110 protein-coding genes, 2 tRNA genes, 4 pseudogenes and 1 riboswitch (1 of these 117 cut by a window edge) are annotated in these 111,304 nt (G+C 71.3%); of the genes and pseudogenes, 62 read left to right on the top strand and 54 right to left on the bottom strand.

Annotated features, from left to right (window positions below):
* From HAV40_RS00575 to HAV40_RS00545, 7 genes are all read right to left on the bottom strand, one after another.
* On the bottom strand, positions 1-1,422 hold the 5' portion of the coding sequence (locus HAV40_RS00575) for an alkaline phosphatase PhoX (protein ID WP_166377879.1). The gene continues 33 nt to the left of window position 1, outside the view; only the first 1,422 of its 1,455 coding nucleotides appear in the window; it begins with the start codon at positions 1,420-1,422; the stop codon falls past the left edge of the window.
* Between the two features lie 192 nt (positions 1,423-1,614).
* Complete coding sequence (gene amaP / locus HAV40_RS00570) at positions 1,615-2,193, bottom strand: alkaline shock response membrane anchor protein AmaP (RefSeq protein WP_166377877.1); 579 nt, start codon at positions 2,191-2,193, stop codon at positions 1,615-1,617.
* Positions 2,193-2,723, bottom strand: a complete 531-nt coding sequence (locus HAV40_RS00565) for a DUF6286 domain-containing protein (RefSeq protein ID WP_166377875.1) — start codon at positions 2,721-2,723, stop codon at positions 2,193-2,195. Before HAV40_RS00565 ends, amaP begins: the two co-directional genes overlap by 1 nt.
* Before the next feature lie 15 nt (positions 2,724-2,738).
* A complete protein-coding gene (locus tag HAV40_RS00560) occupies positions 2,739-3,167 on the bottom strand; it encodes an Asp23/Gls24 family envelope stress response protein (RefSeq protein ID WP_166377873.1) in 429 nt (142 codons plus the stop codon).
* A complete protein-coding gene (locus HAV40_RS00555; protein ID WP_166377871.1) occupies positions 3,164-3,355 on the bottom strand; it encodes a hypothetical protein in 192 nt (63 codons plus the stop codon). The genes HAV40_RS00560 and HAV40_RS00555 overlap by 4 nt, the downstream gene beginning before the upstream one ends.
* A 9-nt stretch (positions 3,356-3,364) precedes the next feature.
* A complete protein-coding gene (locus tag HAV40_RS00550; RefSeq protein WP_203671259.1) occupies positions 3,365-3,820 on the bottom strand; it encodes a hypothetical protein in 456 nt (151 codons plus the stop codon).
* Positions 3,820-4,284 carry an Asp23/Gls24 family envelope stress response protein gene (locus HAV40_RS00545; protein ID WP_203671258.1) on the bottom strand — a complete coding sequence of 155 codons (465 nt, stop codon included), beginning with the start codon at positions 4,282-4,284 and terminating at the stop codon, positions 3,820-3,822. Before HAV40_RS00545 ends, HAV40_RS00550 begins: the two co-directional genes overlap by 1 nt.
* A gap of 329 nt (positions 4,285-4,613) precedes the next feature.
* On the opposite strand from HAV40_RS00545, the gene HAV40_RS00540 reads away from it, so the two are divergent.
* Positions 4,614-5,480 (top strand): DUF1996 domain-containing protein, encoded by an 867-nt coding sequence (locus HAV40_RS00540; RefSeq protein ID WP_166377869.1) that lies wholly within the window; start codon positions 4,614-4,616, stop codon positions 5,478-5,480.
* Between the two features lie 45 nt (positions 5,481-5,525).
* On the opposite strand, the gene HAV40_RS00535 is transcribed toward HAV40_RS00540, so the two are convergent.
* The 3 genes from HAV40_RS00535 to HAV40_RS00525 all read right to left on the bottom strand — a co-directional run bounded on the left by HAV40_RS00535 (position 5,526) and on the right by HAV40_RS00525 (position 8,513).
* Complete coding sequence (locus HAV40_RS00535; RefSeq protein WP_203671257.1) at positions 5,526-6,575, bottom strand: LacI family DNA-binding transcriptional regulator; 1,050 nt, start codon at positions 6,573-6,575, stop codon at positions 5,526-5,528.
* Between the two features lie 133 nt (positions 6,576-6,708).
* Positions 6,709-7,464 (bottom strand): endonuclease/exonuclease/phosphatase family protein, encoded by a 756-nt coding sequence (locus HAV40_RS00530; protein ID WP_166377867.1) that lies wholly within the window; start codon positions 7,462-7,464, stop codon positions 6,709-6,711.
* A 20-nt stretch (positions 7,465-7,484) separates the two neighbouring features.
* A complete protein-coding gene (locus HAV40_RS00525; protein ID WP_166377865.1) occupies positions 7,485-8,513 on the bottom strand; it encodes a family 43 glycosylhydrolase in 1,029 nt (342 codons plus the stop codon).
* A gap of 246 nt (positions 8,514-8,759) precedes the next feature.
* On the opposite strand from HAV40_RS00525, the gene HAV40_RS00520 reads away from it, so the two are divergent.
* The 4 genes from HAV40_RS00520 to HAV40_RS00505 all read left to right on the top strand — a co-directional run bounded on the left by HAV40_RS00520 (position 8,760) and on the right by HAV40_RS00505 (position 11,675).
* Positions 8,760-9,275, top strand: coding sequence for a sigma-70 family RNA polymerase sigma factor (locus HAV40_RS00520; protein ID WP_166377863.1), 516 nt, complete (start codon positions 8,760-8,762; stop codon positions 9,273-9,275).
* Positions 9,268-10,293, top strand: coding sequence for a hypothetical protein (locus HAV40_RS00515; RefSeq protein ID WP_166377861.1), 1,026 nt, complete (start codon positions 9,268-9,270; stop codon positions 10,291-10,293). Before HAV40_RS00520 ends, HAV40_RS00515 begins: the two co-directional genes overlap by 8 nt.
* A gap of 172 nt (positions 10,294-10,465) precedes the next feature.
* Positions 10,466-11,245, top strand: coding sequence for a DUF4253 domain-containing protein (locus HAV40_RS00510; protein ID WP_166377859.1), 780 nt, complete (start codon positions 10,466-10,468; stop codon positions 11,243-11,245).
* An 82-nt stretch (positions 11,246-11,327) separates the two neighbouring features.
* On the top strand, positions 11,328-11,675 hold the full coding sequence (locus HAV40_RS00505; protein WP_166377857.1) for a hypothetical protein: 348 nt from the start codon (positions 11,328-11,330) through the stop codon (positions 11,673-11,675).
* Here the strand turns inward: HAV40_RS00505 and HAV40_RS00500 are convergent.
* The 3 genes and pseudogenes from HAV40_RS00500 to HAV40_RS00490 all read right to left on the bottom strand — a co-directional run bounded on the left by HAV40_RS00500 (position 11,661) and on the right by HAV40_RS00490 (position 16,348).
* Positions 11,661-14,975 carry a hypothetical protein gene (locus tag HAV40_RS00500; protein ID WP_166377855.1) on the bottom strand — a complete coding sequence of 1,105 codons (3,315 nt, stop codon included), beginning with the start codon at positions 14,973-14,975 and terminating at the stop codon, positions 11,661-11,663. The two genes, HAV40_RS00505 and HAV40_RS00500, sit on opposite strands and share 15 nt — an antisense overlap.
* Positions 14,976-15,016: 41 nt before the next feature.
* A pseudogene (locus HAV40_RS39035) lies at positions 15,017-15,352 on the bottom strand (transposase); the annotation flags it as partial.
* Between the two features lie 105 nt (positions 15,353-15,457).
* Positions 15,458-16,348, bottom strand: a complete 891-nt coding sequence (locus HAV40_RS00490; RefSeq protein ID WP_166377853.1) for a helix-turn-helix transcriptional regulator — start codon at positions 16,346-16,348, stop codon at positions 15,458-15,460.
* 132 nt (positions 16,349-16,480) lie between these two features.
* Here HAV40_RS00490 and HAV40_RS00485 point away from each other — a divergent pair, with 132 nt between their 5' ends.
* The 3 genes from HAV40_RS00485 to HAV40_RS00475 are packed head-to-tail and all read left to right on the top strand — an operon-like array spanning position 16,481 to position 19,089.
* Positions 16,481-17,338: an aldo/keto reductase gene (locus tag HAV40_RS00485; protein WP_166377851.1), complete on the top strand. Its 858-nt coding sequence runs from the start codon at positions 16,481-16,483 to the stop codon at positions 17,336-17,338.
* Positions 17,339-17,374: 36 nt separating this feature from the next.
* Positions 17,375-18,358 (top strand): aldo/keto reductase, encoded by a 984-nt coding sequence (locus HAV40_RS00480; RefSeq protein WP_166377849.1) that lies wholly within the window; start codon positions 17,375-17,377, stop codon positions 18,356-18,358.
* Between the two features lie 47 nt (positions 18,359-18,405).
* A complete protein-coding gene (locus HAV40_RS00475) occupies positions 18,406-19,089 on the top strand; it encodes a flavodoxin (RefSeq protein WP_203671256.1) in 684 nt (227 codons plus the stop codon).
* 97 nt (positions 19,090-19,186) lie between these two features.
* On the opposite strand, the gene HAV40_RS00470 is transcribed toward HAV40_RS00475, so the two are convergent.
* On the bottom strand, positions 19,187-20,149 hold the full coding sequence (locus HAV40_RS00470) for a DUF4261 domain-containing protein (RefSeq protein WP_166377847.1): 963 nt from the start codon (positions 20,147-20,149) through the stop codon (positions 19,187-19,189).
* A gap of 173 nt (positions 20,150-20,322) precedes the next feature.
* On the opposite strand from HAV40_RS00470, the gene HAV40_RS00465 reads away from it, so the two are divergent.
* From HAV40_RS00465 to HAV40_RS00445, 5 genes are all read left to right on the top strand, one after another.
* Positions 20,323-21,180: a glycosyltransferase family 8 protein gene (locus HAV40_RS00465; RefSeq protein WP_166377845.1), complete on the top strand. Its 858-nt coding sequence runs from the start codon at positions 20,323-20,325 to the stop codon at positions 21,178-21,180.
* Positions 21,177-22,196, top strand: a complete 1,020-nt coding sequence (locus HAV40_RS00460; protein WP_275413479.1) for a glycosyltransferase family 2 protein — start codon at positions 21,177-21,179, stop codon at positions 22,194-22,196. Before HAV40_RS00465 ends, HAV40_RS00460 begins: the two co-directional genes overlap by 4 nt.
* Before the next feature lie 3 nt (positions 22,197-22,199).
* Positions 22,200-23,036: a glycosyltransferase family 8 protein gene (locus HAV40_RS00455; RefSeq protein WP_166377841.1), complete on the top strand. Its 837-nt coding sequence runs from the start codon at positions 22,200-22,202 to the stop codon at positions 23,034-23,036.
* Positions 23,037-23,200: 164 nt separating this feature from the next.
* On the top strand, positions 23,201-26,221 hold the full coding sequence (locus HAV40_RS00450; RefSeq protein ID WP_166377839.1) for a VWD domain-containing protein: 3,021 nt from the start codon (positions 23,201-23,203) through the stop codon (positions 26,219-26,221).
* Between the two features lie 129 nt (positions 26,222-26,350).
* Complete coding sequence (locus tag HAV40_RS00445; protein ID WP_166377837.1) at positions 26,351-27,415, top strand: hypothetical protein; 1,065 nt, start codon at positions 26,351-26,353, stop codon at positions 27,413-27,415.
* A 34-nt stretch (positions 27,416-27,449) separates the two neighbouring features.
* Here the strand turns inward: HAV40_RS00445 and HAV40_RS38780 are convergent, their stop codons facing one another.
* Positions 27,450-30,044 (bottom strand): helix-turn-helix transcriptional regulator, encoded by a 2,595-nt coding sequence (locus HAV40_RS38780; RefSeq protein WP_166377835.1) that lies wholly within the window; start codon positions 30,042-30,044, stop codon positions 27,450-27,452.
* Positions 30,045-30,649: 605 nt separating this feature from the next.
* Between HAV40_RS38780 and HAV40_RS00435 the strand changes: the two genes are divergently transcribed.
* Positions 30,650-31,654: a terpene synthase family protein gene (locus HAV40_RS00435; protein WP_166377833.1), complete on the top strand. Its 1,005-nt coding sequence runs from the start codon at positions 30,650-30,652 to the stop codon at positions 31,652-31,654.
* A gap of 134 nt (positions 31,655-31,788) precedes the next feature.
* Here the strand turns inward: HAV40_RS00435 and HAV40_RS00430 are convergent, their stop codons facing one another.
* Both HAV40_RS00430 and HAV40_RS00425 read right to left on the bottom strand, forming a co-directional pair.
* Positions 31,789-32,910, bottom strand: a complete 1,122-nt coding sequence (locus HAV40_RS00430; protein ID WP_166377831.1) for a glycosyltransferase — start codon at positions 32,908-32,910, stop codon at positions 31,789-31,791.
* Positions 32,907-33,467: a TetR/AcrR family transcriptional regulator gene (locus tag HAV40_RS00425; RefSeq protein ID WP_166377830.1), complete on the bottom strand. Its 561-nt coding sequence runs from the start codon at positions 33,465-33,467 to the stop codon at positions 32,907-32,909. Before HAV40_RS00425 ends, HAV40_RS00430 begins: the two co-directional genes overlap by 4 nt.
* A 134-nt stretch (positions 33,468-33,601) precedes the next feature.
* On the opposite strand from HAV40_RS00425, the gene HAV40_RS00420 reads away from it, so the two are divergent.
* A complete protein-coding gene (locus HAV40_RS00420) occupies positions 33,602-33,988 on the top strand; it encodes an STAS domain-containing protein (protein WP_166377828.1) in 387 nt (128 codons plus the stop codon).
* An 8-nt stretch (positions 33,989-33,996) separates the two neighbouring features.
* Here the strand turns inward: HAV40_RS00420 and HAV40_RS00415 are convergent, their stop codons facing one another.
* Positions 33,997-35,253 (bottom strand): PP2C family protein-serine/threonine phosphatase, encoded by a 1,257-nt coding sequence (locus HAV40_RS00415; protein WP_239086206.1) that lies wholly within the window; start codon positions 35,251-35,253, stop codon positions 33,997-33,999.
* A 243-nt stretch (positions 35,254-35,496) separates the two neighbouring features.
* On the opposite strand from HAV40_RS00415, the gene HAV40_RS00410 reads away from it, so the two are divergent.
* Positions 35,497-35,901: an ATP-binding protein gene (locus HAV40_RS00410; RefSeq protein WP_166377826.1), complete on the top strand. Its 405-nt coding sequence runs from the start codon at positions 35,497-35,499 to the stop codon at positions 35,899-35,901.
* Between the two features lie 505 nt (positions 35,902-36,406).
* Positions 36,407-38,410 carry a S8 family serine peptidase gene (locus tag HAV40_RS00405; protein ID WP_166377825.1) on the top strand — a complete coding sequence of 668 codons (2,004 nt, stop codon included), beginning with the start codon at positions 36,407-36,409 and terminating at the stop codon, positions 38,408-38,410.
* A 55-nt stretch (positions 38,411-38,465) separates the two neighbouring features.
* On the opposite strand, the gene HAV40_RS00400 is transcribed toward HAV40_RS00405, so the two are convergent.
* Positions 38,466-39,821, bottom strand: a complete 1,356-nt coding sequence (locus tag HAV40_RS00400) for an RDD family protein (protein ID WP_275413478.1) — start codon at positions 39,819-39,821, stop codon at positions 38,466-38,468.
* Positions 39,822-40,221: 400 nt separating this feature from the next.
* Between HAV40_RS00400 and HAV40_RS00395 the strand changes: the two genes are divergently transcribed.
* A complete protein-coding gene (locus tag HAV40_RS00395) occupies positions 40,222-41,646 on the top strand; it encodes an NHL repeat-containing protein (RefSeq protein ID WP_203671255.1) in 1,425 nt (474 codons plus the stop codon).
* A 148-nt stretch (positions 41,647-41,794) separates the two neighbouring features.
* Here the strand turns inward: HAV40_RS00395 and HAV40_RS00385 are convergent, their stop codons facing one another.
* The 3 genes from HAV40_RS00385 to metX are packed head-to-tail and all read right to left on the bottom strand — an operon-like array spanning position 41,795 to position 44,852.
* A complete protein-coding gene (locus HAV40_RS00385; RefSeq protein WP_166377821.1) occupies positions 41,795-42,277 on the bottom strand; it encodes a CoA-binding protein in 483 nt (160 codons plus the stop codon).
* The gene (locus HAV40_RS00380) at positions 42,274-43,608 is read right to left on the bottom strand and encodes an O-acetylhomoserine aminocarboxypropyltransferase/cysteine synthase family protein (protein WP_166377819.1); all 1,335 of its coding nucleotides are present in this window, start codon (positions 43,606-43,608) and stop codon (positions 42,274-42,276) included. The genes HAV40_RS00385 and HAV40_RS00380 overlap by 4 nt, the downstream gene beginning before the upstream one ends.
* The gene (gene metX, locus HAV40_RS00375) at positions 43,605-44,852 is read right to left on the bottom strand and encodes a homoserine O-acetyltransferase MetX (RefSeq protein ID WP_166377817.1); all 1,248 of its coding nucleotides are present in this window, start codon (positions 44,850-44,852) and stop codon (positions 43,605-43,607) included. Before metX ends, HAV40_RS00380 begins: the two co-directional genes overlap by 4 nt.
* A gap of 82 nt (positions 44,853-44,934) precedes the next feature.
* Here metX and HAV40_RS00370 point away from each other — a divergent pair, with 82 nt between their 5' ends.
* The 6 genes from HAV40_RS00370 to HAV40_RS00345 all read left to right on the top strand — a co-directional run bounded on the left by HAV40_RS00370 (position 44,935) and on the right by HAV40_RS00345 (position 49,467).
* Positions 44,935-45,483 (top strand): OsmC family protein, encoded by a 549-nt coding sequence (locus tag HAV40_RS00370; RefSeq protein WP_166377815.1) that lies wholly within the window; start codon positions 44,935-44,937, stop codon positions 45,481-45,483.
* Positions 45,484-45,496: 13 nt separating this feature from the next.
* Complete coding sequence (locus HAV40_RS00365; RefSeq protein ID WP_166379986.1) at positions 45,497-46,726, top strand: flavin-containing monooxygenase; 1,230 nt, start codon at positions 45,497-45,499, stop codon at positions 46,724-46,726.
* Between the two features lie 195 nt (positions 46,727-46,921).
* The gene (locus tag HAV40_RS00360; protein ID WP_275413477.1) at positions 46,922-47,926 is read left to right on the top strand and encodes an SDR family oxidoreductase; all 1,005 of its coding nucleotides are present in this window, start codon (positions 46,922-46,924) and stop codon (positions 47,924-47,926) included.
* 148 nt (positions 47,927-48,074) lie between these two features.
* Positions 48,075-48,347 (top strand): hypothetical protein, encoded by a 273-nt coding sequence (locus tag HAV40_RS00355; RefSeq protein WP_166377811.1) that lies wholly within the window; start codon positions 48,075-48,077, stop codon positions 48,345-48,347.
* A gap of 78 nt (positions 48,348-48,425) precedes the next feature.
* Entirely contained in the window at positions 48,426-48,731 is a 306-nt protein-coding gene (locus HAV40_RS00350) for an SDR family oxidoreductase (RefSeq protein ID WP_308441025.1), read from the top strand.
* Positions 48,732-48,915: 184 nt separating this feature from the next.
* Positions 48,916-49,467: a type 1 glutamine amidotransferase domain-containing protein gene (locus tag HAV40_RS00345; RefSeq protein WP_166377809.1), complete on the top strand. Its 552-nt coding sequence runs from the start codon at positions 48,916-48,918 to the stop codon at positions 49,465-49,467.
* A gap of 120 nt (positions 49,468-49,587) precedes the next feature.
* On the opposite strand, the gene HAV40_RS37880 is transcribed toward HAV40_RS00345, so the two are convergent.
* Both HAV40_RS37880 and HAV40_RS00335 read right to left on the bottom strand, forming a co-directional pair.
* A complete protein-coding gene (locus tag HAV40_RS37880; protein WP_205694000.1) occupies positions 49,588-51,069 on the bottom strand; it encodes a cutinase family protein in 1,482 nt (493 codons plus the stop codon).
* Between the two features lie 150 nt (positions 51,070-51,219).
* Positions 51,220-52,233 (bottom strand): FUSC family protein, encoded by a 1,014-nt coding sequence (locus HAV40_RS00335; RefSeq protein WP_166377807.1) that lies wholly within the window; start codon positions 52,231-52,233, stop codon positions 51,220-51,222.
* 527 nt (positions 52,234-52,760) lie between these two features.
* Between HAV40_RS00335 and HAV40_RS00330 the strand changes: the two genes are divergently transcribed.
* On the top strand, positions 52,761-54,026 hold the full coding sequence (locus HAV40_RS00330) for a sensor domain-containing phosphodiesterase (RefSeq protein WP_166377805.1): 1,266 nt from the start codon (positions 52,761-52,763) through the stop codon (positions 54,024-54,026).
* 51 nt (positions 54,027-54,077) lie between these two features.
* On the opposite strand, the gene HAV40_RS00325 is transcribed toward HAV40_RS00330, so the two are convergent.
* Positions 54,078-55,253: an RCC1 domain-containing protein gene (locus tag HAV40_RS00325; protein ID WP_166377803.1), complete on the bottom strand. Its 1,176-nt coding sequence runs from the start codon at positions 55,251-55,253 to the stop codon at positions 54,078-54,080.
* A 313-nt stretch (positions 55,254-55,566) separates the two neighbouring features.
* Between HAV40_RS00325 and HAV40_RS00320 the strand changes: the two genes are divergently transcribed.
* Positions 55,567-56,673 (top strand): peptidoglycan DD-metalloendopeptidase family protein, encoded by a 1,107-nt coding sequence (locus HAV40_RS00320; protein ID WP_166377801.1) that lies wholly within the window; start codon positions 55,567-55,569, stop codon positions 56,671-56,673.
* Between the two features lie 102 nt (positions 56,674-56,775).
* On the opposite strand, the gene HAV40_RS00315 is transcribed toward HAV40_RS00320, so the two are convergent.
* Positions 56,776-58,107, bottom strand: a complete 1,332-nt coding sequence (locus HAV40_RS00315) for an SMI1/KNR4 family protein (RefSeq protein ID WP_166377799.1) — start codon at positions 58,105-58,107, stop codon at positions 56,776-56,778.
* Between the two features lie 186 nt (positions 58,108-58,293).
* Here HAV40_RS00315 and HAV40_RS00310 point away from each other — a divergent pair, with 186 nt between their 5' ends.
* Complete coding sequence (locus tag HAV40_RS00310; protein WP_166377797.1) at positions 58,294-59,622, top strand: VldE C-terminal domain-containing protein; 1,329 nt, start codon at positions 58,294-58,296, stop codon at positions 59,620-59,622.
* A gap of 187 nt (positions 59,623-59,809) precedes the next feature.
* Here the strand turns inward: HAV40_RS00310 and HAV40_RS00305 are convergent, their stop codons facing one another.
* From HAV40_RS00305 to HAV40_RS00295, 3 genes are all read right to left on the bottom strand, one after another.
* Positions 59,810-61,012, bottom strand: a complete 1,203-nt coding sequence (locus HAV40_RS00305; RefSeq protein WP_239086194.1) for a cytochrome P450 — start codon at positions 61,010-61,012, stop codon at positions 59,810-59,812.
* Positions 61,013-61,067: 55 nt separating this feature from the next.
* Complete coding sequence (locus HAV40_RS00300; RefSeq protein WP_166377795.1) at positions 61,068-61,925, bottom strand: sulfotransferase family protein; 858 nt, start codon at positions 61,923-61,925, stop codon at positions 61,068-61,070.
* A 252-nt stretch (positions 61,926-62,177) separates the two neighbouring features.
* The gene (locus HAV40_RS00295; protein ID WP_166377793.1) at positions 62,178-63,335 is read right to left on the bottom strand and encodes an MFS transporter; all 1,158 of its coding nucleotides are present in this window, start codon (positions 63,333-63,335) and stop codon (positions 62,178-62,180) included.
* A 110-nt stretch (positions 63,336-63,445) separates the two neighbouring features.
* Here HAV40_RS00295 and HAV40_RS00290 point away from each other — a divergent pair, with 110 nt between their 5' ends.
* Genes HAV40_RS00290 through HAV40_RS00280 form a run of 3 tightly spaced genes read left to right on the top strand, consistent with a single transcriptional unit; the run spans position 63,446 to position 65,473 of the window.
* Positions 63,446-63,760: a PadR family transcriptional regulator gene (locus tag HAV40_RS00290; RefSeq protein ID WP_203671251.1), complete on the top strand. Its 315-nt coding sequence runs from the start codon at positions 63,446-63,448 to the stop codon at positions 63,758-63,760.
* Positions 63,760-64,665 (top strand): hypothetical protein, encoded by a 906-nt coding sequence (locus tag HAV40_RS00285; RefSeq protein ID WP_166377789.1) that lies wholly within the window; start codon positions 63,760-63,762, stop codon positions 64,663-64,665. The genes HAV40_RS00290 and HAV40_RS00285 overlap by 1 nt, the downstream gene beginning before the upstream one ends.
* Before the next feature lie 49 nt (positions 64,666-64,714).
* Entirely contained in the window at positions 64,715-65,473 is a 759-nt protein-coding gene (locus tag HAV40_RS00280; RefSeq protein ID WP_166377787.1) for a MerR family transcriptional regulator, read from the top strand.
* A gap of 96 nt (positions 65,474-65,569) precedes the next feature.
* Here HAV40_RS00280 and HAV40_RS00275 read toward each other — a convergent pair whose 3' ends face one another.
* The gene (locus tag HAV40_RS00275; protein ID WP_166377785.1) at positions 65,570-65,758 is read right to left on the bottom strand and encodes a DUF1918 domain-containing protein; all 189 of its coding nucleotides are present in this window, start codon (positions 65,756-65,758) and stop codon (positions 65,570-65,572) included.
* A gap of 96 nt (positions 65,759-65,854) precedes the next feature.
* Here HAV40_RS00275 and HAV40_RS00270 point away from each other — a divergent pair, with 96 nt between their 5' ends.
* Entirely contained in the window at positions 65,855-66,439 is a 585-nt protein-coding gene (locus HAV40_RS00270) for a histidine phosphatase family protein (RefSeq protein WP_166377783.1), read from the top strand.
* Here HAV40_RS00270 and HAV40_RS00265 read toward each other — a convergent pair.
* The gene (locus HAV40_RS00265; protein ID WP_166377781.1) at positions 66,399-66,857 is read right to left on the bottom strand and encodes a GNAT family N-acetyltransferase; all 459 of its coding nucleotides are present in this window, start codon (positions 66,855-66,857) and stop codon (positions 66,399-66,401) included. The genes HAV40_RS00270 and HAV40_RS00265 overlap by 41 nt on opposite strands.
* Positions 66,858-66,925: 68 nt before the next feature.
* Here HAV40_RS00265 and HAV40_RS00260 point away from each other — a divergent pair, with 68 nt between their 5' ends.
* The 5 genes from HAV40_RS00260 (at position 66,926) to HAV40_RS00240 (ending at position 70,377) form a co-directional block, all read left to right on the top strand.
* On the top strand, positions 66,926-67,450 hold the full coding sequence (locus tag HAV40_RS00260; protein ID WP_166377779.1) for a DinB family protein: 525 nt from the start codon (positions 66,926-66,928) through the stop codon (positions 67,448-67,450).
* Positions 67,451-67,497: 47 nt separating this feature from the next.
* Positions 67,498-68,412 carry a pentapeptide repeat-containing protein gene (locus HAV40_RS00255; protein WP_166377777.1) on the top strand — a complete coding sequence of 305 codons (915 nt, stop codon included), beginning with the start codon at positions 67,498-67,500 and terminating at the stop codon, positions 68,410-68,412.
* Between the two features lie 92 nt (positions 68,413-68,504).
* On the top strand, positions 68,505-68,855 hold the full coding sequence (locus HAV40_RS00250; protein ID WP_166377775.1) for a hypothetical protein: 351 nt from the start codon (positions 68,505-68,507) through the stop codon (positions 68,853-68,855).
* Between the two features lie 11 nt (positions 68,856-68,866).
* A complete protein-coding gene (locus tag HAV40_RS00245; RefSeq protein ID WP_166377773.1) occupies positions 68,867-69,523 on the top strand; it encodes a nucleotidyl transferase AbiEii/AbiGii toxin family protein in 657 nt (218 codons plus the stop codon).
* Positions 69,524-69,564: 41 nt separating this feature from the next.
* Positions 69,565-70,377 carry a GNAT family N-acetyltransferase gene (locus HAV40_RS00240; protein ID WP_166377771.1) on the top strand — a complete coding sequence of 271 codons (813 nt, stop codon included), beginning with the start codon at positions 69,565-69,567 and terminating at the stop codon, positions 70,375-70,377.
* 77 nt (positions 70,378-70,454) lie between these two features.
* Here the strand turns inward: HAV40_RS00240 and HAV40_RS00235 are convergent, their stop codons facing one another.
* The 3 genes from HAV40_RS00235 to HAV40_RS00225 all read right to left on the bottom strand — a co-directional run bounded on the left by HAV40_RS00235 (position 70,455) and on the right by HAV40_RS00225 (position 73,887).
* Positions 70,455-71,390: a LysR family transcriptional regulator gene (locus tag HAV40_RS00235; protein ID WP_166379983.1), complete on the bottom strand. Its 936-nt coding sequence runs from the start codon at positions 71,388-71,390 to the stop codon at positions 70,455-70,457.
* Positions 71,391-71,476: 86 nt separating this feature from the next.
* The gene (locus HAV40_RS00230; protein WP_166377769.1) at positions 71,477-72,805 is read right to left on the bottom strand and encodes an MFS transporter; all 1,329 of its coding nucleotides are present in this window, start codon (positions 72,803-72,805) and stop codon (positions 71,477-71,479) included.
* The gene (locus tag HAV40_RS00225) at positions 72,802-73,887 is read right to left on the bottom strand and encodes a MerR family transcriptional regulator (protein WP_166377767.1); all 1,086 of its coding nucleotides are present in this window, start codon (positions 73,885-73,887) and stop codon (positions 72,802-72,804) included. Before HAV40_RS00225 ends, HAV40_RS00230 begins: the two co-directional genes overlap by 4 nt.
* Positions 73,888-74,229: 342 nt before the next feature.
* Between HAV40_RS00225 and HAV40_RS00220 the strand changes: the two genes are divergently transcribed.
* The 4 genes from HAV40_RS00220 to HAV40_RS00205 all read left to right on the top strand — a co-directional run bounded on the left by HAV40_RS00220 (position 74,230) and on the right by HAV40_RS00205 (position 78,466).
* Positions 74,230-74,862 carry a succinate dehydrogenase cytochrome b subunit gene (locus HAV40_RS00220; protein ID WP_239086196.1) on the top strand — a complete coding sequence of 211 codons (633 nt, stop codon included), beginning with the start codon at positions 74,230-74,232 and terminating at the stop codon, positions 74,860-74,862.
* Positions 74,859-76,799: a fumarate reductase/succinate dehydrogenase flavoprotein subunit gene (locus HAV40_RS00215; protein ID WP_203671250.1), complete on the top strand. Its 1,941-nt coding sequence runs from the start codon at positions 74,859-74,861 to the stop codon at positions 76,797-76,799. Before HAV40_RS00220 ends, HAV40_RS00215 begins: the two co-directional genes overlap by 4 nt.
* Before the next feature lie 11 nt (positions 76,800-76,810).
* Positions 76,811-77,557: a succinate dehydrogenase/fumarate reductase iron-sulfur subunit gene (locus HAV40_RS00210; RefSeq protein ID WP_166379980.1), complete on the top strand. Its 747-nt coding sequence runs from the start codon at positions 76,811-76,813 to the stop codon at positions 77,555-77,557.
* Between the two features lie 144 nt (positions 77,558-77,701).
* Positions 77,702-78,466, top strand: a complete 765-nt coding sequence (locus HAV40_RS00205; protein ID WP_166377765.1) for a hypothetical protein — start codon at positions 77,702-77,704, stop codon at positions 78,464-78,466.
* 153 nt (positions 78,467-78,619) lie between these two features.
* Here HAV40_RS00205 and HAV40_RS00200 read toward each other — a convergent pair whose 3' ends face one another.
* The 3 genes from HAV40_RS00200 to HAV40_RS00190 form a co-directional block, all read right to left on the bottom strand.
* A complete protein-coding gene (locus HAV40_RS00200) occupies positions 78,620-79,648 on the bottom strand; it encodes a prenyltransferase (RefSeq protein WP_203671248.1) in 1,029 nt (342 codons plus the stop codon).
* A gap of 88 nt (positions 79,649-79,736) precedes the next feature.
* Complete coding sequence (locus tag HAV40_RS00195) at positions 79,737-80,696, bottom strand: phosphotransferase (protein ID WP_166377763.1); 960 nt, start codon at positions 80,694-80,696, stop codon at positions 79,737-79,739.
* A 51-nt stretch (positions 80,697-80,747) separates the two neighbouring features.
* Entirely contained in the window at positions 80,748-81,197 is a 450-nt protein-coding gene (locus HAV40_RS00190; RefSeq protein ID WP_239086191.1) for a DUF3307 domain-containing protein, read from the bottom strand.
* Positions 81,198-81,357: 160 nt separating this feature from the next.
* On the opposite strand from HAV40_RS00190, the gene HAV40_RS00185 reads away from it, so the two are divergent.
* Positions 81,358-82,074 (top strand): hypothetical protein, encoded by a 717-nt coding sequence (locus HAV40_RS00185; protein WP_166377761.1) that lies wholly within the window; start codon positions 81,358-81,360, stop codon positions 82,072-82,074.
* Between the two features lie 4 nt (positions 82,075-82,078).
* Here the strand turns inward: HAV40_RS00185 and HAV40_RS00180 are convergent, their stop codons facing one another.
* Complete coding sequence (locus HAV40_RS00180; RefSeq protein WP_166377759.1) at positions 82,079-82,633, bottom strand: YbaK/EbsC family protein; 555 nt, start codon at positions 82,631-82,633, stop codon at positions 82,079-82,081.
* 42 nt (positions 82,634-82,675) lie between these two features.
* Here HAV40_RS00180 and HAV40_RS00175 point away from each other — a divergent pair, with 42 nt between their 5' ends.
* Positions 82,676-83,095 (top strand): HIT family protein, encoded by a 420-nt coding sequence (locus HAV40_RS00175; protein ID WP_166377757.1) that lies wholly within the window; start codon positions 82,676-82,678, stop codon positions 83,093-83,095.
* Between the two features lie 30 nt (positions 83,096-83,125).
* Here HAV40_RS00175 and HAV40_RS00170 read toward each other — a convergent pair whose 3' ends face one another.
* The 4 genes from HAV40_RS00170 to HAV40_RS00155 form a co-directional block, all read right to left on the bottom strand.
* Positions 83,126-83,890 (bottom strand): alpha/beta fold hydrolase, encoded by a 765-nt coding sequence (locus HAV40_RS00170; protein ID WP_166377755.1) that lies wholly within the window; start codon positions 83,888-83,890, stop codon positions 83,126-83,128.
* A 64-nt stretch (positions 83,891-83,954) separates the two neighbouring features.
* The gene (locus HAV40_RS00165) at positions 83,955-84,209 is read right to left on the bottom strand and encodes a hypothetical protein (protein ID WP_166377753.1); all 255 of its coding nucleotides are present in this window, start codon (positions 84,207-84,209) and stop codon (positions 83,955-83,957) included.
* Positions 84,210-84,288: 79 nt separating this feature from the next.
* On the bottom strand, positions 84,289-85,245 hold the full coding sequence (locus HAV40_RS00160; RefSeq protein ID WP_166377751.1) for a DUF1152 domain-containing protein: 957 nt from the start codon (positions 85,243-85,245) through the stop codon (positions 84,289-84,291).
* Positions 85,245-85,688: an NUDIX domain-containing protein gene (locus HAV40_RS00155; RefSeq protein WP_166377749.1), complete on the bottom strand. Its 444-nt coding sequence runs from the start codon at positions 85,686-85,688 to the stop codon at positions 85,245-85,247. The genes HAV40_RS00160 and HAV40_RS00155 overlap by 1 nt, the downstream gene beginning before the upstream one ends.
* Positions 85,689-85,767: 79 nt before the next feature.
* Here HAV40_RS00155 and HAV40_RS00150 point away from each other — a divergent pair, with 79 nt between their 5' ends.
* The 6 genes from HAV40_RS00150 (at position 85,768) to HAV40_RS00125 (ending at position 89,220) form a co-directional block, all read left to right on the top strand.
* Positions 85,768-86,190, top strand: coding sequence for a DUF1801 domain-containing protein (locus tag HAV40_RS00150; protein ID WP_166377747.1), 423 nt, complete (start codon positions 85,768-85,770; stop codon positions 86,188-86,190).
* Positions 86,191-86,240: 50 nt separating this feature from the next.
* A complete protein-coding gene (gene yaaA, locus HAV40_RS00145; protein WP_166377745.1) occupies positions 86,241-87,026 on the top strand; it encodes a peroxide stress protein YaaA in 786 nt (261 codons plus the stop codon).
* Between the two features lie 251 nt (positions 87,027-87,277).
* Positions 87,278-87,350: transfer RNA gene (locus tag HAV40_RS00140), tRNA-Trp, on the top strand.
* Between the two features lie 19 nt (positions 87,351-87,369).
* Positions 87,370-87,442: transfer RNA gene (locus tag HAV40_RS00135), tRNA-Asp, on the top strand.
* A gap of 57 nt (positions 87,443-87,499) precedes the next feature.
* Entirely contained in the window at positions 87,500-88,114 is a 615-nt protein-coding gene (locus tag HAV40_RS00130) for a hypothetical protein (protein ID WP_166377743.1), read from the top strand.
* Complete coding sequence (locus tag HAV40_RS00125) at positions 88,111-89,220, top strand: hypothetical protein (protein ID WP_166377741.1); 1,110 nt, start codon at positions 88,111-88,113, stop codon at positions 89,218-89,220. Before HAV40_RS00130 ends, HAV40_RS00125 begins: the two co-directional genes overlap by 4 nt.
* A gap of 98 nt (positions 89,221-89,318) precedes the next feature.
* Here HAV40_RS00125 and HAV40_RS00120 read toward each other — a convergent pair whose 3' ends face one another.
* Positions 89,319-90,860: an ArnT family glycosyltransferase gene (locus HAV40_RS00120; protein WP_166377739.1), complete on the bottom strand. Its 1,542-nt coding sequence runs from the start codon at positions 90,858-90,860 to the stop codon at positions 89,319-89,321.
* Positions 90,861-91,077: 217 nt separating this feature from the next.
* Here HAV40_RS00120 and HAV40_RS00115 point away from each other — a divergent pair, with 217 nt between their 5' ends.
* From HAV40_RS00115 to HAV40_RS00105, 4 genes and pseudogenes are all read left to right on the top strand, one after another.
* Positions 91,078-91,314, top strand: coding sequence for a helix-turn-helix domain-containing protein (locus HAV40_RS00115; protein ID WP_166377737.1), 237 nt, complete (start codon positions 91,078-91,080; stop codon positions 91,312-91,314).
* Positions 91,311-91,511 (top strand): annotated as a pseudogene (locus HAV40_RS39280) (Clp protease N-terminal domain-containing protein); the annotation flags it as partial. The gene HAV40_RS00115 and the pseudogene HAV40_RS39280, both read left to right, overlap by 4 nt.
* A 189-nt stretch (positions 91,512-91,700) precedes the next feature.
* Positions 91,701-91,892, top strand: a pseudogene (locus tag HAV40_RS39275) (Clp protease N-terminal domain-containing protein); the annotation flags it as partial.
* 153 nt (positions 91,893-92,045) lie between these two features.
* Positions 92,046-93,092 carry an aldo/keto reductase gene (locus HAV40_RS00105; protein ID WP_166377718.1) on the top strand — a complete coding sequence of 349 codons (1,047 nt, stop codon included), beginning with the start codon at positions 92,046-92,048 and terminating at the stop codon, positions 93,090-93,092.
* Between the two features lie 38 nt (positions 93,093-93,130).
* On the opposite strand, the gene HAV40_RS00100 is transcribed toward HAV40_RS00105, so the two are convergent.
* The 3 genes from HAV40_RS00100 to HAV40_RS00090 all read right to left on the bottom strand — a co-directional run bounded on the left by HAV40_RS00100 (position 93,131) and on the right by HAV40_RS00090 (position 95,775).
* Positions 93,131-93,853, bottom strand: a complete 723-nt coding sequence (locus HAV40_RS00100) for a hypothetical protein (RefSeq protein WP_166377716.1) — start codon at positions 93,851-93,853, stop codon at positions 93,131-93,133.
* Entirely contained in the window at positions 93,850-95,118 is a 1,269-nt protein-coding gene (locus tag HAV40_RS00095; RefSeq protein ID WP_166377714.1) for a hypothetical protein, read from the bottom strand. The genes HAV40_RS00100 and HAV40_RS00095 overlap by 4 nt, the downstream gene beginning before the upstream one ends.
* A gap of 444 nt (positions 95,119-95,562) precedes the next feature.
* Positions 95,563-95,775: a class I SAM-dependent methyltransferase gene (locus HAV40_RS00090; RefSeq protein ID WP_239086193.1), complete on the bottom strand. Its 213-nt coding sequence runs from the start codon at positions 95,773-95,775 to the stop codon at positions 95,563-95,565.
* A gap of 26 nt (positions 95,776-95,801) precedes the next feature.
* Between HAV40_RS00090 and HAV40_RS00085 the strand changes: the two genes are divergently transcribed.
* Positions 95,802-95,942 carry a hypothetical protein gene (locus HAV40_RS00085; RefSeq protein WP_166377712.1) on the top strand — a complete coding sequence of 47 codons (141 nt, stop codon included), beginning with the start codon at positions 95,802-95,804 and terminating at the stop codon, positions 95,940-95,942.
* 240 nt (positions 95,943-96,182) lie between these two features.
* Here HAV40_RS00085 and HAV40_RS00080 read toward each other — a convergent pair whose 3' ends face one another.
* A complete protein-coding gene (locus HAV40_RS00080) occupies positions 96,183-96,845 on the bottom strand; it encodes a hypothetical protein (protein WP_166377710.1) in 663 nt (220 codons plus the stop codon).
* A gap of 499 nt (positions 96,846-97,344) precedes the next feature.
* On the opposite strand from HAV40_RS00080, the gene HAV40_RS00075 reads away from it, so the two are divergent.
* A complete protein-coding gene (locus HAV40_RS00075) occupies positions 97,345-98,325 on the top strand; it encodes a helix-turn-helix transcriptional regulator (RefSeq protein ID WP_166377708.1) in 981 nt (326 codons plus the stop codon).
* 98 nt (positions 98,326-98,423) lie between these two features.
* Here the strand turns inward: HAV40_RS00075 and HAV40_RS00070 are convergent, their stop codons facing one another.
* Genes HAV40_RS00070 through HAV40_RS00060 form a run of 3 tightly spaced genes read right to left on the bottom strand, consistent with a single transcriptional unit; the run spans position 98,424 to position 102,210 of the window.
* Positions 98,424-99,242, bottom strand: a complete 819-nt coding sequence (locus HAV40_RS00070; RefSeq protein ID WP_166377706.1) for an AAC(3) family N-acetyltransferase — start codon at positions 99,240-99,242, stop codon at positions 98,424-98,426.
* Between the two features lie 17 nt (positions 99,243-99,259).
* Positions 99,260-101,365, bottom strand: a complete 2,106-nt coding sequence (locus HAV40_RS00065; protein ID WP_166377704.1) for a tetratricopeptide repeat protein — start codon at positions 101,363-101,365, stop codon at positions 99,260-99,262.
* On the bottom strand, positions 101,362-102,210 hold the full coding sequence (locus tag HAV40_RS00060; protein ID WP_166377702.1) for an RNA polymerase sigma factor: 849 nt from the start codon (positions 102,208-102,210) through the stop codon (positions 101,362-101,364). The genes HAV40_RS00065 and HAV40_RS00060 overlap by 4 nt, the downstream gene beginning before the upstream one ends.
* Before the next feature lie 201 nt (positions 102,211-102,411).
* Between HAV40_RS00060 and HAV40_RS00055 the strand changes: the two genes are divergently transcribed.
* Positions 102,412-102,612, top strand: a complete 201-nt coding sequence (locus HAV40_RS00055) for a hypothetical protein (protein WP_166377700.1) — start codon at positions 102,412-102,414, stop codon at positions 102,610-102,612.
* A 72-nt stretch (positions 102,613-102,684) separates the two neighbouring features.
* Here the strand turns inward: HAV40_RS00055 and HAV40_RS00050 are convergent, their stop codons facing one another.
* Complete coding sequence (locus HAV40_RS00050) at positions 102,685-103,239, bottom strand: hypothetical protein (RefSeq protein WP_166377698.1); 555 nt, start codon at positions 103,237-103,239, stop codon at positions 102,685-102,687.
* Positions 103,240-103,407: 168 nt separating this feature from the next.
* Positions 103,408-103,617, bottom strand: a complete 210-nt coding sequence (locus HAV40_RS38215; RefSeq protein WP_240935350.1) for a hypothetical protein — start codon at positions 103,615-103,617, stop codon at positions 103,408-103,410.
* Here HAV40_RS38215 and HAV40_RS00045 point away from each other — a divergent pair.
* From HAV40_RS00045 to HAV40_RS00025, 5 genes are all read left to right on the top strand, one after another.
* A complete protein-coding gene (locus tag HAV40_RS00045; RefSeq protein WP_240935348.1) occupies positions 103,516-104,259 on the top strand; it encodes a maleylpyruvate isomerase N-terminal domain-containing protein in 744 nt (247 codons plus the stop codon). The genes HAV40_RS38215 and HAV40_RS00045 overlap by 102 nt on opposite strands.
* 259 nt (positions 104,260-104,518) lie before the next feature.
* Positions 104,519-105,124, top strand: a complete 606-nt coding sequence (locus tag HAV40_RS38775) for a hypothetical protein (RefSeq protein WP_166377696.1) — start codon at positions 104,519-104,521, stop codon at positions 105,122-105,124.
* A 72-nt stretch (positions 105,125-105,196) separates the two neighbouring features.
* Positions 105,197-105,727 (top strand): DUF6817 domain-containing protein, encoded by a 531-nt coding sequence (locus tag HAV40_RS00035; protein WP_166377694.1) that lies wholly within the window; start codon positions 105,197-105,199, stop codon positions 105,725-105,727.
* Between the two features lie 95 nt (positions 105,728-105,822).
* Positions 105,823-106,341: a SigE family RNA polymerase sigma factor gene (locus tag HAV40_RS00030; RefSeq protein ID WP_166377692.1), complete on the top strand. Its 519-nt coding sequence runs from the start codon at positions 105,823-105,825 to the stop codon at positions 106,339-106,341.
* A complete protein-coding gene (locus HAV40_RS00025) occupies positions 106,338-107,528 on the top strand; it encodes a hypothetical protein (protein ID WP_166377690.1) in 1,191 nt (396 codons plus the stop codon). The genes HAV40_RS00030 and HAV40_RS00025 overlap by 4 nt, the downstream gene beginning before the upstream one ends.
* 34 nt (positions 107,529-107,562) lie before the next feature.
* On the opposite strand, the gene HAV40_RS00020 is transcribed toward HAV40_RS00025, so the two are convergent.
* Positions 107,563-108,093, bottom strand: a complete 531-nt coding sequence (locus HAV40_RS00020) for a GNAT family N-acetyltransferase (RefSeq protein ID WP_239086188.1) — start codon at positions 108,091-108,093, stop codon at positions 107,563-107,565.
* 168 nt (positions 108,094-108,261) lie between these two features.
* A riboswitch (ZMP/ZTP riboswitch) is annotated at positions 108,262-108,345 on the top strand.
* A 12-nt stretch (positions 108,346-108,357) separates the two neighbouring features.
* Between HAV40_RS00020 and HAV40_RS00015 the strand changes: the two genes are divergently transcribed.
* Both HAV40_RS00015 and HAV40_RS00010 read left to right on the top strand, forming a co-directional pair.
* Positions 108,358-109,227: a bifunctional 5,10-methylenetetrahydrofolate dehydrogenase/5,10-methenyltetrahydrofolate cyclohydrolase gene (locus HAV40_RS00015; protein WP_166377688.1), complete on the top strand. Its 870-nt coding sequence runs from the start codon at positions 108,358-108,360 to the stop codon at positions 109,225-109,227.
* Positions 109,224-110,054: an MOSC domain-containing protein gene (locus HAV40_RS00010; protein ID WP_239086187.1), complete on the top strand. Its 831-nt coding sequence runs from the start codon at positions 109,224-109,226 to the stop codon at positions 110,052-110,054. Before HAV40_RS00015 ends, HAV40_RS00010 begins: the two co-directional genes overlap by 4 nt.
* A 174-nt stretch (positions 110,055-110,228) precedes the next feature.
* On the opposite strand, the pseudogene HAV40_RS39135 reads toward HAV40_RS00010, so the two are convergent.
* A pseudogene (locus tag HAV40_RS39135) lies at positions 110,229-110,471 on the bottom strand (DUF4037 domain-containing protein); the annotation flags it as partial.
* Positions 110,472-111,304 lie beyond the last annotated feature (833 nt).

Raw genomic sequence — 111,304 nt, 5'->3', positions numbered from 1 at the left:
CGCGAACGTCATGCCCTTCGTGGCCTGGATGTTGACGAACAGCGTGTGCCCGTCGGGGCTGAACGTCGCCCCCGCGAACTCGTCGCCGTAGCGGGGCGCGCCGTTGCCGCCGACCAGCCGGTTGAGGCCGATGTCGAACAGCTGGCCGTGCCTGGTCAGGCCGCGCAGGTAGTTGTCGCCGGTGCTGTCCTCGCACACCACGAGGGTGCCCCGCGGGCTGGTCGTCACGTTGTCGGGGAAGTCCAGGGTGTCCGGGCCGGGGGACTGGTAGGTCAACCGCAGGACCTGAGCGTCGATGTCGTACGCCCAGATCTGGCCGTGCCCGTTGCCGAACCCGTCGGCGATCGGGCCGGGCCCTGCCTCCGGCGCGCCGCCGCCCTGCGTGGAGGTGAAGTGGACGACGCCCCGGTCGTAGGCGGAACCTTCCAGCCGGGAGAACCAGGCCGCGCCCCCGGCCCAGCCCTGCGCGGCGACGTAGCTCAGCGCCGTGTCGTTGCTGGTCGGCGCGGAGACGCCGGGGGTATACGGGAAGGTCGGCGCGGGATCGTCGATGTCGACCCACTCCACCGGGAAGGTCGCGCCCGTCTGCTGCTCCGCCGCCAGGTTGTGCTGCGGTCGGCCGCGCACCGCCAGCGCCTGCAGGCGTCCGCCGTCGGCGATGCGCCCACCGCCCTTCGCATGGCGTGGGGGCAGGTAGCGGTAGAAGCCGCTGGCGTAGCCGAAGTTGTCCTCGGTCAGGTAGAGCACGCCGTGGCGCGGGTCGTAGGCGACCGACTCGTGCGCGAACCGGCCGGCGGCCGTGATGGGCTGCGGGTCGACGGCGCCGCGCAGCGGGACCTCGAAGACGAACCCGTGCCTGCGCTGCAGCGCGATGTTGGGCGTGCCGGTGAAGTCCGGGCCGACGTCCGGGCCGTTGACGGTCTCCTCGCAGGTGATCCACGATCCCCACGGCATGATGCCGCCCGAGCAGTTGTTCAGCGTGCCGCTGAGACTGGTGCGCGCCCCGACGACGGCCCCGTGCCGGGTCACCTCCACGGTGGTGGTGCCGCCGCCGGCCGCCGGATCGTAGACGGTGCCGGCCGGTCCGAACGCGGTGCCGATCGTGTTCATCTCGTGGTTGCGTACCAGCAGGTAATTGCCGTGCCGGCCGCGGAAGGCGCCCATGCCGTCGTGCCGTCCGGGCAGCGTCGCGCCGTCGTCGAGGATCACGGGGGTCTCGGTGTCGTGGAAGGACCGGTAGCCGAAGCCGTCGGGCAGCCATAGCCGGACCGCGCCGTCGCGCTCGTCGGCGATCGGCACGAGTTCCACCTGCGGTGCGGGGCTCGCCCCGGCCCTGGCGGCGAATCCGGCGAACGGCCCGGCGGCCATCCCCGCGCCGGCCAGCGCGGCACCGCGCAGCAGTGTGCGCCTGTCGAAGCTCACCACGAACCCTCCTCACCGGACGACGACCGGCAAGAGATTAACAATCATCAATGGCACGATGATGGTCGGCGGATGGCATCGCGATGGCTGACGGATGGCACGGCGTCCTGACCGACCGGTGGGCTACGTACGGTGCGGTGAAGGCCCGGTGCGGCGCTGTGCCGTACCGGGCCTTCACGAAGCGGGCGGGTGCTAGGCGACCCGTGGACCGGCCCCTGTGGCATCGACGTCGAGCCGGACAGGCAGGTCGGGGCGGTCCAGTACGCGACGCGCATCCGCCAGGACCCCTTGCTGGATTCGCTGACACAGTTCGGCGAGCTCACCGGCTTGCGTCGAGGTGTGCACGTCAATCGCCATCGTCGGTTGTCGCGGCTTGCCGGTGAGGCGAACCCTCGCCGAGGCGACGCCCCGATAGCCCTCGATCTGGTCGCGTACCGCCGCTTCGAGCGCCGGACCGGCCAGGGTGGTGTGTTCGTCGGCCGGCCGGTCGGTGCGCACCGCCAGCGTGCGCGCACGGTCGGTGGCCAGCAGGACCGAGACGAGCCATCTGACAGCCAGTACGAGCACGAGCAGAGCCGCCGCGGCGACCAGGGGCCACAACCACCGGCCGTTGGCGGCGACGTAGCGGCTGACCGCGTTGTCTGCCACGGCGCGGTCGGCCATGGACCAGCCCAGGGCGTCGGTGTATGCGAGCGCCCCGGCAGCTCCGGCGGCAAGCAGCAGCAGGCCCAGCACGAGCAGGACGCCACGGTTGAATCGGTCGACGTTCATCAGGCCCTCCGGGTCAGCTTGACCGCCAGCCGCGGGGTGCGGCGCAGTCGCAGCCGTTCGAGACGTCCGCTTATCGCGTTCTCAACCTGCTCAGCCAGCGCCTTGCTGTCGCCGGCCGCAGGGGCGGTGGCCTGGACGGCGATGCTCGAACGTCCGATCCTCACCCGGCCGGGCTCGACGCCTTCGACCCCACTGACGGCGGAGGAGACATCACGGGCCAGGGTCCGGCGGGTCACCGCCAGGTCGGTGGCGGGGTCGTGGCTGTTCAGCGGCAGCCGCCGGCTCCGGGATGGCCAGAGCTGCCCGAGCACCAGCGCGAGGCCGGCTGCCAGCAGCAGCAGGCTGACGGCCAGGGTCCGGGACTGGCCCCAGGTGTACTGTCCGGCCCATGCGGCGGCGGACGGCCAGTCGACCAGCACCGGTGCCCTGCCCAGTGCGGCGGCCGCGATCTCGGCGATGACCAGTGTCGCGGCGGTGATCAGGGCCAGGCAGGCGATCAGCGCGAGCAGGCGGTTGACGAGCCGTCTCATGCCGGCTCCTTTCGGCTAGTGCACGCGGGTGCCGGCGCCGTTGTCGGCGAGGAGGTCCGTGACCTCGATGTCCACGGCTCCGACGGGCAGCCCGGTGAGCTGCTCGACTCGGGCCCGGACGTGGTCCCGCAGCGTCGTGGTGACCTCTGGCAGGCTGGCCGGCCAGCGCACGCTGACTGCCAGTTCCAGATCGGCCCGGCCGCCGTCGAGGTGCGCGACGGCCTTCGGCCTGCGGGTGAGGTCTGCCTTGCCGCCGATGATGTCGGCACCCGGCAGGCGGGCCAGTCCGTGTGGCCCGCCCACGTCGGGCAGTTCTCCGGCGGCCTGCGACGCCAGCTTGGCGATCACGTCCTCGCTGATGTGTATCGCTCCGGTCGCCGCCGATGCGGAGTCGGCGTGCGCCGGACTCGGCGGTGCGGGTGGCTGCCGGGTGGTGGCGGTCATCGTGGGCTCCGCCGCTGCGTCACGTTGGACCCGAATCGGGTGGGATCGAGTTCGCCGGCGAGGACCTTGGCCACGGTCCAGCCGGCGAGGCCGAACAGGGCCACCAGCAGCATCGGTCCGAACCCCGCGAATACGAGTACCGTGCCCAGGACCAGGCCGACTGCCGTGCCGTACATGCTCTGGCTCATGATCTACCCCTAAAGTGCGGCCACCGAGGTGGTGCGGAACTCGGCCAGCAGCGGATCGCCCTGGATCTTGTCTGATGCCATCGCCGCCTGCGCCAGGCGTGCTCCGGGTCGGCTCGCGACGGCCGTGGGCCGCGAGTCTGCTCCGTCCGGGGTGATGGCCGGCGGGTCGCCCAGCTCGGCGATCCTCACGTCCACGGCGCGGCCACCGGCCAGCGGCGCTACCGCGGCTTGAACGGCCGCGCCGACCTCGTACGCCGGTATCGCCCACGCCGCTCTCAGCTGCACCTCGACCGTCGTGTCCGACACCCGAACGCCGGGCACGCGCCGTCCCGGCAGGTAGGTCGCCACCTCCGGGAGGCCCACCAGCAACTTCTCGACACCCCGGCAGGCGCGGGTGGCAGCCGCCACCGCCTCGACATCCACGCCGTCCACCACCGGCGGCGGCGCGGACGCCGACACGCTCATCACTCGACCCGGGCCGGACTGCGATCCTCGCCCGTGTCCGGCAGATGTACGTCGTCGACGTTGACGTTGACCTCGACGACTTCGAGCCCTGTCATCCGCTCGATCGACTGCTTGACGTTGCGCTGGACACTGCGGCCGAGCTCGGAGATGCTGGCCCCGTAGTCGACGACGATGTCGAGGTCGACGGCGGCCTGCGTCTCGCCCACCTCCACGCCGACGCCCTGTGCGACGTTCGGCCCCGAACTGCCCGGAATCCGCTCCCGCAGAGCGCCGAAGGCCCGCGCGGAGCCGGTGCCCATCGAGTAGACCCCGGCGACCTCGCGGCACGCTATGCCGGCGATCTTCTGTACCACTCCCTGCGCGACGCTGATCTTGCCGGTATCAGTCGTCAGGCGGTCATTGCGCGGCTTTGTCGCGCCCGTGTCCGGGCCAGGCGCCGGGGGACGTTCCATGGTCTGCGTCATCGGCCTACTCCCTCTACTTGAACGGCTCATCAGCCGTTCCCAGGTACGCGGACCGCTAGACATCTTTCGCGATACTTTTTCGCAAATGAACCGGTTGCTGTCGGTGGTCGGCTACCGGCAATGAATGAAGGCAGGTTGCGACAGGGCTACTCATCTTCGAAAATTTCCAACGCCGGTGCCGTCAGGAAGCTGCCGAAGTGCTGGTGCTGATCACCCGTAGGCAAGCATTTACGGCAATTTATGGCAACTCGTTTCGAGCAGGTTTCGCCGTTGCTAAGGTCCGAATCACCCATCAACGATGCTCAATTCAGACTCGCCAAGGAGGCGTCATGAGCATTCGAATCATGCGGAGGTTTCGGCTCCACCTGACCGCACTGGCTGCCGTGGCCGTCGTGATGACGGTCTCCGGGCAGTCGCCGGCCGGCGCGGCAGACGATCCGCCGTTCGCTCCGTACCAGGAGATGCACGCGAACTGCACCGTCACTCACCGGCTCAACGACGACCCGATCGTGTTTCCGGGTCTGGCAGGGGCCTCCCACAACCACACGTTCATCGGCAACCCGGCGACCAACGCGAACTCCACGACGCAGTCGCTGGTCGGTGGGGCGACATCCTGCGAGGACACCCTCGACGCCTCGGGGTACTGGTTCCCGACGCTGCTGCAGAACGGCGTGGTGAGGCTGCCGGACAAGCCGACGGTCTACTACAAGTCCGATGTGAAGGACTACCGCACCGTGCGCCCGTTCCCGCCGGGCTTCCGGCTCGTCGTCGGCGACGCGAAGATGACGACGGATACGAACTTCACCGGCGAGTGGCAGTGCCCCGGCTACAAGGGCAAGGCAATCCCGTCATCGTGTCCGAGCGGGTCCTCGCTGGTCATGCGTATGAAGGCACCGAGCTGCTGGAACGGTGTCGACCTGGACACGCCGGATCACAAGTCCCACATGGTCTGGCCGGTCAACGGCGTCTGCCCGGCGTCGCACCCGGTGCCGCTGCCGCAGCTGCAGGTCAAACTTCCGTACCCGCTGCCCGGCGGAAACACCGGTGGTCTGGCCTACTCGTCCGGCACCGGCTACTCGTTCCACTACGACTTCATGAACGGGTGGAACAACGCGCGTCAGGTATACCTGGTCGGCCACTGCATCAACGGCGGGCGCCAGTGCAACGGCTACGGCGTGGACCCCCACAAGCCGTGACATCCGCTCGAAACACCGCCATCTGGCGAACCCCGTGAGCCTTACCTAGTCAGGGGCAGGTCCCGTCGAGTCACGTACGGTAAGGTGCGTCGGCAGCACGATCGATTGACGTGTTGTCGGCGCTCCTTCGTGCAGGCGGGTCAGCAGCATGGACACCGCCACCTGGCCGGCCTGTTCGATGGGCGCGGTCAGGGTGGTCAGCGTGGGGTGGCAGAAGTCGGCCCCGAAGATGTCGTCGCAGCCGACGATGCTGATCTGGCCGGGCACGTTGACACCTCGCTCGTGGAGCCGGGCCAGCACGCCGATGGCCAGCAGGTCGTTGAACGTGATGCAGGCCGTCACGTTCGTGTTGATCAGCGCGTCAGCCGCAGCCGAGCCGTTCATCCGGTCGGCCGGGAAAGGCCCCAGGCGCCGTACCGGCAGGCCGTGCCTGGCGGCGGTGGTGACGAGTGCACGCCAGCGAGCCGCGTTGGCCCAGGAGTTCTCCGGTCCGGACAGGTAGGCGATCTCGCGGTGTCCCAGCGAGATGAGATGCTCCGTCGCCTGGGCTACCCCCGACGGCGAATCGATCAGCACGCTCGGGACGCCGTGGACGTTGCGGTTTATGGCGACGATGGGCAGCTCGGCGGCCAGCGCGGCCAGCAGGCGGTCCGGCAGGCGGGAAGCGGCCAGGATCGCCCCGTCGATGGACTGGCGCATCTTGGTCAGCATGTGCGACTCCAGCCCGCCGGAGTTCTCACTGTCGATGAGCAGGTGAGCGTATCCGGCCGCTTTGAGCTGGTGCTGGGTGCCGCGAATCAGCCCGAAGTAGAACGGGTTGGTCACGTCGGAAACCAGGACCGCCACCGTTTCGGTGCGTCCCGAGGTCAGCGCGCGGGCGTGCGTGTTCGGCACGTAGGACAAGCTTCGGGCAACCTGCGTGATGGCATCACGGGTGACGGCGTTGACCCGCCCAGGTCGAGACAGGGCCCGGGACACGGTGGACGCGGCAAAGCCGGTGGCTGCTGCGATGTCGTTGATCGTGACGCGCCGGGGGCGTTGGTCCATACCAGGCAGAAGAACACGCAATGGCAGAAGTCGGCAATCGCTTGCCACTTCTTGCCATCGAATGGCATGTATACCTGAACGCGTCATCGGCGATGCGGGAACACCACCACTGCCCGAATGCTGGGCCCGCCATCGTGGCGCATGGCGGGCCCAGCATTCGACTGTTCGGTCGGCGGCCGGGTCAGCTCGGGATCGTCATCTTGATCTGGATCGGCCGGTGCTCACTGTGAATGGCGGCGAGCCGGGCCAGGCAGCAGTTGTCCAGCGACCTGCTGTACATGAAGCCGTCGATGCGCAGGCCGTCGTTAGGCCCGTTGGGTTCGAGGTTCGCTCGGGCGGCGATGTCGTTGGGGTCGTCGTCGACGACCTTGTTCCAGTCGGCGCCGAGCACGGTCAGCCGGTCGGAGCCGCGGACGAAGTTCACGATGCTGAAACCCATGTCGTCGTACGGGCTGCCCGGCCCGGTCTGGCAGCGGGGCGGCGGCATGTGCAGGGAGGCGACGCGGATCCAGCGGCCGTTGTTCAGCCTGATGTTGACCTTGGCGATCCAGCGGGTCATGATGCCGCCGTCCGGGCACGGACTCGCGTCGACACCCTTGACGAGGCCGAAGGTGTCCCGGTCGGTGAACACCGAGCGCCGGATCACCAGCGCGCTGCCGGCGCGGTCCTCGGCCGACGTGTCCTGCAGGACCAGCCAGGTGCCGGTGTCGACGAAGTCGGCCAGCCGGATGGACTTGGTCTCCTGGAGCAGGGCGATGTCGGCGTGGGGAGCGATGACGTTCTGCCAGTCCTGCCTGACGTTGGCCTGGGACACCCCGAAGTCGACGTTGGCGGTGACGAACCGCAGCGTCACCGGTGCCGCCGACGCGGGAGCCGCCAGACCGGTCAGCACCGCCGTGGCGGCGACCAGGACGCACATGACGCGCTTTACGTGCATTGCTGTCTCCTTTCGCGAGATCAGAGGAACGCGCCGACGACGGGGGTCGCGTTGTCGGCGCCCCAGTTCAGGATGGCCGCGTAGAGGGAGCGACGGCGGTCGGCGCCGTTGTCGATCTGGCTCGGCGTGCAGGCTCTGGTGCCGGTGCCGCATACCCAGCCGTGCAGGAAGATCCGCCAGCCGCCGTCCAGCGAGGTGGTGACGTCGCTGCCGCCCGGTCCGCAGATGCCGGTGCCGGCGGTGGTCAGCAGGCTGTGCTCGGTCGCTCCGCCGAAGTGCCAGCGGTCGGTCGACCGCAGCCACACGGTGGCGTAGCTGCAGTTGTCGTAGCCGTACCGGGAGGCGAACAGCACGAACTGGTTGCCGCGCTGGACCAGCACCGGGTTCTCGATGATGCCGTCGCGCCGGAGCAGTTCACCGCTGTCGTTGCCGAACCATTGCACGCCGCTGTCGGACAGGCGGACCATGCGCAGCGTCGACGGTGTCTGCTGGGTCTTGTACAGCAGGAAGCGTCTGCCGTCGCTGTCGATGAACGGTGACGGGTCGATGACCCCGGCATCGGCTATCGGCCGGCCGGGCACCCGGTCCCCGCCGCCGTGCCGCCCGCCCGGACATACCAGGGGCTGGGCGGCGGGCTGGAACTTCCCGCTCGGATCGGCGGTGGTGTTGACGGCGACACCGATGCACCGCTGGCCGCTGAAGTCCTTCGCCACGGCCGAGAAGTACATGACGAACCCGGCGCCGGTGCGCCACACGTCGGGTGCCCATACGTCACCGTTGGCCATCCAGCCGGGCATCGGGTCGAGGTCGAGCGCCGGGCCCGTGTTGCTCCACGGGCCGACGGCCTCGTCGCCCCGGCTGACCCGCACGCCGGATCCGGTGGAGTAGACGTAGAAGTCACCGTTCTCCCGGAGCACGCCGGGATCGGCGATCGCGGTGGACGGCGCGTACACCGGTGCGGGTGCGGCCGCGTGGGCCGGTCCCGGCAGTGCGAAGAGCAGCGCCGCGGCCGCAGTGAGGCCGAGGCTTGTCCGCGTGGGCATCTTCATGGGGCACAACGTAGGGAGCCGTACTACATGAATGCCACATATTCATTCCACATGGCCGGTCCCGGTGACGTTCTCGACCGGCGCGCGTGAGAACGACCCGGAGGTTGGTGCCGACGAGGAGGGATTCGAGAAAGGTGAGCCGGAGGGAGTTCCTGTCCGGGCGGTGCTCCAGATCGGGTGGGCGCGGGTGCAACAGACCGCCCGGCGAGCGCGTTGTAGGGCAGACTTCGTTCAGGAAGCGAGCCCATGACGTTCGACGAATACCTCACGAACTGCCTGCCGACCCTGCTGCGCTATGCCACGGTCGTCACCTGCGACCCGCATCTGGCCCAGGACGTCGTCCAGGAGGTCCTGGCCCGCGCCCAACCCCGCTGGCAGCGCATCTGTGCCATGGAGCAGCCCGGGGCGTACCTGAAGCGGATGGTTCTCAACGAGTTCCTCACGCTGCGGCGTCGGCTGGCCGCACGACGTCCGGCACTGCTCCCGCGCGATGCGCTCGCCGTTGCCGACCCGGCCGCGGCCGTCATCGAACGGCAGCACCTGCTGTGGCACATCGCCCGGCTGCCGCCCCGACAGCGGGCCGTCATCGCGCTGCGTTTCTACGAAGACCTCACCGACATCGAGATCGCGACGCTGCTCGAGTGCCGTCTCGGCACCGTCCGCAGCCTCAGCTCACGCGCCATCGCGACGCTGCGTGCCTCCTTGTGGGCGCAGTCCGCGCCGGTGGGCGTACCCGGAATGGAAGGACTTGCCCATGGATGACCTGATCCGCGCCGCGCTGCTGGACATGGCGAAGCACTCACCGGATGCCGCGACGGTGCGCGCGGGCACGAACGCCCGGATGCGGCAACTGCGCCAGCGCCGCGCCGTGCTGGCGGTCGCGGGCGTCGCAGCGGTCGCTTCCGCCACGCCGCTCGTCGTGCGAGACCGTCCCCAGGCGGGGCCCACCTCGGGTTCCCTGCTGCCGCCTGCCTTCCCGGACCTGCCGGTCGGGCCCGGCAACGTCGGGGTGGCCATACGCCATCACCCGACCTGGCTTCCGGACGGTTTCGTGGAGTCCGCCCGGCAGGCCGTGCTGTCCGCGCAGCCGACCTACACGGCCCGCGAATGGTCGGCACCCGGCGACCATCCGGAGTCGACCGTGGCACCGCGAATCTCCGTCAGCCACCAATCGGCGGCCAGTCCCTGGCATCCTCGCAGGAGCGACCGGCAGGGCAAGAAGGTGACCGTTAACGGGGCCGACGGTCTGGCGTGGTCGGACGGCGACGACGTCGAGCTGGAGTGGCCGTCGGCGGACGGCGGCTTCCTGCGGGTGAGCCTGCACGCCGTTCGCCCCGGCCTGGCCACCGCGCGCCGGATCGCGGAGTCGGTCGTGGCGGACGATGTCACGATCATGGAGTGTGCGCTGGCCTTCGGCTGGCTGCCGCCCGACCTGGTTGGCAGCGCGATCCTGGCGCGGTCCACCACCGACGGCAGCGGCCGTCCCAGTGTCTCGGCCTGGAACCAGGAACTGATGCTCACCGGCGGCCGGCTGTGGATCATGTGTGGCACCGCGACCGACCAGTGGGAACTCGACAGCCGAGGTAGAGCGGCGACAGTCAGGGGGCTGCCGGGCCGGGTGAACCCGGACGGTGACGAACTGTGGGTGCGTCTACCCGATGGACGCCACCTGCTCGCCAGCACCCAGCGGGGCGCGGTCCCGTTCGCCCGGCTGGTGAAGGTCATGGAGCACATCCGGCTCGGTCCGCTGCCCAACGTGGCGTGGATCGGGAGTCGCTGACCGAGGCGGGCCTGGCGATCGGTCAGGCCCGCCGCTGCCGCGCTGATCTCAGCAGTTATCAAGGCTGGAAACCCGGCTTTTCAGTGTCGCAAGGAGAGTCGCCGCCCGCCCGGAGTTTCCGGTCCCCGGGCGACGGTGATCCAGGAGTCGCCGAAGGCATAGAGTCTCGCCTATGGAGTCGAGTCAGCAGGACGCTCTGGTGGGATTGTTGCGCCCCGGTCGTTCGCTCGATGTGAAGCTGCCGCCCGGTGAACAGTTCGTTCCCCACGGCTGGACGAAGCCTGCGTTCTGGGTCAGCGACGAGCCGGTCACGCCGCACCAGTGGACCGCGTGCAGGACCGCTCATCCTCGTTCGGGGCTGTGGCCGGTTCTGATGTACGACCTGCCGTGCGCCGTCATCGACGAGGAAGCCGATCCAGACCGGTGGCAGGCCATGCGCCGTATCGACGAGATCGACGTCGAAGCACTGATGGCGTCCGCCGCGTGCTGGGACGGCGCCGGCTGGGACGGTACGGACTTCCGCCAGAGCTGGCAGGGGCTGGCTTCGCCGGGCGTGCCGCAAGAACCTGCCGACGTGCGGGCTGATCGCTCCATCGTGGACTGGCCTTCGCAGGAACCGTGCCGGCTCATGCTGGTTCCGGCCGACCGCAGCGCCGACGTCGTCGCGTCGATCGCCTGGCGCCTGTTCAACCAGGACCTTGTCGACCCGATCGCGTCGTCTGCGATCCTGCGGAGTTGGGAGGACCGTTTCGGCGCCCGAGTGACGCACCTCGGCGACGGTGTTCTGACGCTGTCGGTCGCAGCTCCGCCGGCCGACCGGTCGGCGGCCCTGCGCGTCGTCGCAGAGCACCTGGTCTTCTGCGCCGACAGCCTCTCCAACGATCCGGACGACTTCTCAGCCCATCTTGATCACCTCACCTCCGGCGACCCCTGGTCCTTCTGGTGGGATTGACGTCAGGTGGCGGGGCAGGTCAGAAGGACACCGCTGACACCGTCAGGATCGCCCCGGCCAGGACCGCGGTCGCCCTGGCCCGGTGCGTCACCCGACGGTCGAGCAGCGCGGCACCGCGAGTGTCGACGTGACCTTGGAGATCGCGCCTGGCGGCGCGCCCTGGTGGTCGCAGTTCCTCGCCCAGCACGCGCACCAGGTGTCCCGGATGGACGTAAGCGTCGCGCCCGACGAGTACCCCGAGGCGAGGTCGCTCGCCCTGGCCGTCAGGACCGCGGCCGAGGCGCCCTATCCCACGTCGCCCACGCTGATGGGACGGCTGCTGTGCATCGAGGCGATGCGCGGTGCCGCCTGCGGCCCCGGCCGGGAGAGGCGTGAACTCCTCGGCGACCGGCTGCCGACCGGGCGACCTCTACTGTCAGCGATCGCTTAGCCGGACGGCGTGCGCCGCGTCGCGCACGTCGGGGACGGGATGCGTCCGCAGGCTGCGGACCAGCCCGCGGTAGGGCTCGGCGAACCCGACCGAGACCCCGAGCCGGCACAGCGCCGCGGCTGCCAGGCCGCCCGCGAGATCGCCCCGATCGCGCAGCCGCCGGGCGAGGCGAGGAGCCCGTTCCCGGGTCCAGTCCCGGCGCAGCGCCGCCGCGCGGATGTCCTCGGCGACGGAGGCGGCCGCCGCGGGCCGGTCGGTCAGCCGGTCGCACGCTTCGATGATGCCGTCCTCACCGGTGACCTCGACCAGCAGCCTCACCGCCTCGACGAGTAACGGGTCGTGGTCGGCCGCGTGCCGGGCCGCGTCGGCGGCCGCGTCGAGGTCGAAGCCGGACGGGTCGCCGCGGACGGCGCTGGCGACCGCCGACAGCAGGGACTGCGCGTGCCGCAGCGGGATCCGGTCACGCTCCGGGTCGTCGCCCGGGTCCGCCCGGTCCAGGTCGACGAGGCGGTGCAGGGCGTCGCCGAGAGTCGTGTACCCGGCGCCTGCACGCAGCAGCGTCACGAGGGCGGCGATGGCGTACCGCGCCGGCCCGGTCGGGGAGAGATCGAGCAGGCCCGCCATGATCGCAGAGTCGAGATCGGCAGCCCAGGGTGCCCACATCGGCACGCACGCCCACGCATGCTCGGCTGCCTTCGGGTCGGTGCTGCGGCAACCGGCCAATATCAGCGACGCGTACCGGGTCCGGGCGCTGTCCGGAAGCAGCATCGGCTGCGCGGCGCCGACCGCGACGATGGACGCGTACTCCCCGGACTCGACGGCCCCGGTCAGGATCCGCCAGGCGTCGGGCTCGTCCGGCCGCTGGCGAGCCACGCCCACGAGTGCGGCGCGCACGTCGCGGTGCGCGTCCGGGCGGCGCCACTCGGCGTACACGATGGACGAGGCCTGCGGTACGCCGAAGTCGGCGGCGAGCCGTGCGATCTCCTTGCGGCTGGTGACCTTGAGCGGGCCGGCCAGCGCGGCCGCGACGATCTCACCGAGCCGGCTCGCCGGGACGAACCGGGCCGCCCGGCGCATCGCGTAGACGGCGACCCGCGCACGGTCGTCGCCGGTATGTGCCATGAGCAGCGGCAGCGCGTCCGCAGGCCGGTCGGTCCACGGCAGCGCGCCCAGCGCCGCCTCGGCCAGCGCCACGTCGGGGGAGCCGTGCCAGCGCTGCACGGCGGCCCAGCCGAGGTCCGGCACCACCGCCGCGGACCGGATCGCCGCACACCGGGCGTTGACACTCGCTCCGGCATCGGCCGCGACCTTGCCCAGCAGCTCCACGTACCGGGCGCGGTGGTGTGGCAGCCATCGCCGCACGTGACCGGCATGGCCCGGAACCCAGCGCGGCCCCTTCGCGATGAACGCGCCCGCGGGCGCTCTCGTGCCGAAGGCCAGATCCAGCAGGTCGGTACGCCGAGCACTCACGATCTGCCAGACCGGATACAACGCGATCGTGGAGGGGTCGCCGCGCAGCACCTCTTCGACACGGGTGTCGCGGTGTGCCGGATCGGCCAGCCACAGCTCGACCGCGTCGCGCACGACAGACGAGGGCCGGCCGTCGCGGATCGTCACGCGCAGCAGCTCCTGCAGCTCCGGCAGGTGGTAGGCCCGGCGCCCGAGGGCTGCGGTGAAGCGGAGCAGCAGCGCGTACCTGTTGCGGCGCACACCGTTGGCGATCCACTCCCGTACGGCGGCGAATGCCTGCTGTTCCTGCCCGCGCCGCAGCTCGAACCGGCCGAGGTGGGGCAGCCGGTCGTCGCCGAAAAGCGCCTCCAGCCACAGCAGCGCGGGCTGGGAGAGCGCCGCGTCGTCGGCATGGGTGGCCAGCACCCCGAGCGCCACCCGCGCAACGGCGGAGCGCGTCGCCCCCGACGCGTCGCGGGCCGCCAGCGCGTCAGCGAAGACGGTCGTCAGCGTGTCGACCGCCGCCGCCTCGATCAACCGGGTCGGTACCGCCGCCAGGGCGGCGAGGGCACGGGAGCGCACCGGATCCTGCTCGTTGCGCAGCCGCTCGAGCAGCCGCGCGGCCTCGGTGACGACTCCGGGTTCGGCCGAGCGTGCCGCGCACCGCACGATGTTCTCGTAGGCGTAGGCCCGCTCGTCGGCCACCGGGGACCGGGTCGCCGTCAGCAGCGTCGGCTGGGCTTGCTCCCAGGGCAGGAATGCGGTGAGGCGCACCTGGTCGGCCGTGGACTGTACGCGTTCCAGCGCCAGCATGCGACGGGCTTCGGCCACTCGGCGCTGCCACGGCAACACCTCCAGGAGCGCGTCCGCGACGGTCGCCTGGTCCCGGTCGACCCCCGCGTACGCGCCGTCGAAGATCTCGCTCCGCCGGCTCGGCGCCAGCCGCGTCAGCAGCTCCGGCAGCCGCCCGGCCTCCCGCAGCCGGACCGCGAGCCTGATGATCTGGTCGTCGGGCAGCACCGAGAGCGCCTGCAGTAGCGCACGCGACAGAGGAGCGCGGCGCATACACTGCGCCCGCCCGCGGTCGAGCAGCAGATCCAGAAACCTCTGCGGGTACGCCCTGGCCAGCCGTGCATGGGCCGTGGAGTGCCCCGGCAACGTGGTCGCCGGGGCGTACTCGGCCAGCAGATCCAGCACCGCCAGGGGATGCTCGCGGGCGGCCCCGAAGACGCCGAAACCGACCCACCCCCACCAGCTGGTGCGCTGGGACTCCGGTAGCCGGGCGAGCTGCCGCCGGGCCTCGGCCAGGGCCTGTTCGGGGTGGGCAACGGCCGTGGCGTGCCAGGCGCTGCCCATGCCCAGTTCCGGCAGCAGCCGCGCCACCGTCTGCGGTGCGCAGGCGGGCAGCAGGCGGCTCGCCTCCCCGCTGCCGAACCTCGACGCCACCCTGTCGACGAGGACGTCTGCCAGTCCGGGCGTCCGCCGTCGGCTCCGCTTGCGCCGCAGATGGGTGTACACCACCTGGCGTATCGCATACGGCGCGTCATCCATCAGCAGCGCCACCTCTTCGTGGTCCACGCGGCCGCTGTTCAGCCACGATTTGACCGCTCGGGCACGGATCGCATCGTCGGCGTCGGCGAGGAAGGGACGCAGCGCTTCGACGTCACGGGCCGTTCCGGCCAGGAACACCGCCATGTCGCGCGCGAAGCTGTCGCCCCTGCCCACCTCTGCCACCAGCGTGCCGAGCTGCGGTGTCCCCTCCAGCTGCCGGGCGTGTCGGGCGAGCAGGCGCATGCGCTGGGGATAGGAGAGCTTGCCGATGGAGTGCAGGAGGGCGCGGGCGCTGGTCACGGCAGGTATTCTGCCTGGCCGCAGGCGAGCTCGCGGCCCCGGTCCGCCGCCAACTGCCTGACTAGGTCCCTGCCACCAGCGGTGTCATGCACCGACGCCGCCGTGACCAGAACCAGCAGCAGCCCCAACGTGTCCACCGCGACATGCCGCTTCCGGCCCTTGATCTTCTTCGCGGCATCCACACCATGGCCGGACTCGGCCACGTTCGACGACGTCTTCACGCTCTGGTCCACGATCTCCCGCAGATCGTGAACCGGCGGCCTGATCCCCAGCCCACCACGAGCCGCCCGCCACCCCGTCAACAACGGCTCGATCAATGCCCAGCGTTCATCAGACAGATCGGAGGGATAGGGCCGAGCACGGCGCGAAGTCGTCACGACCCGCTGTAGTACCAGCCTCACCAGAAATGTTGGGACCTTCGCACCCGACACCCACCCCACCGAACACAACATCACCAACCCGTACCAGTCGCCCTCGTAGGGCTAGCTGCGCCCTTTCTCCGAGACGGGACGCTGCTCGCGGGCTGCTGACGCGTTGCTCCAGGACGCGAGAAAGTGGACGGCCTGTTCGGTGGCGCTTGCCGGCTCCCAGGTGTAGGTGATGATCGTCAGGTCGGGGTCTGCGGGCAGGTGAAGGGCCTCACCGGTGAGTTCGAGGTCCCCGGCGACGGCGTGGTGCATCGTCTTGGTCGCGGTGTGGTGCAGTTTCACGTTGTGGGTGGCCCACCAGGTCCGGAACGCCTCGCTGCGGGTGCTCAGCTCGCCGACCAGGTCGGTCAGGGCGCGGTCGTAGGGGTTCCGCCCGGCGTAGGTGCGCAGGGCGGCGACGCTGTCGGCGGCCACTGTGCGCCAGGCGGGGTAGAAGTTCTGGGCCCGGGGGTCGAGAAACATGTAACGGGCGAGGTTGAACACGCCGCTCGCGCCGATCGCGTCGGCGAACAGGGCCCGCCCCAGCCGGTTGAGGGCCAGGACGTCCATCCGGCCGTTGCGGACGTACGCGGGCGCGTTGATCGTGTCGAGGATGCGCTGCACGCCCGGCCGCACTGTCGTCCGGTTCGTTCCACGTCGAGGTGTCTGGCCGGAGTGTGACGTGTTGGCGGTTTCGGCGAGGTCGAACAGGCGGGTGCGTTCGGCCTCGTCGAGTCGCAGCGCACGGGCCAGCGAGTCGAGGACCGGCTGTGAGACGCCGGTGAGGTTGCCGCGCTCCAGGCGCGTGTAGTAGTCGCTGCTCATCCCGGCGAGCATCGCGACCTCTTCGCGGCGCAGGCCCTTGACCCGACGGCGGCCGCCGAACAACGGCACCCCCGCCTGGTCGGGGGTGAGACGCTCACGACGGGACGTGAGGAAGTCGCGGACCTCGTCGTTGTTGCTCATGCCTTCGACCCTAGATCCGGGCCCGGCCGGTAGGGAGGCACTGGCGTTACCGGGTAAGACCGTCACTGCCTAGCCGGGCCGAAACGCGGTTGGCTGAGAGGAGCAGGTTCGACAACGTTGGAGGAGGATCTCATGGCGGCGCAGAACCGATTGATCACGCTCAACAACGGTGTGCAGATGCCGATCCTGGGCTTCGGCGTCTTCCAGGTCCCCGACGAGCACACCGAACAGGTCGTCACCGACGCGCTCGCCGCCGGCTACCGGGCTCTGGACACGGCCGCCTCGTACGGCAACGAAGAAGCCGTCGGCCGCGCGATCGCGGCCAGCGGCATCCCGCGCGCCGAACTGTTCGTGACCACGAAGATGTGGATTCAGCACACTGGTGAGGACACCGCCCGGCGGGAGTTCGACCAGTCCCTGCGCAAGCTGGGCCTGGACTACCTCGACCTGTACCTGATCCACCAGCCGCTGGGCGACTACTACAGCTCGTGGCGGGCGATGCAGAAGCTGCACGGCGAGGGCCTGAGCCGGGCGATCGGCGTGTCGAACTTCTACCCCGACCGCCTCGTCGACCTCATCCTGAACAACGACGTAACCCCGGCGGTCAATCAGATCGAGACCCACCCGTTCTTCCAGCGACACACCGACCAGCGGGTCATGGCCGAGCATGGCGTTCAGATCGAGTCGTGGGGTCCGTTCGCCGAGGGCAAGAACGACCTGTTCACCAACCCGGTCCTGGCCGGAATCGGTGCCGCGCACGGCAAGTCGGTCGGGCAGGTCGTCCTGCGCTGGCTGACCCAGCGCGACGTGATCGTCATCCCGAAGTCGGTCCGCCCCGAACGGATGGCCGAGAACCTCGACATCTTCGACTTCGACCTCACCGACGACGAGATGGGCGCGATCGCCGCCCTCGACGGCGGCGAGTCGCTGTTCTTCGACCACCGCGACCCGGAGAAGGTCACATGGCTCGGCGGACGCCGAGTCGACTGATCCGCCCGCACCACACCGAAACCAGCGAGGAACATCATGCGCAACGCACATCTCGGCCCGCTCGAAGTCTCCCGGATCGGCCTCGGCGCGATGGGCATGTCCCACGGCTACACGGGCGCCGGCACCGACGACGCCGAGTCGATCCGCACCATCCACCGCGCCCTCGACCTCGGCGTCAACCTCATCGACACCGCCGAGATTTACGGCCCCTACACCAACGAGGACCTCGTCGGGCGAGCGCTCAAGGGCCGCCGGGACCGGGTCGTCCTGTCCACCAAGTTCGGGCTCGTCGCCCACGACGGCCGCGGCCCGTGGACCGTGGACAGCAGCCCGGCCAACATCCGCCTCGCCGTCGAGGGCTCGCTGCGCCGCCTGGGCACCGACCACATCGACCTCTATTACCAGCACCGCGTCGACCGGCAGACCCCGATCGAGGACACGATGGGTGCCCTGGCCGAACTCGTCCAGCAGGGCAAGATCGGCCATGTCGGCCTGTCCGAGGCGTGGACCGACACGATCCGCCGCGCCCACGCCGTGCACCCGGTCACCGCGCTGCAGTCGGAGTACTCGCTGTGGACCCGTGACCAGGAAGAGATCCTGCCGCTGCTGCGCGAGCTGGGGATCGGGCTGGTGGCGTACTCGCCGCTGGGCCACGGGTTCCTCACCGGGACCCTGCGCACCGCGGCCGACATCGAGCGGCTCGACGACAGCGACTTCCGCAAGAACAACCCGCGTTTCACCGGCGAGAACCTCGCACGCAACCTGGCCATCGCCGACGAGGTGCAGGCGGTCGCCGACCAGGTCGGCGCGACCCCGGCCCAGGTCGCGCTGGCCTGGCTGCTGACCCGAGGCGGTGACGTCGTGCCCATTCCCGGCACCAAGCGGGTGCACCGGGTCGAGGAGAACACCGCCGCCGACGCCGTCGAACTCACCGCGGACCAGATCAGCGTGCTCGACCGTCTCGCCCCGGCAGAGGGCGGCCACCACACCGACGCGCAGATGCAGATGATCGAGCGCTAGCCGCACCGGACCGCCGGTACACCGACGATCTGCCTGGGAGGAACCACGTGCACAGCATCGCCATTGGTCGCCGGGCCCTGCTGCGCCTGAGCGGAGCGGGAGCACTCGGCACAGCGGCCACGGCCGCGCTGGCAGGGTGCGGGGCCGATGCGCCACCGCCGCCGGCGACCAGCGCGCAACCAGGCGGCACCGCCAGCCCGGACGGGCAGCCCAGGGTGCTGCTGGCGTACTTCTCCCGTGCCGGATGGAACTACGCCGACGGAGGCCGCACCTTCCTCAAGGTCGGCAACACCGCAGCGCTCGCGGAGATCATCAGCAAGCTGATCAGGTGCGACACGCATCGCATCCAGGCTGCCGAACCGTACTCCGACGACTACGACGCCACCGTGGCCCGCAACGTACGCGAGCAGAACGCCGACGCCCGCCCGGCCATCGCCGACCCGCTGCCGTCGATCACCGAGTACGACACGGTGCTGCTGGCCAGCGGTATCTGGAACGTACGCGCTCCGATGATCATGTCGACGTTCGCGGACGGCTACGACTTCAGCGGCAAGACGGTGTACCCGGTCACCACCTACGCCATGAGCGGCCTGGGCACCACCGAGCGCGACTACGCCGCCTCGTGCCGGGGTGCTGACGTCGGCGCCGGGCTAGCCGTACGCGGCGAGCAGGTCAATCAAGCACAGGCCGCCGCCGAGACGTGGCTGCGGCGCAGCGGGCTGCTCACCTGACCAGGTCGCCTGGTCCGAGACGGTCATCGCCGCCGGCGTGCCTGGTCAGCCCGTGACCAGGACGTGCGAGCGGTGGAGGGAGTAGACCGCTGCTATGTCAGCCCCGGGTTTCGCGGAGGACCTGCCACTGCTGCCATGCGAGCTCGGGTTCGAGGTCGGCGTAGCCGCGGCCGCGCTCAAGGTTCTTCGCATCGGCGTGGGTCATCATCATGCAGGCGCCTTCGTCGGTGAGGCGCTGCACCTCCTCGCGGTGCAGGTGCCTGCCGGCCTTCTCTTCGGCGGCCGTGAGGAGGGCCACCAGCGGTGGGATGAAAACGGGGCGAAGGTCGCTGCGCCGATCTGCTCGGCCTCCTTCGGCGCCCAATCGCCAGGTGCCGAAGGGATTGTGGCAGGGGTGGCCCTGCGGGTAGCCGCCGTCTGGCCAGCGCTCCAGCCGTCGGCGGGGGGTCTGCGCGTCAGGGCTGAACGTGTCGCCGCTGACCAGGACGGGGTCCTCCGCCAGCTGGTACACGTTGAGTGAGCCGAGCAGCTGGTTGGCCTCGGCGGGTGGAGCCTCGACCTGTGCATCCGGCAGCCCGAATGCGTGCATACCGCAGGATCGCGACACGCCGCGGTCCTGCAGCACCACCACCGCGCAGCGGTAGAGCATCCACGGGTCACGGCTGTCGAGGGCCTGCACCCAGCGCTCGACAGGCCAGCCCAGCTTCGACTGTTCGAGTCGCACGCCCAGCGCCCCGGCCTCGCCCAGCGCGGCGATCAGCGTCGCTGTTTCACCCGGCACCGTGTCGAGGTGAACCGGCAGGTCAAGGACCAGGGCGCTGCCGGCCTGGGCGATGGCGGCTTGCTCCTGCGCCGACATCGTGCCGTAGCCGAACGCCGGGCCGAACGAGCCGTCGTTCTCGACGACCTCGGCCGGGGTGGGAAAGCTGAGAGTCTTCGATGTGATCCCTCGGCCGTCGAGCGTCAGACCTGCGCGTCCGAGTGAGTCCTGCCATTGGGCCATCGTTGCGGCACTTCCCGGCACGAGCAGTTGCACACCATGAACGCGATCGTCTGTCATGCCGCGCAGGTTAGTACCCGCGCTGACCGGTCGATACAGGTCCCCCTGCGCCGGTCATGCCCGCCATCGCCCGGCAAGGCGGCGCGTTGCCGGCGTCGGGCCGAGCGATCCGAAGACGATGACAGGCGTGAATGTATTGTGCTACGGTTCGCGTACAAGTGACGGGATTCGGCATGTATACGGTGGGCGTCTGCATCGACGAGGCGTATTTCGTGCCGGCGCTGACCACGTTGACCTCCCTGGCCGACAGCCAGCCCGCCGGTGACCTCAAGTCCGTGGGCGTGCGTGTGTTGACCGCCGACTTGAGCCGGGGCCGCGCCGAGACGATGGCCTCGGTGGTCGCTCGGCTGGGATTCGGGTCGTTCGACATCGCCTGGCATCGCACCGACCGGTGGCAGGTGGTGAGCTGCGATCACATCTCCGCCACCACCTACCTGCGCTTCGCGTTCACCGCTGACTTCGTCGGCGACGACCATCTGATCTATCTGGACGGCGACCTGGTCGTGCTCGGCGACCTCGCCACACCGCTGGACGGCCTCGGCCCTAGCCGGCTGGCTCTGGTCCAGGACGAACTCGTGGCGACGGTGGGCCGGGGCGCGGCACTGCCGGGCGTGGCGGACCGGTGGCCCGCGTTCCGGGGCCGGCCCTACTTCAACGCGGGGGTGATGTGGTGCCCGACCAGCCTGCTGAGCGGCTTGAATCGGTCGATCACCCGGATCATGGCCGGAGCCGGGCAGCACATCCACTTCAACGACCAGGACGCGTTGAACCTGTGGGCTCTGCACGGCAGCGCTGTCGTGCCCGCCCCGCCTGCCTACAACCGCTTCGAGCTGGACCGGTTCGAAGACGGTGCCCAGAGCCGGGCCCGCGAGGGCACCCCGGTGGTGCTGCACTTCGTCGGCCCGGACAAGCCGTGGCAGCCGACCTGCCCCGACACCGAGGGTGTACGCCTCTACCGCAGCTACCTGCGACAGGCGGCAAGCCTGGTCAGCCGGGCCAAGGACCCGACAGCGGGGATCCGTTGGCAGTGACCGTGTGCGTGCCCACCCACCGGGGTCGTCTGCGCCATGTCAGCGAGCTGCTGGCCTCGCTGCTGGTCGCCGCACGCGCGGTCGACGCGCCGGTGGAGATCATCGTGGTGGACGACTCGCCCGAGCCGGAGTTCCAGGCGCTGCGTTGTCGGTGCGTCCAGCTGGGCGTGCGTCACCTGCGCGGGCCGCGGGCCGCTGGCGCCAAACGCAACCTGGCCGTCCGGGCCGCCAGCCATGACGTGCTGCTGTTCGTCGACTCGGACTGCGTGGCCACACCTGAGCTGATCGTCGGCCATCTCGCCGCGCTGGCCGGTGCACCCGCCGACGTGGCCGGGGTCGCCGGGGCCACCATCTGGTCAGGTGACCGGACGCCACTGTGGCAGATCCTGGACTTCAGCCGGCTCTACCAGAACGCAGGCGATGTGGCCGCCCGCTACACCCAGGTCGGCTGGGGCACGACCAGCAATCTGTGTGTACGCCGGGAGGCGTTCGTCCGGTTGGGCGGGTTCGACGAGGGGGCGTTCACGGTGGTGGGCGGTGAGGACGTCGATCTCGGCGTACGCGCCTGCGATCAGGGGTACCGCTGGCTGACCTGCGCGCGGGCCGCCGTGCTGCATCAGCGGGACGCGGCCGGGCGGTGGAGCCAGGTGCTGGCCAAGCAGTTCACGTACGGCCGGGCCGATGTGTTCCTGTCCTCGCGTCATCGCCATCGCCGGACCTGGCGCGCCAACCCGGTCGCGATCAGCCTCATGGCCATGGTGTTCGCGGTGGCGGGTGTCCGCACGGGACTGCCGCCGTGGGTCCTGCTCGGGGCAGCGGTGCCGGTGCTGGTCGCGTTGCCGCGCACCGGGCCGCAGCTGGTACGCCGGTGGGGTGGTGCACTGGTCGATCTTGCCTTCGACGCGGGCATCACCTGGGAGGCGCTGCGCCAGGGGCGACCGGTGTCGGCGGTGTGCACCTTCGTCTACACCGACGACCGGGAGTTCCTGCCGGGTCGGGCAGCGACGCGGGCCTGAGCCGTGTTCGCCGTCGGCTTGTGCATCGACACCGCGTACCTCCTGCCCTCGATGGTGACCCTGATCTCGCTGGCCGACGCTTCCCCCGACCGGGCGTCGACGGCGATCAGGGTGCTGACACCCGACCTGTCGCGCACCGATGCGGCCACGATGGCGGCGATCGTGCGCTTCCTGGGTTTCCGGTCCTTCGACGTGCGGTGGGTCAGGCCGGGCTGGCGGGTCGTGGACGGCTCCTACATCTCGACGGCCACCTATCTGCGGTTCGACTTCGCCCCGGACTTCGTCGGCCGCCCCCACCTGGTGTATCTGGACAGCGACGTGCTGGTGCTGGGAGACCTCACCAGCCCGCTGGGCGCGCTCGCCCGTGGCCGGATCGGACTGGTACGCGACCTGTTCAACCACTCCGTGGGTGCCGGGCCGGCACTGCCGGGGGTGGCCGACCGCTGGCCCGCGTTTCGGGGCCGCCCGTACTTCAACGCCGGCGCGATGTGGTGCCACACCGCGGAACTGGCCCGGCTGCGCACCGGCGTGGCCCGGATCATGCGCCACGATGGGCAGCACATCCACTACAACGACCAGGACGCGCTCAACCTCTGGGGACTGCGTGACGACTCGGTCCAGCCGCTGCCGCCGGAGTTCAACACCTTCGAGGTCGACCGGTTCGCCGAACTCGGCGACTGGGTGCATCCGATCGTCGCCGCTGCCACCGTGCCGTCGTCGCCGGTGGTGCTGCACTTCGTCGGCGCGGAGAAGCCCTGGCTGGCCACCTGCCCGTCCACGCCGGCGGTCGGCCTGTATCGCCGTCACCTGCGACACGCCCGCCGGCTGGCCCGCTGGTGATCCCGGCGAGGGCGCTGCCGAGGGCTCGGTGACGGGGTTTCGAGTAGTCCACTACCTGCCCGCCACTCCCATCCCCGTGCCACCGTTCGTGGATGCTGCGCGTACGGGCCGACGGCCGATCGAAGGACCCAGCGGCGGGCGATCGGGCACCGGCCTGGCGTCGCGTGCTGAAACCCTGGCGGACGCCCGCCGGGACCCGGTGGATCGCGCTGGCCACGGTGCTGGTGCTCGCCGCCGGAGCAGGCTGGTGGTGGTTCGGTCGCGCGGACGAGACCGCACCGAACGCCTGGGACCGCCTGTACGGCCAGCTCTCCGCCGATGGCACGGTCAGCCTGGACCTGGCCCGGCAGGCGTTCACGCTCGCCTACACTCCGCTGCCCGGGGTCGAGAAGCCACCGGGGGAGTTCGGCCCGGCCCGGTCCACCTCGGACGCGGCCGCCTGGATCCTGTCCCACTGGAACGAGCTGACCGGCGCGGAGCAGGCCATCGTGGCCGACGCGCTGGGACTGTCCGGCACCGGGCCGGTCGTCAACGGCATGCGCCTGGCGGCGGCGTCCGCGCCGCAGGTCCGCTGGGACTGCCCGCAGCGGGCCGGCCTGCGGATCAGCGAGGCCAAGACCGACGAGTACGCCGCCGTGGTGCCGGGGGTGAAGGCCGAACTCGCCAGGCTGCTCGGGGCCGATTTCACCGCGGCGGTGATCGTCTGCCGCGCCGACAACGACAAGGACGAGTTCGGGCAGGACATCCTCGCCGACACCCTGGGCCAGTACCTGCCCGACGGCAGCTACCGCTGCCGGGTGACGGTGTTCAAGGGCGGTCAGGCGTACCAGGGCACGGCCCGGCTGGCCATCTTCGTGCACGAGCTCACCCACTGCCTGTTCCGGCAGATCGCCGTGGACCGCCGCGACGCCAACGGCTTCGTCGCGATCCCGCCGTGGATCGACGAGGGACTGAACCAGTGGGTGACCTACCGGGTGGTCGGGGCGACGCCTGACCTCACCGCGACGCTGGCGGGATACGCCGCCGAGCCCGGCCGGCCCGTCTTCCAGCGCTCCTACACGGCGCTGGGCTTCTTCGGCTACGCCGAGCAGGTCTGGCCGGGCCTGCAGGAGCGGGTCAAGGACATCGTCGGGGTGGCGGGCGAGGACTACAGCATGGCCGCGTACATCGCCACGATCGGCGCCGGGTCGGAGAACTTCCTCGCCGGGTTCGCGTCGAGCTTCACCGGCGACGCCGGTCGCGGCCCGGCCTGGTGGGTGAACATGCCGGGGCTGGGCTCGCACGGCGCACCGGCCGACGCCCAGGCCGTGACGAACGAGGGCGGCCCGGCCGCCGCCGCGTCGCAGCCCTACGCCGCGGGCCTGGTCCGGCTGGCGTTCAGCGCGGATGTGGTGATGCTGAGCCAGCCGCAGGGCAGCGGCCCGATCTGGGGCCGGTTCGGTGCCGACCCCGGCATCGACCTGCCCCTGCATCAGGCCGCGCAGTTCGTCTACTGCGCCAGGCCGGGCGGCTGCCAGTGTCCCGACGGCTACCGGCCCGACCTGAACTTCATCCCGATCGGGCAGCAGGCCTGGCTGACCGTCACCGGTGCCGACCAGCCCGCTGTCGCCGCGGCGACCGGCCTGAGCCTGGACCGGTTCTGCCGGGAGAAGCCGAAACCGAAACCGATGCGCGCCGGGCGCTGGGACGCCGGCGCCGCCGACCCCAACGCCCCGGGTGGGCCCGGAGCCAAGGACGGGCTCGGCGACGACAAGGCCGAGGTGCGCTGCACCGGCTGCGGCGGGTCGACCACCGACCCGCACCTGAACACCTACGACGGCCACTACTACGACCTGCAGTCGGTGGGGGAGTACACGCTCACCGCCAGCCCGGACGGCCAGCTGGAGGTGCAGTCGCGCACCGCGCCGGTCGCCGGATCGACCACGGCGGCGATCAACGTGGCGTTCGCGATGCGGGTCGGGGCCGACCGGGTCGGCTTCACCGGCGACGCGGGCGCGATCACGGTCCGGGTCAACGGCACCGTCACCGAGGTCGGTGCAGGCGGCCTGCGGCTGCCCGGCGGCGGGCAGCTGCGGCGCGGCCCGCAGACCTATTTGCTGACCTGGCCGGACGGCTCGCAGGCGTGGGTGTTCGCCGTCCAGGCGAGCCTGACCGTGCAGGTCGGCCCGGCCCCGGAGCATCGCGGCCGGATGCGGGGCCTGCTCGGCGACTTCGACGGCGACAAGCGCGGCGACCTGAAACTGCGCGACGGCACGACACTGACCGATCCGTCCTTCGCCGACATCCACGGCCGGCTCGTCGACAGCTGGCGGGTTACCGAGCAGACGACGCTGTTCGACTACGGGCCGGGGCAGAGCACCGCCACCTTCACCGACCCGGACTTTCCGAGCGGCCCGGTGACCGCGCAGAACTCCCCTGACCGGGCTGCCGCCGAGCAGGCCTGCCGCGCGGCCGGGGTCACCGACCCGGTGCAGCTGGCCAACTGCGTCGTCGACGTCGGCGTCACCGGCGACACCGGTTACGCCACCGGCGCCGCGGCGCTGCAGCGTTTCCTGGCCGACACGGTGCGCTCGGGCCAGACCCTCGGCGACGGGCGGTTCGCCGGTGGCGACATCGGCTCGGCGCAGCAGCGGGACCGGTTCCCGCTGGCGCTGGGCGCGGCGCGCTGGTTCTACGTGTCCGGCTGGACCGGACCGGGCCCCGGCTGCGACCAGTCGTTGTCGATCAGCCTGGTCGGCGTCAGCAACGACCACCGGCCCTGCACCGGCGGCACCATCCGGTTCGAGGTCCCCGACCCCAAGGCGGACTACCGCCTGGAAGTCGTCGGCGTGGACGGCAAGAAGGGCCGGTACCAGTTCGAACTGGTCACGATCAAGGTCCGGGAGCTGGCCGCCAGGATCGGTGAGCGGGTCACCGGCCGGATCGACGTGCCGGGCCGGATGGACCTCTACGCCCTCGACCGTGCCGCGGCGGGCAAGGCGCGGTTCACCGACACCCCCGACTGCGCGGCCGGGATCTGGTACGAGGTGCTGAACCTGGACACCGGAAAGGTCGAGGTCGGGGCACGCCCGTTCTGCGGACCGGTCGAGTTCGTACCGGCGGATCCGGCGGCCCGGTACGGGCTGGGCATCACTCAGGTCGACCTGTCCACCGCGGACTACACCTTCACCGTCCCACCAGGCTGACGCGCCACGGACCGCTGCCGCAGGTCGAGTACCCGATTACTCGCGACCGGCCGTGGTCGTGGTCGGACCATGGTGCGCGGCGAGGTCGTCACCGGCCCGCCTGAGGATTGACACAAGGAGCACATGTTGATGACGAGGACAGCGGCAGCGGGCACGGTGAGCCTGCTGGCACTGACGATGACGCTGGCCGGATGCGTGCCGGGTACGCCCGGAGCGAACCCGCAGATCCCCGCTTCGGCACCCGCGCCGGCTGACTCACCCGACAGCGGCGGCGGGGCCGGGCCGCAGTCTTCGGGCAGCGCACGGCCGTCGCAGCCGAAGGTGGCGAAGACGGGCACGTGGGTGGTCACCAACAGCGAGGGGCGGATGGTGCGCGCCGGGGGAAGCAGCTCCTTCAGCAAGATCAGTACGGGGCGGTGGGAGATGACGTTCACCACCGACGTCCGCGACTGCGCGTACGTCGCCACCGTCGCCGATCCGGCGAACAAACTGGTGTACACGCCGGGCACGGTGTTCACCGCAGGCGGGCACAAGAAGCCCGAAGGCGTCTACGTCGAGACCAAGAACATGCAGGGCGGGCTGGCCGACCTGCCGTTCCATCTGTCGGTGCAGTGCGGCGACGGCGGTCGCTGGGCGGTCGTCGACGCCGCCGGGGCCACGGTGCGATCGGCGGGGGCCAGCGGTACGCGCAGGCTCGGCGCGGGCCGCTACGAGGTGACGTTCGGCTCCGACGTGAAGGGCTGCGCGTACACGGCCTCCGTCGGTGATCCGAACAACGAGCTCGTCTACACGCCCGGTCTGGTCTTCACCGCAGGTGGCCACGACGGCCCGAACGGCGTCTACGTCGAGACGAAGAACCTGCAGGGCGGCCTGGCCGACATGCCGTTCCACCTGGCCGTACGGTGCGAGGGCCGCTTCGCCGTCGTCGACGGCACGGGCAGGGCGGTGCGTTCGGCGGGGATGAGCGGTGTGCGCAGGCTCGGCCCGGGCCGCTACGAGGTGACGTTCGGCTCCGACGTGAAGGGCTGCGCGTACACGGCCACCGTCGGCGATCCGAAGAACGACCTGGTGTACGCGCCGGGCCTGGTCTTCGCCGCCGGTGGCCACGACGGACCCAAGGGCGTCTACGTCGAGACGAAGAACATGCAGGGCGGGCTGGCCGACCTGCCGTTCCACCTGGCCGTCACCTGCTGATCCACGACGGGCGCCGGTGTGACACCGGTGCCCGTCACGGCGGCTCCAGCAGGTCCCGGAACCGGGCCCGCGCGCTCACCCCGGTCTTGGCCCCGGCCCGGTACACGTGGCCCTCGACGGTGCGCACCGACACGAACAGCCGCTCGGCTATCTCCCGGTTGGACAGCCCCGCCGCGGCCAGGGTGATCACTTCGCGTTCACGTTCGCTCACCGGCAGCGGCCGGGCCGCCGCCACCAGCGCGGGCGTACGCAGACCCCCGGTCGACGCCGCGATCCGGTGGGCGCGGGCGGCGGCCCCCGCCGCCGAGCCGTGGCGGCCCCGCTCGGCCCACAGCACTGCCGCCTGCGCCGCGGCGTCGGCCGCTGCCACGAGTTCCCCGGCCTGCTCCCAGGCCGTGGCCGCCGCGTCCAGCCGGGCCGGGTCCCCGCCGGACAGCGCCGCCGCGTGCGCCGCCGCCAGCGCCACGCGCGGCCCCTGCACCAGCCGCGACAGTTCAGCGAGCCGCTGCGCGGCGTCCCGGTCGCCGAAGCCGACGGCCGCCTGCAGTGCGCCCACCTCGTACGCGGCCATCCCGTGCGCTGCCGCCGCGGCCGCCGCCTCCCGGGCTGTCGCGCGGGCCCGGCTGACCGCACCGGTGGCCGCGAGCACCCACGCCCGCGCGAGCGCCTCGGCCGGGACCAGGAACCCGAGGGTGGCGTGCCGGCCAGCCGCGGCGTCGGCCAGCCGCGCCGACGCCGCGGCCGCGTCCCCGGCCATGGCCTCAGCCTGCGCGAGCAGTACGAGGTTGGTGTAGCCCCAGCCGCCCGCGTCACCGAATGGCACCAGCGCGGACCGGGCGTCGCGCAGCAGCGGCAGCGCCGACCCCAGCCTGCCCTGCGCCATCGCGACGAACCCGGCCAGGACGGTGGCGATCTCCCTGCCGAACACCATCTCGCCCGACGTGCGCCGGAACTCCTCGGCGATCGCGGCGGCCTCGCCCAGGTAGCCGGCCGCCACGAGGCCGTGCGTCCACAGCCCCGTCATCGGGATCGCGTAGAACGCCAGCTCCGGGGACTGTGCCGCGGCGGCCAGGGCCCGCTGGGCCACCGCCTGGATCTCGTCGGCCCGCCCCGCCGAGCCGAGCGCGATGACCAGCCCGGAACAGCCCAGCAGCACCGCCTCATCGGGCACGTCCGCGCCGGTCAGGGCCGCTTCGGCGGATGCCATGGCCTGCTGCGGGCGGCCGCCCTGGCCGTCCAGCAGCGCCCGTATCGCGAGCAGCCGCGACGCCGCCCTCGGTGCGGTGACCCGCCGCTCGGCCTCGGCCAGCGCGGACGCCGCCTGCAGTGGCTGGGCCGCGGTGAACGCCAGGTGCAGCACCTGCCCGACGGCCGCGGTGGCCACCTCGTCGTCGGAGGCGGCGAGCCGGATCAGTGCCGCGAACTCCTCCTCGGCACGCTCGTACCGTGCCATTCCCACCAGCGAAGCCGTGACCAGCTGCTGCGCGGCGTAGCCGCCCCCGGCTGCCACGCCCGCCCGGCCCAGCCGCTCAGACAGGTTCAGGTCACACAGCTGCGCGGCCTGCCGTCCGGCCGCGACGAACAGGTCGCGGTCCGGGTCTAGATCGGAGTCCAGCAGCAGCACCGCCCGGCGTAGCACGTCGTGGCCGGGCAGCGCACCCGCGATCGCGCCGCGCAGCCGCCGCGCCCGCAGCGTGCCCAGCGCCGCGCGGCACGCCTCGGCGTACAGCGGGTGCGCCAGCCGGGCGGTCAGCTCCCCGTCCTCGACGGCGACCGTGACGACACCGCGCTGCTCGGCGGCTTCGACAGCGGCCGGGTCGGCGAGCCCGGCCAGCACGGCGACAGCGAGCGGTTCGGCCAGCGCCAGCAGGTCCGTCACCGCCTTCTCGGCCGGGGACAGCTCGCCCATCGCCGCGCCGACGAGTTCGGTCAGGCCCGGGGGCAGTTCCGGCCGGCCGGTCCAGTGCCAGACGCCGCGGTCGGCGTACAGGCGTCCGGCGGCGGCCTCGGCGGTGACGAGGTGGCGCAGGTAGAGGACGTTGCCGCGGGTGAGTTCCCACAACCGGCGGATGTCGGCCTCGGCCACCGTTGCGCCGAGCACGTTGTCGAGCAGCCGCGCGGTGTCCTCGATCGGCAGCGGCCCGAGATCCACCCGTTGCAGGTATCCGTCCTTCCACAGCGCGGTGACCAGGTCCGGTGCCGGTTCGCCGGTGCGCACCGTGAGCAGCAGCCTGGCCTGGCGCTGCACGGCGAGCTGGTGCAGCAGCAGCGCGGAAACGTCGTCGAGCTGGTGGGCGTCGTCGACGGCGATGACCAGCCGTTCCGGCGGGGTGCCGGCGGCCAGGGCCTGCGCGGCGCGTCGCAGCAGCAGGCTCGGATCGGCGTCGGAGGCGGTGACCAGCGCGCCGAAGGCACCCAGCGGCAGGGCCCGCGCGGCCGAGCTCGCGGCGGCCCAGCGGGTGACCGCGCCCCGCTCCGCCGCCTCGGCCAGCGCGGCACGGGCCAGCCGGGACTTGCCGAATCCCGCCGCGCCGGCGAGCACGACCCCGTACCCGTCCGGGCCGCGCAGCAGTGCCGCGATCTCGCGCAGCTGCGCCTCACGCCCCGTGAACGGCCATCGATCCGCCATCGGCGCATCCTACGGACGCCGTGCCCGATCCGCATGCCGGTCCCTGGCCCCGGTCCTTACCTGCGCAAACGCTGGTCGTCACCCTGGTCCCGATGTTTCTGAGCCGGGCGCTCGGGCGGCGGCTCTACAAGTGGCCGACCGCTGTCAACCTCGGCGCGACCGCCGGGACGTTCACCACGACCGCGTCCATCGGGGCTGTCTGCGACACCGGCAAGAGCCGCGTGCCGGTGCTGGGTGCTCAACGCTGGTCGCGGCAACCCCGACTGGATCGCCACCACCCCGCGGGAGGCGTTCTTCCTGCTCGGCCCGTTCAGCATCGCCGAGTCCCGCCGCGACCGAGACGAGTGGGACGGCGTCGGCGGTTCACCCCGCCGCCACGGCGGTGCAGCAGGCCACGGGCAACTCCACCCCGCTCATGAGCTACACCATCGTCTACGCGCTGTCCACGTGGTGCTGCCCCTGCGGGGGCCCATCGTGGTGGCCATGGCCAGCGATCTCCCGACGGCTCCGGGTTCGGCGCTCTCGCGTCGACTGCCCGCTCGGCATCCGACTGCCGGCGGCTACAGTCGTTATCGAAGTACGCCGATCGATTGAAGGGGCCGGCCGTGCCGCAAAACGTCACATTCGACCTGCCGTTTCCGCTGCGGACCAGCCCGCACCTGGAGCACGCACGCGCAGCCAACCTCAGCTGGGTACGCGAGCACCGGCTCGTCGACGGGCCGGACGCGACGGACTGGTACGGCAGCTGGGACATGGCCGGCCTGGCCGCGCTGGGCTACCCGCATGCCCGCGACGCCGGGGCACTCACCCTGTGCGCCGATGTCATGGCGTTCTTCTTCCTCTTCGACGACCAGTTCGACGGGCCGCTCGGTCGTCGGCCCGACGAGGTCGCGCGCACCTGCCAGACGTTCATCGACGCCGTACACGAACCCCGGTCCACGCGCGGCGGCAACCGCTGCCTGCGGGCGTTTCGTGAACTGTGGGAACGCAGCCTGGACGGCACCGGTGCCGGGTGGCGGGCGCGCGCCGCCCACGAGTGGGAGTACTACTTCGCGACCTACGCCCATGAGGCGATCAACCGGTGCCGCGGCCTGCCCGCCGATATGGAGAGCTTTCTCGAGGTCCGCCGCGGCATGTCCGGCACGGGAGTGCCCGTGTCGCTGGGGGAGCGGGCCGCCGGCATCGACGTGCCGCCCGCGGCGTTCCACAGCCCGCAGCTGCGGATCATGCGCACGATCACCGTCGACGTGACCTTGATGTGCAACGACGTGTACTCCCTGGAGAAGGAGGCCGCACGCGGCGACATGGACAACTTCGTCCTGGTCGTCGCGCACGAGAACGCGCTGTCACGCGCCGATGCGGTCGAGCGGACACGCCGGGCGGTCGGCGAGCGCACCGCCCGGTTCCGGCAGCTGGCCGACGAGGTGCCCCAGATGGGCACGGCGCTGGGCCTGACCGCGGCGGAGCAGGACACCGTCCGGATCTACGTCGAGGTCATGGCCGCCTGGATGGGCGGTTATCACGAGTGGGAGACGCGGACTCTGCGCTATCTCACCGCGGACGACGTCGTCCCGGCCTCGAAGCCCGGCTACCTGGAGGCGCTGCTGTGACCGAGCCCGCAGACGCACTCGCTCACCCACGGCTTCCCCTGCCGGTTCCCCTACGACGGTGAAGTGCCGGTCGACGGGGTGCCAGAGGGCGGCGAGCTGCCCGTTCCGTGCGCCCACCGGTCGCGTCCGGCCGGTCAGCGCGGGCGTCGACCGGCCACGGACTCCTCCAGCAGGTCTGCGGCGGTCACCGCACCGTCGACAGCCCGGATCTGCGCGCCCAGCCGTGCCGCCGCGGCCCGGTGCGGACCGTCGGCCAGCAGGCGCTCGATCGCGGCCCGGATCACGGCCGGTGGCGCGGACCTGCTTACGACCAGTCCCGCGCCCTGCTCGGCGACCGCGCGCGCCACGAGCGGCTGATCGGCCAGCGGTGACATGGGCATGAGTACCAGCGGCAGGTCGTGGGCCAGGGCCTGCATCGTGGTGGCGTGGCCGCCGTGCCCGACGACCAGCTGGACGTGCGGCAGCACCTGGCTGTGCGGCAGGTACTGGTGCACTTCCACGTTGGCCGGTGCCGTCAGGTCGGCGGGTCGGACACCGTGCCCGGTCGTGAGCACGACGCGTACCGGCAGGTCGGCGACCGCCTCCACGATCGAGCGCAGCGTGCGGGTCTGGCCGACGTAGTAGATGCTGCTGAGACTGACCAGGATCGCCGGAGTGCCGCCCGCGGCGGGCGGCACCGGGACCGGCGGCACGGCGGTCCACACGGGGCCGGTGTAGCGGGCGTTGGCGGCCAGCCGCGTGCCGGGTGCGAGCTCGGCGAGCGTGGCCACCAGTTCGAGTTGCGCGCCGCCCCACAGGCGTCGTGGTGACAGGCCCAGCAGCCGCCCGGCCTTGCCGATCGGTCCACGGTCCAGGCCGCGGTCCAGGTATTCGGGCAGGGTGTGGGTGAGCGTCACCTGGTGCACATCCGCCAGCTGGGCGCCGTGGATGGCGCCGAGCATCATGCAGTCGACGACGGCCACCTCCGCCGGTTCACGGCGCAGGCTCTCCCGGACCTCGGTGATGCCGCGCCGGTCGGTGCACAGGCGCAGGTACTTCCACGCCCATGCCGGCGTGCTCGCGGGCGCTGACGCCGACCACCGCGTGGCGTGCCGGTACGGCTCGAACGGCAGGCCCGCGGCCTGCACGGCGGCCTGCTGCTGGGCGTGCCCGAGCACCCGGACACGGTTGCCGCGGCGCTGGAGCTCCGCGGCGATGCCCAGGGCCGGCGGCACGTTGCCGCCGCCGTCCCAGGTGACGAACAGGTATGAGGTCATCGTCGGTCTCCCAGGATCGCGGTGACGAGCTGCCGGACCCGGTCCTCGGCGGTGGCGCGGGCCAGGCCGAGATCCAGGACGAGCAGCCGCCAGGTGTACAGGTCGGTGGCGACCACCAGCAGGTCGGTGACCGCGTCGTCGTCCGGGCCGGTGGCGAACACGTGGCGCACCCACGCGCGGTGCAGTTCGCGGCCCTGCGCCGTGGCCGCGAGCGCGTCGGCAGTGTCCAGGCCGAGCAGGCGCAGCATGGCCCGCCCCCAGCGTTCGTAGTGGTCGAACAGCACGGTGACGGCGGTGTCGGGATCGCCGGGCGCGGCGGCGCGTTCGGCGGCGACCTGGTCGCAGGCGTGGCCGATCGCCGCAGCGAACAGCCCCTGCCGGTCGCCGAAGTGCCGCAGCACGGTCTGCACGCTGACGCCCGCGGCCCCGGCCACTTCGCCGAGGGTGAACTCGACCGAGCCCTGCTCGCGTACGACATCGACGGTGGCGTCGAGGATCGTCCGCCGGGTCTGCTCGGTCGCCGCGGCTCGAGCTGTCTGCACGTAGGCGCGGTTCACCCGCTGAGTCAATCGCTCTCTCAATTTCATGTCAATAGCATTGACATGAAATTGGGCACCGTTTCCTATGGCAGCCGGAGGTTCGAAACGGTTGTCATGCGGGCAGCAACCTGGCACGCGCGTAAACTGTTGCGGTGGCGCAGGGCTGGCGCACATCTGATCGGAGGACGCCCGCGGTGAATCTGTCATTGGCGACCAGGCCGGGCCGGGGATGTGTTGTCGTGCAGTTGGGCGGAGAACTCGATCTGGCCACCGACCCGGACCTGCGGCAGGGCTTGCATCAGGTTCTGCAGGACGGCGCCCGCGTCGTGGTGCTCGACCTCACCGACGTGGCGTTCCTGGACTCGACCGCGCTGGGCACGATCGTGTGGCTGCACGAACAGCTGCAACCCCGCAACGGGCACGTTCGTGTCGCTGTGACTCGGCCGCTGGTCCTCAGGGTGATGGAGCTGACCTCGGTGGACCGCCTCGTCCGGATCTATGACACCGTTGCGGCGGCCGAAGCCGACCTGGCCGCCTGAGGCCCGTTCTACCGTTCACCGCTGGCGCGGGAGGTGTCCGCACCGGCAGAGCTGCTCCGCAGCCGTCCGTGGCTCCCGTACCAGTCGATGATGAGCAGCGTGGCGTCGTCGGACAGCGTGGGCCCGGCCACCCGCAGGACCGCGTCGGCCAGCACGCGGGTGACCTCGCGGGGGTGCAGATCCACGGCCTGCAGCAGGGCGGCGGTCAGGTCCAGGTCTGCGGCCTCGCGCTCGCGCATCCCGTCGGTGACCATGACCAGCCGGTCGCCCGGCAGCAACGCCACCTGCCCGCTGTCGAAGGTCGAGCCGGCCACCATGCCCAGCGGGAAGTTGCGCGGCAGCGCCAACGGCGCCACCCGGCCGTCGCGGACCAGCAGCGGCGGCAGGTGCCCGGCGTTGACCACCGCACACACGCCGGTGGTCAGATCGACGCGGCCGAGCAGTGCCGTGATGAAGGTGCTGCCGGTGCGGGCGTGCTCGGACACCGCGGCACTGGCGACCTCAGCCTGCTCCACCAGGCTCAGGCCCCTGCGCCGGCTGTTGCGCAGGCTGCCGACGCCCAGCGTCGCGGTCAGCGCACTGGCGACCCCGTGGCCCATCGCGTCGGTGACGCTGAAATGCAGCACGTCACGGGCCAGCGAGTAGTCGAACGTGTCCCCGCCGACGCTCGCGGCCGGCTCCAGCCATCCCGACAGGGTGAACGCGCCGGCCTCGCAGGTGAACGCCCCCGGCAGCAGGCGGCGCTGGATCTCCGCCGACAGGTTGAACGGTGTGGTCCGCTGACCCCACTCGAACAGGTCGGTGTGCCGCCGGCTCGCGATCACCACGAAGCCCAGCAGGTGCGCGGTCCGGCCGATCTCCGCCAGCGCACGGGCGTCCGGCTCGTCGGGCAGCACCAGTTCCAGCAACCCGATCGCGTCACCGCGTTCGGTGACCGGCGCCAGCACGGTCCAGCCCCCGTCGCCGGCCAGCACCCGCGGCGTCTGGGTGCGCAGCGCCTGCTCCTGCTCGCCGCCGTCGAAGGGAATGAAGGTCGCCTGCTCGACCCCGTCAGACCCGGCCGACGCCCCGCCGGCTCGCCCCGGCACGTGGGCCAGCCGGACCAGCGCCCGCCCGCCAAGGTCGGCGATGAGGAACGACACTGATCGGGCGGACAGCGCCTCGCCCAGCTCACGCGTGACGGCCTCCAGGGCATCGACGGGAGCCGCGTCCTCGACCGCCTCCAGCGCCGCAGCCACCATCGACGTACCGCCGCTGAGATCCACCCCCGAATCATACGGGCCGCCGGACCGCCAGACCGGCGCTGGGCTGGCCGGCGAGGCGCTGCTGAGAGATCCATCCGGCACGGTTTGAACAGTGGTCGCCGTCGGTACGCATACATCAGTACCATCGCAGATCAGGTTCACCGGGCAACCCTTCGCGAGCGCTGGTCGGGTGTGGACCGGGTTCTCTCGCTAATTTGGTGGCCTCCGTCGCCTGCAGGGTGATGACGACGGTCGGAGAGGCGTATGCAGCAAGTAGCAGAACCGTTCAAGCCTGCTCCACCACACACGCCGTCAGCCGGCTTCGACAGCGCCGGCGACCTGGCGGCGATGCGCCGGTTCGCGTATCAGGCAGCGGTTACCGGCGGCCTGGACGATGACCGGGCCGCCGCGCTGGAGATCGCCGTCAGCGAGATCGCCACCAACACCCTGCTGCACACCCACGCGGGTGGCCTGGTGCGGGTCTGGCACGACGACGCTGGCCTGCTGATATGCGAGATCATCGACTCCGGTACCTTCCGCCGGCCGCAGCCGCAGGCGCACGCGAAGGGCGGGGGATGGGGACTGGACCTCGCCGGTGAGCTCAGCGACGGCTTCTTCCTGCACAGCGAGCAGGGCCGCTCCGTGTGGCGGCTCACCTTCCGTCTTTGACCGATCCCATCGCCGATCCGCGCCGACGCACCGGCAACATGGTCGAGAACCCGACCGACTTCACGCAGGTGCTCCTCTGCCTGGCCCTGACCGCCGTCGCCGTCGCCCACGGTCCTGATCGCTCAGCGCAGCGCCTGGGCCGGCGTGGCGACCGGATGCGCCACCGGCCTCGGACTGTGCTGGCTGCTGGGCGAGCTCGCCCAGCGACGCCTCGACGAACGCTGGCGGAGCTGCTACAGCTGATGCGGGCCTCTCGCTGGCCGCGACCGGACTCGTCCTCGCCCGCAAGGCCCCCAAGCAGGCAGCCTGAGCCGACGCCCGTGCGCAGGTGGGCCAGTCGGTCGCTGCCGATTCAGCGGCCCGCCTACGCACGGCTTCCGCCACCCCGTACGCGCCTGGTATCTTCTCGGCTCCATCGATGGCAGCCATTGCTATGACGCGAACGGCGGTGACCGGCCGCCGCGGACTCCCACACGTGTCGGCTGCCGACGCCGAAGGGAATGTGATGGTCCGCAGAACCGCAGTAGCCGCTCTGGTGCTGTTCACCGTCGCCGGCACGGCAACACCCGTGCTGGGCGCCCCCGTCCCGGCGGCGCTCGCGCCGGCCGTGCTGAGGGACCCGGGGCCCGGGTTCGAAGACAAGTACGTCGTCGTCCTGCGCGACGGGGCCGCCCCCCAGGCCGCCGAGCAGGCGGCCGTCGGCAACGGCGGCGTGATCAACCACCGCTACGCGACAGCGCTGCACGGGTTCGCCGCCACGTTGAACGCCACCGCGCTGGCCGCGGTGCGCCGGGAACCCACCGTCGCCTCCGTCCAGCAGGACGCCATCGCGACCGCCGCCGAGTCGGCGGCCAGCTGGGGACTCGACCGCATCGACCAGCGTGCGCTGCCGCTCGACGGCCAGTACCAGTACACGGCCACCGGATCCGGAGTCCACGCCTACGTGCTCGACAGCGGCATCCGCAAGACCCACCAGCAGTTCGCCGGACGGGTCGGCAACGGCTGGGACTTCATGGAGAAAGACGCCGACCCGCAGGACTGCAACGGTCACGGCACCCACGTGGCAGGCACCGTCGGCGGCAGCAGCTTCGGCGTGGCCAAGCACGTCACCCTGCACGCCGTCCGGGTCCTCAACTGCGAGAGCGCCGGAGCGATGTCCATCGTGCTCGCCGGAGTCGACTGGATCGCCGCCAACGCCGTCCGGCCGGCCGTGGTCAACATGAGCCTCACCTGCCGGTGCGTCTTCCCGCCGCTCGAAGACGCGGTACGGGCCTCGATCGCGAGCGGGATCACGTACTCCGTCGCGGCGGGCAACGACGGTGCGGACGCCTGTGCCGTCACCCCGGCCCGGATAGCCGAGGCCGTCACCGTCGGCGCGACCGACCGCATGGACCGGCGGGCGGTGTTGACCAACGGCGGACCATGCCTGGACGTCTACGCCCCGGGCGAGGACATCACCTCCGCGTCCATCTCCGGCGACACCGCCAGCGAGGTCAAACACGGCACCTCGGTCGCCGCGCCGCACGTGACGGGCGCGGCGGCGCTGTACCTCCAGTACCACCCGTACGCGACACCACAGCAGGTGCGTGATGCCATCGTCGGGCAGGGCACCCCGATCGGAACGTCTGCCGTCCTGCTGCACACGCTGTTCCCGCTGCCCCGGTTGGCGGCACGCAGCGACTTCGACGGCGACGGGCGCACCGACCGCGCCGTGTGGCGGCCCGGCGACGGCACCTGGCACATCCCGCCGACCGCGAGCGCTGGCTCCTACCGCATCGTGTGGGGCAGCCCTGGCGACCGTATCGTGCCCGGCGACTACGACGGCGACGCCAGGACCGACGCGGCGGTCTTCCGCCCCTCGACCGGCACGTGGTGGATCAGGCGCAGCTCCACGGCCACGGCTGACATCGTGGCCTTCGGCCAGGCCACCGACGTCACGGTCGCGGAGGACTTCGACGGCGACCGGCGCACCGACATCGCGATCTGGCGGCCGTCGGACGGCATGTGGTGGATCCGGCGCAGCTTCGACGGCGCGGTCCGCGCGGTGCAGTTCGGTCGTACCGGCGACGTGCCCGTACCGGCCGACTACGACGGTGACGGCAGAGCCGACCCGGCCGTTCACCGGCCGTCGGAGAACGCCTGGTACCTGTTGCGCTCGACGGACGGCGCCACGGTCCGCCAGAGCTTCGGCAGCACCGGGGACCGGCTGGTCCCGGCGGACTTCGACGGTGATCGCCGGGCCGATCTGGCCGTGTGGCGGGCCTCGGACGCGACGTGGTACATCAAGCCGGGTTCCGGTGGCGGCTTCTACGGCATCCGGTTCGGCCAGTCAGGCGACCGGCTCGTGCCGGGGGCGTACCTCGGCGGCGGCGTCACCCTGCCGGCGATCACCCGCCCGGACAACGGGTCGGCCGTCTGGTACGTCCGCAGCGGTGGCGGTGCCGTGGACATCCTCACGTTCGGGCTCGTCAGCGACCTCCCGGTGGCGAGCGGCTACCTGCCCGGCTGACGCCGCATCCGGCCGGCCCGTCGTCGTGGCGGGCCGGCCGGATGCGACGTTCCCATCAGATGATGCCGCGCTTGTCGGGCCAGGGCGAAGGCGTCGGGTCGAACGCGGCCTGCGGTTCGGCGGCAGGCCAGGACCCGGCCGGTCGATCCGCGGGGACCGTCGGGTCCGGCTCGTCGAAGATCTCCGCCCACTGACCCTCCAGCGGCGCGGGCGTCACCTCCGGCGGCAGACCGGATCGCCGTGCGCGCCGGTCGCGCCACAGCTGCTGGGCGCGGCCGCCGACCTGCCGGGCGCGGTCGGCGGTCTGGCCGCCGAGCTCCCGGGCACGCTGGGCGCCCGCCTGGCCGATCGCCTGCGCCTGCTGTGCGGCCTGCGAGTTCAGCGCCTGCTGCACCGGCGCGCTGCGGGCGAGCCGGTCGGCACCGTCCTTGGCCGACTGTGCGACCGTTGCCGCGACGTCTGCCGTCTTCGCCTTCACCTGCTGCACCGGGACGCTGCGGGCCAGCGTCGCCGCGCTGTCGCGGGCCCGCAGCGCGGCCTGTCCGGCGCCGGTCACCGCCTGCTGCACCGGGGCGCTGGCGGCCAGCGTAGCCGTGCCCTCGAAGGCCATCTGCGCGGCGACCGCTGCCGCGTCTGCTGCCACGGTCGCGGCGTCGGAGGTGCGGCGCGCCGCGATGGCGGCCGCGTCGGAGGTCCGGCGGCCCGCCGCGGCGGCCGCCTCGGAGGTACGCCGGGCGAGGACGGCCGCGCGGGCGGCGGCGTCCGCGTACACCGTGGTGCGCACGATGGCGGTTCCGGTGACGCGATCGATCAGGGTGCGCCGGCGTACGCCCACGGCGCCGACGAGGTTGAGCCAGAACGCGGCGATCGCGGCCGCCCACAGCGCCAGCCCGACGATGCGCGGCCCGGTGATGACGAGCACGAAGGCGACGGCGAGCAGGCCGGTCTCGAGCAGGGTGGTGCAGAACGCCCGGCCGACGGCGCGCCCGGCCCCCAGGCGTGGCTGCCCGGCGGCGGCGACCACCCGCGTATCAGTGATCATCTTCCCGACCGTCCGGCCCCACCAGCTCAGCATCGCCGACAGGTAGAGGAACTGCAGCAGCGGGACGGCGAGGATCGCGGCGAGCAGCGGGCCGGTCACGCTGCTCCAGAAACTGGAGGTGATCTTGCTAAGCCCCGCGCCGCTTCCCGTGACCAGGTCCAGTGCCGTCTCGGCGGCGGTAGCGCCGGCAGAGCCGGCCAGCCCGTTCACGACGCTGGTCAGCCCGAGGCCGACGAGGACGACTCCGGGTACCATGACGATCGTGTAGTCGATGAGCCACCCCGTGCTGCGACGCAAGGCCGTCGGCGCGGGCGCGGCCGCGGGAAGCTGCGCATCCGGATGATCGAGGCTTGTCACATCGCCCTCCATAAGTGAACAGCCAGTCTAAACGCGACATTCGGCGGCTGTCTCGGCGAACTGTCGTGACCTCATGGCGGAGGCGATCGCGCCACTCGGGCCCGCTGGCAGAGGCGATCGCCGCGAAACGCCGAAGTACGGCGTCGCTGACGGGCACTCCGGATGACCCGCGTCCAGCGCCTGCTGCGGTACGCCCAGCGTGGTGAGGCCCTGGTGGGTGACCGCGACGCCGACCCACATCTCGCCCAGCGGGCCGATGCTGTCGGCGGCCGAGGTGACCACGTTCGCGCAGCGGCGCATGATCGGCTGGCGGCCCGGCCCCCTGCTGGATGAATCTCTACAAATTCCATATGCGTAGTAGGATTATGCGGTCCTCATCGGACGATCACGACCACCCTCAGGAGTCGTCTTCGTGACCATGTCTCGCCGCATCGTGCCGTTCGCGGCGCTCAGCGTGCTTCTCGCACTGACCCTGCCCGGCACGCCCGTGGCCGCCGGGCCCCCCGAGTTCGTCCCCGCGGCCCCGCAGAACCCGGCTACCGCCCCCGCCGGCGGTGCCAGCACACATGGCGACAGCGCCTCGGCCAAGACCTTCGCCCAGCCCGGCCCGGCGGGCGCGCCGGTGACCGTGACCCGCGCGACCCTGCTCGCGGCCTGCCCGACCCTGCTGCACGGCGGTGACGGGCAACTGCTCGCACTGTGCACCGACGTGCTCGGCCAGAACCCGGCAGTACACCTGCTCGACCGCGCCACCGGCAACTCCCTGGCCCGGCTGACCATCGCCAAGGGCAATCTGCTCGGCGGCGTCTACGCCTACCTCGACGACACCGACCGGGTCGTGGTCGTCGACGGTAACCGTGACCTGCTCCGCATCGAGCACCGCCGAGGCCTGTTCGGCATCTGGACGCTGCGCGTGGCCGAGAAGACGTCGCTGGCCGCTGCTGTCGCCGCCGACGACTCCGTGGTGGGCGTGCTGGCGGGCTACGACCGGCGGGTCTGGTTCATCACCGCGGCGGGCACCGTCGGGGTGTACGACCCGGCGACCGGCGCGGTGAGCGCCTACCGGCTGCCGGCCGGCGAGCGTATCGCCAACAGCCTGTCCACGGTCCCCGGCGGTGTCGCGGTCACCAGCGACCATGCCCTGTACCTGTTCGACGCCGGGGCCGCGGGAACTCCGGCGCTACGCTGGCGGCACGCCTACGACCGTGGGCCGACGCGGAAACCCGGCCAGCTCAGCTGGGGCAGCGGTGCGACTCCGGTCTTCTTCGGACCGGCCTCCGGCACCGAATACGTCGTCATCACCGACAACGCCGCACCGCACAGCAACCTGCTGGTGCTGCGCGCGGCCGACGGCGGCCTGGTGTGCTCGCGTCCGCTGTTCACCGGCCGGGCCGCCAGCGGCACCGAGAACGCGCCGGTCGCCGCCGGGCGCAGCGTCTTCCTGACCAACACGTACGGCTACAACTACCCGGCGCTGCCGCCGGACGCGGGCCCGAGCGTGCCGGACGACGCCGACTTCACCGGTGGCCTGGTCCGCGTCGACGTGCGCGCCGACGGCACCGGCTGCGACCAGGTGTGGGAGACCACGACCCGGTCGGCGGCGCTGCCCCGGCTGTCCACCGCCGACGGCAAGCTCTACACCGCCGTGCAGGAAGGCCTGCTGGGCGAGCTGGACCCGTACTACTTCGCCGCCGTCGACGCCCGCACCGGCGCGGTGTCGGACCAGGCGCTGCTCGGCTCGGTGCTGGTCAACCCGATCCAGACCGCGGGCACGGCGCTGAACCGCGTCTACTACCAGGGCACGGTCACCGGCGTACTGCGCATCGCCCGGTCCTGACCGCCGGCGGCGGGCCGCGCCTCAGCGGCCCGCCGCGAGCACCCGCTCCAGGAACTGCCGCGTACGCGGCTCGCGAGGCCCGCCGAGCACCTGCTCGGGTGGGCCCTGCTCCACGATGCGCCCGCCGTCGAGGAAACGGTCACCGGCACTACTGCAGCCCGGTGCGCACAGACGTGATGCGCTGGGTGTTGAAGCCGAGCCAGTGCATCCGGCCGACGTACCGGGCGTGCTCGATCTTGAGGCAGCGGTCCACCACGAGATCGAGCCCGCCGTCGGCCGCGACGGCGTTGCCCTCGTCGTTGACGACCCCGAACTGGCACCACAGCGCCCCGGCCCCGATCCGCACGGCCTCGCGGGCGACGCCGGGCAGCGCGTCAGGCGCGCGGAACACGTTGACCAGGTCCACCGCCACGGGCACGTCGAGCAGGCTGGGGTAGCACGTCTGGCCGAGGATCCGCGTCTCGCGGGGGTTGACCGGGATGACCTGGTAGCCGTGCCGCTGCAGGTAGTAGCCGACGAAGTAGCTGGCCCGCAGCTCGTTGCCGGACAGGCCGACGACCGCGATCGTCTTCGCGCGGTGGATCACCTGCTGGATCGTCGCCGGGTCCTGGTATCGGCTGAGGTCGCTCATGCCGCCACCGCCGTGCCGAGGTTCGCCGTGACGCTCGCGAAGCCCTGCTCCAGGTCCCAGACCAGGTCGTCGACCGACTCGGTGCCCACCGACAGCCGCACCGTCCCGGCGCTCACGCCTGCCGCGCGCAGCTCGGCGTCGCCGAGCTGCCGGTGCGTGGTGCTCGCCGGATGGATGATCAGGCTCTTCGCGTCGCCGACGTTGGCCAGGTGGGACCACAGCGTCACGCCGCGGATGAAGTCCTGCCCGCCGTCGCGGCCCCCGGCGCAGTCGAAGGAGAACACCGCCCCCGCGCCCCGCGGCAGGTACTTGCGCACCAGTGGCTCGTACCGGCTGCCGGGCAGCCCGGCGTAGGTCACGTTCGCGGCCAGTTCGTGCGAGGCCAGGAACTCTGCGACGGCGCGGGCGTTGCCGACGTGCCGGTCCATCCGCAGCGACAGCGTCTCCAGCCCCTGCAGCAGCAGGAAGGCGTTGAACGGTGACAGCGCCGCGCCGAGGTCGCGCAGGGTCTCCGCGCGCAGCTTCATCAGGTAGCCGTACATGCCGAAGGTCTCGTGGAACTGCAGTCCGTGGTACGCGGGCGACGGCTGCGCGATCACCGGGAAGCGCCCGTTGGACCAGTCGAACGTCCCTGCCTCCACGACCACGCCGCCGATGCTGGTGCCGTGGCCGCCGATGAACTTCGTCGCAGAGTGGATCACGATGTCGGCGCCCCACTCGATCGGGCGGCACAGGTACGGCGTGGCGAACGTGTTGTCGACGACCAGCGGCAGCCCGTGCTCGTGCGCGATCGCCGCGACGGTCTCGATGTCCAGCACGTTGCCGGCCGGGTTGCCGATCGTCTCGGCGAAGAACGCCTTGGTGTTCGGGCGGACCGCGTCCCGCCAGGCCTGCGGGTCGTCGGGGTCCACCCACGCCAGTTCGACGTTCATCTTGCGCAGCAGGTGCTTGAACTGGTTGACCGTCCCGCCGTAGAGCGCGCTGGAGGAGACGACGTGGTCGCCGGGTTCCAGCAGCGTGAACAGCGCGGCGGCCTGCGCGGCGATGCCGCTGGCGAACGCGACCGCGCCGCAGCCGCCTTCGAGGTTGGCGACGCGCTCCTCGAACACCGCGACCGTCGGGTTCATGATGCGCGAGTACGTGTTGCCGTACTCCTGCAGGTTGAAGTAAGCCGCCGCCGACTCCGGGTCCTCGAACACGTAGCTGGTGGTCTGGAAGATCGGCACGGCGCGCGCGCCGGTGTTCGGGTCCGGCCGCTGCCCGGCGTGCAGCTGCCGGGTCTCGAATCCGAACGCGCGGTCCTGCTCGGTGCGGGGGAGTCTGCTGGTCACTCGTGCCTCTTCCTCGGCGTCGATGAGTCGGCTCCGGCTCCGGTCAGGAAGTGCCGGATGACGGGGGTCTGGCGCGCTTCCTCCAGCAGGAAGCTGTCGTGGCCGTGCGGGGCCTCGATCAGGTGGTACTCGACGGGCTTGCCGAGCGCGCGCAGCGAAGCGGCGATCTGCTCCGAGGCGGCCGGCGGGTACAGCCAGTCGGAGCTGAACGCGATCAGCAGCGTGCGGGCCAGGACGCCGCCGAGCGCCCGGTCGAGCGAGCCGCCGCCGTGCTCGCGGGCCAGATCGAAGTATGTCAGGGCGCGCGAGGTGTACAGGTAGGTGTTGGCGTCGAAGCGTTTGACGAAGGTGTCGGCCTGGTGGCGCAGGTAGCTCTCGACCTCGAACTCCGGTTCGGTGATGGTGTGCCGGATGTCGTCGGCGAACTGCAGCCGCCGCCCGAACCGGTCCTCCAGCGCGGGCGCCGACAGGTAGGTGATGTGCCCGACCATGCGCGCGACGCCCATGCCGGCGTCGGGTTGCCGCCCGGTGCCGTGGTAGTGCCCGCCCTGCCAGGCCGGGTCCCGCATGATCGCGTCGCGGGCGATGGCGTTCCAGGCCACGCCCTGCGGGTGCAGGGCGGGTGTGCTGGCGATGACCACGATCGCGTCGACCTGGTCGGGGTACCGCACCGCCCACTGCAGTGCCTGCATGCCGCCCAGCGAGCCGCCCGCGACAGCCGCCAGCCGGGTGATGCCGAGCTCGTCGAGCAACGCGCGCTGCGCGCGGACCATGTCCGCGACGGTGATCACGGGAAAGTCCGTTCCGTACGGTGCGCCGGTCGCGGGGTCGGTCGAGGAGGGGCCGGTGGTGCCGCGGCAGCCGCCGAGCACGTTGCTGGACACGACGAAGAAGCGGTCGGTGTCGAACGCCTTGCCGGGGCCGATCATCCCGTCCCACCAGCCCAGTGCCTTGCCTGCCGCACCGTCGCGGGCCTCGGCGGCGAATCCGTCGCGGGTGCCGGCCTCCGGCGGCGTGGACGCGAGGCCCGCGGCGTGGGCGTCCCCGCTGAGTGCGTGGCACACCAGGATGACGTTGTCCCGTTCGGGTGACAGGACGCCGTAGGTCTCGTAGGCGATCCGGACCGGATGCAGTTCGCGCCCGCAGTCCAGCGGGACCGGCCGGGGCAGGTCGACGTGTCGCGTCTCGGTGCTGCCGACGGACCCGGCGGCGACCGTCGCGTTCGGGCCCACGGGCGCGATCATGTCTGTTCCTCCGTGGCGGTCGATGTTAATGTCGGTCTCTCCGATAGGAATTGTAGGGTAAAGATCGAGAGGGGCACCACCCATGACCACCGTCGACAACGGCGTGAACGTCCAGGCACTGCTCGACGCCCGCGGGGCGCTCAAGGACGCCCCCGACGCGGCCCAGTTCACCTGGCGGGCCACCTCGACCTGGCGCAACGGCGTGCACAGCACGACCCGCATCCAGAACTTCTTCGGCCTCGGGCAGGAGCAGAGCCACAAGACCGAGACGGTGTTCGACGCCGACCACCCGGCCGTCTTCGCCGCCGAGGACAACGGCATCACCCCGATCGAGTACCTGCTCGTCGGCCTGGCCTCCTGCCTGACCGCGGGCGTCGCCTCGGTGGCGCAGAACCGCGGCATCCAGCTCCGCTCCGTCGAGTCGACGGTGGAGGGCCAGCACGACATCCGGGGCATCCTCGGCGTCGACAGCGACGTCCGCAACGGCTTCAACGACGTCAAGGTGACCTTCACGATCGACGCCGACGCCTCCCAGCAGGAGATCGAGGCGCTGGTGGCGCAGTCCCAGAAACGCTCCGCCGTCTTCGACGCCCTCACCAACCCCACCAACGTGACCGTCGCGGTCGCCTGAGCAGGGCAGAGTCATCGAGCGCGTCACCACGGTCGTCATCGGCGCGGGGCACGCGGGCCTGGCCGCGAGCCACTTCCTCAGCGAGCGCGCGATCGACCACGTCGTGCTCGAACGCGGCGAGGTGGCGAACTCCTGGCGCCGGGAACGCTGGGAGTCGCTGCGGCTGCTCACCCCCAACTGGCAGAGCCGCCTTCCGGGCCTTCACTACGACGGCCCGGACCGCGACGGCTACATGTCGATGCGCGAGGTGATCACGTTCATCGAGCGCTTCGCCACGGTGTCGCGCGCTCCGGTGCGAACCGCCACGGAGGTCCTGTCACTGTGCCGCGTCGACGGCGGGTACCAGCTCGCCACCAGCGGCGGTCCGATCCGGTGCCGGGCGGTGGTGATCGCCACCGGCGCCTGCAACGTGCCGGTGGTGCCGTCGGTGCGTGAGGCCGTGCCGGACTCCGTCACCCAGCTGACCCCGTTCGACTACCGCTGGCCCGACCTGCTGCCGGACGGGGGCGTGCTGGTCGTGGGCGCGTCGGCGACCGGCGTGCAGCTGGCCGACGAGCTGCGCCGGTCCGGCCGGCCCGTGGTCCTGTCCGTGGGGGAGCACGTGCGGCTGCCGCGCACCTACCGCGGGCGCGACGTGCTGTGGTGGATGGACGCCTGCGGCGTATGGGATCAGCGCCACGACGAGGTCGACGACCTCGACCGGGCCCGCCGCCTGCCCTCGCCGCAGCTCATCGGGACACCCGAGCGGCGCACCCTCGACCTCGACGCGCTCTCGGCGTCGGGCGTCGAGCTGGTGGGCCGATTGGCGGGACTGCGGGACGGCCGTGCGCTGTTCTCCGGCGGGCTGCGCAACGTGGTCGCACTGGCGGACCTGAAGCTGGACCGGCTGCTGGACACCTTCGACGAGTGGGCCGGTACGACAGGTGTGGACGGCGCGCCCGAGCGGTTCCCGCCCACACGGCTGGCTGACTCGGCCCGGTTGCAGCTCGACCTGACCCGTGGTGAGATCCGCACGATCGTCTGGGCGACCGGATACCGGCCGGACTACAGCTGGCTCGACGTGCCCGTGCTCGACGGCAAGGGCCGGCTCAGGCACCACGGCGGGGTCGTCGACAGCCCGGGGCTGTACGCACTGGGTCTGCCCCTGCTACGGCGGCGGCGGTCCACCTTCATCCACGGCATCGAGGACGACGCCCGCGCCGTGGTCGACCATCTCGCGGGCCATCTGGCTGCCCGCCTCTGACGACCTGGCGTCCGGCGCGCGCAGACGGAGGGGTACGGGCCCGTCGCGGCTCCGGTTGGCTCGGCGCCGCGTCGGGGGGCCGTCAGGCGGCGATGCCGTCGGCCGGGCGGTCGTAGTGCCGGTGCGCCGCGATGGCAGTGGTCAGGTTTGGTATCGGAGCGACTAGACCACGGTTCGGCGGGGTACTGCCACCGGATGCCATTGACCAGATCGTTGAACGAGTCCGTCGTCGTGATCACAGGTGCTTCCAGCGGCATCGGCGCCGCCACCGCGCTGACCCTCGCGGGCCGGGGCGCCCGGATCGTGCTCGCCGCCCGCAGCCCGCACGGGCTCACGCAGATAGGGCAGCGGTGCCGGCTGCGTGGCGCGCGGGTGTTGGAGGTGCCGACCGACACCGCCGACCCCGATGCGGTGGAGCGACTCGCGGCAGCCGCCGAGGCCGAGTTCGGGCGCATCGACGCGTGGGTCAACAACGCCGGGGTAGCCGTCTACGGGCGGCTGCTCGACCTGCCGCTGGACCAGGTGCACCGCACTGTCGACGTGGACGTCTTCGGCTACCTGCACGGCGCGCGGGCCGTCGTGCCGCGGCTGCGCACCGCTGGGGGAGGGGTGCTGATCATGGTCGGTTCGGTGCTGTCGGAGATGTCACTGCCGTTTCTGGGCGCGTACTCGATGGCCAAGCACGCGGTGCAGGGGATGGCCGACGCGCTGCGGCAGGAGCTGATCGCCGACGGCGAGGATCGCATCTCGGTGTGTACGGTCCTGCCGTCGTCGGTTGACACACCGCTGTTCGCGTGGGCTGCCAACTACATGGGCCGCGAGATCATCCCGCCCCGTCCGATGGGCGCTCCCCAGCGCGTCGCCGATCGCATCGTGCGTCTGCTGGAGCACCCGCGCCGGCAGAGCCTGGTCGGCCCCGCCGCCGCGACGGTGGCCTGGTCGTGGCGGCTGGCTCCGGCGGTCGCCGAGCGGTTACTGGTCTGGTACGGCCAGACCGCTCAGTTCGGGCCGCCGACGCCACCGTGGGAGGGCAACCTCGTCAACCCGGTCGAGCAGCCCCGGCGTGTCGACGGCGGACGCCGGGTGCCGCTGGCCGCCCTGGCCGGCATACCGGGCGTGGCGCTGTCGCAACTGCGCCACCGACTACGTCTACGCGACCGGCTGAGTCACGTCCACGCCCTGCAGTGGACCGGGCGCTGAGGGGTTCCCGTGTCTCCCGCGCGTTCGGCTCGGCGGGCCACGTCGCCCGCCGGATGCGAACCGAAGGTTTGCCCGCTGGGACGGCGGGAACTTCAACCCCGATCAAGCGCGCGAGGCGACGCCTGCGCGACGTCGGGACGGGAGCGAAATGACTAGCACGCACGATGATGACAGCGATGAGGCCCAGGTCGCTGAAAGGGCCTCCGCGCCGGACAAGCAGGTTGCGGGCGAGGAAGCTGCGCACCTGCAGCATGATCTCGCACAGCCGCCGGGGAGGTTCGCCGAGCCCGCCGATCAGGCCACCTCTGGTGAGGGTGCGGTAACCGCGCGCACCACGCCGGGCGACACCGGGGACATACCCACGGCGATCGCGGCGCCGGTAGACCCGCCGGATCACGAAAAAGGCCGCCACGCTGCTTGAACAGGTGCCACGGGCGCGATTAGGCCGGCACCGAGACGGGGACCAGAGCAGACATGTTCGCCCTCGTTCGTTCTTCCGGTGCCATGCATCGGTGCGCCGGGAGGACCGACTGTTTCGCGAACCGAGCGCACCGCCGGCCTGGCGCAGCTGCTCGGCGACCGGAAGATCCGGGTCAACATCGTCGCCCCCGGGCCGATCTGGACCTCGCTGATCTCGTCCACCATGCCGCCGGAGCAGGTCGAGGAGTTCGGCAAGAACACTCCGCTGGGCCGCCCCGGTGAGCCCAAGGAGGTCGCCCCGGTGTTCGTACTGCTGGCCTCCGACGAGGCGAGCTACATCTCCGGCGCGATGATCGCGGTGACCGGCGGAAAACCGATCCTCTGACAGGCTCCCCGCAGCCGACGCCGGCCGCAGGCCAACGTGCGCCACCGGGTCGACGACATCCTGCCACTGGTACTCGAAGCCCATGTGTGGTCGAACGGGTCGTAAGTGTCGATTGGCGCTTTGCCGCGTTTCGGTGAGTTCAGCGGGGGTACGCCACACCGGAATCGACCGGAAGCAGGTGGACATGAACGGCAATGGCAGGAACGTCGCCTTCCTCGTCGCGAAGGAGGGCATCGAGCAGGTGGAGCTGACCGACCCCTGGCAGGCGGTCCAGGACGCGGGGGCGACCCCGAAGCTGATCTCACCGGAGTCCGGCAGTGTGCAGGCATACCACCATCTGACGCCCGGAGACACGTTCTCGGTGGACCAGACAGCGGCCGAGGCCGACCCCGCGCAGTTCGCGGCGCTGGTGCTGCCCGGCGGCGTGCCCAACGGTGACCTGCTGCGCTGGCAGGAGCCCGCCCGCGACTTCGTACGTGGATTCCTCGACACAGGACGGCCGGTCGCGGTGATCTGCCACGGCGGCTGGATCCTGGTCGACGTCGACGCGGTGCGTGGACGCCGGATCACCTCGTGGCCGAGCATGGCCACCGACTTCCGCAACGCAGGTGCGGACTGGGCGGACGAGGAGCTGATCGTGGACGATACAGGCCCGTTCACGCTGATCAGCAGCCGTAAGCCGGATGACCTGCCGAGGTTCTGCGAGGAGCTGGTACGCCGACTCGACAAGATCTGAGCAGCGCTGGACGGCCGTCGGCGCGCGACGCGGTCCGGACTGACCGGGCGTGTGCCGCCGTCTGCCGCCTTGACCGCCGCCCGAACCGAGCGAGTTCGGGCGGCGGTCGGCGTCAGGCGTCTACATGACGTGGGGGAAGGTGCCCCAGCCATACCCGAGCTGCCGGGGCGCGGACAGGTTCACACCGTTGCGCGGGTAGTGCCACAGAACGCCGTTGCCATCGACGCCGAGCACGTCGGCCAGCCGGTCGCCGTTGAAGTCGCTGGCGTTGACGTGCATGAACGATGCCCATCCGCTGCCGATCTGCACCGGTGCGGCGAAGCCGAGCCCGTCGTGAGGGTAGTACCAGAGGTTGCCGCCGGCGTCGACGCCGATCACGTCGGCGACGCCGTCACCGTTCCAGTCGGCGGCGACGACGTGGCGGAAGCTCGCCCACCCGTTGCCGAGCTGGATGCGTGCGGACAGGCCGGTGCCGTTGTGCGGGTAGTACCAGAGCAGCCCTGCGGCGTCGACGCCGAGGACGTCGGCGGCTCCGTCGCCGCTCCAGTCCGCTGCCATGACGTGGCGGAAGCTCGCCCACCCGTTGCCGAGCTGGACGCGTGCGGACAGCCCTGAGCCGTTGTGCGGGTAGTACCAGAGCAGCCCTGCGGCGTCGACGCCGAGGACGTCGGCGGCTCCGTCGCCGCTCCAGTCCGCTGCCATGACGTGTTTGAACGTCGCCCAGCCGAAGCCGAGCTGCGTCGGAGCCGACAGCGTCAGGCCGTTGTTCGGGTAGTAGTACAGGTCGCCGGCGGCGTTGACGCCCAGCACGTCGGCCGCGCCGTCGCCGCTCCAGTCGGAGACGTGGTCACGGTTGGCGACCGGCGGCGGGCCCAGCCGCCCGAGGATCCAGTCGGTGGCGTGCTGCTGGACGTAGGCGGTGCTGTAGCTGCTGTTGTGGACCGTCGTGTCGGTGATGTCGTTCTGGCAGAACCTGTCCTTGGGGAAGCAGTAGGAGCGGATGCGTGAGCTGAACTCGCTCAGCTGTCCCGGGCTGCGGGCGAAGGTGCCGTTGTTCTGGCCCAGGCCGTAGTTGTAGGGCTCGCCTGCCCGGTATGACGGGTCGGCGAAGAAGACCACGGCCTTGATACGGGCTTTGGTCGCCGCGCTCAGGCCGGAGACCAGGGTGTCGCCGATGACGTGCGCGCCCTGGGAGTATCCGATGAGCACGTATCGCTGGCTGGGGCACGTCTGGGTGAACCATTCCAGGCGGGCCTTCAGCGCGGTCTTGCCGGCGTCGACGCTGAGGGGATAGATCGGAGCCACCGACGTGGCGGGATAGCGCAGCGCCTCGCGCCGCGCCCCGGTGGGCGCCTGTGTGACGGTGTAGCCGGTCGACAGGTCCGTGGTGCCGAATCCGCCGGTGTCCGAGGCGTACACCTGATCGTTGCTGTAGGCGCCCGGGGCCTGGTCGGTGCCGCGGATACCGATGACGATGACCGGCGCGCAGGTCAGCGGGCTGCGGGTGGCCTGCGCAGGGGTGGCGTCGAGCGCGACCAGCGCGCAGGCGGTCACCAGCAGCGCAGCCGCCGAGCGTAGGCGACTGTGGAACGGCAGTGGCATCAATGGTCCTCGCATAGTCGGGGGGCCCGTCGCGCGCCGGCCGCGCCGACGGCGCGGGCACCGTAGAACGACCGGCATACAACCCGTATACATTCGGCTGGGCGCGTTACTGGGGACCTGATGCTGCCGAGCTGGGCGCCTGGCCGGGTGCTACGGCTTGGGTCGCGTGAGCCGGTCCCACAGGGGCAGCACGACGGCCCCGAAACCGACCGCCAGCACCACGCCGTAGAGGTTCTGCATGATGCGCAGCCAGAAGGTGTCGCGGATCTCGGACTGGCCGGCGGTGCCGTAGAGGATCATGGTGAGGGCGATGAACGCCGTGGCCAGCGGTGTGATGTAGCGCCGGCTGGTGCCCGCTCCGATGACGCCGACCAGGAACACGCCCGTGACGGCCGCTATCAGTGGCGGTGACGGGTACCAGCCCAGGACGGCGTAGGCGGTCGCGGCACCGGCGATGGTGGCCAGGGCTCGGCCGATGCCACGAGAGGTGAGCAGGCCGACGTCGGGTCGCATGACCAGCAGCACGGCGGCTGCGGCCCAGCCGGGATGAGGCAGCGACAGGGCCAGGGAGCTGGTGGCGGCGATCGCGGCGGCCAGGCCGAGCACCACCCCGTAGCGGGCTGCGGCTGCGCGGTCGGGAAACGGCGGCGGCCCGGCGGCGGCCGGGGCGGGCCGGGCGGGCCAGGCCAGCGCGAGCAGCCAGCTCCACAGCGAGCCGAGCCCGATGACCACGGCCAGGGTGAGCGCTTCACCTGGCCGCGGGATGCTCAGCCCGATGGCGACGGCGGGCACGACGAGGTTGAGCAGCAGCACGCCCCAGCGGTGCCGGGCCGCGGCCAGCGCGGCGAGCAGCGCGATCGCGAACAGTGCCACCACGGCGAGCACCGGTTGCCGGCTGAGCACCGATCCGATGATCATGCCGATGCCGAAAGCGGCGCCGATGACGACGGCCAGCACGCGTCCGCGGCGAGCTGGGGTGATGCCCACCAGCGCGGCCGGTAGGACGCCGATCGCCGCGGCGGCGCCGGGCACCACGTGCCCGGTCGCGATGAGCGCCACCGCGGGCGCGACGATGAGCGCGGCGTGGACGGCGTTGCGCCACTTCCACCCGCTCGCAGGCCGGTGGCCGGCACCGGGAGCAGGGACGGCGGCTGCTGCGTTCATCGGGCTGTCAGCGCTTGGCGGGGGCCGCAATGCTGAGCTCGTGCAGCGCCGGCGTACACAGCACGCTCAGCATCAGACTTCGGCCTCGCTCATGTGTGGCCTCCGTTGCCATGCGCGTCACTGACACGCACCTCGATCGCGAAACCTTCACGTTAGCGGCAATAGGCATTAAAGGGCGGATTTACACGGTGTGGCTGTCACTCGGCGCGAACCAAACGCAGGTCACGTCCACCCGCCCACCGCCAAATAGCTTCCGGGCTGGCCGACGCTCGTACCGTCCAGTGCCGCTGTCGTGCGGTTGCCAGCTGGGTCCGCCGGGTACGGCGTGCTCATGCACCTTGCCGAAGGGGATCCGACCGTCGATGCACAGAGGCTCGGCCTCACTGATGACCGCCTGCTCACCAGCACGGCCGGCACCGCTACAGCGGTGATCTTCACGGATGGGCGTCGTGATCCTCATCGCGAACTTTCGGCGCCGATCTCCCGTTCGATCTGGCCGTAGGCGACGTGGAAGGTTGGTGACATGGATGGACGAATCTCCTTGTCGCGGCCACGACCGTGACGCCGAGTTCGAAACGATCTTACGGTGCCGACTGCTGTATCCGGTCTACCAGCCGATCGTCGTCTTGGCGACCGGCAAGGTCGCCGGTTACGAGGCGCTGATCCGGGGACCGGCCGGCTCGGCGTTCGAGTCCCCGGCGGCACTGTTCGGGCAGGCCCTGCGGACCGGCCGCCTGGGAGAACTGGACTGGGCCGCGCGAGCCATGGCATTTCGCCGGGCGCTGCAGGCAGGGCTGCCGTACGAGATGCCGCTGTTCGTCAACGTCGAGCCGGCCACCTTGCGGACCCGCTGCCCGTCTGACCTGACCGCCTCGATCGACGCCGGCGCCGAGCGCCTGCAGGTGGTCGCGGAGGTCACGGAGCGGTTCCTCGGCGCGGATCCGGCGGCGCTGATGATGCTGATGGCCCGGGTACGCGGCCGCGGCGCACGAATGGCCCTGGACGACGTCGGATCCAATCCGGCCAGCCTGGCGCTCATGTCGCTGCTCAATCCCGAGGTGATCAAACTGGACCGCGGCATCGTCCAGCACCCCGACACCACCGTGGCGGACCAGGTGGTCCGGGCAGTCCGGGCGCAGTCGGCGCGGACGGGCGCGATCGTGCTCGCCGAAGGCATCGAAACGCCGCACCACCGCGCGACGGCCCTGGCCATGGGCGCGACCCACGGCCAGGGCTGGCTGTTCGGCCGCCCCGGCCCACTACCGGCCCGGCATGAACCACCCGGCCCGTACCTGCCCCGCGGCACCTGGCCCAGCGCCAGGGACGCGACCCCGTTCGAGATCGTCAACGGCCACCGCGACGCGACCCGCGCGACCAAGCAGACGCTGATCCCCGTGAGCACCCGCCTGGAGACCATGGCCTCCCGCGCCCCCGAAGCCATGGTCCTGCTCGCGGCGTTCCAGCACGACGCCCACTTCGGGGCACGTGTGCGCGCCCGGTACACGGCGTGGGCCGACGATGGGGCGTTCATCGCGGTGTTCGCCCACGGCATCACACCCGGCCCGGCCCCGAGACTGCGCGGCGTGCCACTGGCGGCAGACGATCCGCTGGTCGGCGAATGGACGCTGATCGTCATGGACAGCTACTTCGCCGGCGGGCTGCTCGCCAGGGAACTGCCCACCACGGCCGGCAGCGAACTGCACCGGCAGTTCGATGCGATCGTCACCTACGACCGGGCGCTGCTGGCCGAAGCAGCTCACAGCCTGCTGGAGCGGCTGGACCGACAGCCATGAGGTGAGCGGCCCGAGGCGCGGTCAGCGCGGGGGAGGGGAGCGCGTCGGGTGTCACGCCAGGCGTGTCGGCCGGAAGCGGGTGATGTTGTCGCCGATGCCCAGGGCGTACGTGTCGTTGGCTCCCCAGCAGTAGCCGGAGCCGCTGCTGACCCCGCAGGTGGTCCCGGAGCCCGAGCTGAGAAACTGCCATGGACCGTCGATGACGCCGACGGGGGTGTCCCGGTCGTCGAAGTCGCCGAGGCCGAGCTGTCCCCTGTGATTGCTTCCCCAGCACAACCGGGTCAATCCACGGGTGCCGCAGGTGTGGAAACTGCCCGGCGCGATCTGGTTCCAGCCGGTCGAGGTTCCGACCTGGGTCGGCACCTCCCGCCGCAGGACGCTCGCCCCCAGCCCCAGCTGGCTGCTTTCGTTGGTGCCCCAGCAGTGCAGGCGGGTGGCCGTGTCGATGCCACAGGTGAAATGCGAGCCGACCTCCAGAGCGAACCACCCGGTCTCGCCGAGCAGCCGGGTCGGCGAGTCGCGAGGGGTGAAGTCGCCGACCCCGAGCTCGCCGTGGATGTTCCAACCCCAGCAGTACCGAGTGCCGTCGATCTTGAGGCCGCAGGCGTGGAAGGCCCCGGCCGACACGGTGGACCAGTTGAACTGGCTGCCGGTCTGCGTCGGCAACAGGCGGTCGGTGCTGTCGCCGACGCCGAGTTGGCCGTGGGAGTTCTCTCCCCAGCAGAACACGCCGCGGTCCGCGCGGACTCCGCAGGTGAAGCCGCTGCCGGCCGACAGCGACAGCCAGGCGGATTCGCCGACGACGCGGCGCGGCCCCGTCCGCATGGTCTGATCGCCCAGCCCTAGCTGCCCGGAGTCGTTGTCACCCCAGCAGTACCGGGTGCCGTCGATTTTCAGTGCGCAGGTGTGGATCGCCCCCGCCGCGACCGAATCCCAGTTGCTCTGGCTGCCGACCTGAGCCGGGGTGGTGCGCCGCTCGGTGCCACCGACGCCGAGCTGGCCGTCGACGTTGTCACCCCAGCACCACAGCGTACGGTCGGCCCGTATCCCGCAGCTGTGGCGATACCCGGCCGACAGCTGTATCCAGGTCGTCGCCGCCGACGCGGGTGTGGCCGGGACGACCACCGCGATCGCAGCGCCGAGGATCGTCGCGAGCACCGCGGCCAGCCTGCCGCGCAGTCGGTGCCGCCGGGCAGAAGACGCGGCTACAGCGGACAGGGGTGTCATCCGTCCATTGCAGAATCCGCCGTCTGGCAAGTCAAGCGCCACGACGGATCTGGTCGATCCGCAGGGGACCACGAGGTGGCCGGATGAAAGTTTCATCAGCGGGAGCACCCGAGTGGGCGGCGAGGCCGGCGGGATACGGCTCAGCCTGTCGAAGAATTTTTTCTTCTTCGATCGATTGTCTGAGGTAGACAACCTTCGGACCCGGCTTTACTTTAAAGTGATGGTGATGAATCTATTTGTGCGGGAGTCGGGAACGCCTGCTGCGCCGTGGAAGTGCGGTGGCCTGTCCTTACTGCTGGTAGCGAGCTTGGCCATGGTCTCGCCGACGGTGGCGCAGGCCACGCCGCGAAGCGACGCCACGGTGGTCGAGGCGGTCACCGAGCGGCTGCTCACCCAGGCCGGCGACTCGGCAGATCTCCGCGCGACTGCCGGCGACGTCCGGGTCACCGTCAGCCGCCGACATGGCGACTGGGCCTTCGGCACCGCCGTCCTGGTCGCACCACACACCGGCGACGCCCACCCGACCGGGTCCATCTTCCTGGCGCGTGTCGAAGCGGGCCGGTGGCGCATAGTGTTCGACGGCGAGACCGCCTTCGCCGCCCTGGCCGCACAGTCGCCGACGGTCACGCAGGCCGAGCGGCAGGTGTTCGGCACTCCCGGCCCGGCCCTGGCGGGCGGGGACCTCCGCACCGGAATGGCGCTGCCGTTCGCCACCGGGCAGACCTGGACGCTGTCGGGCGGACCACACGGCTGGGGCGGCGGCGAATCGCCGTTCAGCTCTGTCGACCTCGCCGGCGGCGACCAGATCGTGCGGGCCGCGCGGGGCGGCACCGCCTACACCATGTGCCAGGGATGGATCCGCGTCATCCACGACCGCGGCTACGCCACCGATTACTACCACCTGTGGAGCAACGTCTCCGTCGACGGAGCGGCCGTCGCGCAGGGGGCGTTCCTCGGATACACCGGCACCGACGTCACCTGCGGCGGCTCGGCGCTGGGTCGCCACGTGCACTTCGGGCTGCGCCAGAACGGCGCCTACGTTCCGATAGCCGACCACGGCATCGGCAAATGGGTGTTCGTCGGAGGGTCTGCCTACCAGGGTGGGGCCCGCCACGGATCGGCCTGGGCGGGCCCTGGCAGCGGCGTCTACAACTACGGTGTCCTCGGCTTCACCCAGGGGATCGTCGACGCGAACGGCGGCGGGACGCTCAACCGGCGCTCGGGCCCCGGCAGCGGCTACGCCGCCGTCGGCTCGCTCAGCGACGGCGCGACCGTGGGCATCTCCTGCTCGGCGAACGGAACCACCCACACCGGCCGGTACGGCGCCACCGCGCTGTGGAACCGCCTCACCGACGGAACGTGGGTGTCCGACGCGTTCCTGTGGACGGGCGTGAGCGGCGCGGTCAACGGCTGGTGCTGACTTCCACGAACCGCACCACGTCGGCTTCGGCGACGTCGATGACAGCTCGGTGCCGCGCGCAGGCACCGGGCAGGTCTCCGAACCCGCGTCGCGGACCAGCGTTCACAGCTGCACTGCGACGTCGATAACCGCGATCGGCTCCTGCCGCCAGGCCGCCAGCAGCGCGTTGACGACCCCGACCGTGTCCGTCCACCCGGCACGCCCACGCAGACCGGCGGCCAGCAGCGTCGTGGGGACCTGCCCGTCGCGCAGCAGTTGCTGCCAGCCCGCGACGTCGAGCTCCAGGTATTCCAGCGCGGGCAGCGCGGTGACCGCGGAGAGGTCCGCGACGGCGGCGGCTTCGGTGACCAGGGTGCGCAGCCGGTGACCGGACAACCCGGACAGGTCGCAGGGCGCAGCCGCGACTCTGACGTACAGCACCTCGGTCGCCGGCTGGACATCGGCGAGCGTCCTGCCGGTGCGCGCGCCGACCCGTACCAGCAGCGCGTCGTCGGGACCCGGTTTCGCCAACGTGGCGGGCCGGTCGGTGAGCAGTTCGGTCAGCGAGGGTGCCAGCCAGCGTGCGCCGGCCGACAGCTCGTGATCCACGAACAGGACCTGTCCGATCGTTCCCTGCGGCCCGGGGGCGAGGTCGACGACGTACAGGTTGCCGCCGCCGTCGTCGCCGACCACGAACCATGCCGGTGAGGCCGCCAGCTGCTGTACCCGGCCGTACGGGTCGGGGGCGACGACCTCGGTCGCGCCGTATCTCCAGGACAGGTACCGGGCCCGCGGTTCCAGGTAGGCGCGGGCGTCGGCGTCGGCCAGTGGCACGATCCGAAGGCCGTAGAAGCGCTCGCCGTCGGCGGGCTGCAGGATCAGGGTGCCCTCGGCCGCGGCGAGGAACAGGGCCCGTACGTCGTCGGGCAGTGCGGTGCCGAGGTCGGCCTCGGCCGCGGCAAGCTCGACCGGGTCGGCCGGGCGCGCGTCCGGCAGCAGCTGCCGGACCAGTGCGGTGACCGTGCCCGCGTCGGCGCCCGCGGAGGCGGCTACGTCGTGGCGGACCGGTTCGCGGCGGTACGGCTCCGGGTGGGCTCCGGCGACCAGGTGCACGTCCTCCAGCAGGTCGCTGCCCATCCCGAACGAAACCTGCGGCGTGGCGGCGACGATGCTCACCACCGCCGTGCCCGCGCGGGTGGTGACGACGCGTACCGCGACGGTCTGTCCTCCGGTCAGCGCGCCCAGCGATCGGAGCCGGTCCGTCGGCCGCTCACCGGGCTCCGCTGCCCGCCCGGCGCGGCGGTGGTCGCCGTCGTAGGTGATGGAGCCGCCGAACCCGCCCGGCGACATCGTGCCGCGGAACTCGGCCTGCTCCGCCTCGGGGGGCATACCGTCGCGCAGCGCGGCGACGAACGGACGCCATGCATCGGCCTGGAACAACGCAGTGTCGATCATCAGTCGATGGTAGGGGCAGCGCGGCCACACTCGCCCGCGACCACCTCGGGCGATCGAGGAGGCTGACTGCTTGCCGGCCTGTGCCCGATGCCGTTGTGCACGGGTTGTACGCGCACCGCCGTAGCATCCGCAGCCGTAATAGCACGGTGAGTTCGGTAACCCTGAACGACACTTGGAGACCCGGCTGTGAAGACACCCCTCAGAGCACTGCTCGTCGCCGCCATGCTCGCCTCTGTCATCGCGGTGCCCTCCTCCGCGACGGCGGCGCCGGCGACGCCCGACTTCGGGCCGTCCATCGACGCCTACGCCGCCTACGACGGGCAGCGCACCTGCGACGCCAGCGAGAAGCCCGGCGTCGCCGGATTCCGTGACATCCTCAACGCCACCTATGGCTGGCGCAACTCCGGCATCGGGCGCGCCTGCAACGACGGCGGGCAGAGCGAGCATAAGGAGGGCCGGGCCCTCGACTACGTGCTGAACTACAACGACGGCGGTCAGCGGGCCGTCGCCGATGACATCCTGAACTGGCTGTTGACCACCGACCGGTACGGCAACGCCAACGCCAACGCCCGCCGCCTGGGCGTCATGTACATCATCTGGAACCGGCGCATCTGGTACGCGTCCGATCCGTACGCGGGCTGGCAGAACTACTCGTGCAGCGGCGACCCCAGCGACTGCCACACCAACCACATCCATTTCAGCTTCAGCTGGGCCGGTGCGCTCAAGCAGACCAGCTGGTGGCGTTCGGCGGCGGCCCAGGTCTACGAGGCGGGTGGCGGCAGCAGCGGCTGGCAGCCCCTGCCGGTGAGCGGCAGCACGGGCCCGGTCAGCGGGAGCGCCGTATCCACCTTCACCGCCGGCGGCGTCAAGTACATCTACACCGTGCGCGGCGGCCAGGTGTTCGAGGCGGCGAGCAACGCCGGCTGGCGGAACCTGTGGACCGGCATCGGCGGCGTGGACGGCGGCGCGGTCGCCGCGATGGTCCACGAGGGGGTGAAGTACGTCTACACGGTCGTCGGCGGTGTCGTGCACGAGGCGAGTAGCGCCAACGGCTGGCGCAACATCTCCACCGGTATCACCGGGGCCAGCGGCAACACCCTGTCGGTGATCAGCCTCGGCGGCGTGAAGTACATCTACACCGTGGTCGGCGGCGTCGTGCACGAGGCGCACAGCGCCAACGGCTGGCGCAACCTGTCCACGGGCGTCCCTGCCACGTCGGTGGCGGTGACGACCCTCAACGGCGTCAAAATCATCTACACGGTACGCGGTGGCCAGGTGTTCGAGGCGGCGAGCAACGCGGGCTGGCAGAACCTGTGGACCGGCATCGCCGGCGTCAGCGACGCGGCGCTGGCGGCCACGACGCTCAACGGCGTCAAGTACATCTACACGGTGGCCGGCGGGGTCGTGCACGAGGCGCACAGCGCCAACGGCTGGCGCAACCTGTCCACCGGCGTCGGCGGCAGCAGGGTCAGTGCGCTGACCCTGAACAGCTTGAAGATCCTGTACACGATGTAGGTCCGTGGCGCGGGTCCGGCCGCCGCCGCGGCCGGACCCGCCGCAGCGGCGTCCCCGGATCCGGGGACACCGAACCGCATCTCCTACGCCGTCCGGCTGGCGGCGATGCGGGCCATGCGCCATCCGGGCGACGCGGTGCTGCACATTCTGGCCGCGTGCCGGGACAGCCGGGTCAGGTGCGGGTCCGTCAGGCGACCGTGACCGGCAGGCGCGTGTGGCCGCGCAGCGTCAGCTGGGCGCGGTATGCGGGTTCGCCGGCCAGGGCCAGCCCGGGGAAGCGGGCGAGCAGGCGGGGGAACGCGATCTGCGCCTCGGTGATGGTGAGCAGTGCGCCGGGGCAGAAGTGCGCGCCCGCGCTGAACGTCAGGTGGGCGTTGTCGAGCCGCTCGGGCCGGAACGAGTCGGGGTCGGTGAACCTGGCCGGATCGCGGTTGGCCGCGCCGAGCAGCACCAGCACCGAGGATCCGGCCGCGACGCCGACGCCGTCGATCTCGGTGTCGACGGCGGTCCACCGGGTGGTCAGCTGGGCCGGTGACTCCAGGCGCAGGAACTCCTCCACGTAGGACGCGGCGAGTTCGGGCTGCTCCCGGAGCCGCTGTGCCGCGTCGGGATGGCGCAGCAGCACCTCCAGCCCGTTGCCGAGCAGGTGGGTAGTGGTCTCGAACCCGGCGTTGAACACCAGCACCAGCGCCGACAGCAGTTCCTCGTGGGTCAGCGGGGCGTCGTCCTCACCGGCCGCGGACAGCACGGTCACCAGGTCGTCGCGGGGTTCCTTCCGCCGCTGGCGAACCAGTTCGGTGAAGTACGCGCTGAGTTCGGTCGCCGCCTTGTCCGCCACCGCGAACTTGTTCTCGCCGCCCGCGTCGAGCACCGCGCCGATCGCCGAGACGTGGGGCTGGAACCACGGGCGGTCCTCGACGGGCACGCCGAGCAGCTCGCCGATGACGTTGGAGGGCAGCGGGTAGGCGAACTCCTTGATGAAGTCGACCTCGCCGCCGTGCTCGGCGAGGCGGTCGAGCAGGTGCTCGACCTGCTGGGTCACGGTGTAGGTGAGGCTGGCGACCCGGCGGGCGGTGAACTCGCGCGTGATCAGGCGGCGCAGGCGTGCGTGCTGCTCGCCGTTGATGAACATCATCGAGTTCATCAGGACGGTCAGCGACGGGTGTTCGTCCCAGCCCGGCAGCTGTGAGCCGAGCTTCTCGGCGTCCAGGACCCGGAAGGCCGGGTCGCGCAGCACGCGGCTGACCGCGTCGTAGCCGTGAACGACCGCCGCGTAGTGACCGGTCAGTGGCGCGACCGGGCCGGTGGCGTGCAGTGCGGCGTAGTGCGGGTACGGGTTGCGGCGGCCCTCTTCGGTGTGCAGGGCCTGGAGCGTGGCGGCAGCGGACACCCGACCCATAATATTGATGAACATGGATCTAAGTTGACAATGTCGGATGTGCGACTCACGTTGAGTAGCCGAACTGCTGCACTATGTCGCCGTATCGTGCCGTGATCGCCGCGAGGTGCGCCTCGCTCAGATGGTTGCGCCAGTCCCCGGCCACCCCGCGCCGGTAGTGACTGTGCACGTCCTCCTCACCCGGCCGCCGCCCGCGCGAGAGCCGCTCGAAGGAGAAGCGGGCCAGGGCCCCCGAGGCGTACGCCATGGGCAGGCGGCGCAACGGAACCGGCGGCAGGATGCGCCGCGCCCGGGCCAGCGAGCGCGGCGCCTCGCGCCGGTCGGCCAGGTTCCACGTGCACGCGGCACGCCGTAGCCGCTCGAACGTGCCCGGCGCGGCCAGGTCGAGGTGGGACAGCGCGCGCGTCCAGGCGGCGTAGGGGTCGGCGACCATCTCCTCCATGCGCAACTCCAGCACGCCCGGGTTGGCGTAGTTCCATTCGCGCATCGGGTCCAGGAACACGCCGCTGAACTCGATCTCGGCGAGCAGCCCGGCCTCGACGTCGAGCCCGGACAGCAGGCGGCGGTGTGCGACGAGCTCGTGCCACACGATGCCCATCAACTGCTCGGGGTGGCTGTTGCGGTGGCTGAAGTAGCCCGACACGATGATGTCGCGAGGGTCGCGGATGACGTTGAGCCCGCGCAGCGGCGGCAGGGTCTCGAACTGGGCCTGGGTCACGTTGGTCATCACCAGCAGGTCCGGCTGCTCCGCCCGTACGAAGTCGCCGACGCTGGCGTGCCCGCTCCACTGCTCGGTCGCGTGCACGGTGAGGACCTTCAGGCCCAGCGCGTGGGCGGCGTCGTGCAGGATGCTGCGCGCCCATGTCGAGGCGGTCTTGTGGCGCCCGAAGAATGCACGCAACACTGAGTGCTCCACACGTTGACCCTAGGTGACAGTCACGTGTGTCTATCTAGAATCGTCCGTTCTGTCAAGGCGGCGGTTCCAGCACCGCCGTGACGGGTGGCGACCAGCCGCGATCCCGGCGTCCCGGCGGCCCTGGCCACGACCTGCGCGGCCTGCTGCCCGCACCAGCCGATCAGCTCCACCGGGGTGCGCCGGCAGGCGAAGTCCTGCGCCGTGTCGACGCGCTGCCGCGTCATAGACCACGCCCGCAGCCTAGGCCGACACCGGCTCGGCCGGGGTCACCGGTGCGGCGAGCAGGGCCAGCATCCCCGCCAGGGCGAACGCGGCCCCGTATCCGGCCGGGGCGATGAGCAGCCCCAGCGCGGCGGGCGTCAGGGCGGCACCGATGTTCTGGACCGTGTTCTGGGTGCCCAGGGCGCGACCCGCCCAGACCGGCCCGGCGTGCTCGGCGACCGCGGTGTAGGCCAGGCCGTTGCCGCTCATCGACACCGCGACCGCCAGCACCAGCAGCGGCGCGGTCAGCCCCGAGTCGGCCTGCGTCGCCGTGGCGACCAGCAGCACCACGGCGGCGTTGACCACCGCCAGTTGCCGCATCGGCCGCAGCCTGCTGGCCACCGCGTCCGACCAGCGTCCGCACACCAGCCTTCCCACACCACCCAGCAGGTACGCCACGGCGGCCGCCCGCCCGGCCGCGAACTCCGACCAGCCCCGCTCGCCGACCAGGTACGCGACCGCGAAGACGCTCGTCGTGTACTGAGGCACCACCAGCAGCAGGCTCGCTCCGTGGATGCGCCACAGGTCCGAGGTCCGGTACGGCGAGGCTGCCGCGGCGGCGACCGCCCGCGTCGGCCGGGGCGGGTCCACGGCGAACACCCCGACCGCGGCCGCCGCCACCAGGCAGACCGCCGCGCAGGCCAGCAGCACCCCGCGTACCCCGTGGTCCTGGGCGACCAGCGGCGTGCCGAGCCCGGCCAGCGCGCCGGACACCGGCAGCGCGGTCTGGCGCACCCCCATCGCGAACCCGCGCCGCTCGGGCGGGAACCAGCCGAGCACCACCCGCCCGCTGGCCGCGTTGCCCGACGCGCACGCGGCACCGGCCAGCGTCAGCGTCAGCCCCAGCGCGGCCAGGCCGGTGGCGTACGCGGCGGCGGCCAGCGTCGCGGTCGCGCAGACCAGCCCGATCGTCATGGTCAGCCGCTCGCCGTACCGGTCGGCGCACCAGCCCCAGGCGATCAGCGCGAGCACCATGCCCGCGCTCGGCGCACCCAGCAGCAGGCCGACGTCGCCGAGCCCGAACCCCTGGGCACGCAACGCTGGCACGAGCAGGATCAGCGCGCCGGTCGGCAGGTAGCACGCGCCCTGGGCGAGCATGCCGAGTCCCAGCATCACCCAGCGGTTCGGCTGCCCCATCAGCCGACGGTAAGGGCAGGGCAGCGGGCCGCGATACGTGATCCTCGTCGCCCGTTGACCGGTTTTACTACGCCGTGCGATGCTACGCCCGACGTAGTAGAGGAGTGATGATGGCCGGACTAGCCGACCTCGGCAGGTTCTCCGAACCCGCGCTGCACATCCTGATCAGCCTCGCCCCCGGGCCCAAACACGGCTACGCCATGCAGGACGACATCGCCGAGCTCACCGGCGGCCGTCCCGGCCCCGGCACCCTCTACGGCGCGATCCGCCGCCTGGAGGAGCACGGCTACATCGAGGCGCTGCCCGAACAGGACCGCCGCAAGCCCTACCGGCTCACCGACGCCGGGCGGGCCGCGCTCAACGCCGAACTGCAGCGCATACGCTCGCTGGCCGCCACCGGCCTGCGCCGCCTGGCAGCCGCCTGATGCGCGCCCCGCTGATCCGCGCGGTGCTCGCGGTGTACCCGGCCGCGATCCGCGAACGCTACGGCGACGAGATCGCCGCCATGCTGCACGACAGCCCCCACCCCGGCCGGGACCTGGCCGACACGGCCTGGTGCGCGCTGCGCGACCGGCTCAGCCAGCGCCGGGCGGCGATGACCCCGGCCCGCGCCCGCGCGGCCGTGCTCACCCTGCTCTGGCTGATGCTGACCCCGGTCGGGCTGAGCGTCGCCTGGATCCTCTGCCTGCTCCCGCTGTCGATGCTGGGCGGTCCCGTCATGGAACTGGTCGCCCCGGCGATCGATCATCACCAGGTGATGCCGACACTGCTCAGCCTGCAGGTCCTGCCGGTGAGCTGGCTGGCCCACCGCCTGGGCCGGGCCACCGGGCGGTCTGGACGGGTCGCCTTCTCCTGGCTCGCGGTCCCCCTGGCCATCGGGGTGACCATCGCGGCGCTGGCGGCACTGCCCGACCCGTGGCCAGGCGACCTCTACGGCGGGCACCCGGCCGGATCCGGCGCGGCGGTGCTGTGCTGGGCGGCCGGCACCGCGGTGCTCGCCCGCGCGGTGCGCAGACGGCAGCGGCAGGGCAGGCGGCGCGCCGCGCGGGTGCTCGCCCTGGCCGGTGGGTTCGCGGTACTCGACCTGGCCATCGCCGTGTTCGTGCTGCTCGCCGTGGGCCCGGCGCGCGCCCCGCTCGGCTATGCCCCGCTGTGGTTCCCGAGCGCGCTCACCGGCGTCGACCTCGGCCTGGTCGACGGCGACCGGTGGATGCTCGCCGACACCGCCAAGATCCTGCCCGGCATCCTGACGGTCTGCACGGTGTACACCCTGGCGCTGGTGAGCGCCGTCGTCCCGGATCGGTCGCGGGCCTCGGCTCCATCGGCTTGACTCTCACGTAACGGCAGGAACGAACCTGGTTCTCGGAAGGGAGAGAACCGTGGCATACACCGTGGGCAAGGTCGCCGAACTCGCCGCAGTGACCGTGCGGACGCTGCACCACTACGACGAGATCGGCCTGCTGTCGCCCAGCGAGCGCTCGGCCACCGGCTACCGCCGGTACGACGAGGCCGACCTGGAGCGGCTGCAGCAGATCCGCTACTACCGGGAGCTGGGGTTCTCGCTGGAAGAGATCGCGGCCATCCTCGACGATCCGCAGTCCGACGCGACGGCGCACATGCGCCGCCAGCACGAGCTGCTGACCGTGCGCATCAAGCGCCTGCAGGAGATGGTCACCGCGATCGAGTTCGCGATGGAGGCAAGGAAAGTGGGCATCAACCTCACGCCCGAGGAGCGCTTCGAGGTCTTCGGAGACTTCAACCCCGACGATCATGCCGATGAGGCGGAGCGGCGCTGGGGCGGCACGGACGCCTACCGGGAGTCCAGCCGCCGCACCGCCGCCTACACCAAGGACGACTGGCTGCGCCACCAGCAGGAGAACGAGGACTGGGGCCGCCGGTTCACCGCGCTGATGGACTCCGGCGCCCCCGCCGAGAGCCCCGCCGCGATGGCGCTGGCCGAGGAGCACCGCCAGCTGATCAGCACCTGGTTCTACGAGTGCGGCTACGAGATCCACACCGGCCTGGCCGACATGTACCTCGCCGACGACCGCTTCACCGCCACCTACGAAGCGATCAAACCCGGCTTGACGCAGTACCTCCACGACGCGATCCACGCCAACGCCGTGGCCCGCGCCTAGCCCCGGCCGCGACGATCTTGCGCGAACTGTGGGTACGACACGCCCTCATGGGCGAACCCTGACCAGTTCACGCAAGATCGTCGCGATCTTGGCGGGTCAGCCGGCGGTCTTGATGTGGGTGTCCGGGCCGGGGTAGAGGATTCCCTCGTGCTGGTCGTCCTCCCAGCGGACGGTGTACGGCGGGCTGCCGTCCTCGTGCGGCACGGCGGTGATCAGCCCGATCCTGCGGTGGTCGCCGACGTGCGTGCCCTCGACGACGATGGTGTCGCCTACCTTTGCCTTCATGGTGTCCACCTCCCCGTCCATTGTCCGGAGGAATCGGGGCGAGGTGCACGTTTCGGCCAACCGTGGCACCCGGCCCTCCATGCCACACTGCCGATCATGACCCTGTCCCTGGTGTACGAGACGCACTCGCCGACGCTGGACAACGAGTCCGGCCACGCGACCGGCTGGCTGCCCGGCGAGCTGTCCCCGACCGGCCTGCGCAAAGCCGCCGAGCTGGGCGAGCGCCGCCGGGACGAGCGCATCGACCTGGTCGTCAGTTCCGACCTGCACCGGGCGGTGCAGACCGCCGAGATCGCGTTCGGCGGCACCGGCGTCCGGCTGCGGGCCGACCCGAGACTGCGTGAGATCAACTACGGAAACCTCAACGGTATGCCGGTGACGCGCCTGGACGCCGAACGCGCGCACCGCGTCGACGTGCCGTTCCCGGACGGGGAGTCCTACCGGCAGGTGCTGGCACGCGTGGCCGACCTGCTGGAGGAGCTGGCCGCCGGACACGACGGGCGACGGGTGCTGCTCATCTCGCACGCCGCGCCCCGGTACGCCCTGGCGGTGCTGCTCGCCGGCGCGGACCTCGCCGAGCAGGTGACCGCCCCGTTCACGTGGCAGCCCGGCTGGTCGTACAGCCTGCCCGGGGGCTGGGTCAGGCCGACCGGGCCCAGTGCAGCGGGCTCTGCTCGGTGAACCCCGCCCGGCGCAGCACGTTCGCACTCGGCTCGTTGTCGTACTCCAGCGTCGCCACGACCCGCCGCGCCCCGAGGCGCAGCGCCAGGTCGACCAGCGCCGCCGCGCCCTCCGACGCGTAGCCGTTGCCGCGCGCGGACTCGGCCAGGCCGTACCCGATCTCCACCGTGCCCTGCTCGTCGGGCGCACCGTGGAACCCGACCCCGCCCACCACCAGCCCGGACGCCCTGACCTCGATGTTGTACGGCACCCACGGCCCCGCGGGCGCACCGGCCTGTAGGAACATCCGGGCCGCGCTCTGGTCGCCGTCGAACGGGTAGTCCTCGGCCCAGCGCGGGTCCCGGGGCGCGCCGTCGGCGATCCGCGCGGCGACGATCGGGGTGAAGGGGTGCAGCACCAGCCGCTCGGTCTCGATCACAAGTCCAGCAGCGTACCGGCGGCACCCCCGGCGTGCTCACCCGGGAGGAAACAGGCATCATGCCTCCCATGACGTGGACCGCCCCGCAGATCACCCGCACCGACGAGCCGTACGCCGCCGACGAGCGCGCCCTGCTGGAGGGCTACCTCGACCGCCACCGCGCCACGCTGCTGCACAAGTGCGCCGGGCTCACCGGGCAGCAGCTCGCCGAAGCCGGCTCACCGCCGTCGGCGCTGACCCTGCTCGGCCTGGTCCGCCACATGGCCGACGTCGAGCGCACCTGGTTCCGCCGCCGCGTGCGCGGCGAGGCCGTCGCGTCGCTGTACGCCCACCCCGACGGCCGCCCCGGAGCCGCCTTCGACCTCGCCGATCCGGCCGCAGCCGAAGCCGACCTCGCCACGCTGCTCGCCGAGCAGCAGGCCTGCCGCGCCGCCGTCGCCGCCGCGTCGCTGGACGACACGTTCGTGCACGAGCGCATCCAGCAGACCATGACCCTGCGGTGGGTCTACCTGCACATGATCGAGGAGTACGCCCGCCACAACGGCCACGCCGACCTCATCCGCGAAGCCCTCGACGGTGCCACCGGCGAATGAGACTAGGCTCGTAACCGATACCGCAGCCCAGCTCAGGAGCGCATACCGTGTCCGGTCCGGCATCCGCGCAGCCGTGGCGCGAGCGCCTGCACGCCGACTGCTCGCGCTGCTTCGCGCTGTGCTGCGTGGCCCCCGCGTTCGCCCGCTCGTCGGACTTCGCGATCGACAAACCAGCCGGGACGGCGTGCCCGAACCTGCGCGCCGACTTCGCCTGCGGCATCCACACCGGGCTGCGTGAACGCGGCTTCGCCGGGTGCACCGTGTTCGACTGCTTCGGCGCGGGCCAGCAGGTCGCCCAGGTGACCTTCGGCGGCCGCGACTGGCGCGCCGCGCCCGACAGCGCCCCGGACATGTTCGCCTCGTTCGCGGTCATGCGGCACCTGCACGAACTGCTGTACTACCTGCACGAGGCCGTGTCACTGCGCCCCGGCGGCACCCTGGACGCCGACCTGGCCCGGGTGCTGGCCGGCACCGAGCAGCTCACCGGCGGCACCCCGGCCGAACTGGCCGCACTCGACGTCGCCGCACTGCGCCGCGAAGCCGCCGACCTGCTGCGCCAAGCCAGCGCCGCCGCCCGGGGCCGCGGCGGACGCCCCGGCCCCGACCGGTCCGGGGCCGACCTGCTCGGCGTCGACCTACGCGCCGCCGACCTGCGCCGGGCCAGCCTGCGCGGCACGTACCTCATCGGGGCCGACCTGCGCGGCGCCGACCTGCGCGGAGCGGACCTGCTGGGCGCCGACCTGCGCGGAGCCGACATCCGGGGCGCTGACCTCACCGGCTGCCTGTACCTGATCCAGTCACAGCTCGACGCGGCGCGCGGCGACCAGGGCACGCTGCTGCCCTCGGTGCTGACCCGGCCCGCGCACTGGCCCGCCACGCACACCGCCACCGGCGACGCGACCAGCCGCCCCCGCCCCGGGCGACCGCGCCGCGGCCGCGGGAAATCCCACCCGGCGGCGTAGGTGTGTACACAGACGCCCAGGTCAGCGGCGTGGCGGGTCCGGCTGCCACGCGCGGCTGTTCCAGCAGGTCCGGCAGCCGCTACCCTCAGTGTGTGGACCGCCGCGATCGCCGCAGTGCCGCGCCCCCGAGTGCGCGGCCCGGTCGCCGTGCCCTGGTCGCCCCGGACCTGGCCGCGCTGACCGGCCCGACGTCCGGCGTCGCGGTGCTGCCGCACCGGCTGTTCTGGCAGGCCGACCGCCACATCGACCTCGACAACCCGCACCTGCTGCAGTGGATGTACGAGACCGTGCTGCGCGAGGCCGCCTCCGTCGAGGAGCAGCGCGCCTGGCTCGACGGGCCGACCCTGGTCCGGCTCTGGCCCCAGCTGTTCCTGCCCCGCGCCGTGCGCCGGGCCTGGGAGGAGCGCCACCCGGCGCTGCGCGTACCCGTCGCCGTACGGTGACCGGCGTTTCCATGACAGTCGAGGAACTGCAGGTCGACGTCGCCCGGATCGCGCTGGGTGTCGCGCAGGCGCACGGGTTCGCCCTCGGCGGCGGGCATGCCCTCAACCTGTACGGCATCGTGCACCGCGCCACCGAGGACGTGGACCTGTTCACCGACGTCGACGGCGGCGTACGCGCCGCGGGTGCGCTGGTCGCGCAGGCGCTGCGCGCGGCCGGCCTGGACGTCGACGTGTACGGCGACGACCTCGGCGAGGTCTTCGGTGGCCTCGACGACGAGCTGGTCGAATTCCAGATCACCCGCGACGACGCCGTGATGCGGCTGACCCTGGCCCGGTTCGACCGCAACCGCGGCACGGTCGTCATGGACATCGGCCCGGTGCTGCACATCGAGGACGTGCTCGGCGGCAAGGTCGCCGCCCTGGCGACCCGCGCCGAGCCCCGCGACTACATCGACGTCGCGGGCGCGCTGCGCGACTACCGCCGCGACCAGCTCGTCGAGTTCGGCCTGCGCGCGGACCCGGCCCTGTCCGACGAGGACTTCGCCGCCGCGATGGACCGCCTCGACCGCCTCGCCGACGTCGTCTGGCAGCAGCTGTACGGCCTGACCCCCCGGGCCTGCGCCACCGTGCGCACCGCGTTCGCCGACTGGCCGCGCTCATCGGGCTGAACCCGCACGACGCGGCACTGCGCGCCGACTAACCTCAGCCGGTGACCGACGATCTGCTGAACCGCCTCGAACACTTCTACGACGCCGTGCCCCGCGACCGGGCCAAGGTCGAACGCCATGGCGGGCTGGAGCTGTTCCTGAAGCAGAACACGCCCTACCCGTTCTACGCCCGGCCCGTGCTCGGCGGACCCGCCCCGACCGCCGCCGACCTCGCCGCCGTACGTGCCCGCCAGCGCGAACTCGACGTGCCCGAGTCGTTCGAATGGGTCGACGAGACCACCCCCGGACTGCTCCCGCTGGCCGAGGCCTCCGGCCTGACGGTGCTGCGCGCACCACTGCTCGTGCTCGACCCGGCCCGGCTGACCGCAGCCACTGACCTGGCCCGCATCGTCGACGCCGACGACCCCGACGCCGCCGCGCAGCTGGCCGCGGTCGCGGCCGTCGCCCACGTCGGGTTCAGCTCACCCGGCACCGGGGTCGGCGACTCCGGTGTCACCGAACGGGACACTGCCATGTCCGATCCCGACGGCGACACCCTCACCCGCCAGCTGGCCGACATCCGCGACGGCGTACGCGCCAACGCGTTCGCCGAGCTGCCCGGCCAGGGCGCGGTCGCCAGCGGCATGTACCAGCGCGCTGGGGACGTCGCCGAGATCGTCGGCGTCGCCACCCTGCCCTCGGCCCGCCGCCGAGGCCTCGGCGGAGCCGTCACCGCCCTGCTCGCCCGCCACGCCCTCGCCCAGGGCGCGCGCACCGTGTTCCTGTCCGCCGCATCCGAGGACGTCGCCCGCGTGTACGAACGCCAGGGTTTCGTCCGCGTAGCCACCGCCTGCATCGCCGACCCGCCCGCCTGAACCCCCACCCCCGCTCCGCGAGGAAAGGAAGGGCACCTTCACAACGCTCAGCGTTGTAGAAGGTGCCCTTCCTTGTCTCAGATGGGTTCGACGCCTGCCGGCAGGCGCGACCAGGCCGATTCTTCGTGCACGTACGCGAGCAGCACCTCGCGCAGCGCGCGGGCGGCGTGGGTCGGGGTGACGTCGCGGCGGTGCGCCAGGGCGATGGTGCGCTGCACGCCCGGCGGGGCCAGGGGCGTGGAGCGCAGCCGGGTGCGCCCCGACAGGACCAGCGACGGCACCAGCGCCACACCCATCCCGGCCTCGACGAAGCCGAGCACGGCGTCCATCTCGCCGCCCTCGATCGCGAACGTCGGGGTGAACCCCGCTCGGCGGCACGCCTCCAGGGTCGCGTCGCGCAGGTCGTAGCCGGGGCGGAACATGACCAGCGGCTGACCGTCCAGCTCGGACAGGTTCAGGGTGCCCGCCTCGGTCGGCGCGGGCAGTGTCGTCGCCGACGCGACGACCAGGCTCTCGCGCAGGATCGGCTCGGCCCGCAGCGCCGGGTCGGTGCCCTGCTCGGGCAGCACGATCAGGGCCAGGTCCAGCCCGCCACGGGCCAGCTTGCCGACGAGGTCCTGCGAGCCGCCCTCCTCCAACATCAGCCGAACCCCCGGATAGCCCTCCTGGTAGCGGCGCAGCACCGGGGCGACCAGGCTGGTGCACAGGCTCGGCGTGGCCCCCAGGCGCAGCCGCCCGCGGCGTACCCCGATCAGCTCCTGGACCTCGAGCCGGGCCGTCTCCACGTCGGCGATGATGCGCCGGGCGCGGGGCAGCAGCGCCTCCCCGGCCGGGGTGATCATGATGTTGCCGCGCGAGCGGGTGAACAGCGGCGCGCCGAGTTCGGTCTCCAGCACGTGGATCTGCTTGCTCAGCGACGGCTGGGTCACCCCGGCCTGCTCGGCCGCCTGGGTGAAGTGCCGCGTCTCGGCGACCGCCACGAAGTATTTGAGCTGCTGCAACTGCACTTCGATAGCGTATAGCCATGGTCTTTGCCAGGCTGATGTCGTCAGGCTCGGCCCCGGCACCGTCAAGTCGGCCAGCTCGGCACCGCCGCCGGTCAGGCGTCCCGTGCAGCAGGCTCCAGGTCGGCCCGCGTCGCTCTCGCGGCCGGGACACGACCGCCGGACTCTTCAGGCCCGTCGGCCTGCTGCCCGACGGTATAGGTCCACAGCTCCGGGACCGCGCGGACGATCGCGGCCACCGCGGCGGCGGTCAGCAGCCCACCCGCCGCGATGGCGACTCGGGGCCCGGCCAGCGCTGACCCCGCGCCGTGCAGTACATGGGCGAGCTGCGGTCCGCCCATCACGACGACGGTCAGCGAACCGGAGATCCGGCCCCGCAGCGCGTCGTCGGTGTACGCCTGCGAGATCGCGTTGCGGCACGTGCTGAGCACGAAGTTCACCGCGCCACCCGCCGCCAGCGCGACCACTGCCAGCCACAACCGCGGGGCGAGCGCCAGCAGCACCACCGCCAGACCCCACGCCGCCGCGGCCGAGGCCATCAGCGCCCCGTGCCGCCGGGCCCGCGTGAACACCCCGGAGGCGAGCCCGGCCGCGAACACCCCCGCCGGGTACGCGGCATACAGCAGCCCGAGCTGCGCCCCGCCGCCAGCGGCTCCGCCGTAGTTCTGCTGGGCCAGTTCCGGGAACAGCGAGAACGGCAGCCCGAACACCATGGCGGCCAGGTCGACGGCGAGCACCGCGACCAGCAGCCGCCTGCCCACCAGGTACCGGAACCCGTCGAGCACCTGCCTGGCGGCCGACGTGACGGCAGCCGCGGCTTGCGGGGCAGGTGCCAGGGGCGGGAGCCGGTGCACCGCCCACAGCATCGCGGCCAGCGCGACGGTGTCCAGCAGGTACAGCGTGTCCAGGCCCAGCAGCGGGATCAGTGCCCCGGCCAGCAGCGGCCCGGCGATCGCGCCGCCGTAACGGACCAGCGAGCTGAGGCTGGTCGCCGCGGCCAGCAGCTCGGCGGGCACCAGCCGTGGCACCACCGCCCCGGTCGTCACCAGCACCGTGCCGTAGCTCAGCCCTTGGCACGCGGTCAGCACCAGCACCGCGACCACGGATCCGCCGAGCAGCGCCTGAACCCACAGCCCGAGGTACGTCACTGCGAGCATGCCCTGCGCGGCCAGCAGCAGGCGGCGGCGGTCCACCCGGTCGGCCAGCGCTCCGGCCCACGGCGCGGCGACCACCAGCGCGCACAGCGACACCGCGGCCGCCACGCCGACCGTCGCCGACGACCCCGTGAGCGTGTAGAGCTGCGTCGGGACCGCGACGGCCGTGAACGAGCCGCCGACGGCACACACCGCCGACGCGGTCCACAGCCGCCGGAACGCGGGGATCGCCAGCGGCCGCCGGTCGACGGCGTACGCTCCGAGCCTCATGACGCGGTGACGTCGGCGACGACGCAGGCCACGTTGTCCGGCGCCCCTGCCTCGTACGCCGCCGCGACCAGCGCGTCGGCGGCCCGGCCGGGTTCGTCCCGCTCGCCCAGCACGGTACGCAGCACGGACTCCGGGACCATGCTCCACAGCCCGTCGGTGCACAGCAGGAACCGGTCTCCGGGGACAGCTGGATGCACGGCCAGGTCGGGCGGTACGCCGCCGCCGTCGACAGCGGCCGTCAGCAGCGCCCGCCGCGGGTGCCCGGCGACCTCCTCGGGGCTCAGCCGCCCCAGGTCGAGCTGCCCACGCACCCAGCTGTGATCACCGGTGAGCCGCCGCAGACCTCCGTCACGCAGCAGGTAGACGCGCGAGTCGCCGACGTGGGCGACGGCGGCGTGGCCACCGGTCCACAGCAGCGCGGTCAGCGTCGTCGCGGCCGTGCCCGCACCACGGTCGGCGGCGGCGCGCTCAGCCACGGTCCGTACTGCCGCGTCAGCGTCGGCGAAAGCGGCCACGAGCCCTGCGATCGGCACATCCGCAACCCGGTCCGGTGCGCTGGTCGCCGCCTCCAGGTGCCGCAGGGCGGCCACGGCAGCGCTGGCCGCCCTGGCTCCGGCCTGGCCGCGCATGCCGTCGGCGACCGCGAGCAGCCGCGTGCCCGCGTAGGCGACGTCCTCCTGGGAGTCGCGGACCAGCCCAGCCTCCGAGCGCGCCGCCGCGCGCAGGTCGCGCCCGGGGGACGAGGAGTCCGGTGCGGCGGACAGCTGACCGACCAGCAGTGCCGCCAGCTGCTCGCGCGCGGCCGTGTCGGCGGCGACCTCGGCCCAGAAGCGGCCGATCTCGGCGGCGGCGGCGTCGGGCGGCAGGCCGCAGATGCGGCGGATGCGGGCCAGCGGCATGTCGAGGCGGCGCAGCGCGGCGATGAGGCGGGCGCGTTCGAGCTGGTCAGGCTCGTAGAAGCGGTATCCCGTCTCGGCGTCCACGGCCGCGGGCGGCAGCAGCCCCAGGTCGTCATACAGGCGCAGGGCCTTGGCGGACAGCCCGGCGGCGCGGGCGAACGCGCCGATGGTCAGCAACCCCACATCCGCTCCCTCCGTCTCGGTCCGCCCATCATGCTGGGCCTTGACCCTGGGTCAAGGTCCAGCCCGAGAGCGGCCGTTTCGGGCAGTGAGTTTGACCACGCCCTGAGTGATGGGTCACAGGTCACCGCGTGGCCAGGGGCACGCCGCCGCTGGCGGGGATGCGTTCACAGGCTGCATTCAGGCTTACAGCGCGTTTTCACATAGCCCACGGCTATGAAGAGTGCGTACGCCATGCATTGGACGCCTGATCCACTTCGTCCTAGCCTCCGAGTCGTGGCAGTAGCGAATCAGACCCTCTCCCGACCTGGACTTTTCCGTTCATCGGTCGGCCTCAAGGTCATCATGGCGATCTCGGGCACGGCTCTCGTGCTGTTCCTGATCCTGCACATGGTGGGCAACCTCAAGATCTTCTTTGGCGCCGAGGCGTTCGACCACTACGCGCACTGGCTGCGCGAGATCGGCGCTCCGCTGCTGCCGCACTCGGGCTTCCTGTGGATCCAGCGGGTCGGCCTGCTGGTCGCGCTGGGCCTGCACATCTGGTCGGCGGCGGTGCTGACGATCCGCGCCCGCAAGGCACGCCCGGTCAAGTACGCCCACCGCAAGCCGGTCCAGGGCAGCTACGCCGCGCGCACCATGCGCTGGGGCGGCGTGATCGTCTTCTTCTTCGTGGTCTACCACATCCTGGACCTGACCACCCGGACGTTCAACCCGGTCGCCGACCCCGCCCAGGCCAACGCGGCCATCGTGCAGGGCTTCGCCCCCGGCCGCTGGTACGTCACCGCCTTCTACGTCCTGGCCGTGGTCACCCTCGGGTTCCACCTGCGCCACGGCATCTGGAGCGGGCTGCAGACCCTCGGGGTCAGCAACGCCCGCCGCGAGCGCGTCCTCAAGGCCACCGCGTTCGCCGTCGCCTTCGTCACCTGCGCGGGCTTCCTCGCCGTTCCGTTCGCCGTACTCACAGGGTTGGTGAAATGACCATGACGGACTACTACACCCTCGGCGACCCGGTCGCCGACACCAAGGCGCCCGACGGCCCGATCGAGACCCGCTGGGAGCGCCGCCGCTTCGGCGCGAAGCTGGTCAACCCGGCCAACAAGCGCAAGCTCACCGTGATCGTCGTCGGCACCGGTCTGGCCGGCGGCTCGGCCGCGGCGACCCTGGGCGAGCTGGGCTACCAGGTCAAGTCGTACTGCTACCAGGACTCCCCGCGCCGCGCGCACTCCATCGCGGCGCAGGGCGGCATCAACGCCGCCAAGAACTACCGCAACGACGGCGACTCGGTGCACCGGCTGTTCTACGACACCGTCAAGGGCGGCGACTTCCGCAGCCGCGAGTCGAACGTGCACCGCCTGGCGCAGATCTCCGTGCAGATCATCGACCAGTGCGTGGCGCAGGGCGTCCCGTTCGCCCGCGAGTACGGCGGCCTGCTCGACACCCGCTCCTTCGGCGGCGCGCAGGTCTCCCGCACCTTCTACGCCCGCGGCCAAACCGGCCAGCAGTTGCTGCTGGGGGCGTACCAGGCCCTGGAGCGCCAGATCGCGGCCGGGACCGTGACGATGCACGACCGGCACGAGATGCTGGAACTGATCATCGTCGACGGCAGGGCTCGCGGCATCGTGGTCCGTGACCTGGTCACCGGCGAGATCAGCACCGAGTTCGCCGACGCGGTCGTGCTCGCCTCGGGCGGCTACGGCAACGTGTTCTTCCTGTCGACCAACGCCAAGGGCTGCAACGTCACCGCCTCGTGGCGGGCGCACCGCAAGGGCGCGCTGTTCGCCAACCCCTGCTACACCCAGATCCACCCGACGTGTATCCCGGTCTCCGGCGACCACCAGAGCAAGCTGACCCTGATGTCGGAGTCGCTGCGCAACGACGGCCGCGTATGGGTGCCCAAGGCCAAGGGCGACAACCGCGTCCCGGCCGACATCCCCGAAGACGAGCGCGACTACTACCTGGAGCGCATCTACCCGGCGTTCGGCAACCTGGTGCCCCGCGACATCGCCTCGCGCGCCGCGAAGAACGTGTGCGACGAGGGCCGCGGCGTCGGCCCCGGCGGCCTGGGCGTCTACCTGGACTTCGCCGCCGCGATCGGCCGCCTGGGCCGCGACGCGGTGGAGGCCAAGTACGGCAACCTGTTCGAGATGTACGAGCGCATCACCGGCGAGGACCCGTACTCCACGCCGATGCGCATCTACCCGGCCGTGCACTACACCATGGGCGGCCTGTGGGTGGACTACGACCTGCAGTCGACCGTCCCGGGCCTGTTCGTGATCGGCGAGGCGAACTTCTCCGACCACGGCGCCAACCGGCTGGGCGCGTCCGCGCTGATGCAGGGCCTGGCCGACGGCTACTTCGTGCTCCCGAACACCATCGGCGACTACCTGGCCGCTGGCCCGTTCCCGAAGCTCGACGGCGAGAACGTCGAGGTCGCCGAGGCCCGCAAGCTGGTCGAGGACCGCATCGCCAAGCTGTTGTCGATCAACGGCGACCGGACCGTCGACTCCTTCCACCGCGAGCTGGGCCGCATCATGTGGGAGTACTGCGGCATGGAGCGCACCGACGCCGGACTGCGCAAGGCGATCACCGAGATCCGCGAGCTGAAGGCCGAGTTCTGGCAGCGCGCCAAGGTGCCCGGCGACGGCGAGGGCCTCAACCAGTCCCTGGAGCGGGCCGGCCGGGTGGCCGACTTCTTCGAGCTGGCCGAGCTGATGTGCATCGACGCGCTGCACCGCGAGGAGTCCTGCGGAGGTCACTTCCGCGCCGAGAGCCAGACCGAAGAGGGCGAGGCCGACCGCGACGACGAGCGCTTCAGCTACGTCGCGGCCTGGGAGTTCGGCGGCGATACGCCGGTGCTCCACAAGGAGGAGCTGACCTTCGACTACGTACACCCGAGCCAGCGGAGCTACAAGTGACCGAGAAGCTGATGAGCCTCAAGCTGCGCATCTGGCGGCAGGCCGACGCGCAGGACAAGGGCAGCATGGTGACCTACCAGCTGCAGAACGTCTCTCCGGACATGTCGTTCCTCGAGATGCTCGACGTGCTCAACGAGCGGCTGACCCTCGACGGCGAGGACCCGGTCGCCTTCGACCACGACTGCCGCGAGGGCATCTGTGGCATGTGCAGCCTGGTCATCAACGGGATCCCGCACGGCCCGGAGAAGGCGACCACCACCTGCCAGCTGCACATGCGGCACTTCACCGACGGCCAGACGATCGACATCGAGCCGTGGCGGGCCGCCGCGTTCCCGGTCGTGAAGGACCTGGTCGTGGACCGCCGCGCCTTCGACAAGATCATCCAGGCGGGCGGGTACATCTCCGCGCCGACCGGCTCCGCGCCGGACGCCCACGCCAGCCCGGTGCCCAAGGCGGACGCCGACGCCGCCTTCGAGGCCGCGACCTGTATTGGCTGCGGCGCGTGCGTCGCGGCATGCCCGAACGGCTCGGGCATGCTGTTCACCGCCGCGAAGATCACCCACCTGGGCCTGATGCCGCAGGGCCAGCCGGAGCGCCACACCCGCGTCATCGACATGATCAACGCCCATGACGAGGCCGGCTTCGGCGGCTGCACCAACACCGGCGAGTGCACCTCGGTATGCCCGAAGGGCATCCCGCTGGAGACCATCGCGCGCCTCAACAAGGACTACCGCCAGGCGCTGCGCGCCGCGAGCTGAGTCCGCGCCGTCCCCGCCGCAGACGGGAACGGCAACGAACGGCCCGCGAGTGCCGAGTCGTACGTGACGACTCGGCACTCGCGGGCCGTTCACTCTCCCCGGCCAGGTTGCCGCTCCGGGTGATGATCGTGCAGACTCCGCCGGGTGAACGCGATCTCCGTCTGGCCCCGGCCCCAGCACCAGCCCTCAGCGCGCAAGGCGTCGGTGGCGCTGGTCGCCTTCTCCACGGAACCGCTCACCCCCGACGCGCCGCTGGACGCCCGCCGGTTCGGGATGCCCGCCCACCCGTCGGTGCAGGAACTCGACGTGCGCTCCCACGCCCGCGAGAACGACCCGGGCTGGTTCGACGACTGGCACACCGGTGCGCTGGCCGCCATCGCCGAACGCGACCTGCCGGACCATGCGGTGCTGCAAGCCGCACGACACTGCCACATGGTGCGGCTGGAGGTCGACGATCCCGCCGACCTCGGCCACCTGCAGGTCGCCTGGGCCGTCGCCGGGTGGCTGGTCAGCCAGGGCTCGCTCGCGATCCTCGACGCCCACGCCCACCGGTGGCACCCTGGAGCCGCCGTGGCCGCGCTGGCCACGGACCGCCCGTTCGTGCTCGACGCCGAGGTGGGGATCATCGTCGAGACCGGCGACGGACCCGGCCTGGCCGTGCACACCCGCGGCCTGGCCAAGTTCGCCCGCCCGGACCTGATCGCCATACCGGAGACCGGCGAGCACGACCTGCTGGCACAGGTGCTGTGGCGGCTGGCCCGGCTGTCCGCCGATGGCGCGGACATCCCGGTCGGCCAGCGTATGCGCTTCGACGAGCAGCACGCCTTCACCACGGTCGCCTACCAACCCGACGTCAACGCACCGCAGCTGAATCTGAACAACGACGGCCTGCTCATCGTCGCGGTGTGAGGCCGGGCACGGCCGCGATGGCCTCGCGGTGTGGTCACATCAAAAATGGTGTGACCACATCGAAAGTGATGTCGCGCAAAACCGCGATGCCCACCGGAGCGCCCCGCACTCGCGGTCGTCGGCGTCGCGACAGCGACCCGCAGGCCGAGCAGATCACCGCACCGCCAGCCAGACCGCCCAGCCGAACAACCCGAGCAGCAGCAGCCCACCGGCCCGGCGGGTGTGCAGGAACGCGATAGGCGCCCACCACAGCGGCCACACCGGGTTCTCCGCCGGAGGCTCGGCGGGAACCGGCTCGTTGAACACCCGCACCACTTTCACCAGCATCGGCACCGCGAGCACCACCAGCAACGCGGGCCACGGCAGCGCCCCGACCGCCACCAGCACGGCCACACCGACGTAGAACGCGATCATCATCGCCTGCGTCAGGCGCTTGGCGGCCCGCTCGCCGATCAGCACCGGGAACGTCCTCGTGCCCGCCGGGCCGTCGTAGGGCAGCTTGTCGATGTGTTTCGCCATCAGCACCGTCGTGGGCAGCAGCGCGTACACCGTCGCGGCGGCGGCGACCTGCCACGGCAGCGTTCCGGTACCCGCGTAGTACACCCCGCCGACCATCAGCGGACCCCACGTGATCAGCACGTCCAGCTCGCCCAGGCCGATCTTCTTCAGGCGCAGCGGCGGTGCGGTGTACGCGTACGACAGGAACAGCCCGCCGACCGCGAACGCCACGATCCACCAATCCTGCCGCACGACCAGCACAGCCATGATCGCCAGATCGACCACCTGGCACAGCAGGATGCCCCCGACCAGCTGCTTCTTGGTGACCAGCCCGGCCAGGATCGGATGCGGGGCGTACAGCGCCCGCGGGTAGTCGGCGGTGTCGTTGCCGACCTCCGTGTCGGCCAGGTCGTTCATCAGGTTGTTCGCCAGGTGTGCGACCACGATGCCGATCACGGCGAGGGTCACGTTCAGCCAGTCGACGGCGGCGTCGGACCCGGCGGCCAGCAGCGCCGCCAGCAGGCCCGAGGTCAGCGTCATCGGCAGCACCCCGGCCCGGGTGACCACCAGCCACCGGGTGACCCCGTCGACGACGCCCTGCTCGGGTGGGTTCGTGGTGAGGAACGCGTACCGCCACGCCGCCAGCCGCGCCCGCAGCGGGAGCGGAGAAGTCTCAGCTGTCACGGCCGGACTGTACCGCCGCAGGCGCCGGCCGGTACACGATCCGCCCCGCCCTGCGTCGAAACAGGCAGCACCGGGCGTTCGAACCGGCTCACAGCACGTTCGGGACCAGCAGCTCCTCCAGCCAGCCCGGCACGGCGGGCCCGTACTCCGCCAGCGCCGCGGCGTCGGCGTCCTCCAGCGACCGCTGCCACGACAGCGACCGGCTCACCTTCGCCACCTGCACCGAGGGCTCGACCTCGGCGGCCAGCTCGGCACGCGTCCCGTAGCCGGTCCACGGCTCCAGGTACGCGTCCCGCAGCCGCGCCAGCAGCGGATCGCCGGGCTTGAGGTCGTAGCGGTCAGCGGCGATCCGCATCGCGACCAGCAGCACCGCGAACGGGTGCGCCACCGACGCGTCACCCCAGTCGAAGAACCGGTACCCGTCCCCGACCAGAACGTTCGCGTCATGCAGGTCGTCATGCTGCACCGACACCGGCACCACGCTCGCGGCGACCCGCTCGCACAGCACCCGGTACTCCGGCTCGTACGCCCGCAGCTGCGCGACCCGCTCGGCCGCCAGCACCCCGCCCACGGCCGGATCGCCCAGCAACGCGGCGAAGTGGCCGGGCAGCCGCGCCGCGGTCATGTCCGGCACCCCGAGGGCGATCATCTCCGGCACGTGGCCGGCCAGGTCGCGCTGCAGCTCGGCGTGCCGGGCCAGCAGGTCCTCCCAGTGCGCCGGGTCGTCCGTGGCGACCTCGCGCAGCGTCTTGCCGCCGTCCGGCAGCAGCGACCAGCCGCGCTCGCCGTCGACGGCGAGGGGCTCCAGGACCCGCCCCGGGGCCCAGCGGCCGAGCACGTCGAGCAGGCGCGCCTCGTACGTCGAGCAGTGGCCGTTGGCCTTGAACCACACCGTGCTGCCCCCGCCGACGGGCACCTTGGCCAGCACCGACCACGGCCGCACCCGCGTCTGCTCGACCGGCCCGGTGGCCCGCTGCCCGGCCCCGGCGAGCGCGTCGCCGATCCACGCGAGGACCTCGTCCCAGTCCGGCGTCACGGTGTTGTCCATGCCCGGCAGGCTACCGGCGCACCCGCCCTCGCCGCCCGCGATATCCGCCCGTCAGATCCCGACGATGAGCAGCGCAGACACCAGCAGGAACAGCAGATGCAGGGCCTGGTCGGCGGCGTACATGCCGCACACCGGGGTGGTCAGCTCGGCGAACCGGGGCGAGCCGGTGGCCCGCAGCAGCGCCCGCACCGGCCAGCGCCGGTCCAGCAGCGCGTGGGTGGCCACGGAGAACGCCAGCCCGGCCGCGATGCCCCAGCCCGACAGCGGCAGCCGCAGCACCGCCGTCGTGCCGATCAGCAGCACGAACATGGTCACGTGGTATCCGGCGAGGTGGCCCGCCATCGCGGTCCAGCCGCTGCGGCCGGGCGCGGCCTTGCCCTCCGCCTGCCGGTCGGTCTGCGCGACGTGGTCGCCGAGCTGGTGCCCGACGTACAGCACGAGCAGCACGACGGCGAAGGTGGCCGCGCGGGCCACGACCATCGGATCGGGTACGGAGGACATGGGTTCCATGGTGGCGCGCGACGGCGCGCGGTGCTGCGATCCAGCCGACACTTTCGATGTGTGCTGCACTACGCGCCGTGCGTGGAATGTGGCCTGGAACTCAACCGGGTCCCTCGGTAGGGTGTCGGGTTTGCGAACCTTCGGCTCACGGGGAGTCCACATGACGTATGCCGCGCTCGTCCGGCCCGCGCTCGACCGCGTCTACATCGGAATGCGTGCCGCGGCCCGGGACCGGCTGCGCGAACTGACCGAGCAGACCGGCCTCCGCCAGGGCCTGAACTCCAGTTTCTACTTCGGCCTGCTCGCCCGGCCGATGCCCGCGGACGCGTTCGCGGCGGTGACCGCCTACGGTGCGGCCGACATGAGCGACGAACTCGCGCAGGGCGTCATGGCCGTCGACGGCACGGGAACGTGGTCGCTGACCGATACCGGACGCACCTACACCCTGGCCCTGCAGCAGACGATCGCCGACGCCGCCCAGCAGCTCTGGGCGCAGACGTTGCGCGGGGCGCTGCCCGGCGACGCGGTCCTGCCCCGGCTGGCCGAGCTGCTCGCCGTCCTGCTCGAAGCGGGCCGGGCCACGGGCGGTCCGGCGTTCCTGGCCGCGACGCCGGTGTACGAGCCGCCGGGCGCGTCGTACGCGCTGCAGGTCAGCACCCGCATGGGTGCGCTGCGCCACCACCGCGGCGACGCGCACCGGGCCGCCTGGGCGGCCGCGGGCCTGACCCTGGAGCAGCTGCGCGCGCTGTCGGCCGCCGATGCGCTACGGCTCGCGATCGAGCAGGACACGAACCGCCGCGACGAGCCCGTCTACGCCGTCCTCAGCGAGGCCGAGCGGTGGGAGCTGCTCGGCCTGCTCGCCGCCCTGCCGAACTGACCGCCTACAGGCCCAGGCCCTCCAGCACCGTCGCGCCCGGCAGGTCCGCCAGCACCTTGCCCGGCACGATGATCTTCCCGCGCCGGTTGCCGGACCCGATGACCACGTACGCCGCGTCGGCGACGGCGGCGTCGACCAGCACCGGCCAGTCCGCGGGCAGGCCGATCGGGGTGATGCCGCCGTACTGCATGCCGGTCAGCGACACGGCCTCGTCCATCGGCGCGAACGACGCCTTGCGCGCCCCGAGGTGCTTGCGGACCAGCCCGTTGACGTCGGCGCGGGTGCTGGCCAGCACCATGCACGCCGCGTAGGTCACGTCCTGCCCGCGCTTGGCGGCCACGACGACGCAGTTGGCGGACAGCTCCGGCGCGACGTCGTACGCCTGCCCGAAGTTGCCGGTGTCGGCCAGCTCCGGATCGGTGTCGACGACCAGCACCGACGTGACCGGCTCCGCCCCGGCCCATCCGGCCAGGGCCTCGGTCACCGGCTCGGCGACGAGATCGGCACGGTCCACGGCGGGCCAGGCCGCCTCGAAGTTCCCGATGGGTGCAGCAGACATGGGACCGATGCTACCCAGCCAGGCGCTAGGCTCGGCGTTGCCATGGAGGGATGCCTGTTCTGCGAGATCGCCGCCGGGGAGCGCCCGGCGTTCCTGGTGTACGCCGACGAGCGCGCCGTCGCTTTCCTGGACACCCGGCCGGTGTTCCCCGGCCACGTGCTCGTCGTGCCGCGCTCGCACGTACCGACCCTGCACGACCTGCCCGCCGACGCCGTGGGCGGCTACTTCCAGCTCGTCCAGCGCATGGCCGGGGCCGTCGAGGCGGCGATGTCGGCCCAGGGCACCTTCGTCGCCATCAACAACAAGATCAGCCAGAGTGTGCCGCACCTGCACACCCACGTCGTGCCCCGCAGCAAGGGCGACGGCCTGCGCGGCTTCTTCTGGCCCCGCACCAAGTACGCCGACGACGCCCAGGCCTCGGCGACCGCCGACGCCATCACCGCCGCCCTCGCCGAGACCTGAGCAGGGGGCGTACCCCCTCCGCTCAGCCGCCTAGACGGCCGGGAAGGCCTCGCGCAGGAACGCCACCAGCACCGCGTTGACGTCCTCGGGCCGTTCCATGCTCGGCAGATGCCCCGCCCAGTCCAGGTGTACGTGCCGCGAACCGGCGATCTCCTTCGACAGGCGCACCGCGATGTCGGTGAAGTCGGCGAAGTCGTGCTCGCCGGACACCAGCAGCGCCGGCGCGGTGATCACGGTGTGGTCGACCGGGTGCTTGACCGACCCGTGCTCCTCACCGGGCGCGAGCTGCACCTCGAACGCGTGGCGCTGCATGGTGCGCACCAGCTCGCGGGTCGCGTCGTCGGCCTGCGGCCCGATCCACGCCGTCACGTTCAGCTCCGTCGCCGCGGCCACGTCGCCCGCCTCCAGCAGCGTGTCCTCCTCGTCGCCGAACGCTCGCAGCTGCTCGCCGGGCTCATGGTCGGCGACGGCGGTGCACAGCAGCGCCAGCGCGGCGGTCCGCTGCGGCATCCGCGCCGCGAACTCCAGCGCGACCCGGCCGCCACCGGACGCCCCGACCAGCGCCGCGCGCTCGACGCCGAGCGCGTCGAGCAGCTCGGCGACGTCGTCGGCGTTGTTGTAGGGCCGGTCCGGCATGGGGGAGTCACCGAAGCCGCGCAGGTCGCAGCGCACCACCCGGTATCCGGCGGCGGTCAGGGCGGGCAGCTGCGGGTCCCACATCCGCCGGTCGCAGACCGTGGAATGCAGCAGTACGAGCGTCGGGCCGTCACCGGCCACGTCATGTGAGAGTGTCATCGCGCGCCACCCTAGTGATCACGACCGGACGCCGCCGCCGATTTTCGCGCCCCGGTGAGCCCGCTCACTTCGCGGACTGGAACACCGCCGTCGTCGTGGCCAGGAAGTAAACGAACAGCAGCACCGCGGCGAGCAGCGTGCCACGCATCGCGAGCATCCACGCCGTACGGGCCGACTTCACCGCGGCCTTGGCCTTGGGCACCCCCGCGACCGCGGACCTGTACCCGGAGTTGGCCTGCTGCATCTTCAGCCAGCGGCGGCCGACCAGGATCCCCAGCATCACTCCGATAATGCCGATCATCAGCGCGTCCCCGGACATGCAAAGAACCTAACCGTCCGATCGACTCCAGGCGATACCTCATTCATCCACTTCGCACACGCCGTTACGGACGACCGCGTCAGTGTGGGAACGCCTGCGGGATCCGGGTGTCGGTCCCGTTGCGGAACTCCTCTATCGCGGCGCTGACCTGCCACATGACAACCGTGTGCTCGATCCGGTCCAGCAGCAGGTTGCGCGCGGCCAGCCCCGCCAGGTCGACGGTGAAGTACACCGCCATCAGCGGGTTCACGAACAGGCGGCTGTCACCGGTGCGGGTGGTGAACTGCACGTTGCCGTGCCTGCCTTCCAGCGCTGCGGCGATCTGCCCGTTGACGATGCTCGGCCGGCCCGGCGTCAGCGCGCGGGCGTGCGCGACCGCGTTCACGTACGCCAGGCCCTGCGGCGAGTCCCCCGGGATCGACAGCGCGCCCAGGTACGACCCGGCCTGGTCTAGTTCGGCGAGGTTCTCCAGCACCTGCACGTGGTTGACGCCGTGGTAGGCGTCGATGCCGAACCCGAGGCAGACGACGAGCTTGACCGCGACGTCGAGCGCGGCGGCCGCCGCCAGGCTCGACATGTCCTCCTCGGGCGTGCCCAGCCCTGCCTCGTCGCCGCGCATCAGGATGTCGGTGCCGCCGTCGACCAGCACGATCGCGTCCGGCTTGAGCCGGTCGACGAGCGCCTGGTACGCCGCCCGCAGCGGCTGCACCCCGACCCGGCTGAACGCGTACACCGTCGGCGGCAGGCCGTTGGCCGCCAGCCACAGCGCGAGGGTCCGTTCCGGGAAGTAGCCGTCCAGGCCCTTGGTCAACGGGCCGACCGCCGCGACGTCCGGTTCCAGCCACACGTCGGTGTCCAGCGCGGCCAGGTCAGCGAACGACAGGTTCGCCAGGTGCACCTGGACCCCGTCGGCGTGCAGCTGCATGGCCAGCGGCAGTCCCGCGTACACGTCGAACCCGCCCCCGGCCCCGGCGATCAGCACGCGCTCGCACCCGGCCAGGGCATCGAACAGCCCCGGCATGCGCAGCGACGCCATCAGACCGGATCGGCGGGAAAGAACCGGCCCGCCAGCGTCAGATACTCGGTGGAGTCGAGGAACCGGCCCAGCACGAACCCCGACGCGGCCGTGAACGCCCGCCCGCTGAGCACGTCCTCGCCCGCCACGAACTCCGCGACCACCCCGGCCTCCGCCACGATGTCCTGGTTCCACGCCGGGGTGCCCACGGCGAAGAAGTACACGTCGGTCCGGGTGCCCGGCAGGAACCCCTGCCAGAACAGCGCCGGCTCACCGTCGACCGCCAGCCGCGCCTGCTCGGCGATATGCCGCTTGGCGGCACCGACCGGGCTCTCCCCGGCCCGGATCGGGCCACCCGGCAGGCTCCACCGGTTGGCTCGCACCGCCGACTGCTCGTCACGCATCCGCAGCAGCACAGCGCCGGTCCGGCCCACCAGGGCCGTCAGCACGAGACGGGTGGTCATGGGCGAAGCCTACTGCGCGCGGACACCCCCGTGCCGTCCCGTGGCGGCCGCTGTCGGACCCCGGGCATACCCTGGCCGTATGGCCGAACCGAAGACGACCAGGAGCGCCGCCAGCGTCGAGGAGTTCCTCGCCGGGGTCGCCGACGCCCGCCGCCGCACCGACGCCCAGGCCGTCTGCGAGCTGATGGAGGACGTCACCGGCCAGCCGCCGGTCATGTGGGGCAGCGCCATCGTCGGCTTCGGGCAGTACCGCTACGTCTACGCCTCCGGCAAGCAGGGCGACTGGCCTGCCGTCGGCTTCTCCCCGCGCAAGCAGGCCCTCGTCCTCTACGTCGCCGAAGGCTTCGACGTGCACGGCGACCTGCTCGCCCGCATCGGCCCCGTCACCGTCAGCAAGGCCTGCGTCTACGTCAAGAAGCTCGCCGACGTCGACACCGCCGCCCTGCGCGAACTCGTCGCCACCGCCTTCACCCAGGTCCACGGCAAGACGATCACCAGCTGACCAGCCGTGCCGACGCCCGCCCCACCCGGCAGGTCACCTAGAGTGAGCCGGTGCTGATCCTGCTGCCGCCCTCGGAGGGCAAGGCCGACACCGGCTCCGGCAAACCGCTCGACCCGGCACGGCTGTCCCTGCCCGCCCTGCACGCGGCCCGCGAACGCGCCCTCGACGCGCTGATCACCCTGTGCGGCGGCGATCAGGACATCGCCGCCGAAACCCTCGGCCTCAGCCCCGGCCTGCGCGGCGAGATCACCCGCAACACCCTGCTGCGCACCGCGAAGGCACTGCCCGCGGGCAGCCTCTACACCGGCGTGCTCTACGACAACCTCGGCCTGGCCGACCTGCCCGCCCCCGCGAAGACCCGCGCCCGCCGGACCCTGCTGATCTTCTCCGGCCTGTGGGGTGCGCTGCGCGTCGACGACCGCGTCCCGCCCTACCGCTGCTCCATGGGCGTACGCCTACCCGGCGTCGGCCTGCTCAGCACCCTGTGGCGTGACACCATGGCCCAGCCCCTGGCCGAAGCCGCCGGCACCGGCCTCGTCCTGGACCTGCGCTCGTCGCTCTACACCCCGGCCTGGACGCCCCGTGGCGACGTCGCCGCCCGCACCGCCACCGTCCGGGTCCTGCACGAACGCAACGGCGCCCGGACCGTGGTCAGCCACTTCAACAAAGCCACCAAGGGCCGCCTCGTACGCGACCTGCTCACCGACGGCGGCAACCCGCGCGACCCGGCCGAACTCGCCACCGCCCTGCGCGACCTCAAACACACCGTCGAGCAGCAGCCACCCGCCCGCCCCGGCCGACCCTGGCAGCTCGACGTCATCGTCACCGAACTCTGACGTAAACCCTTTGCCCGGCCCGAGCCCCGCCGCCTACGGTAGGCACACCACCCCGACCGGACAGGAGGACGGCGATGCGCCAGCACACCAGCGATCAGCGATGGTCGGCCTCCCCGCGTCCCGTGACCCGTTCATGGTCCACGGACGACACCGACGATCCGGGTGACCGGCGCCGCTGAGCGCCACGCGAACGGCCGACGCCGCCCGCTCCCCGGTACGCCGGGGACGGGCGGTTCGTCATTTCCACGCACGCGGGTGTAGCTCAACGGTCAGAGCACCGGCCTCCAAATCCGAAGGTTGCGGGTTCGAATCCTGCCGCCCGTGCGACACAACTTCATACGCTGCCGGTGTGGCTCAGTGGTGAGAGCACCCGCCTGTCGAGCGGGGGGTCGCGGGTTCGAATCCCGTCACCGGCGCATCTCACGGTTTAGCGCCGTGAAAAGGGGTATCTCCTCGTCGAAGGAGGTACCTCGATGGACACCGGACAGATCATCATCTTGCTGGTCGTGCTCGCCGTGCTCGCGGCTGGTGCGTTCGTCGCCTGGACGGCCATGCGCCGCCAGTCGCTGCGCCGCCGTTTCGGCCCCGAGTACGACCGCGCCGTCGCCGAGCACGACAACAGGACCGAAGCCGAGCGGGAGCTGCGCGACCGTGAGCGCCGCCACGCCGAGCTGGAACTGCGGGAACTGACCCCCGAGGACCACGCGCAGTTCGTGGTCCGCTGGCACGCCCTGCAGTCGCACTTCATCGACGCCCCGGCCGACGCGGTGGGGGAGGCCGACGAACTGGTCCGTGACCTGATCACGGCACGCGGCTACCCCGGCGACGACGACGCCGAGCAGCTGGCCCAGCTGTCCGTCGACCACGCCGCCACGCTTGCCTCGTACCGCGAGGCCAGGGACATCGCCGAGCGCAACAGCCGCGGCGAAGCCGCCACCGAGGACCTGCGTATCGCGGTGGTCCGCTACCGCGAGCTGGTCGCCCAGCTGCTCGGCGAGGACCCGGTCCCCACCGAGCCCACCACCCCGGCGGCCGCAGCCGCGGCCGCTAACCCCACCCCCCGCCGTGACGAGGAGGTCCACGCATGACCTACGACACCCGAGCCCACTTCAGCCACGGCGCCCTCGACGCCGACGACGAGCGGCGCGACACCGTGCCGCACCAGGACCGCACCGATGACGTCGTCGACGGCGAACTCGTCGACCCGGCGCACCGCCACGACCAGGACGGCGTCGTGCACGCCGACGGCCCGGACGCCGTACGCGACGGCGAGCCCGTCGAGCCGGTGGACCTCGACGGCTTCAGCGGCACCACCGAGGGCGGGCACACCGTGGCCACGCCCGACGACCAGACCCCGCCGCTGGACGACGTCGCCGACGACGAGCCCTCCGCCACCGACGACCCGGCCCACCCCGAGGCGCACATCGGCGAGGACCCGGCCGACCGGGAAGACCCGGTCGTGCCCGCCGACGAGGTGCAGGACGAGACGATCGCGCAGGCCGTCGACGCCGACGGTGAGCCGGTCGACGCCGAGACCCGTACGCTCGACGACCTCGCCGACGTCGACGTCCCCGCCGCCGACCGGTCGGACGCCGACGACGAACTCGCCCCCGACGGCACCCCCGCCGCCGAGCCGACCGCAGCCGACCTCGCGGTCGAGGACCTGACCACACCGGGCACCCCGTCGCCGCATTCGGCCGAGGTGCTGGACGGCGAGCCCGACGGAGCGGACGCCGCGGATCTCGCCGCGGTGAACGAGCCGGTGGCCGCCGACGGTGCGGACGAGCCGACGAGGCATGAGGCCGCGGATGTCACCCCCGTTGACGTGACCTCCTACGACGCGGATCTGCCCGCTGACCAGGCGCAGGTCGTGGGCGGACCCGATGCGGTCGACCCGCCGGCCGCCGAGCCGACCGAGGCCGCCGCGCTGGCGCCCCTGTGGCCCGCCGCGGCCGCCGAGAACCTGCGCAACCGCTGGCAGGCAGCGCAGCTGCGGTTCGTCGACGACCCGCCGGCGGTCGCCGCTGAGCTGCGTGACCTGGTCGGCGAGGCGGTGCGCACGCTGCAGGAGTCGCTGGCCGACCGGCAGCGCGAGCTGGACGCGGCGTTCGGTGAGGCGGGCACGGACACCGAGGGGCTGCGCCTGGCCGTGCAGCGCTACCGCGACTTCCACCAGGAGTTGCTGGAACGCTAGGAGCTCCCGGCGGCTGCCATTCTTCTGCCATGCATCGGCAGCCGCCGGGCTCGAACTGCGGGACGTCCCACCTCGGGGGACGTCCCGCAGTCCGTATGTCACGGGGTGGGCGTCACTGTCTTGCCGTCGACCTGGAGCGTCCCGGCGCATCCGGTGACCAGCGTCGCCGCACGCAGGTAGAGCTCATACCGATCAGCCGTGTACCGCACCGGGAAATGCTCCTTGGCCCACGCCCTGACCTCCGGGTGCTTGCCGATACGCCGTGGCCGGGCGAACAGCACCCCGTCGGCGGCGGACGCCGCAGTGGTGATCTCGGCGTCGGTGAGCCACCCGGAGTCGATGCGCACGTGCGACGTGTCCACCAGCCACGGCGGCGTACGCAGCCCCGCGCGCGCCAGCATCGCCTGGTCGTCGCTGACCAGCGTCACATCACGGGGCAGAGCCCGCAGGCACGCCTCGACCGCGGTGTCGGCGAGCACCGGCGCGACGCTGGTGTGCGTGGTCTGCCACGCCCCGGCCAGCACGGCCGCCACCACGGCGACAGCTCCTGCCCAGCGCCGCCGTGGCCCGGTGAGCCGCCGCACGACCCGGCGCGCCAGCGCCCACAGCGCCGCCACCCCCAGCACGATCAACGCCCCGGCGGGTGCGATGAACAACAGCACGTGGTGCTTGAACACCGGATGGTGCAGATACCCGTACGGCACGATCGCCGCCGCCCACACCGTGATCGCGGCGACGTCCGCGCGCCCTCCGGCCCGGCCCGGCAGGCACAGTGCCAGCACCGCCCCGACCCCTGCGGCGATGAAGTACGGCAGCCCCCAGTCCCCGGTGTTGCGGATCATCCCGATGACGTCGGGCACGTCGGCGGACGCGGCCGCCCGCAGGTGGAACGAGAACACCTGGTCCCAGGCCGCCCGCCCCGGCCGGATCGCCACCAGCGCGGCGGCCCCCGCCACGGCGAACCCGGCCGCGAAGCAGCCGATCGCCGCTGCGGTGCGGCGCAGCCATGCCCAGCCCCCCGGCCCGGCAGTGGCAAGCAAGGCCAGCGCCAGCGACGGCACGACCACCACGGCGATCAGTTTCACCAGCGCGGCCAGGCACAACGCCGCCCCCGCCCCGGCCCACCACCACCGTGCCGACCGGCCCGCGGTGCGGGCGCGCAGCGCCAGGCACAGCGCGACCCCGCCCAGTGCCGCGGCGGGCAGATCCGCGCCGAACTGGAAGCTGTACCGCTGTACCAGCGGGAACGCGGCCACGGCCAGTGCGGCGAGCATGCCCGCCCGGGGCCCGCGCAGCAACGCCGCCATCCCGGCCGCGCTGCCCGCCAGCAGCATCGTGAACCCCGTCATCAGCAGCCGGGCGGTCATCTCCCCACCGACCGCGCCGAGCAGCGCGAACGGCTGTGCGACCAGCCACGGGAACAGCGGTGGCTGAGCGTGGAACACCTCCGTGTACGGCTTCGCGCCGTCGGCGATGGCCAGCGCGGTCTGCCAGTACACCCCGTCGTCGTAGTCCAGCACCTGTACGCGGTTGGTGGTGGACCGGTAGGCGAATGTCCACGCCAGGCTCGCGGCGACCGCGGCCCACAGCAGCGCGTCGCGTATCAGTGCGGTGCGTGAGGTGACGGCGGCAGCTGTCATCGTCGTTCCATCCATGTCAGCGGGTATGCGGGGCCCGCAGAAGCTAACACCGCGAAACCGTCCTAAACCTCGTGAACGACATGTGTCACGCAGATCATTCAAAAGCCACCCGCGACCATTACGCCGCAGATCGCATAACCACAGGTCACGAGCCAGCGCGCACATAGTGCGTCAACCTGAGTTGACATCCCGACCTATGTCAACCTACATTGACAGCATGAGCGACGCGACCAAACTCGCCGCCGCGGCCGGCAGCGCCGACCCCGGCGTCGGCCTCCGAGCGGTGCTCGCCCTGCGCCGACTGCTCGAAACCCTGGAGACGCTGCAGGTCGGCAACGCCCGCCGGGCCGGCTGGTCCTGGCAGGAGATCGCCGACGCCCTGGAGGTGAGCCGCCAGGCCGTACACAAGAAGCACGCCGGCCGCTGGCCCGGACCGGACCGACGGGAGAAATGATGTTCGAACGATTCACCGCCGCCGCACGCGACGTCGTCCGAGGTGCCCAGGACGAGGCCCGCCACTGCGGCCAGCAGCACTACATCGGCACCGAACACCTTCTGCTCGGCCTGCTCCGGCCGACCAGCGGCATCCCGCACGACCTGCTCACCGCCGCCGGGCTCGACCACGACCAGGTCACCGCCGCCATCAACCGCCACGTCGGCACCAGCGAGCCGCTGGGCGCCGCCGACGCCGAGGCCCTCCAGGCCATCGGCATCGACCTCGACGCCGTACGCGCCAAACTCGAGGAGACCTTCGGCCCCGGCGCCCTCAACCAGGTCACCCAGCCTCCCAAGCGAGGCCTGTTCCGCCGCCGCCCCCGCGTCGCCGTCAGCGAGGGCCGCCACATCCCCTTCACCCCCCGCAGCAAGGTCGTGCTCGAACTGTCCCTGCGCGAAGCCCTGCGCCTCAAGCACAAGCACATCGGCACCGAACACGTCCTGCTCGGCCTGATCCGCGAAGGCAAAGGCCTCGCCGCGCTCATCCTCACCGAGGCGGGCATCGACCTCGACGACCTGCGCACCCGTACCGAACAGGCCGCCAACGCCCGGACCTGAACAGCGGCGCGGCCCGGTGAAGCACACCGGGCCGCGCCGACTTGACCTGGAGCGCACTCCAGCCTCTACGCTCACTTCCATGATCGACTCCTGTCGCACCGGCGCAGGAGTGCCGACCAGGGGAGAAGCACCATGCGCTACCGCGCCCTAGGCCGCACCGGCATCGAAGTCAGCGCCTACTGCCTGGGCACCATGATGCTCGGCAGCGTCGGCAACCCCGACCACGACGACTGCGCCCGCATCATCGGCCACGCCCTCGACCACGGCGTCAACTTCATCGACACCGCCGACATGTACTCCGCCGGCGAATCCGAGACCATCGTCGGCAAGGCCCTGCACGGCCGCCGTGACGACGTCATCCTCGCCACCAAGGTGCACTTCCCGATGGGCGAGGGCCGCAACCGCGGCGGCAACAGCCGACGCTGGATCCTCACCGCCGTCGACGACAGCCTGCGCCGCCTGAACACCGACTGGATCGACCTCTACCAGATCCACCGCCCCGACCACACCACCGACATCGAGGAGACCCTCGCCACCCTCGGCGACCTCGTCCGCGCCGGAAAGATCCGCGCGTACGGCTGCTCCACCTTCCCCGCCGAGGAACTAGTCGAAGCCCACCACGCCGCCCAGCGCCGCGCCGTCAGCCGCTTCCGCACCGAGCAGCCCCCGTACTCCCTGCTCGCCCGCGGCATCGAAGCCGACATCCTGCCCGTCGCCCAGCGCTACGGCATGGGCGTGCTCGTCTGGAGCCCGCTGGCCTCCGGCTTCCTGTCCGGCCGCATCCACCGCGACACCGTCGACCTCACCACCGGCCGCGCCGCCCTCACGCCGCACCGCTTCGACCCCGCCATCCCCGCCAACGCCGCCAAGTACGACGCCCTCGAACAGCTCACCGCCCTCGCCGACGAGCTCGGCTGCACCCTGCCCGAACTCGCCGTCGCGTTCACCCAGGCACACCCGGCTGTCACGTCGACCATCATCGGCCCACGCACCCTGGCCCACCTCGACACCGCCCTGAAGGGAGCCGCCCTGGCGCTCGACGACGCGACCCTCGACCGCATCGACGAGATCGTCCCGCCCGGCGTCAACCTGTACCGCCCCGACGGCGCCTGGCGCGCACCGTCCCTGACCGACAGCACCCTGCGCCGCCGCCCACCATCCGCCCGCGCCGCCGCCTGACGCTGCACATCCCCGTCAGGCCTGCTCGCCGGGCGCAGTCACTGGACGTCGCCGCCGTACACGTCCTCGTCGGGGACCTCGCCCACGCCCTCGTCGTAGATCGCGTCCATGAACTCGTCGAAGGCCGTCTCCGGCACCTCCGGCCCGGCGAGCTGGTCCAGGTCCTCCTCCGCGAACTCCTCCTCAGCCGCCGCGGTCCGCGGTCCGGGGACGACCACCGCAGCGGCCCCGGCCGACACCGCACCGGTGCCCCCCGAACGGTCCCACGCCGCCGCGTCCCGGTCGCCGCGCGGCGGCGTGAGCCACCGGCGGTAGAAGCGGTCCTGCACGCCCGCCAGGAACGCCGCCGCCGCGGCCTCGGCGTCGCCGGTGGCCACGTAGACGTCCGCGACCCGGTTCATCGTGCCGGGGGAGAGCCTGAGCTGCTTCGCGGTGATCGTGCGGACCGCGCGCGCCGTATCGTTGCGGTCCTTCACGTTGAGTACCACGGCCCCGTCCGGCAGCGGGGTCGCGACCCACGCCCGGCGTACGCCGAAATCCAGCTTGTCCAGCGTGTCCTTACGCGGCTTCGGATTCATTCCGGCGTTCCACTTCTCAAACCACCGCTGGAACGTACGCCGGTCCACGCCCGCGATCTTGGCGCCTTTCGTGACACCGGCGATACGCCGCAACTCCTCCGCCTTCTCCCGGAAGGTCATCGGGGACTGCTGGACTTCGCGGCCGCGCATCATGTTGACCAGGCGGTCACCCAACCCGCTCATTTCCCATCCCCATTCGCCGCGACCCGGCTTCTACGGGTCGCCTTGTGCTTGTACGCCCCGAGCTTCATCCCGGTGGCGTCGAGATTCCAGCCGGCCGGAATCGCGGCGACGCCGTCCTCGACGTCCGAGGCGTACCACACATTGTCCACGTCGATCCACAGCGGCCAGCGGTTCTGCTCCCGCCCCGTCTTCCACATCTTGCGCCAGCGATTCGCGCGGTCCGTCGCGATGATGGAATACCACCAGTCCGGCCGGTAGATCCAGTTCGTCTCGCTGGCGAGCATCCCGAGCGTCTTACGCCCGGACTCCTTGAGCGCCTTCAATACCCGGTCAGCGTCGCGCGGGTCGTCGGTCGCCCCGGCCGCCGCCGCGTAGGCGTCCCGCATCTTCCACGCCCACGGCCGCAGCAGCTCAGACCCGGCCGACACCCGGCTGTCCTTGATCCGCACACCGCCGTAAACGCCTTCTTCCGTCAACTGCTGCAGCAGCGCCACCGTCGCGGTGGAGATCCAGCGCGGTCCCTTCTCCGCTGCATAGCCGGCCGGGTCGGGCATCCGCTTGTCGTTCCACGGCGACAATTCACACAACCACCAGCCGCCCATCTTCGGGTCGAACTTCACGCCGCCCTGCTTCAGCTGCCACGGGGCCAGAATCGCATTCGCCGCCGCCGCGATATAAGCACGATTCGCGTCGTACGCATGCGCGAACCTCATCCCGGAAGCGGGCGCCCGAAAGTGGTCCGCGTGAAAATCGTCCTCGAACCCGGGCACCAGTTCGATTTTGGGCTTCCACGTCGGCTGAAGCTTCTTCACGCCCACCGTCGTGACCCGGCTCAGAACGGCCGTGCCGGCGACACCGCTGGTGCCGTGATACGCGCTGCCCGTGACCCGGTGCCACAGTGCCAGGGACGTCAGAGTGCCCATACCGTCGGCGGGGTCGGGGTCCAGCAGCGGGAAGGTCGCCGGTTCGATCGCGGGCAGCACGCCGACCCGCAGCATGACCCCTTCGCGCCGCAGCGTCGTCCAGTCCGCCAGCTTCCTGACCTCCCAGCCCTCCGCCCGGATCTCGCGCAACAGGACGTGGTCACCCTCGACGGCGGTCAGTTCGTCGCGGGTCGTGGGCAGGCGCATCGCACGGGCGGCGTCCGCGTCCACCATGACGACACCCTCGTCACCGAACCGGCCGGCCAGCCGGGTCGCCACCGACCCGAGGCCCGGCTCGTAGACACCCTCCGGCACCGGATGAATGACCTCACCGTCCGTCATGAGCATGTCTGCCCCGAGTTGGACAGCTTTGTAGGCGGCTCCCATAGCTGGACACACTAGTCTTCCGCCAGCACGCCTCCCCAGCACGGCATCCGTCCCCGGCCGCAACGAGCCGCCCCAAGGCATGTCCACACCTACACCAAGCGCCTGATGCCCACGCCCGACGGGGTCGCCGTCTGCGTGATCACGGGACCGAGTACGCGGATCACGTACAACAGCCTCGCGCGCGATGCCGCCGGTGCCCATCTGGGGCCCGCCGTGCCGACCGACGCGCCAGCGGTGGCCTTGCCTGCAGCCGTCTTCATGGGCCCCGGCGGTGACCCGAACTGCCCTCCCTGCTGGTAGGCGTGCCGCAGGTATCCGGGCCGTCGGCGGCGAGCGACGATCGCAGGGTGGTCGCTCGCCACCGACACCGGGTCCGCTGCCAGGGCGCGGTCAAGAGAGTCAGCTGGTGTACGGGCGTTTGCGGGCGATGATGGCGGCGTTGGCTCCCGCCGCCGCCAGGGGCGTGGAGCCGATGTCGGTGAAGCCGGCTTCTTCGAGCCAGGTCCGGTACTCGGCGTGGGTGTAGTTGTAGCCGCCGCGGGTTTCGACGAGCATGTTCAGGCCCATGAGCGCGGCGGGTGCGGGGCCGGTCTCGTCGTCATCGAGGACCAGCTCGCAGATGATGACGGTGCCGCCGGGTGGGAGTGCACCGGACGTTCACCGCACACGGCTTCCCGCCCTACCGCACCGACATCGACCACCCCACCCCCAGGACACCGCTGCGCCAGCGGCTCAAGGACGCCCTCGACCCCGACGGCGTGTTCGCGGTCAGCCGCTGACAGGCGGCGGGCATGCCGGACGCCGCCGGCATGCCCGCCGCTCACCGCCCGACCCCGACGTCGCGCAGCCGGGACCTGGGTGCCAAAGCTCCGCTCCAAGGCGGCGGCGTCAGCTGTGCTCGACGACATCATGGGGTCGCCGCCGTCCGTCGCACAGCCGCAGCGACACCAGGTCACCACGGCGGACGGGATCTCCGCCGCGGTGACCATTGCCAGGTGTCCGCCGCGCGGCAGTTCAGGTCAGCTGGCCACGCGGGCGGCGACCTCGGCAGGGTCGTGCTCGCTCAGATCGGCATAGAGCTTCCTCATCTCGTCCAGGTACTCCTGGACCTTGGCCAGGTCGTCTCCCACGCTGCTCGAGACCAGGAATACAATGGTGTCGAGCGGGACCTTCCTGTGGTCGACGACCGACTTGACGAAGGTGTAGCAGAACGCCTGCTCCGCGGTGTCGGTGATGCTTTTCTGCGTGAAATAGTATTTCCAGAAGGCCACGTCGACGCGGATGAAGGCGTTGTGCTCCATCGTCACGAAGTAGAAGTCCTTCTTGGTCTCGCCGGTGGTGGTGTCGCTGAACAGGACGTCGATGGCGGAGTGGACGACCGTCTTGAAGCCGTCCTTGTACTTGCCCGTGAAGAACTGGTCCACCGCGGTGTCGATACCCGCGGCCGCCTTCTCGCCGGTGGTGATGGTGTAACCCTGTTGGAAGTTCTGGACCGATCCGGGAACGATGAACAGGCTGGAGATACCGCCGCCCGTCCCGAGCAGCATCGCCGAGAGCCGGTCCTCGGCGAGCTGGAGGTGTGCCTCGGCGGCGTTCCTCAGCAGCTCGAGGCGCTCCTTGGACTGCAGGGCCTTCTCATCGGACCCGGTGATGTCCTGTATCGCCTTCTGGATCGCCACCATGGCGGACCTCCTTCGATGTCGGGAAGGTCATCCTGATGGCTCACTCCGATCTCGACAGTCGACAATGCGACCTACCTGCCGGTAATCGGCTGTACGCGGCCGAGATGCGTCCAGCGGACCTGAAATCGGGCTGTACCAGTCACCGGAGGCGACCGGTCGTCCGATGATGATGGTCGTTTCGCGTGGCGGCCGGGCCGGGTGGCCGGTTGGGCGTGCGTCGCCGCCATGGAAGCGGTGGGCGTCAGCATGGTCCCCGACCCCGGCGACGGCCGCTCGGCCGGGGAGCTTGCAGTCCCGTGCCCTGCGCCGCGGCTCACCAGGTTCCGCGCACCGGCTTCGGAGGACAGCCTCGCCGGCTCGCAACCCCGGCCATGCAACCGCCGCAGGCCATGGCCGAGCACCTGGCATTCGGTCGCAAGCTGTGCGCTCACAGCCAACCACACGGGCGGCCGCATCGGCTGTAATCGTTGTGTCACCAGTCGAACAGGAGGCCCAGACCATGTATTGGCGTTATGACACCCGCGCTGTCGATCCGCGCCACAGCTACGACTACTACTGCGATGGCGTCGGCGACGAGCTGGCCCCCTTTGCGGTCCACGGGCGCAGACCCTTTGTTCCGCCTCCTCTGAGTGCACAGATGTCGGCGATCACGTTCGGTGGCCTCACCATCGATTCGCTCACCTACAGGGCGGCGGGCTTGGCGGTCGAAGCGCGACGCGGTGCCGAACAGATCAGGACGTCCGACCCGGAGTGCTATCAGTTCTGCCTCAGCGTCCACGGAGACCTCCGCAAGGAACAGGAAGACCATCGCGTCGTCTTTCGTCCGCGCGACCTCGTCCTCTACGACCTCTCCCTTCCGCAACGCAGCCAGCATTCGACCACACCGGCCGGGATGAAAGTGATCAAGTTGTCCGTCCCGAAATCGATGGTCCCGGTATCCCCGGACAGGATCCGGCAGCATGTCGGCGCGTTGATCCCCCGACGCATGCCCGGCAAGGACCTCCTCATCCAACTCCTGCTCGAACTCGCCGACAGGGACGATTACGGCGACGAACCCGCGACCGCAGCCGCCTTGCACGAATACACCGTCCAGATGATCGGACAGTTGGTCGACAGCGGCAGGCAGATCAGCCCGACGAGCCTCCGGGATCTACGGATGGCCCTTTTCCGCAGCATCGTCCACCGGCACCATGGCGATCCCGAACTGGATACGGAACGCATCGCCGACGAGGCGAAGGTCTCCAAGCGTCTTCTCCAGAAAACCTGTCAGAGCGCCGGCACCACGCCGATGACGATGGTCAAGCACGTGCGCTTGGACGCCTGCCGCGACAGCCTGCGGAATCCACAAACCAAGACGATGAGGATCCAGGACATCTGTATCCGCCACGGGTACACCAGCCTCGAACTCTTCGCACGGCACTTCAAGATGCACACGGCGGCGACCGCCACTGACTTCCGCCGACAGGCCGATCCACGGTGATCCGCGTTCGACGCGCAGACGTGGACCGGCGGTCCGACCGACGTGGTCGGGCGTCCCGGACGGCGAGCTGATCCGGGACGCCCGACCACGCGAGTTGATCAGAGCGGTAGTGGGCCGCCCGCTATGGAGTCCCGGCAGAGCAGGCAGGCACCGTCCGGGCAGTGAGTGATGTCCGGGCGCTCGACGATGGCTGCTGTCGCGACGGCCAGGGTCGGCCGCAGTGGAAAACTGCGCCATCGCGCAGCCGCGACGGTGGCGACGTGGGCGAGAGGGGCGATCGCCGGCTCTAGCCGAGGGAATCCCTCAGAGCATGATCCGACTTCCACCATCCGGATGTCGCCGGCTGTGTCACGTGCCCAGCGACGGAAGGCGGCTCGACCCGATCGCTGCTCAGCCAGGTGGAGAGCGGTCATCCGGTTGAGGCCGACGCCGGCGAGCAGTACGGCGCCGTCGAGTTCGGCGAGTCTGCGCAGTGGCGCGTACACGTCGTCGGGTGTCTGGGGTCGGATGAGGTGGGCGGCTCGGGGTCCGATGGCGGCGAAGGAGTTCAAGGGGTGATCGCCGCGGATGGCGTCGGCCCGCTTGACGAGTGTGGCGGGCAGGGTTCCGAGCCCCGAGTTGATCAGCCCGCAGCCGACGTCGAAGACCGGGCCGGATTCTGGCGCGAGGGCTTCGGTCGCGTAGTCCAGACCGTTGCGGGCTGGGCGCATGTCGGTGGGGGCCGGCACCCGGAACTGGGGTTCGGTGAAGGCCGGGACCATGACGGTGCAGTTCTGGCGCAGCAGCGTGTCCAGGAGGGTGTCGGCCCCGCCGTCGATCGGCGTCTTCAGCGAACGCAGGGACGCGTGGACGATGAGTGCCCGCCCGGCCAGGTCCAGTTCGTCGATGGCGGCGGCGAGTCGTGTCGAGTGGATCATTTCGGGCCTCCGTCTGTTCAGGCGAGGTGGACGGCGTCGACGATGCGGCCCTGGCGCAGTTCGTCCAAGGCGAACCGGGTTTTGCCAGTGTCCGGATGGTTGCTACCCAGGGTGCGGTCGCGTCGTTCCAGGACGCGGGCGTAGATGGTCTCGGCTTCGGCGAACCGGCCCTGTCGTGCGATCACCCAGGCGAGTTCGTGCCGGTTGAGCAGGACATGCGGGTGGTCGTCCTCCATTTCCCGGCGCAGTTCGAGCAGTTCCCGGAAGAGCACCTCTGCCTGCGCGTAATGGCCGCGCCGGGCTGTGATCCAAACGATCTCGTGCTGCGTCTGCAGGGTCTGCGGGTGTTGTACGCCCAGGACCCGTCGCCGATCGTCCAAGATCTGCTCGAAGTCGGAGAGCGCCTCGTCGAGGCGCCCCTGCGCCGCGATGGCGAACGCGAGCTCGTGGCGGGTTGTCAACGTGCCGGCGGCATCGGATCCGCGGTGGATCAGGCTGTCGTGGAGAAGGTCCCGGTAGTCGCGCTCGGCCTTCGCCCATTTGCCGTCGCAGGTGTCGATCCAGGCGAGCTCGTGCCGGCTGTCGAGGGTGTCGTCGTGGGTCGGCCCGAACTCGCCGAGCCGCCGCTCGAAGACGTCTTGGTAGATGGCCTTGGCTGCGGGAATGTCGCCGGTGTCGGCGACCACCCAGGCGATCAGATGCCGAGCTCGCAGCACTGCCTGGTGGTTCTCTCCCAGCTCTCGGCTGTGATCGATCACGGCCTGGTAGATGGCGACGGCAGCTCCGTTGTCGCCGCTGCGGCCGAAGGCGTGGGCGATCTGGATGGCGGTCTCGGCCAGCAGATGGAGATATGTCGGGTTCAGCTGCCGGGCGGCGAGGACCGCCAGCAGGTGAGGACCCAGCTGCCGGTACAGGGGCCAGTGGTCGGGGATGTCGAAAGGCACGTCCCGCACCGCATCCGCCAGTAGCGCGGCCGCGGTGTGCCAGGCCTGGCCACCCTCCGCCCGGTTGATCTCGGCGAGAAGGGGGTGCAGGGAGATGCCCCTCCGGTCGTTGCGGATCAGACCCACCCGGCCGAGTCCTTCCAGCGCCTCGTCCAGGTCTGGCCCCAGCAGAGAGGCCGGAATGGAGTTCGAGGCGTAGCAGCTCGCCAGTGTCATCAGATCCCTGGCTTCGGGCAGGCCGTGCCGGGCCAGTCCCGTCAGCGAGATCTCTCCGGCGCGGGCCATGACCGTCCCCGCCGCGTTGTCGAGTGCCCGTTCGTAGTCGGCGAACGTGAGCACCTCGGCCACGTCCGAGTCCAGGTATGTCCCGGCGAGGTGGAGCGTGAGCGGCAGACAGTCGAGACGGACGGCCAGGGCGCGTGCGTCACTCTCGGCGCCTGCGGCCGGGGCGAGATCTCTCAGCATCTGGGTGGCATCGGCCAGGTCCAGGCCGCCGAGCGCGACGACACGCGCGTCCGGCCATACACGCGGATCGGTCTGCCTGCTGGTGACGACGACCTGCCCGCGAAGCGACCGGCGCACCCAACGCAGATCCGTCGCCGCGTCGACCGGCGCGCTCGTGGTCGCGAGCAGTTCCGGCTCGTCAGCGTTGTCGAGGATCAGTAGCCACTCGCGGGGTGCTTCCTCAAGCCGCCTCCAGAAGAGATCTGCGGCGTCTGCGGATCCGCTGGTGATCAGGTTCGCTTCGGCCATGGATCCGCCCAGGCTCCGGACGACCTCCGTGATGCCCAGAGCGAATTCGCCGGCACTGGCCGCCGAGATCCAGAACACCATGCGGCCCAGGCCTGGCGCCTGTTCTGCCAGGGCGGCCGCGAGGGTCGATTTGCCCGCCCCTCCCTGGCCGACGAGCACGATAGGCTCGGCTCCGGGGTGGCAGGCCTGCTCGGTCAACTCCTGCAGCAGAGTGCGGCGGCCAAGGACGGTGACACGCTGTCCTCGGGCTGACGAGGCGGGTCGCGTCGGCGAGCCGACGATGTCCACCTCCCGCTCGCCCCATGCTTTGAGGCGGGCCAGACCCTGCTGGTAGTCGGCTGCTTCAGGCGCGGCCGGGTCGGTGGTGACGGCGAGTCGGTATACGTCGGCCAGCGTGAGCCGGTCCTTGTTCGGGTCGGTGTTCATGCGGATTTGTTCCCTTCCTCGCCCTCGTCGTCGTCATTGAGCCAGGGCCGTGGGCCGATGGCATCTTTCAGCTGCTTTCGGGCCTGGAACAAGTGACCGCGGACCGTGCTTTCGGTGATCTCCAGTTCAGCGGCCACCGCCGCGGTCGTCCACCTCTTGAGCAGAACGAGATAGGCGACTGTCTTCCTCACCGGCGGCATTCTGCTGATCTCCTGCTCGCACGCAGCCACGGCCAGCCTGAGCTCGACGATGTATTCGACGGTGTCCGATGGCCTGGCCGACGTGGGGACCTCATCGGAGACGACCTCCCGCTTACGCTGGCGATACATGTCCACGGCCTTGTGCTTCAAGACTGTCCGCAGCCAGGACCCCAGACCTGCCGGGGGATAGCCGCTGATCCTCTCCCATGCGTAGTAGACCTCTATAAAGGTCACATGAACGAGGTCACTCGCCATCGATTGATCGTCGACGATGATCCGTGCGAATCTCCAAAGGTCGGTGTACTCCTTCTCTATGAGAGCCTCGATCTCTTGAAGTTCTTGCATGGTTCTCTGCGGACGGGGCCTCGACTGGACCAACTCGTCTCCCGACGTCGAGTCATGAATGGGTGGGCAGGGGTGGCCGCCGGACTCCGAGGCCTTCGGGGCAAGACGGACCGGTGGGCCGGGGGCGGCAGCGCCGTCTGGAGAGCCGCGGGCCTCAGGTCCAGCGGTGTGCCGAGCATGCCAATGGTCGAGCAGGACCAGCCCCATCGTCAGCGCGACCGCGGCCACGGCGATCTGCCAGTGGGTGGCACCCATGGTCAACACGACGAGCGCAGACCCCAGGGTCAACCTGAGCAGCATAGGAAGACTCATACATAACAAGCGCAGGGTGGGCCGAGAACGTTTGGTCAGCCTCATCGCGCCGCCCATGTCCCGCCGCGGCCTGATCGGGCACCGGCCCGGATCGGATGGGTTTGCACCGCGTCTCAAACACCTACCGCCGCCGCACCGAACGCAGAGTCAAACACCCCTTCGCCGGGGTGGGTCACCTCAGGGACCTGTTTGTCGCTGCTGCTCGTATGCGCCGACACCACGTGCGGGCGGGCGCGCCGCATTCCCGTCCAGTTCGACCTGCTCGGCAGCAGCAAGCTGCGGAGACCGTTGCCGAGCGAGATCTGTTTCATGGCGGTCAATCCCGACGGCAGAGTCCTGCTGACCCGGCCGAAATACATTCCGGGAGAGGTCTACATCATCCGGCTCTGACGCCGCCGCGCCGCGGTCCGTTGGAGAATTCCACCTGCGTTGCTGGGCCGTCGCAGCGGGACGCCGTACTTCTCACCCATTCGGCGACGTGTTGAGCGGTCTGATCTGGCGGGTGTGCAGGACGGTGCTGATGGTGCGTCGCAGCTGCGCGGCAAAGGCCAGGTGCTCGCCGATCGCGTGTTCTCGCCATGAGGGCCTGGCGTCGAGCCGGGCGCGGCGCTGCTCGTCCGTGCAATCCAGGACTGCGAAGTGAACCGGCCCGATCCAGCGCCGCGATGGCAAGCCCACCAGCTGCTCCGGCATCAGCGGCCCCAACAGGACGGTACTGCGGCGTCCCTGCGCGATTCCGTGCGCCACGCTCAGCCAGGCATCCCGGAAGGCGTCCCAGTCGAGCGATCCAGTGGCCTTCATCGGGTCGATCAGCCAATCCACATCGAAGACCACGCAGTCAGGCAGTGCAGCGGCCAGCGGCGCGAAGATCGCGCTCTTTCCGGAACCGGATGCTCCGGTGACGACGTACAGCGGCTCGCGGCGGCCAGGTTCGGTCCAGCCGCAGCGCGAGCAGACCGCGACATCAGCGGTCGGTTCGAGTCCGACCGCAGGTTCACAACGCTGGCAATAGTGCACGCCGTGATTCTCCTCGACCTCATGGCCTCAAGGTGTCCTCGGGGCGTGTCGGCGTTACGGGTGGGCCCCACCTGGATCTTCGCCGTGCCTGCGTGGACCGCGATTCTGCCGCACGGTTTCGCGACAGGCGCTGAGGAAGGGGCGCCCGCGTGTCGTCCATGGCACGTATCAGTGCGGGCTGCCGCCGCGTCGGTGCGAAATCCGCTGTCCGATCGCCGGAGCACAATGGTAGAAACCGGGGTGCGCATAATTCTCACGTTCCCTGATCTGCTGCGGCTGATCGACGAACGGTCGGCCGCCTTCCGCGCTGCGGTCGCGACGGCACCCAGCCTCGACGTTCAGATGCCCACCCATCCGGACCGGACGCTGTTCGATCATGTGCAACACCTCGGCATGGGTCGCCGCAAGACAGCCGCCGTCGTCACCGCCGGGCCCGCGGACGGTCCGCCGGAGGAGTCCGTATGGGCAGGTGGCACGGGTGCGCCTCGGGAGCGCGAGGCTCTTCTGGCCTGGTGGGCCGCGTCCGTCGAGCACCTGGTGAGCGTGCTGCGCGAGGCGGGCCCGGATCGCGGTTGCTGGACGTGGTGGGGGGACTCGCCGTCACCGCAGACCTCCGGAGCCTGGGCGAGGCGTCAGCTCCACGAGATCGCGGTGCACACCTACGACGTCCAGCTCATCGAAGGTGCCCCGCAGCCCATACCGGAGCAGATCGCCCTGGACGGTTTCGACGACTGCCAGTTCACCCTCTGCGCGACGACGGTCGCCTGGCCCCACGAGCCTGCCGTCGTCGACTACCACGCCACCGAGGGCCACTCCTGGCGCCTTCGGCTGTCCCACGACGGCGCACAGGTCGCCCACCTCACCCCCGCTACCGGCGAGGACCCAGCCGACGCGTCCGCCCACGGCTCAGCCAGTGACCTGGTCCTGTTCTTCTACGGCCGTATACCGCTGGAGTCGCTGAAGTTCGAAGGCGACCGTCGTGTCTTCGATCAGCTCGCAGCCTGGGACCCGTCCGTGTGACATACCGACCCCCTCCATCAGCCACGGACTACGGGTGGTTCTCGGCCAGCCGGGGACAGCGCGCGCGCACTGCGACCCCCACGTCGTGGTCGAAGCCCGTCTCACCGACCGGCGGCGCCATCGCCGTATCGGGCGGTCCATGCACACCGGACGGTCGCCGTGCCGCGGCCCTTCGTCCGGTCGTCGCCGCACGGGCAACCGGAACCCGCCGGGCTCTCCTACACTGCGATCGATCTTGACTCGCGTCGAAGGAACCCACATGAAGAACCGTCTCGCCGTGGCGCTGTCGTTCAGTGCGGCCCTGCTCGGCACCACGGCCTGCGACGACCGTACGCCCAGCCCGGTCGCCGCCGCGTCGTCGGCCGGACCGGCCGCCGTCGCCACCGCCACGGTCTCGCCCGGCGCCACCCCGTCACCCACTCCGGTGCCGAGCCCGTCGGCCTCGGCCCGGCCGTCACCCCGCCCCGCCACCACCTCGCCGCGCCCCGCCACCAAGCCCGCCAAGGCCGACCTGAAGACCACCTGCCGTGGCTTCTACGAAGCCGAGAACGCCTACGTCAAGGCCGCCACGTCGGTCGCGCCCTACCGCGTCGACGAGACCTCCAGCCCCGAAGAGATCGCCAACGCGATCACGGTGCTGCGCAGGGCGTTCCAGGCATACCAGAAGGCCTCGACGGCGCTGGCCGGCCGTAGCGCCGACAACCGGCTCAAAGCCGCGCTCACCACCCTGGCCAGGACACGCGGCACCATCATCACCATGCTCGACGCCGCGGGCGGCGACATCGCCAAGGCCCGCGAGGCCCAGTTCCTCGACGCCGGGCTCGCCGCCGAAGACGCCGTCAAAGACCTCTGCACCTACGGCTGACCCCGCCGCGATTCCCGATGAACTTGCCCACATACCGCTGACCCCGCCGCGCCCGCGCCCTAGAGTTCCGCCATGACCGTCGACGACGTCAAGGCGCTGCTGCGCGAGCGCGGCGCGCAGACCATCGACCATCCGGGCGGAACCCTCTACACCCATCTGGTACGCGTACACGACCGTCTCGCCGCGCACGGACTGCCGGAGCCGACCGCCCTCGCGGGCCTGTCCCACGCCGCGTACGGCACCGACGGCTTCGACACCGCGCTACTCACCCTCGACGAACGCGACCTGCTGCGCGCCGCCGCCAGCCCCGCCGCCGAGCAGCTCGTGCACCACTACGCCGCCACACTGCGCAGACACACCTGGCGCGACCTCGCCCGGACCCGGCAACTGCACAACCGCTTCGACGGCACCGTCACCGTCCTGACCGCCGCCGAGCTGCGCCCGCTGGTCGACCTGAGCATCGTCAACGAACTCGACCTGTGCGAGCAGGCCCCCGACGTCGCCGCCCGCTACGGCGACTACTTCCGCACCCTGTTCGCTTCCTGGACCGATCTCGCTTCCCCGCAGGTCACCGCCGACGCCCGTACCGTGCTGAGGTTCTGACAGAAAGAATCTCCGCACCCGGTGCCAACCGCAGCGGCCGCGGTCGTCGTCTACGGGTGTCGACGAGCTGTGCCGGCAGACGGGGAACACCTGCGGTGGACGATGGATTCGACGAGTACGTGCAGGCCGGGCTCGGCCGTTGGTCACGGGTGGCGTACCTGCTGACCGGCGACCACCACGCCGCCGAGGACCTGCTCCAGAACGCGCTGCTCAAACTCGCCCTGAGCTGGCGCAAGGCGCGCATCGACGCCCCTGACGCCTACCTGCGCAAGATCCTCTACCACGAGCACGTGTCCCGCTGGCGGCGCAGCCACCACCTGCGCAACGAACACCTCAGCGAACGCATGCCCGAGCACGGCACCGGCCACGACCTGGCCGCCGACGCCATCCGCCGGATCCTGCTACGCCAGGCGCTGGAGAAACTCACCCGCAAGCAGCGCGCCGTCATCGTGCTGCGCTACTTCGAGGACCTGTCCGAACCCGACGCCGCCGAAGCCCTCGGCGTCTCCATCGGCACCGTCAAGAGCCAGCAGTCCCGGGCCCTGGCCCGGCTGCGCGAAGTCGCCCCCGAACTACACGTGCTGGTCAAGGAGCCGAGGGGGGCCCGCGCATGAGCGACCTGAAGGAACTGCTCGAAGGCCTGTCCGAGCAGGCCCCCCGCTACGACGTGCTCGCCCGCGTCCACGGCCGCAGGCTCGTCCGCCTGCGACAGCGCCGTGTCGCCGGCTACAGCGCCAGCGTGCTCGCGGTCGTCGCCATAGCCCTGACCATGCTCCGGCTACCCTTGCCCGGCGAGTACGAGCCGCAGACCTCGCCGTTCGGCGGCCACTACGACGGCCGCTGCGTCGCCGAGCGCCTCGACGTGCCCGGCAACTTCGCCGGCAGCAAGGTCACCGCCGGCGACCCGTCGGGCCGTCGCCTGGCCGGTCACGCGTACCGCTCCGACGGCCGCACCCACCTGATCACCTGGGACTACGGCATGGCGACGGAGATCGGCCCCATCGGCGGCAACGCCGAGTTCACCGACATCGCCGAAAGCGGCGTCGCGGTCGCCACAGCCACCGCCGACACCCGCACCTCCTGGCTCCACCGGGACGGCGCGAACATCCTGCTCGCCGGTGAGGATGCCGAGGCGCTGGCCGTCAACGACACGGGCACCGTCGCCGGGCAGGTCGCCGGCCGCCCCGCTGTGTGGGACGACCCGAAGACCGAGCCCCGCCCGCTGGCCCTGCCCGCAGGGGCCACCGGCCGGGTCGCCGACATCAGCGCCGACGGCACCGTAGTCGGCACCATCGCCGACAACACCGGCACCCACGCCTATCGATGGCACCCCGACGGCACCGGCGAGGAGCTGAAACTGCCCGAGGACATCGGCGCCGACAAGGTGCTCGAAGTCCGCGTCGGGACAGTCGACGGCAACTGGGTCGTCGGCTCCGTCCGATACACCGACGGCATCCAGGAGACGACACTGCTCGTACGCTGGAACCACGTCACCGGCCAGAAACGATGGACGATCGCCCCCGCCCAACCCGACGCTTTCGGCGGCCAGGGCTGGTCAGCGGGCATCGCACCACCCATCGACACCCCGAACGGCAGCCACGGCGGCCACGCCTTCCTCCAGGACATGGGCGGTCAAGGCGACGTGCTGTCCGACGCCGAAGGAGCCGTCACCGGCCTGAGCACCCCCGAGATCACCGTCACGGCCCTCAGCCGCGACGGCCGCGCCCTCGGCGGCTACCAGACAGTCGTCCGGCCCACCGGCGGCCAGACCACCGCCGCTGTGCGCTGGACCTGCCACTGAGACACCGTGACCGGCCGGGCACAGTCCCGGCCGGTCACGGACGGCCCCGGTGACGCTCCCACTCGTGCGACAGGATCGACATCACCGTCGCATCGACCCATCCGTCACCATCGCGCAACACCTCACGCAGCACACCCTCGGCGACGAAACCCACCTTCTCGTACACCCGGCGCGCCCGCGGATTGAAATCGAACACCTCCAACTCCACCCGATGCAGCCCCAGCCGCTCGAAGGCGTACCCGACGAACAGCCGGATCACCTCCGTGCCCAGCCCACGATCACGCCCAGCCGGCCCGATCAACACCCGGAAGTTGCAACTGCGGGCTCGCTCGCTCCACTCGTTGAGCACCACCTCCCCGACACAGCCGTCCGTGGACCGGTCCACCACGGCCAGGTCCAGCCGATCAGGCTGCGCGTTACGGGTCCCGTACCAGCGGCGCAGGACCTTCTCCCGCTCGTCGTCGTCGGCATCGTCGGCGCTGCTGCCGGTCAGCCGCATCACCTCCGGATCACGCAACGCGGCCCGGATGCCGTCGAGGTCCCCGTCGGCGAACGGGCGCAGCACGACCTTGTCCCCGGTGAGGGTCGGTTTGACGGCGAAGCCGGCACTCTGTCGGTCGATCACCCCGCGATGATGGCGAGCCGCGGCCCGCCGCGCAATCGCTATTCACGCACCCGCCCCCGGCAGAACCTCCCGCACCGCATCCACCGCACCAGATGAGGCATGCTGGAGGGCGAATTTTGCGACTGGCGGCACGAGGATGGGAACGACCATCGGGGAGCGAAGCCGCGGAAGCCGACCGCCTGGGCGACCGCGTGGAGGAGCCGCATGTCCGCGCCCGCTACCGCCCGCCTGCTGCCCGGCAAACCCGTCGCCGACGAGATCCTCGCCGACGTCGCCACCCGCTCCGCCGCCCTGCGCGCCCGCGGCATCACCCCGAGCCTGGCCACCCTGCTCGTCGGCGACGACGACGCCAGCGCCGGCTACATCCGCATCAAGCAGCAGCAGGCCGCCGCGCTGGGCTTCGCGTCCCCGCACGAGCACCTGCCCGCCTCCGCGACGCAGGCCGAGGTACAGCGCGTCATCACCACCTGGAACGACGACCCCGCCGTACACGGCATGCTCGTGCAGTACCCGATCCCCGGCCACCTCGACTACAACGCCGCCCTGCAGTCCATGGACCCGGACAAGGACGTCGACGGCCTGCACCCGGTCAACATGGGCCGCCTCGCCCTGGGCATCCCCGGCCCGCTGCCCTGCACCCCCGCCGGCATCGAAGCACTGCTCGCCTACTACGACATCCCCGTCGCCGGCCGCGAGGTCGTCATCCTGGGCCGCGGCGCGACCCTCGGCCGCCCCCTGGCCATGCTGCTCGCGCAGAAGCGCCCCACCGCCGACGCGGCCGTCACCGTCGTACACACCGGCGTCAAGGACTGGGCCCGCTACACCCGCCGCGCCGACATCCTCATCGCCGCCGCCGGCGTGCCTGGCATCATCCAGCCCGAGCACGTCAAGCCCGGCGCGGTCGTCGTCGGCGGCGGCGTGCGGTACGAAGGCCGCCGCATCCTGCCCGACGTCGACGAGTCCTGTGCCGCCGTCGCCGGGGCGATCACCCCGCGGGTCGGCGGCGTCGGCCCGACCACCGTCGCGATGCTGTTCCGCAACGTCGTCACGGCCGCCGAGCGGGCCAACCCGTGATCGCGGCGGGGGCAGCGGTCGCCACCCTGCACCGGTACCCGGTCAAGTCCCTGCTCGGCGAACAGCTCACCGCCGCTGACGTGACCGCGGCCGGGCTGGCCGGTGACCGCGCCCTCGCCCTGCTCGACACCGCCACCGGCCGGGTCGCCAGCGCCAAACACCCCCGACTCTGGCAGCGCCTGCTCACCCTCACCGCCGCCATCGACCCCCGAGGCGTACGGATCACCGGCCCCGGCGTCGACGTGCACAGCACTGACCCGGCGGCCGCGAAGACCCTGTCGGCGCTGCTCGGCCGGAACGTCGAGCTCACCGGCACCCCGCCCGAACAGGCCCTGCTCGACCGCGCCGACCCTGACGCGGTGCTCCGCGACGGCATAACTGCCACGTTGCCGCTGGTCACCAACACTCTCGGCGGCGCGGCCCCGGGCACGTTCTTCGACTTCGCGCCTGTACACCTGCTCACCACCGCGACCCTGCGCCGCATCACCGCGCTGCACCCCGCGGGTATCGCCGACCTGCGCCGCTACCGGCCCAACATCGTCATCGACACCGCCGACGAGAACGGCTTTCCCGAGGACGACTGGGTCGGCCGCGAACTGCACATCGGCGAGGCCGCGCTGCGCGTCATCGTCGCCACCCCACGGTGCGCGATACCGACCCTCGCCCACGGTGACCTACCCCGCGACCCCGACGCCCTGCGGGTGCTCGCCCGCCACCACCGCATCGTGCCGCTGCCCGCCCTGGGCCCGCAGCCCTGCGCCGGCATCTACGCCCAGGTCCTGCACCCCGCCCGGATCCGGCCCGGCGACCCGGTCCGCGTCGCCTAACGCACGCCGCCCGTCCCCGAAGCCACTTCCGACGACAGCGCACCCCAGCCCGGTGCCGCGCTCCAAGACACCACGACCGTCGAATAGTTCGGTGACGACGCCACAGGCGCCGTCACCGAAGCGGAGAGCTACTGGTCCGGCGTTTCAAGCATCCGGAGTTGTGTTCAACCCCCGTCAGCGCCTTCCGGACCTACCGCAACAGCGGCGACGTTGCCTGCGGCACCCCCCGCCCCACCACTTGGCATACGGCGGATAACGCCGCGCATGCAGCAGACAAAGCCGCATCATTTCCCGGGCCAGCCGCGCCGCGACCACCCGGCTGCCCAGCTCGTCACCGGCCTCCGCGGCCTGGCCCACGAACGGCTCCTCCTGCCCGATCCACGTCCACTGGCACGCCAGCACGAACCACCACACGTCATCGGGGTACCAGCAAGGCGGTCAGCTCACCGACCCCGTCGTGGAACAGCGGTCACCTCTGCACCTGCGTCGCAAGGAAAGCCAGTTCAGCGCCGTCAGCGGCGCCCGCGCGTCGAAGCCCAGCAGCTCCGCGACCACCACCCGATGCGCGACCAGTCCGTCCGTATCGGCCATGACTCGGATCGAAGCATCGGCGCTGGACACCCCCGCCAGTACGGCCCGCAACACGAACCCGCTCAGCCCTGAGCTTCTCTCCTGTGTGGGAAGTTTCGTGAACGCACTTTGCCGTCGTGGCCTGTTTTGTGGTGCTGACCTGTGTGGGTGCTCGCCTGCTTGCTGGACCGTGTTTCTGTCGGCTTGGGCTGAGGTTCCTTGAGTTGGTGTTTTGTTCGTGTTGTTGTGTTTGGGCGTAATGTTGCGACGGTGTGTCCCGTCGTTGTGGTAGGCGTTGCTGTTCGAGGACCCATGAACCGAGTTTCAAGTGCTTCCTGATGGGAGGGGCCATCCTCAATCGATTACTTGATTATGTGTACCGATAATTTAATAATGTGCAACACGGTCAGGACGAGACTATGCAAAGAACTGCTGCAACAGCCGGCTCTGTGTCCGGCCCGAAGGGACGGACACAGAGCCGAAGGAGCGGGTGTCAAGGCAGGGGATAGACGTGAAAGCGAGTAAAGTGGACCACATGAACTACTGACGTCCCGAAGGGACGGTCCCGAAGGGACACAGCAACTGAACAGACTTCGCTTCGCGAGACAGATCCCACGAAGTGGGATCCACCCGCCCGAAGGGCGGGAATCTGAGCGGAGCGAAGAGGGGCGGCGCTGGAC

The organism is Catellatospora methionotrophica, assembly GCF_011297335.1.
Classification (GTDB): domain Bacteria; phylum Actinomycetota; class Actinomycetes; order Mycobacteriales; family Micromonosporaceae; genus Catellatospora; species Catellatospora methionotrophica.
The sequence above is the reverse complement of the archived record's forward strand: the minus strand, read 5'-3'. Positions and strand labels throughout refer to the sequence as shown.

Coding starts and splice junctions, on each gene's coding strand:
- amaP (WP_166377877.1), bottom strand. CDS start 2,193: ATGAACGTCGACCGATTCAACCGTGGCGTCCTGCTCGTGCTGGGCCTG.
- HAV40_RS00565 (WP_166377875.1), bottom strand. CDS start 2,723: ATGAGACGGCTCGTCAACCGCCTGCTCGCGCTGATCGCCTGCCTGGCC.
- HAV40_RS00560 (WP_166377873.1), bottom strand. CDS start 3,167: ATGACCGCCACCACCCGGCAGCCACCCGCACCGCCGAGTCCGGCGCAC.
- HAV40_RS00555 (WP_166377871.1), bottom strand. CDS start 3,355: ATGAGCCAGAGCATGTACGGCACGGCAGTCGGCCTGGTCCTGGGCACG.
- HAV40_RS00550 (WP_203671259.1), bottom strand. CDS start 3,820: ATGAGCGTGTCGGCGTCCGCGCCGCCGCCGGTGGTGGACGGCGTGGAT.
- HAV40_RS00545 (WP_203671258.1), bottom strand. CDS start 4,284: ATGACGCAGACCATGGAACGTCCCCCGGCGCCTGGCCCGGACACGGGC.
- HAV40_RS00540 (WP_166377869.1), top strand. CDS start 4,614: ATGAGCATTCGAATCATGCGGAGGTTTCGGCTCCACCTGACCGCACTG.
- HAV40_RS00530 (WP_166377867.1), bottom strand. CDS start 7,464: ATGCACGTAAAGCGCGTCATGTGCGTCCTGGTCGCCGCCACGGCGGTG.
- HAV40_RS00525 (WP_166377865.1), bottom strand. CDS start 8,513: ATGAAGATGCCCACGCGGACAAGCCTCGGCCTCACTGCGGCCGCGGCG.
- HAV40_RS00520 (WP_166377863.1), top strand. CDS start 8,760: ATGACGTTCGACGAATACCTCACGAACTGCCTGCCGACCCTGCTGCGC.
- HAV40_RS00515 (WP_166377861.1), top strand. CDS start 9,268: ATGGATGACCTGATCCGCGCCGCGCTGCTGGACATGGCGAAGCACTCA.
- HAV40_RS00510 (WP_166377859.1), top strand. CDS start 10,466: ATGGAGTCGAGTCAGCAGGACGCTCTGGTGGGATTGTTGCGCCCCGGT.
- HAV40_RS00490 (WP_166377853.1), bottom strand. CDS start 16,348: ATGAGCAACAACGACGAGGTCCGCGACTTCCTCACGTCCCGTCGTGAG.
- HAV40_RS00485 (WP_166377851.1), top strand. CDS start 16,481: ATGGCGGCGCAGAACCGATTGATCACGCTCAACAACGGTGTGCAGATG.
- HAV40_RS00480 (WP_166377849.1), top strand. CDS start 17,375: ATGCGCAACGCACATCTCGGCCCGCTCGAAGTCTCCCGGATCGGCCTC.
- HAV40_RS00470 (WP_166377847.1), bottom strand. CDS start 20,149: ATGACAGACGATCGCGTTCATGGTGTGCAACTGCTCGTGCCGGGAAGT.
- HAV40_RS00465 (WP_166377845.1), top strand. CDS start 20,323: ATGTATACGGTGGGCGTCTGCATCGACGAGGCGTATTTCGTGCCGGCG.
- HAV40_RS00445 (WP_166377837.1), top strand. CDS start 26,351: ATGACGAGGACAGCGGCAGCGGGCACGGTGAGCCTGCTGGCACTGACG.
- HAV40_RS38780 (WP_166377835.1), bottom strand. CDS start 30,044: ATGGCGGATCGATGGCCGTTCACGGGGCGTGAGGCGCAGCTGCGCGAG.
- HAV40_RS00430 (WP_166377831.1), bottom strand. CDS start 32,910: ATGACCTCATACCTGTTCGTCACCTGGGACGGCGGCGGCAACGTGCCG.
- HAV40_RS00410 (WP_166377826.1), top strand. CDS start 35,497: ATGCAGCAAGTAGCAGAACCGTTCAAGCCTGCTCCACCACACACGCCG.
- HAV40_RS00405 (WP_166377825.1), top strand. CDS start 36,407: ATGGTCCGCAGAACCGCAGTAGCCGCTCTGGTGCTGTTCACCGTCGCC.
- HAV40_RS00400 (WP_275413478.1), bottom strand. CDS start 39,821: ATGGAGGGCGATGTGACAAGCCTCGATCATCCGGATGCGCAGCTTCCC.
- HAV40_RS00385 (WP_166377821.1), bottom strand. CDS start 42,277: ATGAGCGACCTCAGCCGATACCAGGACCCGGCGACGATCCAGCAGGTG.
- metX (WP_166377817.1), bottom strand. CDS start 44,852: ATGATCGCGCCCGTGGGCCCGAACGCGACGGTCGCCGCCGGGTCCGTC.
- HAV40_RS00370 (WP_166377815.1), top strand. CDS start 44,935: ATGACCACCGTCGACAACGGCGTGAACGTCCAGGCACTGCTCGACGCC.
- HAV40_RS00360 (WP_275413477.1), top strand. CDS start 46,922: ATGCCATTGACCAGATCGTTGAACGAGTCCGTCGTCGTGATCACAGGT.
- HAV40_RS00355 (WP_166377811.1), top strand. CDS start 48,075: ATGACTAGCACGCACGATGATGACAGCGATGAGGCCCAGGTCGCTGAA.
- HAV40_RS00345 (WP_166377809.1), top strand. CDS start 48,916: ATGAACGGCAATGGCAGGAACGTCGCCTTCCTCGTCGCGAAGGAGGGC.
- HAV40_RS37880 (WP_205694000.1), bottom strand. CDS start 51,069: ATGCCACTGCCGTTCCACAGTCGCCTACGCTCGGCGGCTGCGCTGCTG.
- HAV40_RS00335 (WP_166377807.1), bottom strand. CDS start 52,233: ATGAACGCAGCAGCCGCCGTCCCTGCTCCCGGTGCCGGCCACCGGCCT.
- HAV40_RS00330 (WP_166377805.1), top strand. CDS start 52,761: ATGGACGAATCTCCTTGTCGCGGCCACGACCGTGACGCCGAGTTCGAA.
- HAV40_RS00325 (WP_166377803.1), bottom strand. CDS start 55,253: ATGACACCCCTGTCCGCTGTAGCCGCGTCTTCTGCCCGGCGGCACCGA.
- HAV40_RS00320 (WP_166377801.1), top strand. CDS start 55,567: ATGGTCTCGCCGACGGTGGCGCAGGCCACGCCGCGAAGCGACGCCACG.
- HAV40_RS00315 (WP_166377799.1), bottom strand. CDS start 58,107: ATGATCGACACTGCGTTGTTCCAGGCCGATGCATGGCGTCCGTTCGTC.
- HAV40_RS00295 (WP_166377793.1), bottom strand. CDS start 63,335: ATGGGGCAGCCGAACCGCTGGGTGATGCTGGGACTCGGCATGCTCGCC.
- HAV40_RS00290 (WP_203671251.1), top strand. CDS start 63,446: ATGGCCGGACTAGCCGACCTCGGCAGGTTCTCCGAACCCGCGCTGCAC.
- HAV40_RS00285 (WP_166377789.1), top strand. CDS start 63,760: ATGCGCGCCCCGCTGATCCGCGCGGTGCTCGCGGTGTACCCGGCCGCG.
- HAV40_RS00275 (WP_166377785.1), bottom strand. CDS start 65,758: ATGAAGGCAAAGGTAGGCGACACCATCGTCGTCGAGGGCACGCACGTC.
- HAV40_RS00270 (WP_166377783.1), top strand. CDS start 65,855: ATGACCCTGTCCCTGGTGTACGAGACGCACTCGCCGACGCTGGACAAC.
- HAV40_RS00260 (WP_166377779.1), top strand. CDS start 66,926: ATGACGTGGACCGCCCCGCAGATCACCCGCACCGACGAGCCGTACGCC.
- HAV40_RS00245 (WP_166377773.1), top strand. CDS start 68,867: ATGACAGTCGAGGAACTGCAGGTCGACGTCGCCCGGATCGCGCTGGGT.
- HAV40_RS00230 (WP_166377769.1), bottom strand. CDS start 72,805: ATGAGGCTCGGAGCGTACGCCGTCGACCGGCGGCCGCTGGCGATCCCC.
- HAV40_RS00220 (WP_239086196.1), top strand. CDS start 74,230: ATGGCGATCTCGGGCACGGCTCTCGTGCTGTTCCTGATCCTGCACATG.
- HAV40_RS00215 (WP_203671250.1), top strand. CDS start 74,859: ATGACCATGACGGACTACTACACCCTCGGCGACCCGGTCGCCGACACC.
- HAV40_RS00210 (WP_166379980.1), top strand. CDS start 76,811: ATGAGCCTCAAGCTGCGCATCTGGCGGCAGGCCGACGCGCAGGACAAG.
- HAV40_RS00195 (WP_166377763.1), bottom strand. CDS start 80,696: ATGGACAACACCGTGACGCCGGACTGGGACGAGGTCCTCGCGTGGATC.
- HAV40_RS00190 (WP_239086191.1), bottom strand. CDS start 81,197: ATGTCCTCCGTACCCGATCCGATGGTCGTGGCCCGCGCGGCCACCTTC.
- HAV40_RS00185 (WP_166377761.1), top strand. CDS start 81,358: ATGACGTATGCCGCGCTCGTCCGGCCCGCGCTCGACCGCGTCTACATC.
- HAV40_RS00180 (WP_166377759.1), bottom strand. CDS start 82,633: ATGTCTGCTGCACCCATCGGGAACTTCGAGGCGGCCTGGCCCGCCGTG.
- HAV40_RS00175 (WP_166377757.1), top strand. CDS start 82,676: ATGGAGGGATGCCTGTTCTGCGAGATCGCCGCCGGGGAGCGCCCGGCG.
- HAV40_RS00170 (WP_166377755.1), bottom strand. CDS start 83,890: ATGACACTCTCACATGACGTGGCCGGTGACGGCCCGACGCTCGTACTG.
- HAV40_RS00165 (WP_166377753.1), bottom strand. CDS start 84,209: ATGTCCGGGGACGCGCTGATGATCGGCATTATCGGAGTGATGCTGGGG.
- HAV40_RS00160 (WP_166377751.1), bottom strand. CDS start 85,245: ATGGCGTCGCTGCGCATGCCGGGGCTGTTCGATGCCCTGGCCGGGTGC.
- HAV40_RS00155 (WP_166377749.1), bottom strand. CDS start 85,688: ATGACCACCCGTCTCGTGCTGACGGCCCTGGTGGGCCGGACCGGCGCT.
- HAV40_RS00150 (WP_166377747.1), top strand. CDS start 85,768: ATGGCCGAACCGAAGACGACCAGGAGCGCCGCCAGCGTCGAGGAGTTC.
- HAV40_RS00130 (WP_166377743.1), top strand. CDS start 87,500: ATGGACACCGGACAGATCATCATCTTGCTGGTCGTGCTCGCCGTGCTC.
- HAV40_RS00125 (WP_166377741.1), top strand. CDS start 88,111: ATGACCTACGACACCCGAGCCCACTTCAGCCACGGCGCCCTCGACGCC.
- HAV40_RS00120 (WP_166377739.1), bottom strand. CDS start 90,860: ATGACAGCTGCCGCCGTCACCTCACGCACCGCACTGATACGCGACGCG.
- HAV40_RS00115 (WP_166377737.1), top strand. CDS start 91,078: ATGAGCGACGCGACCAAACTCGCCGCCGCGGCCGGCAGCGCCGACCCC.
- HAV40_RS00105 (WP_166377718.1), top strand. CDS start 92,046: ATGCGCTACCGCGCCCTAGGCCGCACCGGCATCGAAGTCAGCGCCTAC.
- HAV40_RS00100 (WP_166377716.1), bottom strand. CDS start 93,853: ATGAGCGGGTTGGGTGACCGCCTGGTCAACATGATGCGCGGCCGCGAA.
- HAV40_RS00095 (WP_166377714.1), bottom strand. CDS start 95,118: ATGACGGACGGTGAGGTCATTCATCCGGTGCCGGAGGGTGTCTACGAG.
- HAV40_RS00080 (WP_166377710.1), bottom strand. CDS start 96,845: ATGGTGGCGATCCAGAAGGCGATACAGGACATCACCGGGTCCGATGAG.
- HAV40_RS00075 (WP_166377708.1), top strand. CDS start 97,345: ATGTATTGGCGTTATGACACCCGCGCTGTCGATCCGCGCCACAGCTAC.
- HAV40_RS00070 (WP_166377706.1), bottom strand. CDS start 99,242: ATGATCCACTCGACACGACTCGCCGCCGCCATCGACGAACTGGACCTG.
- HAV40_RS00065 (WP_166377704.1), bottom strand. CDS start 101,365: ATGAACACCGACCCGAACAAGGACCGGCTCACGCTGGCCGACGTATAC.
- HAV40_RS00060 (WP_166377702.1), bottom strand. CDS start 102,210: ATGCTGCTCAGGTTGACCCTGGGGTCTGCGCTCGTCGTGTTGACCATG.
- HAV40_RS38215 (WP_240935350.1), bottom strand. CDS start 103,617: ATGATCGAACAGCGTCCGGTCCGGATGGGTGGGCATCTGAACGTCGAG.
- HAV40_RS38775 (WP_166377696.1), top strand. CDS start 104,519: ATGAAGAACCGTCTCGCCGTGGCGCTGTCGTTCAGTGCGGCCCTGCTC.
- HAV40_RS00035 (WP_166377694.1), top strand. CDS start 105,197: ATGACCGTCGACGACGTCAAGGCGCTGCTGCGCGAGCGCGGCGCGCAG.
- HAV40_RS00025 (WP_166377690.1), top strand. CDS start 106,338: ATGAGCGACCTGAAGGAACTGCTCGAAGGCCTGTCCGAGCAGGCCCCC.
- HAV40_RS00015 (WP_166377688.1), top strand. CDS start 108,358: ATGTCCGCGCCCGCTACCGCCCGCCTGCTGCCCGGCAAACCCGTCGCC.